This window comes from Streptomyces sp. NPDC048419 (genome assembly GCF_043200415.1).
Lineage (GTDB): Bacteria > Actinomycetota > Actinomycetes > Streptomycetales > Streptomycetaceae > Streptomyces.
Genome location: NZ_JBICXT010000003.1, coordinates 3642 through 116124, shown reverse-complemented (window position 1 = coordinate 116124; position 112483 = coordinate 3642). Strand labels below are relative to the sequence as shown.

Here is a 112483-nt window from a genome sequence, read left to right as displayed (position 1 = left end):
TCGGTCGCGGTGTCGATCTCCTCGGCGAGCGCGGAGAGCGGCAACTCCCCCTTCGCCTCGGGGTACTTGCTGACCCTGGAGTGCCAGCGGCCGAGCCCGAAGCCGTGGCTCGGGCCGGCCGGGCGCGGCGTCCGGTCGGTGGCCGCCTGCGGGAAGAGGGCGCCGCCGGGCCGGTCGAGGTTGCCGGTGAGGATGTTGAGGACGTCCACGAGCCAGCTGCCGAGGGTGCCGTACGGGACGGTGCAGCTGCCGATGCGGCCGTAGACGGCGGCGGTGGGGGCGGCGGCGAGTTCACGGGCGAGCGTACGGGTCACCCCGGCGTCCACGTCACAGGCGGCGGCGACGGCCTCGGGCGTGAACTCCCTTACTGCTGCGCGCAGTTCGTCGAGGCCCTCGAGGTGCGGGGTCAGCTCGCCGAGGTCGACGAGGTCCTCCTCGAACAGGACGTAGGCCATCGCCGCGAGCAGGAGCGCGTCGTTGCCGGGGCGGATCGCGATGTGCCGGTCGGCGAGCTTGGCGGTGCGGGTGCGGCGCGGGTCGATGACGGTGAGCGTGCCGCCGCGCGCCTTGAGGGCCTTCAGCTTGCCGGGGAAGTCGGGGGCGGTGCACAGACTCCCGTTGGATTCCAGCGGGTTGGCGCCGATGAGGAGCAGGTGGCCGGTGTGGTCCAGGTCCGGCACGGGGATGGCGTTGGCGTCGCCGTACAGCAGTCCGCTGGAGACGTGCTTGGGCATCTGGTCGACCGTGGAGGCGGTGAAGACGCTGCGGGTGCCGAGGCCGGCGAGGAGGACCGGCGGGTAGAGGGCGCCGGCCATGGTGTGCACGTTCGGGTTGCCGAGGACGACGCCCACCGCGTTCGGGCCGTACCGGTCGACGACGGGGCGGAGGCCGGCCGCCACCGCGTCGAAGGCCTCCTCCCAGGTGGCCTCGCGCAGCTCGCCGTCCTTGCGCACGAGGGGGGCGCGCAGCCGGTCGGGGTCGCCGTCGACAGCGCCGAAGGAGGCGCCCTTGGGGCAGATGAATCCCTTGGAGAAGACGTCCTCGCGATCACCGCGGGCGCCGGTGACACGGGTCCCGTCGATGGTGAGGGTCAGCCCGCAGGTGGCCTCGCACAGGGGGCAGATACGCAGAGCGGTGCGGGACACGGGTCCTCCCGGTGGGCGGTGACGGCGCCAGGGCACGGCCGAGCATACCGACCGGTTGGCATGTTGGGGAGGCCTCTCGGGGACGACGTCGAAAATTCGCGGGCCGCTCGCCGGGGCCCGTGCGGGCGCCACGGACCCGGCACAGGGGGCGGGACCTCAGTCCAGCACCCGCGCCAGATACGCCTGGAGCAGCCCCCGCGCCTCCTCGATTATTTTCGCGTCGCCGTCGGGCGCCATCCGGAAGGCCAGGTGGACGAGGGTGTCGGCGGTCTCCACCGCGATGAGGAACGTACGGCGCAGATCCTCGTCGGGCTCCCGGTCGAGGTAGCCGGAGAGCAGGTCGGTGAGACGGTCGGCGACGCGGTGATTCGGTTCGGCGTTGCGGGCGCCGACCGGGATCTGGTTGCCGAAGTCGACGAGGGAGAAGCCCGGTGCGGTGCGCTTCATCGCCAGGTACTCGTCGAGCACGGCGTCCATCGCCGAGCGCCAGCCCCCGTCGCCGGCCCCCTTCAGCCGCTCGGTGACCTGCTCGCTGAACCGCTCGAGATTGCGCTGGGCGAGAGCGTCGACCATCTGCCGTTTGTTGCCGAAGAAGCGGTAGACCGAGCCGATGGGGACTTCCGCGCGCAGGGCGACGGCCCGGGTGCTCAGGGCGTCGTAGCCGACCTCGTCGAGGAGTGCGGCGCAGGCGTCGAGGATCCGGGTGAGTCGTTCGGCGCTGCGCCGCTGCACGGGCGCACGGCGTAGCGATGTCGCGTGGGGCACGGACTTCATGATGCCCTTCCGGCGCGCTCCGGAGAACCTCGCCCCCCGGTCCGCGCATAACCGCCGGTCGCACTCAGCGCGGTCGGGTCCGAGGGACCCCCCGGCCTGCCCGCCGCCTCCGACGCCGTGATGTCGGCCGTGCTCTCGATCGGACGGCCCTTCACGGCCCATACGGTGCCGTCGTCGGCGTAGAGGCGCGCGGTGACGTGGTGGGTGCCACGCGGGACGAGCCGGGCCGCAAGACGGCAGTTCAGACCGCGGAGCCGGCTGACGAGCCGGTCGTCGACGAAGACGTACGCGACACCGCGGCCGGCCGTCGCCCGTGCCTTCGTACCGCCGGGCGAGAAGCGGAAGTTGCGGACGGTCAGGCGCACGTCCCAGGTGTCGCCGGTGTCCGGCTGCACCTGGATGCCGACCTCGGGCGCGCCCTTCTTCTGCACTTCACGGTAGTGCCGCCCCTCCTTGTCCGTGTTCCCCAGGACCTTGCCCACCGGCGAGGTCGACTCCCCGTTCCTCCCCTCGTGCGCAGCACTGGAACCGCAGCCCGCGGATCCGGTCAGCAGCAGGACACAGACCGCGAGCGCGGCGAACAGACCCCGCGTCCACGACATGCCCGGAGACTAGAACACCGGTCCGACAGCCGGATCCCCCTGGAGTCGGGTTCTCGCTCCTCCCTGACGAGGAGGCCCGGAAGGAGACCTGGTGAGGAGGCTCCAGGCCCTCTTGCGCCGGCCGAACCTCAATCCTACGGTGATACATAGGAATCAGATCAGACCGCAGCAGTCCGCAAGGGAGCGACGATGAGCGGGGAAGCGCGCAAGACGGCCGAGGGGCTGACCTACCTCTCCGGCTTCGGCAACGAGCACAGTTCCGAGGCCGTGCCCGGTGCCCTGCCCGAGGGCCGCAACTCACCCCAGCGCGCACCGCTCGGGCTCTACGCGGAACAGCTCAGCGGGTCGGCGTTCACCGAGCCGCGGGCGCACAACCGCCGCTCCTGGCTGTACCGCATCCGCCCGTCGGCGGCGCACCCCGCGTTCACCCACACCCACAACGGCTGGATCCGCACGGCCCCCTTCACGGAGTCCGTCCCCGATCCCAACCGGCTGCGCTGGAACCCCCTCCCCGACCCCGCCGACGGCACCGACTTCCTGGCCGGCCTGTGGACCGTGGGCGGCAACGGCGACGGGACCCAGCGCACCGGCATGGCCGTGCACCTGTACCACGCCAACTCCTCGATGGACCGTGTCTTCAGCGACGCGGACGGCGAGCTGCTGATCGTCCCGGAGCGGGGCGGGCTGCTGCTGCACACGGAGTTCGGGCTGCTGCACGTGGAGCCGGGACATGTGGCGCTCGTCCCGCGTGGGGTGCGCTTCCGTGTGGAGCTTCTGGACACCGCGTCCGACGGCGGCCGGAGCCCGACCGCCCGCGGCTATGTCTGCGAGAACTACGGCGCCCCCTTCCAGCTCCCCGACCTCGGCCCGATCGGCGCCAACGGACTGGCCAACGCCCGGGACTTCAAGGCCCCGGTCGCCGCGTACGAGGACGTCGAGGGCCCGGTGGAGGTGATCAACAAATTCTGCGGCAACCTCTGGAAGGCCACGTACGAGCACTCGCCGCTCGACGTGGTCGCCTGGCACGGCAACCATGTGCCGTACGTCTACGACCTGCGCCGTTTCAACGTCATCGGCACCATCTCCTACGACCACCCGGACCCCTCGATCTTCACGGTGCTGACGTCCCCGTCGGACACCCCGGGGCTGGCCGGCGTCGACTTCGTGGTCTTCGCGCCGCGCTGGCTGGTGGGCGAGGACACCTTCCGGCCGCCGTACTTCCACCGGAACGTGATGAGCGAGTACATGGGCCTGATCGAGGGCGCATACGACGCGAAGGCGGAGGGCTTCGTGCCGGGCGGGGGCTCGCTGCACAACATGATGTCGGCGCACGGCCCGGACCGGGAGACGTTCGACCGGGCGAGCGCGGCCGAGCTGAAGCCGCAGAGGGTGGACGACGGGCTGGCGTTCATGTTCGAGACCCGCTGGCCGGTCACGCTCACCGCGCACGCGGCGGACGCCGACCACCTCCAGCAGCACTACGACGACGTGTGGCGGGGCCTCGAAAGGCATTTCCGGCCCTTGCACTGAAGATCCCCGACCGGTACGGATGGCCCGTGACCTCCTTCGCCCCGGACTCGATCGTCCTGAACCGCAAGCTGCCGCTCTGGTACCAGGTGTCGCAGTCCCTGCGCGCCTCGATACTCGGCCGCTCGCCGCAGGACCCCCTCCGCCTGCCCACCGAGGAGCAGTTGGCGGAGCACTACGGGGTGAGCGTGCTGACCATGCGGCAGGCGCTGAAGGAGCTGGAGGACGAGGGCCTGATCACCCGGCACCGGCGCCGGGGCACCTTCATCGAGCCCGACGCCCGCAGGGGCGCCCCGGTGCGGCTGCTCGGCTCGGTGGACGCGATCGTCGCCCAGCAGTCCGGCATGACGACCGAACTGCTGGGCCACGGCCACGCGCCCGCGCCGCCCGAACTCGCCGAGTTCTTCCCGGAGATCGAGGAGGTGGCCACCTACCACCGCCTGCGCAGCGACGAGAAGACGGGTGAGCCGACCAACCACGCGCACAACTACGTGCGGCCGGACGTGGCCGCCCGGATCGACCCGGCCGACCTGCTGCGCTGGCCGATGACCAAGGTGCTGCGCGACGTCGTGCGGGCGGACATCAGCCGGATCACGGACACCGTCGAGGCCCGGCTGGCCGATCCGGAGACGGCACGGCTGCTCCAAGTCCCGCTGCTCAGCCCGATCCTGCACTACACGGGCGTGACGTACGACGCCGCAGGGCGGGTGCTGGACGTCGCGGTGATCCACTACCGCGGCGACCGCTTCTCCTTCACGGTGACCCTGGACGCCACCTGAACCCGCTGTCCCCGACCCGCCGCAGGCGACAGGCCGTACGATGCCCAGCGTGACGCACGACGACGCTCCGCCGCTGGCGGACCTCATGCCGTGGTCCGTCGCACCGCCGCGGCTCGGCCGGAGGTGGCCGACGGGCCCCGATGCGGCATCCCTCAGAGCCCGCTGGGACGCCCTGCTGAAGGCCGAGGGCCCGGACCGGGAGACCCTGTTCGAGCCGACCCGCTCGCGCACCCTGCACTCGGCGGTCGGCCAGCTGCCGGGCCGGCCGAGCGGCACGCAGAAGCTGATCCGCGCCACGGGCCCCGCCCCGGAGCCGGTGCGGGTCCTGCCCGCGCCCTTCGACGAGCAGTGGTTGCTGCCCGATCATCGCCTGATCGACAGCGCCCGCCCCGAGCTGTGGCGGGTGGCGGACGAGCACCAGATCTTCGTCGTGGAGAGGCCCTCCGGGACGGGCGGCCCGCAGTTGCTGGCCACGTCCCACGTCCCGCTCCTGCGCCCCGGCCGTATCCGCCCGCTCTTCCGCCGCCCCGGCGGCACGGAACCCAACCTGGCGCCGGGTCTGCTCGACCACCTGGGCACCCGCCTCGGCCACTCCCCGACCCCGCCGGACCTCCTCGCCTGGATCATTGCGGTGGCCCGTCCGGACCTGACTGTCCCGCTCACCGAGGACGCCGAACTCTTCTCGCGCGGAGTGGAGTTGGGCCGCCGCGTCCTGTGGCTGATGCGCCGCGACGGCGACCGCCCCAAACTGCCCGGCGGCCGCCGACCGTACGTCCGCGCCCCGCTGCCGTCCCGCCCGCTCGTCATCGACTACGACCGTGACGAGGAGACCCTGCTGCTCGACGAGGGCCGCATCTCGCCGGTGCCGCCCGAGGCCTGGGACTTCGAGACGGCCGGGGTCCGGGTCCTGGAGCAGTGGTTCACCGCGCGGACCGCGGAGCCGGAGCCGGGCACGCTGGCCGCGATCCGTCCGGCCACCTGGCCGCAGAACTGGACCTCCGAGCTGCTGGAGCTGATCACGGTTCTGGCCCTGCTCGCCGAACTGCGGCCGCAGCAGGAGGAGTTGACGGTGACATCACCCGTCACGGCGTCCGAGCTGCACAAGGTTGGGGTGCTGCCGCCGGCGGAGGCGGCCCGCAGGCCCGCCTCGGTCCTCGATCACCACGAGGAGGGGCCGGAGGGGCAGTTCGCGCTGATCTAGCCGGGCGGGAGCCTGATCCGGCCGGGCGGGAGCCGCTCGCGGTGCGGAGGTACGCGTGCGGCGAGCGGTGAACGGTCCACCCCCATGGGGGAGTTGAGAGCCGTCGGGGCCGGATGGGGACGGCATGGCACGGACCGCGGAGGGGCCCGCGCCCGGTGTCGCACCTGGGCATCGCTGCAGTGCCGGGGATGACGGAGACGAGTGCGCAGCGATGCGCCGGGACGGTGCGGTCACCCGGGGACGGGCCCGCGAGGAGCGCCGGTGTGGCTCAGCGCCCGCCGAACAGCGAACGGCGCAGTCGGCGCAGCGGTGCGAAGAGCAGGACACGGCTGATCCGCTTCCCCCTGGCACTGCGCTCCTGCGGGGTGTCGCGCGCGGTGAGCTCACGCATCAGCGAGGTCGCCTCGGCAACCTTCTGCTGCGGCACGGCGGGACCCGACAGCACCGAGAGATGCCGGTCGAGGCGCGAGCTGGTCGCGCTGCTCCCGCACGTGATCGCAGGGACCCTCGCCCTGCTGCGCACTGTTATCTGTTCCATGTCACTCCCCACCCGTACGAGTCCACCCGGCCCGGGCAGAGTAACCCTATCGCTCTCCCGAGGCACTCGTGTATCGCGGTCACAGGATTCACCTTCCCCGTAAGGAGGTTGACGACTCCACGTTCGTCACTCTCCGAATCCAACCGATTTCAGGGCGAGTTGGACAACCGGCTGGCTGGTCGGCTGCGGCGAGCCGCCACCGGGCTCCACGGTCACAGCGAGTGATGTGGCCGCCTTGTCGAGTCCGGTCGCGACCAAGGGCGTGTCGCCGCCGTCGAACAGCCCCAGAGAGCGCGGCTGCGCACCGGGGCGCATGAGCCAGAGCTGGTGCACGCGTCCGCCGGGCGGGCTGCCGTATCCGCTGAGGGTGACGACCGCCTGTCCCTCGGAGGCGGAGGCGACCACCGAGAGGGCGCGGCCCTGCTTGTCCTGTCCCGCGGTCGCGTGGGCGTCGGGAGCTGCGAGAACGTGGGCGATCTCACGTGACTGGGCCCTCGCGGCGTCCAGCCGGTCCTGCGTCCTGTTCGCCTGCACGGCGAAGAGCGAGGCGACCACGAGGGCCGCGGCGGCGGTCGCCGTGGCGAAGGGGACGAAGAGCGGGCGGCGCTCACGGGGCGCACGGGAGCGCGCCGGCGGCGGCTGCGTGCCCCAGACGTGGGGCGGCAGCTGGGGCGTGTGCTCACGCGCCGGCTCCTGCGGCGTCGCGCGGACGGCGGCCAGCACCCGGTCGCGCATCGCGGCCGGCGCCGGGGCGACCGTCGACCAGGCGAGCCGGACGGCGTCCTCGGACAGGGCCCGCACCTCGGCGTCGCAGATCTCGCACGAGGCGAGGTGCTTCTCGAAGCGGACCCGCTCGGCTGGCGCCAGGGCGTCGAGCGCGTAGGGGGCCGCCAGGGAGTGCGGATCCTCGCTGCCCAGCAGTTTCTTGAGGAGACTCATGCGACACCTCCCAGGCACTTGCGCAGCTGGGTGAGTCCGTCGCGCATGCGGGTCTTGACCGTGCCCAGCGGCAGTGACAGCCGCTCCGCCACTTCACGGTACGTGTAGCCGTCGTAGTAGGCGAGGGTGACGGACTGGCGCTGGAGATCGGTGAGCCGGTCCAGGCAGCGGCGCACCCACTCGCGTTCGAGACCCGCCTCCACCTCCTCGGTGACCTGGTCGAAGGCCGGGTGGTGGGCCCGGCGTGCCTCGCGCTGCTCGCGCTCGCCGGCCGCGCGGGCGCTGCGCACCCGGTCGACGGCCCGGCGGTGCGCGAGGGTGAGGATCCAGGACACTGCGCTGCCGCGTGCGGGGTCGAACCGGGCGGCGGACCGCCACAGTTCGAGCAGCACCTCCTGGGCCACCTCCTCCGACTGCGCGGGGTCGCGCACGACCCGGCGCACCAGTCCGAACACCGGCCCGGACACCAGTCCGTACAGCTCCTCGAATGCTTTCTGGTCGCCGCCCGCCACCAGCAGCAGAAGCTCGTCCGCCTCCACTCGGTTCCCCTCTCCCCGGCCGCAAGGGCCCCGTCCCGTCACACCAGGCATTCGCAACGAACGCACCTCCGGATGGGGTTACGGACGGGCGGGCCGAAAACGCCAGTCGCCGCGCGATGAAACAAGATTCCCGGCGCTCCGTAAAGACCTTTGGGATTCGACCAATCCACCCTGCCGACCGCTCCGAATCAGCGTGCGTCAGGCAAGTTGGGACTGAGGACGGACGGCATGACACCTATCTCCAGGAGCGGTGCGGGACGCAGGAGCATCGCGACCCTGATAGCCGGCGCGCTGGCCGCCGGAGGGCTCGCGGCCGCCGGCGTGGCCACGCTGGAACCGGGGGCGGCCTCCGCCTCCAGCCACCGGGAGGCTCCGCTGATCTCGGGGCAGCCCCAGTACGACAACACCGACGTGTACGCGTTCGTCAGCCCGGACAAGCCGGACACGACGACGATCATCGCCAACTGGATCCCGTTCGAGGATCCGGCGGGCGGGCCGAACTTCTACACGTTCGCCGACGACGCCCAGTACGACATCCACATCGACAACAACGGTGACGCGCAGGGCGAGTTGCTGCTGCGCTACACCTTCAAGACGCACACCAAGAACAAGAAGACGTTCCTCTTCAACACGGGCGCGGTCACCAGTCTGGACGACCCCGACCTGAACGTGACGCAGACGTACGACATCGACCTCATCAAGCTGCACAACCAGAAGGTGACGTCGAAGACCAAGCTCGCCGACGACGTTCCGGTGGCACCGTCGAACGTCGGCAAGGCGTCGATGCCGGACTACAACACCCTGCGCAAGCAGGCGGTCCACAAGCTCGCCAGCGGCGCCCAGACGTTCGCGGGCCAGGCCGACGACCCGTTCTTCCTGGACCTGCGCGTCTTCGACCTGCTCTACGGCGGCAACCTGTCGGAGGTCGGGCGGGACACGCTCAAGGGCTACAACGTCAACTCCATCGCCCTGCAGGTCCCGACCGACATGATCACGGAGTCCAAGGACCAGCCGATCGTCGGCGTCTGGTCGACGACCGAGCGCAAGAACGCCCAGGGCTACTACGAGCAGGTCTCGCGCCTCGGTAACCCGCTGGTCAACGAGGTGGTCAACCCACTGAAGGACAAGGACAAGTTCAACGCGTCCTCGCCCTGGAACGACGGCCAGTTCCTCAAGAACGTGACCAACCCCGAGCTGCCCAAGCTCATCGAGTCGATCTACAAGATCAAGGCGCCGGCCGAGCCGCGCAACGACCTGGTCGACGTGTTCCTCAAGGGCGTGAAGGGCCTCAACCAGCCGCCGAAGGTGCGCCCGGCGGAGGAGCTGCGCCTGAACACCTCGATCAAGCCCACGGCCGGCCCGAAGCGGCTGGGTGTGCTCGACGGTGACAACGCCGGCTTCCCGAACGGCCGTCGCCTCACCGACGACGTGGTCGACGAGGCGCTGCAGGTCGTCGAGGGCGAACTGGTCGGTTCCAAGAACGACTTGGGCGACGCGGTCGACAAGAACGACAAGGGCTTCGGCCACTCCTTCCCGTACCTGGCCAACCCGACGGCCGGCTCGCGCGGTGCCACCGCCAAGGGTGTCACCAGCGGCAACGACGTCCGCAACCAGCTGGGCGACGCCCTGCAGCCGACGGGTTCCTCCACCGGCGGCCTGAGCAACACCGGTCTGATCGCCGCCTCCGCGGGCGCCGGCGCGGCCGGCATCGCCCTGATCGCCGCCGGCCTGATGTGGTGGCGCCGGATGCGGGGGCGGGCGTACTGACGCTCGCAGGGGAACTGCCGGCCGTCGCCCGCCCGCAGCGGCGTCGTGGCTGGTCACGCAGTTCCCCGCGCCCCTTCGGCCGGGCTCCGGCCCGGCCCCACCGACTGGCGCGGTCCGTTCGTACCCATCCCCCACGGCCGGACCGCGCCGCACAACTTCCGTACACAGCACCTCGATTGAGGAGAGGGCATGGCCTCGCGCACGAACGGCACCGACCCGGAGAAGGAGACCGGCACCCCGCCGCTCCTCCCACCGGAACCCGAGGTCGAGCTGCACCCCGAGGAGTCCGGCAGCGGTGGCGTCCCCGACGAGAGCGCGGCCGCCGATCCCCGGGTCGCCGCCGTGCGGCGGGTGGCGGAGGCCGGGCGGCGGCTGAGGGCCGTGCAACTCGGGGGGACCGTCGTGCTGCTGGCCGTGGCGCTGACCTTCGGGTCCATCGCGGTCGGGGCGCTGCGGGACCGCGCGGGCGCGGCCGTCGCCTCCGCCCCGAGTGCCGCGTCCGCGGCGCTGCTGTCCGGCGGCAGCCTGGACGCGAGCATCGCCTCGCTGCAGGCCCAGCTCAAGGCGCAGCCCAAGGACTTCGGGAGCTGGGCCACCCTCGGCCTGGCGTACGTCGAGCAGGCCCGGACCAAGGGCGACCCGTCGCGCTACCCGCAGGCCGAGAAGGCCCTGCAGCACTCGCTCGCCCTGAAGCCCGGCAACGAGCAGGCCGTCACCGGTCAGGCCGCCCTCGCCGCGGCCCGGCACGACTTCGCGCACGCCCTGACGTACGCGGACAGCGTGCTCGAGGAGAACCCCTACAGCGAACGCGCCCTGTCCTCCCGCATCGACGCCCTCGTCGAACTCGGCCGCTACGCCGAGGCGTCGAAGGCCGCCGACACCGCCGACTCCCGGCGCCCGGGCGTTCCGGTCTTCACCCGGTACGCCTACGTGCACGAGCTGCGCGGGGACGTGAGGACGGCACGACAGGTCCTGCAGCAGGCGCTCGCCACCTCCACCGCCCGCGGCGACATCTCCTACGTCGCCGCCCAGCTCGGCCTGCTCGCCTGGAACCAGGGCGACTACAAGAGCGCCCTCACCTACTACGCCCGCGCGCTCGCCGCCGACGAGAACTACCTCCCCGCCCTGGAGGGCCGCGCCCGCGCCCAGTACGCGAGCGGCGACCACGCCGCCGCCATCAAGGGCATGGAGCAGGTCGTCGCCCGCTACCCGCTGCCGCAGCCGCTGGTCGAGCTCGGCGAGATGTACCAGGACCGCGGCGCCCAGGGCGACGAGGCGAAGGCCCACGACCAGTACGCGCTGGTCGACGCCTGGATCGCGCTGGCCCGCGCCTACGGCGTCAACGCCGACCTCGACACCGCGCTCGCCGCCGCCGACCACGGCAGCAAGGCCTCCGCGCTGCGCGCCGCCCGCGCCGAGTGGGCCCGCCGGCACACCGTGCACACGGCGGACGCCCTCGCCTGGGCCCTGCACGTCAACGGCAAGGACGCGGATGCGCTCCCGTACGCCCGGCAGGCGACGGCCACGGGCTACCGCAACGCCGCGTTCCTCTACCACCGCGGCATGATCGAACGCGCCACCGGCCATGCGAAGGAGGCCCGTTCCTCCCTGACGGCGGCGCTCCGGCTCAACCCCGGCTTCTCGCCGCTGGGTGCCGATGAGGCCCGTAAGGCGGTCAAGGACCTGGAGGCCGCGCAGTGAACCCTCGTCGGCTGCTCGCCTCCACCGGGGCCGTCCTCACGGCGGCCTGCGCGCTCGCGCTGCTTCCTTCCACCGGCGCGAGCGCGCACCCCCTCGGCAACTTCACCGTCAACCGCTACGACGGCCTGGTCGCCGCCCCCGGCACGCTCCGCGTCGCCCACGTCGAGGACCTCGCCGAGATCCCGGCCACGCAGGCCAAACCCGACATCGAGCGGCTCGGCATGACCGAGTGGGCGCGGGAGCGGTGCGCGAAGGCGGCGGACGGCAGCAAGGTCACCGTCGACGGACGGCCCACCGCCCTGACCGTCGGCAGCAGCAAGGCGCGTCTGCGGCCGGGACAGGCGGGACTGAACACCCTCCGGGTGGAGTGCGGGCTGACCGCGCCGCTCCCCGAGCACGACACCGTGCGTCTCGGCTTCCACAGTGCGGGCGCGTCCTCCGGTCCCGGCTGGCGCGAGATCACCGCGCGGGGCGACCGCATGACGCTCACCGCCACGGACGTACCGAGGACGTCGGTGTCCCACGAACTCACCAGCTATCCCAAGGAGTTGCTCTCCTCCCCCGCCGACACCTCGTCCGCCTCCCTGCGTGTGCGTACCGGCGGGCCGGCCCTGGCCGAGGAGCGGCAGGACGCCCCCGCGGCCTCGGTCCTGCCGCGCGGCGCCGACCGCTGGACCCGTGCCCTGGACTCCCTGGTGGCCCGGCACGACCTCACCTTCGGCTTCGCCGCGCTGGCCCTGCTGATCGCGATCGTCCTGGGCGCGATGCACGCGCTGGCCCCGGGCCACGGCAAGACCCTGATGGCGGCGACGGCGGCCGCCCGCGGCGGCCGTGCCCGCCTCAAGGACGTGCTGCCCCTGGCCGCCTCGGTGACGGTCACCCACACCCTCGGCGTGGTCGCGCTCGGCCTCCTGGTCACGGCCGGCTCGGGTGCGACGCCCTCGGTGATCGCCTGGCTGGGCATCGCGAGCGGCGTCATGGTGGCCTCCGCGGGCGCCACCCTCGTACGCCGTGCCTGGCGCAACCGCGGTCCCGCCCACTCTCATGGCCACGCGCAGGGCCATCCGCATCCGCACGGCCCCGGCGGCCACACGCACCCGCACGAGGCCCGCCGGCCCGAGGAACGCGCCCTGGTGTCGGTGGCCGCCCGCACCGAACCCGCCTCGGCGACCGCGGACACCCCCGCCCACGCACACCGTCACGACCACGCGCACCCACACGACCACGTACACGGTCACGACCACCGCCACGACCACGGTCACAGCCATCCCCACACCGTCGAGCACACGCACGGCGGCTTCACCCACACCCACTCCACCGCCCCCACCCTCCGCGGCACGCTGCTGCTCGGCTTCGCCGGCGGTCTCGTGCCGAGCCCCTCCGCCGTCGTCGTGCTCGTGGGCGCCGCGGCGCTCGGACAGGCCTGGTTCGGGCTGCTGCTCGTCGTCGCGTACGGCATCGGGCTCGCCCTCACGCTGACCGCGGCCGGGTTCGCCGTCGTCAAGCTGGGCACCGGCATGAACCGCCTGCTGGAGGGGCGCCCCCGCTGGACCGGCCACCCCCTCGCGTCCCTGGTCCGCAGGACCGCCCCGCTGGGGTCGGCGTTCCTTGTCGTGGCCCTGGGCATCGGACTGGTGCTCAAGGGGGCCGCATCCGCACTCGGCTGAGCTACGTTTGTGGAGGAATCACACGGAGTGGAGACGACTCGCGGATGCGAATGGGGGAAGCCCGTGTCCGAAGAACCGGGCAGTGAACGTGTGATCGCCGGCCGCTACCGCCTCCTGACCCCCCTCGGTCAGGGCGGGATGGGAACCGTGTGGCGCGCCAGGGACGAGGTGCTGCACCGCGAGGTCGCCGTCAAGGAGGTGCGCGCACCCGCCGGACTCGACGCCTCGGACGTCGGGCGGATGTACGCCCGCCTCGAACGCGAGGCGTGGGCGGCCGCCCGGGTCGCCAACCGCAACGTCGTCACGGTGTACGACGTCGCCACCGAGGACGGCCGGCCCTGGATCGTCATGGAGCTGGTCCGCGGCGTCTCCCTCGCCGACGTCCTGGAGTCCGAGGGGCCACTGCCGCCGCAGCGCGCCGCGCAGATCGGTGCCGAGGTGCTGTCCGCGCTGCGGGCGGCGCACGCGGCAGGCGTACTGCACCGCGACGTGAAACCGGCCAACGTGCTGATGTCGAACGACGGCCGGGTGGTGCTCACCGACTTCGGCATCGCCCAGGTGGAGGGCAGCTCCGCGCTGACCATGACCGGCGAGGTCATCGGCTCGCCCGAATTCCTCGCACCGGAGCGGGCGTTGGGCCGCACACCGGGCCCGGAGTCCGACCTGTGGTCACTGGGCGTCCTGCTGTACGCGGCCGTCCAGGGGCACTCGCCGTTCCGCCAGGACACCCCGCTCAGCACCCTGCGGGCGATCGTCGACGAGGAGCTGCCGCCGCCGTGGCAGGCCGGTCCGCTCGCCCCCGTCATCGAGGGCCTGCTGCGCAAGGACCCGGCCGAGCGGATGCCCGCCGACCGGGCCGAGGAGGACCTGCGGCTCATCGCGGCGGGAGGTACACCCGGTGTGTACGGAGCGCCGACCGTCCCGTACACGCCGACGATGGCCGGATACCCGGACGGGGGAGCGCCGACCCCGCCGATGCCGTACGGGGCGGCGCGGACCGGGCCCGCGACGACGGCCACGACCGAGCCGGAGAGGCGCAACCGCAAGGCCGCCTTCGTCCTGATCGCCGGCCTGGTCGTGCTCGCGCTGGCGCTGGCGGGTCTGACGTACGCGCTGCTGAACCGCGGCAGCGGTGACGGCACCGCCAGTGGTGACAACACCCGCTCCGGGAGCGGCACTTCGCATACGCCCACCGCGACGAAGCCGGCCGGCGGCGGGGCCACGAGCCATACGCCGAGCCCGTCGAGCAGCCGTACGACGTCGGCCCCCCAGTCCGTGAAGGTCACCCTCGCGGGTGCGAACACCTCCTATTCCGGCAGCTGTCCGCCCTCGAGCGGCCGGGCGCCCGCCTTCACGGCGACGTTCACGGTGGGGAAGCTGCCGGCCGAGGTGAGCTACCGCTGGGTGTCGCAGGACGGCCAGGTCATGGACCAGGGGTGGCGGACCATGTCCTTCTCGGAGGGCGGCTCGAAGAGCAAGCAGGACAGGGCCTTCGTGACGACCTACGACAGCGCGGGGACGTTCCGCAACGAGATCAGTGTCGAGGTGCGCTCACCGGTGGACACGACGTCCAACTCGGTTCCGTTCTCGGTGACCTGCGTGGCGGAGACCCCGACGGGCGGGGCCTCCTCCAGTGCGTCGCCGTCACCGTCCCAGTGATCAGGCGGCGCTGGTCAGGACCGGCAGAAAGCCGCCGGACTGGCCGGCCGCGGTCGGGTGGTAGGACTCGCCGATGTTGAGCCATTCGACGCTGTGCAGCCAGGAGCTGCCGGAGCAGATCTCGTGGCCGGTGAAGGTGGAGCGGACGTCGCCGAAGGTGAACCCGTGGTCGGCGGCGGCCTTGGCGACGGCCGTGTCGAGGTAGTCGGCCGCGCCGTTGATCGCCTGGCGCTTGGTCTCGGAGAGCCCGACGCAGGTGGTGCCGAGCTTGTAGAAGCGGGGGTAGCCGAGGACGACCACATGGGCGTTCGGGGCCTTGGCGCTGATCGCGTTGTAGACGGTGTTCAGCTGTCCGGGGAGCGTCGAGTCGACGTACGCCTTCGCGGTGTTGATCCGGGAGAGGCAGGTGCTGTCGGACTGGAGCACGCAGGTCGTCATGACGTCGGAGAAGCCTGCGTCGTTGCCGCCGATGCTGATGGAGACCAGGCCCGTGGCGGTGCTGAGCGGGCCCAGCTGCCCGGACAGAACATCACCCGTACGGGCGCCCGAGCAGGCGGTGAAGTCGAACGTCGAGGGTGAGTGGGCGGCGGCCCAGAGGTAGGGATAGGCCTTCGTGCTGCGCTTGCAGTCGCCGCTGGAGCTGATGTAGCTGCCCGACCCGACCCCGGAGGAGTAGGAGTCGCCGAGGGCCACATAGCCGGTCGCCGCGGCGTCCTGGGACGCCTGCGCCGCGGTGGCCCCGGTGAGGGACGCGCCGGCGGCGAGGAGGATCGAACTCACGAAGACGGCAATTCGGGAACGTCTCATGGAACCTCCCTTTAGCAGGATCTCTGCCGTAACCGTCGTACCAACTACGCGTGTCGACGGGAAGTGTCCATGTCAAGACTTTCGAGCCAACTACCGCCCGGATCCGGCCTTCTTCACGCCGGCACCCCCTAGCGGTTGGTTCAAGAATGCACAAGAACTGCCCCCAGGCCCCTTCCGGACCTTGACGGCCCCTCACGGGCTGCGCGACTCTGAAGCCCGGCATCCGGCGCGTCGGGGGGCAAAGTCGCCAATGCAGACCATCCGTATCAAGAGAGCATCAACAGCGGGCGCCGAGCGGGAGCGGACAGGACCGGGGAGGGACCTGTCGCCACTGCTCGCCGGCGCCGCTACGGCCGTGGGGGGCTGCGGCGCGCTTCTGGCGCTCGCCGGCTCGGACTCACCCCTGCGCGGCCCGCTCACCCTGTTCTTCCTGCTCGCCGCGCCCACCACGGCCATCGGGGCCGCGCTGCGCGGGCTGGAGCCTCTCGGTCGCGCCATCGGCGCGATCGCGGGTGCGATCGCCCTCGACATGCTCGTGGCGCAGGGCATGTTGGCCGTTCACCGATGGTCGGTGACCGGGGGAATCATCGCAGTGACCGTGATCAGTTTCTGTCTTTTGGCGGGCTGTGTAACGGTCAAACCAACAAAAACGTGAGGCCTCGTTCCAGGCCTTGCCATACGGGTTCAATCGTCAATACCGTCGTACATCTCACCCGCATCGGTCCATCACCAAGCGGCTCTAGGGGAGGGCTCAAGGACCGCGATGGATCCGGCGTGGGGCGCGGTAGGGGGGTGCCGTGCTCGGTGACCGCACTTGTGACCGAGTCGTGCCGCGAGACCGGCTGCCGTTCCACGGCAGGCGGCCAGCTATGCCAGCTCGCCTCGGCATGCACGGAGATCCATTTCGTCATGTCACGGGCGTGAACCCCCCTTTCGAACCGGACACATAACCGGGCCGCCCAGGGGCGGGCGGTCCACCGGACGAGAGGGACCAGACTCATGAGTTCTGTTCTTCGGCCGGCGACCACGGACCAGGATCCGTTAATTGCCAGCAAATACCGGCCGATCTCTTCTCACCTGGCCATCGCACCGCCGGTGAGCGTGGTGATTCCCGCCATGAATGAGGCGGAGAATCTCCCCTACGTGTTCAAGACACTTCCCGACTGGATACACGAAGTCGTTCTGGTGGACGGCAATTCGACGGACGACACCGTCGAAGTGGCCCGCGGCCTGTGGCCGGAGGTCAAGGTCGTCGAGCAGCGCGGCAAGGGCAAGGGCGACGCGCTGATCACCGGCTTCGAGGCCTGCACCGGCGACATCATCGTGATGGTCGACGCGGACGGCTCGGCGGACGGCAACGAGATAGTCAGCTACGTCTCCGCCCTGGTCTCCGGCGCCGACTTCGCCAAGGGATCCCGCTTCGCCAACGGCGGCGGCACCGACGACATGACGTTCATACGCAAGCTCGGCAACTGGGCTCTGTGCACGATCGTCAACCGCAAGTTCGGCGCCCGCTACACGGATCTCTGCTACGGATACAACGCGTTCTGGCGGCACTGCCTGGACAAGATCTCCCTGGACTGCACCGGCTTCGAGATCGAGACCCTGATCAACATCCGCGTGGTCAAGGCCGGTCTGAAGGTGCAGGAGATCCCGAGCCACGAGTACCTGCGCATCCACGGCGCGAGCAATCTGCGGGCCGTGCGCGACGGGTTCCGGGTGCTCAAGGTCATCCTGAAGGAGCGGTCGAACCGGAAGGAGCTGCGCAGCCAGGAGCGCCACTCGCCGATGCTCGAGTCGGTTCCGCTCGACCCGGTCCCTCTCGACTCGGTCCAGGGAGAGGTGTCTTGAGCGATCTCGACATCTCCGTCGTGATCTGCGTGTACACCGAGGACCGCTGGGAGGACATCCTCGCGGCGGTCTCCTCGGTGCGCGCGCAGTCGCACCCCGCCCTGGAGACACTGCTGGCCGTCGACCACAATCCGGCGCTGCTGGACCGGCTGGCCAAGGAGTACAAGGAGGCCGACGACGTACGGGTGTTCGCCAACGCGGGCCCCCGCGGCCTGTCCGCGGGCCGCAACACCGGGATCGCGGCCTCGCGCGGCGAGGTGATCGCCTTCCTCGACGACGACGCCGTGGCCGAGCGGGACTGGCTGCGCCGCTTCGCCGAGGGCTATGCCGATCCCCGGGTGATGGCCGTCGGCGGCCGTACGATGCCGATCTGGGCGTCGGGCCGCCGTCCGGCCTGGTTCCCCGAGGAGTTCGACTGGGTGGTCGGCTGCACCTACAAGGGACTGCCACCTGGCCTGGTCCGGGTGCGCAACGTCCTCGGGGGCAACGCCTCCTTCCGCCGTACGGCGTTCGACGCGGCCGGCGGCTTCGCGACCGGCATCGGCCGCGACGGCGACAAGCGGCCGCTCGGCTGCGAGGAGACGGAGCTGTGCATCCGGCTCACCCGCGCCAGACCGGACGCGGTCCTGCTGATCGACGACCGCGCGGTGATCCACCACCGGGTGCCCGAGGCGCGCGAGCACTTCGGGTACTTCCGCACCCGTGCCTACGCCGAGGGCCTGTCCAAGGCGCTGGTGGCACGAAGTGTGGGCGCGGACAAGGGACTTGAGTCCGAGCGCCGGTACGCCACCAGGGTGCTGCCGGCCGGTGTGGTCCGGGGTCTGCGCGACGCCGTGCTGGTCCGCCCGGGGGGCGCGGGCCGTGCGGGCGCAATTGTCGCCGGGGTGCTCACCGCGGCCGGGGGGTACGTGGTGGGCAGCGTCCGGGCACGCCGTGGCGGAGGCACCTTCTCCGTCGTCGAGATCGAGGGGGGATCTCATGACTGAAGCACCGGTGCCGATCCTGATGTACCACTCGGTGGCGACCGCCCCGAACGACGCGACCCGCGAGCTGTCGGTGGCGCCCGAGGCGTTCGCCGAGCAGATGGCGTGCATCGGGGATCGTGGGTTCACGCCGGTCAACACGGCGGACCTGGCGGCGAGTTGGCGTTCGGGGCGCCCACTGCCACCGCGGCCCGTGCTCATCACCTTCGACGACGGTTACGAGGGCGTGCACCGGCACGCCCTGCCGGTCCTCGCCAAGCACGGCTTCGCGTCCACGCTGTTCGTCTCCACGGGCTGGATCAAGGGCGCGTACGACACGGGCGGTGGCCTGGACGCGATGCTGGACTGGGACCAGGTGCGCGAACTCGCCGGCGCGGACGTGGAGATCGGTGGGCACAGCCACACCCATCCGCAGCTCGACCAGCTCGACGACGACGCCCTGTGCCACGAACTGATCCACAGCAAGGAGATCGTCGCCGACGAGCTGGGCTCCGTCCCCGCCTCGTTCGCCTACCCGTACGGCTACTCCAGCCGACGGGTGCGCGAAGCCGTGCGCGAGACGGGGTACGCCCAGGCGCTCGCCGTCGGCAACGGCCTCGCACGCCGCAGCCAGGGTCCGTACGCCGTGCAGCGCGTGACCGTGCGCCGCGGCACGGGCATCGAGGAGTTCGAGCGGCTGGTCGAAGGCCGCGCGATCGCCCGCAACTTCGCCAGGGACCGCGTGCTCACCAAGGGGTACGCGATGGTCCGCAGAGCACGCCAGGTTCGCCGGAAGGCCATCAGTTCCCGTGTCTGACACGACGACCACGACCGAGGCAGCGTCGTCCCCGACCGAGGCGCCCGAGCAGGCGGGGCGCCGTCTTCGCCTGCCCGGACTGGGCCGGAAACAGGGCGGCAACCAGCTGTTCCGCAACGCCTATGCGCTGATGCTGAACACCGGCATCTCCGCCGTGCTCGGCCTCGGCTTCTGGCTGGCCGCGGCCCGCTACTACTCCGAGGACGCGGTCGGCCAGGGCTCGGCCGCGATCGCCGCGATGAAGTTCCTGGCGGGTCTCACCGCGGTGACCCTGACCGGCGCCCTGGCCCGGTTCATCCCGGTCGCCGGGCGCACCACCGGGCGGCTGATCTTCCGTACGTACGCGGGCAGTTCGCTGGTCGTGGCGGTGGCGGCGGGCATCTTCCTGCTGACGCTGAACGTGTGGGGGCCGTCGTACCGCTTCCTGCACGGGCCGCTGCACGGACTCGGGTTCATCGTGGCCGTCATGGCCTGGAACCTGCTCACGCTCCAGGACGGAGTGCTGACGGGGCTCCGGAGCGCGCCCTGGGTCCCGGTGGGCAACACCGTGTTCTCCGCGGTGAAGCTGGGACTGCTGGTCGCGTTCGCCGTGGCGATCCCGACGACCGGCGTGTTCGTCTCCTGGGTCGCCGCGATCGCCACCTCGGTGGTCCCGCTCGGCTGGCTGGTCTTCCGGCGCCTGGTGCCGCGGCATGTGAAGGCGACCGAGGGCCATGCGAAGCCGCCGACGCTGCGGGAGGTCGGGAGGTTCCTCTCCGGCGACTACACCGGCTCGCTGTTCTCGCTCGCCGTGGTCTACCTGATCCCGGTGATCATCGCCTCCCAGGTCAGCTCCAGGGACAACGCGTACTTCTACATCACCACCACGATCGGCGGCACGGTCAACCTGCTCGCCATCAACATGGGCGCCTCGCTGACCGTCGAGGGCTCGCACGACCCGGCCCGGCTGGCCGTCAACACCCGTGCCGCGCTGCGGCGGATGGCCCGGATCATGCTGCCGATCTGCGGGGTGCTGTTCATCGGGGCGCCGTGGATCCTCGGCGTGTTCGGCGCGGGCTACGCGGACGCGGCGACACCGCTGCTGCGCTGGTTCGCGGTGGGCGCGCTGCTGCGGGTCGTCATGGAGACGTACTTCGCGGTGCTGCGCGCGCAGAGCCGCACCGCCGGACTCGCCTGGCTCCAGGGCCTGCTGTGCGTCCTGGTGCTCGGTCTGACGCTGCTGCTGCTCCCCCGCATGGGGCTGACCGGCGCCGGTGTCGCCGAGATCTCCTCGCTCGCGGTGATCGTCACGATCGCCGCCCCGAAGCTGTTCCGGATCCTGCGCGCCGCTCCGGCCGCCGACGTGCCCGAGCACGCGGCACCCGACGGGGACCTCGCCGACCTGGGGGCGCGCGAGGTCCCGGCCGCCGACGCGCCGCGCCGGCGCGGGCCCGCCTGGGCACTGGACTCCGACACCCTCGCGCTCGGCATCCACGTCGACTTCGACCATGTGGAACGGCGGCCGGACGTGCGGCCGGGGCCCGGCACCCCGCCCACCGGGACACCGGTCCCGCCTCTCGACCACCGGCCCACCTGGGCGAAGAACCCGGAAGTCGGCCTGCCGGTCGAGGAGCGGGAGCCGGGGTCCGAGGCCTCGCTGGGGCCCGCCGAGGTGGACGCCCCGTTCGGAGCGGCCTTCGGCGAGGAGGTCGTACAGGAGGCGGAGGCGTCGCTCGTCCAGGAGGAGCCGCCCGAGGAGGTGCGGGAGCCCGAACCGCCCGCCCTGTCCTGGCGCGAGCGCCTGCGGCCGAGCCGCCTCGGTGTCGTCCTCGGCTGTCTGCTCACCGCCGCGCTGCTGCTGTACTGGGTGCCCGCGCTGGGGCTAGGCGAGGCCGACCTGGAGGCGATGGGCGGGCTCGGCCTCATCTCGGTCCTGCCGCTGCCGACGCTGGTCGGGGCGGCCCTGCTGGTCGCGGTGTTCGCCGCGCTGCTCTGGACGGGCCGGGAGCACAAGGTGCTGCTCCTGGTCACGCTGCTGGCGACGGTGATCTCACTGCACGCGCTGCCCGCGGTGATCGAGACCGAGCCGCGCTTCCCGACGGCCTGGCAGCACCTGGGCTTCCTCGACTACATCGACCGCACCGGCTCCGCCGTTCCGGACCTGGACGCGCGCTGGAGCTGGCCCGGCTTCTTCGCGGTGGCCGCGTTCGTCACGAAGGCCTGCGGGGTCACCGACCTCACCGAGGTCATCCGCTGGTGGCCGCTGACCATCCAACTCCTCTATCTGGCGCCGATGTTCCTTCTCGTGCGCTCGATGCGGGCGAGCTGGCGGGCCAAGTGGACCGGCATCTGGATCTTCGTGCTCAGCGGCTGGGTGGGCCAGGACTACTTCTCGCCGCAGGGCTTCACCTACCTCCTCTACCTGGCGTTCGTGGCGATCCTGCTGGTCTGGTTCCGCGAACCGCGGGTGCTCTGGACGAAGAGGCGGCCCGGTGAGGCGGAGGTCGAGCCGACGACCCGGCGCCAGAAGGCGGCCCTGCTCGGGGTGCTGATCGGCCTGTACGCGGCGAGCGTCCCGGCCCACCAGCTCACGCCGTTCATGATGCTGGGCGTGCTCGCGGTGCTCGTCGTGATCGGCCGGTCCGAACTGCGCGGCCTGCCCATCCTGTTCGGCGTCGTGGTCGCGGCCTGGCTGGGCTTCATGGCCGAGCCGTACTGGTCCGGGCACTTCAACGAACTGTTCGGCGGGGTCGGCGGCGTCGGCAGCAACGTCTCCACGTCGGTCTCCGGCCGTATCCAGGGCGGCGACTCGACCCACAAGCTCGTCCTGTACTCGCGCGTGCTGCTGGCCGGCACGGTGATGGCGTTCGCCTGCTGGGGCTGGTGGCGCCGGCGCGACCACAGGTACCGCGAGCGGTCGCTGCTGGTGCTGACGTTCGTCCCGTTCCTGGGCTTCGGCATGCAGTCCTACGGCGGCGAGATGGCGCTGCGCGTCTTCATGTTCGCCGTGCCGGGCGCGGCGCTGCTGGCCGGCCTCGCCCTGTTCCCGCGCACCGGCGCCACCGCCGAGGAGCGGGACAAGGACCGGGTGAGCCTCGCCCCGCTGGCCGCGCTCATGGCGGGACTGCTCCTCATGGGCGGCTTCCTGGTGGCCCGCTGGGGCAACGAGCCGTTCGAGCGGGTGCGGCCCGGCGAGGTCGCGGCCATGGACTACGTGTACGCCCACGACAAGCCGACCGTCCGCCTGCTGTGGCTGAGCAACGACACGGTCAACGACGTGACGCCGGCGATGCCGTGGGGTGCGAAGGACATGGAGCGGGTGAACTACGTGCCCACACTGGCACCGGCCGACCCGGTGCTGGTGTCCGGCCTGGTCAAGGCCCTCAAGGACGCGGGTCCGAACTCGTACCTGATGATCAACGAGAGCCAGACGACGTACCTGCGGATGGACGTGGGCTATTCGGACACCTGGGAGCCCAGGCTGATCCAGAACCTGGACCGGCGGCCGGAGTTGAAGAGGGTCTACGTCAACGCCGACGCGACGATCTACGCCCTGGCGAAGCAGCCCGAGGGCAAGGTGGCGAAGCCGGACCCGGGTCCGATCGGGCCGCAGATCACCTGGACGCCCTGGTCGGTCGTCGGCGCCCTGGCGGCCCTCGCGCTCATCGTGCTGCTGACCGCACGCGAGGTCGTACGGATCGCGCTGCGGCCGAGTGTGCGGCAACTGCGGTGGCTGCAGAGCAGTTACTGGTTCTCGCTGCCGCTGCTGGCGGTGTTCCTGGCCTCGCTGGTGCAGCGGTTCGTGACGATGAAGTGAGGCCACGCGCCGTGAAGTGGCTCAACCGCCCGTGCGGTCGAGCCACTTCACTTCGTACGCCTGCATCTCGAAGCGTTTGCCGTCGACCTTCGCGCTGATCGACCGGTCCAGGGTGTTGACCACCAGGACGGTCCTGTCGGTGGCGAGGACGCGGACGTTGGGCACGTCGTCCGCGGCGACGGGGACGCTCGTGTACCGAGTGCCGGGCGGGAACGCCTGGTGGAAGCGGGAGACCAGGTCGAACATGGGCAGCTTCCGCCCGCCGTCCGAGCCGTCGGTGGGCGTCCACAGGCAGCCGGCGCAGCCGTCGCCCTTCTCGTCCTCCGGGTTCCAGTAGAAGCCGGAGGAGGCGCCGCCCCTGACCATGGCGATCATCCCGGCGGCCTGGACGGCGACGCGGCGGCTCTCCGACCAGCCCTTGCGCTCGTCCTTGCCGTCTGCGGGCTCGACGTAGTACTCGGACCACCACAGCGGCAGGTTGCCCGTCTGCTTGCGCACCCACTTGCCGACGGCGGTGAACTTGTCCGTGGCCGCGAACTCGTTCGGCAGCATCTCGTCGTCGTTGGTGTAGCTGGAGCCGTCCACGACGACGAAGTCGGCGCCCGCCTTGTTCTTGTTCCAGTAGTCGAAGGCGTCGAGGATTCGCTGGTCCATGGCGCCCCAGGGCCCCTTGAAGGTCGCGGAGGCCTCGTCCGCGCGCGGGTCGACGCTGTCCATCACCAGATACGGCCCGCCGACCATGATCTTCTTGTCGACCTTCTTCAGGGCCTTGTAGACGAGGTTGTAGAGCTTGGTGTAACCCTCGTAGTCCCAGCGGCCCTTGGCGTCGTTCCAGAAGCCCTTGAACTCGTTCCAGACAATGAAGTGGCGTACGTCCGGGTAGCGCTTGGCGACGGTCGCGGCGAGCGCGGCGAAGTCCGCGTAGTGCTCCGGCTCGGGCGCCGTCTCCAGCGCCGACTGGCTCCAGTCGGTGTTGTCGACGCCGGCCTTGCCGCCCTTCATCCAGTCCGGGGAGCAGCACAGCGTGACGACCGGGGTGCCGCCGGACTTGCGGATGAAGTCGATACGGCGGTCCATCGCGCCGAAGTCGTAACGCCCCTTCACCGGCTCGGGGTTGTCGGCACCCCAGCCCATGATCGCCTGGTCCTGCGGCATGCCCCCGGCACCCGAGAGCAGTTGCTCCACCCGGTCGGTGGCCGCCGAGTCGCCCTCGTCGGCGCTGTACTGGGTGTGGGTGAAGCCCCAGCCCACCTCTGGCTTGTCCTGGTCGGGCGGAGTGACCGGGGTGCCGTGCACCGAGTCGCCGTTGCGCGAGGTGCCCGCGGTGCTTGTGCCGCCCCCCGGCAGCGTGTTGATCAGGGTGACGATCAGCGCCAGCGCGGCCACGCCCACCCCGAGCAGCGCGGTGAGCCGCCACCGCCCTGCCCCCGAAGTCCACCCATGACGTCCCATCGAGGGCAACAGTAACCGTGTACCCGCCAGGTAGGGCAGATGTTGTGAATGCACAGGTCTGTAACAGGGCGGACGCGCTACAGCGGCAGGCAATTCGGAAGCACCCGGCACGGCGGACACAGGCGACACACCTGACGCACGGCGGAAACCGGGTGCATGCGGCGTCCTCGTGACGGATCATGGACGCCATGTCTGCGCACCCGCACGAAGCTCTGCCGATCCGGCTCAACGTCGACGACAGCGACTCGCCGTCCGACGTCGTCGACGCGCTGTTCCTCGGCCGGTTCGCGACGGGCGAGCAGCCGTACTCGCACGCGGCGAACATCGACCGCGTCCGGTCCGGGGCCACGCTCCTGCCGCCGGGCGCCCGCGTGCTGCGCGTGGCCCGCGACGACGACCGCAGCGCGACGCTGGCGGAGGGCGACGGCTGGACGCTGCTGGTCTCCCGCTGGAACCGCGGCGCGGACGTCACGGTGACGGCCACCAGCGAGGAACTCGCGCAGAAGGTCCTCGACCAGGCCACGGACGGCGCGGCGGACGAGCCCGAACCCCAGCCGGAGAACGTGACGATGGGCTTCTGGTACGTCTCCCCGCGCCGCGGCCCGCACCGCACCACCCGGCAGATCTCCGCCGGCACCTGGGACGAGGTGCGGGAGAACTACACCGCGCCGGTGGCCGAGGCGATGGACCAGTTGATGAAGACGACACCGGAGGACATCGCGGGCCGTCTGCTCCTGCTGCACGGCCCGCCCGGCACCGGCAAGACCTCGGCGCTGCGCACCCTCGCCCGCTCCTGGCGGGACTGGTGTCAGGTGGACTGCGTGCTCGACCCCGAGCGGCTGTTCTCCGACGTCGGCTATCTGATGGACATCGCGATCGGCGAGGAGGACGGGACGGGCAAGGGCCGCTGGCGGCTGCTGCTCCTGGAGGACTGCGACGAGCTGATCCGCGGCGAGGCCAAGCACACGGCGGGCCAGGCCCTGTCCCGTCTGCTCAACCTCACCGACGGCCTGCTGGGCCAGGGCCGCAACGTCCTGGTCGGCGTGACGACCAACGAGGACCTGGAGCGCCTGCACCCCGCCGTGGTCCGCCCCGGCCGCTGTCTGGCCCGTATCGAGGTGGGCTCGCTGACCCGCCGCGAGGCGGTGAACTGGCTCGGCACGGAGGAGGGCGTGGGCCGCGAGGGGGCCACCCTGGCAGAGCTGTACGCACTGCGCCGGGGCACGTCCCCGACGGCTCTGCCTCAGCCGCGGGACGGGGCGGACGCGGGCCTGTACCTGTAGTGCTTCGATGGAGACATGACCCTGTTCATCGGGACGTCGGGCTGGCAGTACAAGGACTGGCGGGGCGTCTTCTATCCGGACCGGTGCCCGCAGCGGCTGTGGCTGGAGGAGTACACGCAGCACTTCGCCACGGTGGAGATCAACAACGCGTTCTACCGTCTGCCGACGCGGGAGAACTTCGCGTCCTGGCGGGAGCGGGTACCGCGGGACTTCGTGGTCGCGGTCAAGGTCAGCCGGTATCTGACCCACATCAGGCGGCTGCGTGAACCGAGGGAACCGGTCGAGCGCCTGATGAGCCACGCGGCCGGCCTCGGCGACCGCCTGGGCCCGTTGCTCCTCCAGCTCCCGCCGACGCTGAAGGCGGACGCGGGGCTGCTGGACGACTGCCTGGCCTGCTTCCCGTCCGGCACGCGGGTGGCGGTCGAGCCGCGCCACGACTCCTGGTGGACTCAGGAGATCCGCGAGGTCCTTCAGTCCCGCGGCGCGGCCCTGTGCTGGGCCGACGTGCGATCCCGCCCGAGGACCCCGCTGTGGCGCACCACGGGCTGGGGCTACGTCCGCTTCCACGAGGGACGCGCGCAGGCATGGCCGCGCTACGGGCGCCGGGCACTGAGTACCTGGGCGGAGCGCATCGCGCAGACCTGGGGTCCCGGCGACGACGTGTACGCGTACTTCAACAACGACCCGAACGGCGCGGCGGTGGAGGACGCCGTCACTTTCGCGGCAGCAGCACGCACACGCGACCTGCGGGTCACCCGCACCACCTGACCTCCGCACCGCCCGACACCCGCACCCCCCTGTGCCGGACTCCGCTCACTCCTCCCCGTAAGCCGCCCGCAGGGCGTCCCGCGCGGCGGCCGTCGCATCCGCCTCCGTCAGCCCCAGCCGACGGGCACGCTCGGCGTACGTCTGCGCGGCCGACGCCAGCTCCCGTTCCGCGGCCGAGCCGGCGGCAGCCACATACGTGCCGTTGCGCCCCCGGGTCTCGATCACCCCGTCGCTCTCCAGGGCGCGGTAGGCCTTGGCGACCGTGTTCGCCGCGAGGCCGAGCGATTCGGCCAGCCCCCGCACGGTCGGCAGCCGGTAGCCCACGGGCAGTGCGCCCGACCGCGCCTGCTCGGAGATCTGCGCCCGCACCTGCTCGTACGGCGCGGCACTGTCGTCGATGTGGATCTTCAAGGTCACGCAGCCGATTCTCCCGCACCCGCCGGAAAATGAGAGGCGCAGGGGTGTGCCCCCCCGTAGCGTGCGACCACATGACTGTGATCGTGCGCGACCTGCGCCCCGACGACCGGTCCGACGTCGAGGCCTTCGCCCGGGTACGGCATCTCGCCCTCCCGTACATCCTGTGGACCGCGGACGCCGTCCTGCACCGCCTCGCCCACGGCCACCCCGACGCCCGCTTCCGGTCGCTCGTCGCGGAGGAGGACGGCGAGGTGATCGGCACGGCCCAGGTGCAACTGGCGCACGACAGCCCGGAACCGGGCCAGGGCATGCTCAACATCTACGTCCACCCGGACCGGACGCGTCGCGGCGCCGGCGAGCTGCTGGTCCGCGCCTCCGAGGAACACCTCACCGCGCACGGCGCGACGAAGCTGTTCGCATGGGTGCTGGACGAGCCGGCCAACCGGGCCTTCGCCGAGCGGCACGGCTACGGCGCCAGCCGCTCCGCCCACTTCCTCCGCCTCGACCTGGCCGGGGGCACGCTGCCGCCGCTCCAGTACCCGCCGCCCGGTGTCGAGTTGCGCCCGGCGGCCGACTTCGCGGACGATCCGCGCCCGCTGTTCGAGCTGGACGCGGAGACCGCGCAGGACGAACCGAGCGACGTGGACACCGAGTTCACCGACTACGAGAACTGGATCGAGGAGAACTGGAAGCACCCGCTGCTGAACCGGGAGCTGACCACGGTCGCCTTCGTCGAGGGCCGCCCGGCCGCCTTCAGCGTGGCGTACACGGACGCCCCGACCGGCCGCTACGTCACCGCCATGACCGGCACCGCCCGCGCCTTCCGCGGCCGCGGACTGGCCAAGCTCGCCAAGAACGACTCCCTGCACCGCGCCCGCGCCGCCGGCTACACCCAGGCGCTCACGGGCAACGACGTGGGCAACGACCCTATGCTCGCGATCAACAAGTGGTTCGGGTACGAGATCTGCGCGACGGAGGTGCGGTATGTCCGTGAACTCGGCTGAGCGAGGCACGCTGCTGGACGTCGTCCTCGTCAAGGCGGGCCGTACGAAGATCCGTTACACGGCGGAGCTGCTCGGCGACGACGGCACGCGCATCGCCGTCCGGGCTCCCTGGGCGGGCGAGGGCGTGCGCGACTTCGGCTTCGTGCGTTTCGAGAAGGGCGACGTCTTCACGGAGCACTACTGGCGGGACCGCTGGTACTCGGTGAAGGAGGTCCGCGACTTCGCGGGCGTGCTGAAGGGCTGGTACTGCGACATCACCCGCCCCGCCGTGCTCTCCGGCACCGAACTGGTCGTCGAGGACCTCGACCTGGACCTGTGGCGCTCGGCCGACGGCAGGGACGTACGCCGCCTGGACGAGGACGAGTTCGAGGCGAGCGGCCTGACGGAGACGGACCCGGAGGCCGCCGTGGCGGCGGTGGCCGCGCTGGACGAGCTGGAGAGGCTGGCGCGCGGGGGTGACTTCGAGGCACTGGCGGACTGAGAGCGACGCGCGTGGCGTCGGCGCACGGCCGGCCGGGCCGGCGTCACACCACGGCCACCACCGCATACCTCTCGTCCGCCACTTCCCTCCCCCACAGTGCCGTCTCCTCCGACAGCCGCTCCACCCGCACCTCACCCACCACGAGCGGGGCCAGGAGAGCGGTCAGGGCGTCGGCCGCAATGCCCACCGGGGCGACCGTGCCCCAGACGCCCTCGACCAGGACGAGCCGGCCCCCCGGCCGCAGCAGCCCGCGCCACTGGCGCAGGGCGCGGCCGGGGTCGGGCAGCGCCCACAGCACGTGCCGTACGAGCACGACGTCGAAGCGCTGCTCCCCCACCGGCGGTGCCGCCGCGTCACCGACGAGGAACACGGCGTCACGTCCGGCCAGCTTGGCTCTGGCGCGGCCGACCATCGCCGGGGACGCGTCCACGCCGGTCACACGGTGCCCCCGCTCGGCCGCGAGGAGCGACAGACTGCCGGTGCCGCAGCCGAGATCGAGGACGTCGCTCGCCCGCGCGGGCAGCCAGGAGGCGAGCCGGACGGCCCAGGCCCGCCGGACCTCCGGATCGCGCAGTCCGTGGTCCGGCTCGTCGTCGAAGGAGGCGGCCTGCGCGTCCCAGTCGACGTCCGCGCCGGTCAGGCGCACATTGTCATCCGTCATGCGCTCAAGAGTGACACCCGCCACTGACAGTCGAATGGTGACAGCGGCCACAGACAGACCGGCACCGATGAGTCACCCTCCCGAAAAGGGTCTACCTCCGTGAGAAAGCGGAACTCGGTAGGCACTGAAGGAGGCAGCCATGCGCCGGACCACTGTGCAGAAGCCCCTGAGGAAGACGGACTCCCGCAGGGTCCGCGACGAGGCCGACGAGCGTCCTTCCGGACGTCCGGAGGTGCGCCGAGACATCGCGCGAACATGGTGGCCGGACGGCTGACGCCGGTCAGTCCAGCCGTTTGCGGTAGTGGATGCGGTCGTAGGGACCGTCCGCGCGCTGCGCCACGACCTCGTAGCCGTACTTCGGATAGATCTTCTGGTTCTCCCACATCATCGCGTTGGTGTAGAGCCTGACCTCGGGCAGACCGAGCGCACGCGCGCGTGCGTCCACGAACCGCAGCAGCCGCCGTCCCACTCCGCCGCCGTGCGCATCGGGGTGGACGGCGATGCTGTCCAGGAACAGATGGTCGTCGTGCTCCTCGAGCACCACGAGCCCGATGACGGGGTCCCCCGTCACGAACACCTTCCCCGCGGCCACGTTCGCCGCGTGGTCCGCCTCCATGGGCACCGGCACCACCCCGATGCGCTCGATGTAGCGGTGGTACGCGGCGTCGGTCACGGCCTTCACGGCCGCCACGTCGGCGGCGACGGCCGGCCGGATCTCGTCGTCTCCCATGCCGCGCACGGTATTACCTGATCCCAGTCTGAGCACTCCCTTAACGCGACCATAAGGATCTCCATCACCTGCCTCCAGCAGGCGATTTCACGAGTTCTTGGGGCTAGTTTCTGATCGCACCCCACGGGATCCGCCCCGCACGGGATCCGCCCCACGGATCTCCCGCCCGCGGGCTCCACCCCACGCGTCAGGACCGTTCCGAGGAGATTCCGCATGCCCGCACGCCGCCGCGAGATCGCCACGCTCGCCGTCCTCGGTGCCGCCCCGCTCGCCCTGACCGCGCTCGGCGCCGCCCCGGCCTCGGCGCACGGCACGATGGGCGATCCGGTCAGCCGGGTCTCGCAGTGTTACGCGGAGGGTCCGCAGAGCCCCAGGTCGGCCGCGTGCAAGGCGGCGGTCGCGGCCGGCGGCACCCAGGCGCTCTACGACTGGAACGGCATCCGCATCGGCGACGCCGGCGGGCAGCACCAGGCGCTGATCCCGGACGGCAAGTTGTGCAGCGCGAACAACGAGGAGTTCAAGGGCCTCGACCTGGCGCGCGCCGACTGGCCCGCGACGAGCGTGAAGAGCGGCGCGTACACCTTCAAGTACCGCGTGACCGCCCCGCACAAGGGCACCTTCAAGGTGTATCTCACCAAGGCCGGCTACGACCCGGCCAAGCCGCCGGCCTGGTCGGAACTGGACCTGGCGCACCCGGTGGCGACGGCCACCGACCCGGTGGCCTCCGGCGGCTTCTACACCTTCTCCGGCACGCTCCCCCAGCGCTCCGGCAAGCAGCTGCTGTACGCGATCTGGCAGCGCTCGGACAGCCCGGAGGCCTTCTACTCCTGCTCGGACGTCACCTTCGGCGGCACCACCGCGAGCAGCGGCGGCAAAGACACCGGCAGCAGCGGAAGCAGGGGCACCAGCAGCAACGGCGGTGGTACGGCGGCCGGTTCCACGCCTGCTCCGGCCGCTTCCGCGCCCTCCGACGCGCAGATCGCCGCGGGTGCGGGCAGGTCGACGATCGAGCACCACGGTCACGGTGACCAGGACGCCGGCACGTCGGCCGAGCCCCGGATCACCGCCGAGGCGGCCGCCGCCGACGAACCGGCGCCGGCCGGTGCCTCGCAGAACCTCGCCGAGACCGGGGGCAGCGGCAGCACCCCGTACCTGGCCATCGGCGGAGCGGCCGCCCTGGCCCTCGGCGCGGCGGCCCTGTTCGCCTCCGTCCGCAGGCGCGCGACCGACGGCGGACGGCACGGCCGGCCGTAGGCCCCACGGGGGGCGGGGCCTGTCCGGCGGCTCAGGTCGGACAGGCCCCGATGCGTCAGCTCAGCACCGACGCGCAGGTGGTCGTGGTGGCATGGGCCGGGTCGAGCGCGTTGGCCACCTCATGGAAGGCGAGCCGGTCGGTGAGACCGATCAGGACGTGCTCCGAGAGGTCGAGCGAGCACAGGTTCTGGATCAGGACGTTGTGCACGTCGGAACCGCTCAGGAACTGGCTGCCGTACGGCGTGACCACCTCGTCGTGCTTGGTGGCGATGACCGTGTAGTGGACTCCGGGGACGGTGTCGCCGCCCGCGTTGAGCTTGGTGAGGAAGGCGGACCCGACCATTTGGTCGGCCAGGCCGGGCGTGTTCTTGGACAGCAGGTCCGCGGCGCCCGGGAAGTACGGGAGCAGGTTGGTCAGGCCGTCCAGGTCGGTGCCGTGGTTGTCGGGTGCGATGCCGACGAGGGCGTTCACCTTGGTGGCTCCGCCGAGGAACTTGAGGTAGTAGCGGGGCATCATGCCGCCCTGCGAGTGACCGACGATGTCGGCCTTGTTCGTGCCGGTCGCGGTGAGCACCTTGTCGACGTAGGCGGAGAGTTGCTCAGCCGACTTGTCGATGGGGCCGAGGCCGTAGAAGACGGGGACGCCGGACAGCTGCCCGTAGTCCATGGAGAAGACGCAGTAGCCCCGGTCCTTCAGGTAGGGGGCGAGGGCCAGCCAGTTGTCGACGGAGTTGCCGAAGGTGCCGTGGACGAGGACCACAGGGCGCGGATGAGCGGCGGAGGGCTTGCAGGAGTAGTCGTTCCAGCCGGAGCTCGGAGCGCCGGCGGCATGTGCGACGGTGGCGGGGACGACGGCGACCGAGGCCGTCAGCAGCAGGGCGGCGAAGGGTCTGAGCATGCGTTTCCAGGGCAGCATCGTGTGATCTCCTTGCGGCTCAAGGGAGTTGCGATGGCCTTACGCCCTGTGATCCGGATCACGAAGGATGCTGTTCACTCGTCAAGTTACGGGCGAGTAGTGCAAGTGTGAAGTTACGCGTCAGTAAAAACTTCCAGTGATAACTGACCCGTCAAGTAGCCGCTGACACACCGTCACCAGGTGGGTCTGATGGGGCCAAAGGGCGCGATCCTCGTCAACTGGTCGCGCAAAGTCCGCACTTGGCCTTCTCCCAGCAGCCGCCCCCACGCCTGCACGACCTCCGCCGCGGCCTCCTCCGCGGCCCGGGTGCACGCCCACCCCCGCTCGGTCAGCACCACCAGCCGCGCCCTGGCGTCGTCCGGATGCGACCGCCGCTCGGCATACCCCTTGCGTACGATCTCGTCGACCAGCTGGCTCGCGGCCTGCTTGGTCACCCCGAGATGAGCGGCCAGCTCGGTCACGGTCGCACCGTCGGGGGCGAGCCGGGTGAAGGCGAACCCGTGCGCGGGCCGGACCCCCTCGAAGCCACGCGCGACCACCCCCTCGTTGATGCGCTGGGTGAGCTCACCGGCGACGGCGAGCAGGGCGGCGGACAGGGCCATGGCCTCGGAGTTCTGCACGGAGGCATTGAAACACCCTTGACGGATTGGTCAAGCAGCTTGACCATAGGGGCAGGAAATATAGTCAACGTGCTTGACCATAATGGAGGCATCACATGCCCGTCGTCCGATCGTCGGAAGCCCAGGTCCATGAACTGCACGGTGCCCGCTTCGTCTCGTACGCCACCACGCTCACCGGAAGCAAGGAGCTGTGCGCCTGGCGCGGTGAGATTCCGGCGGGCACCAAGGCGCCCGTGCACACCGTCAGCCGGGAGGAGATCCTGCACGTCCTCGACGGCGAACTGCTCGTCGTGCTCGACGGACAGACCGCCCGTGTCACCGCCGGCGACACCCTGATCGTCAATCCCGGCGCGACCCTCGCCGTGGAGAACCCGGGCGAGCGGACCGCGGTCACCTGGGTCACCACCTCCGTCGGCCTGGAGGCCGAGCTCGCCGACGGCACCCGTATCGCACCCCCGTGGGCACACTGACGGCTACGCCACCATCGCCCCCGGCATCACCGCCCGCGGTCCGAACTTCGCCCGTACGCGGTCCGTCACCTCCTCGATGCGGCGGACCTTCTCGTCCACCGGGTCGAAGGTGAGCTGGTAGGAGGACTGTTCGGCGGGGGCGAGGGACTCGGCGCGCAGGACCAGCGCCCGGACCCGGGCACGCTGGAGGCCGAGGGACTCGTACATGTCGTAGGCCGTCCTGGTCAGGGCGGCGGAGTGGGCGGTGGGTTCCTTCAGGGTGCGGGTGCGGGTCGTCGAGGTGCGGTCGGCGTAGCGCACGGTGAGGGTGAGCGCGCCGCAGACCTTGCCGAGGGCGCGCAGCCGGGTGCCCAGTTCCTCGGCGGCGGACAGCAGCGCGCGGCGGTGCCGCTCCGGGGACAACTCGTCGCGGGTGAAGGGGCGTTCGGTGGCCAGGGAGCGCGAGACGGCGTTCGGGACGACGCGGCCGCGGTCCACGCCGTTCGCCTTCTCGTGCAGGTCGCGGGCCGTCTTCGCACCGATCAGGCGCTGGAGCGTGGCGAGCGGTGCCGCGGCGACCCGGCCCAGGGTGTCGAGACCGTAGTCGCGCAGGGTGCGCGCGGTGGCCGTGCCGACGCCGGGGAGCGCGGTGACCGGCCGGCCCGCGAGGAACTCCGCGATGCCGTCCGGGTCTTCGGGCACCGCGCGCGTCACCCCCGGCCGGGCGTCGCGCAGCGCCACTCGGGCCAGCATCGGGCCCGGCCCGGCGCCGATCACGCAGTCGGCGCCGTACAGGGCCAGGGCGCGCACGCGGATCACCGCCGCCAGTTCGACGGCGCTGCGCCCGAAGTACCGCTCGGCACCGCGCAGATCGGCGAGCACGCCGTCCGGCGGCAGCGCCTCGACGACCGGGGTGAACTCCTCCAGGAGCCCGAGCAGCCCCGGCAGGGCCGCCTCGCCCGTCGCAACCGGCTGGAAACGTACGCACAGAATGGTCATCCCGCACTCCCCGGGCTCTGGTGCCACAACTTCCTTCCCACCGCGGGCCCTTCGCCCGCGGGGCGCAGATCCGCCCAGGGGTGCATCTCGTACCCCGTGGACATGCGGATCTTCCGGTCCTCCATCGGGTCGCGGGCCGCGGAGCCCGCGGGTGCCGGCCGCCCGCCGGAACCGGCGAGGCGGGCCGGCGACGAACCGTCACCGTCGGCCGGCGCGGAGCCGTCACCGTCGGCCGGCGCGGAGCCGTCGCCGGCGGGCGGTTCGGCGAGCCGGGCCGCGACCCCGTCGAGCCCTTCCTCGCGGCGCACCTCCAGCAGGTCCGCGAGGTTCCACGCGGCGGAGCCCACCACGCTGAGGCTGCGCGGGCCGCGCCGCTGCACCACTCCACGCACCAGCAGCAGCCAGGAGTGGAAGACGGTGTGGGCGCAGGCGTCGTGGGAGTCGTCGAAGAAGGCGAGGTCGACCAGGCCCGTGCCGTCGTCCAGGGTGGAGAAGATGACCCGCTTGCCGGAGCGGATCGGCGGGGTCTGGGTCGCCGCCTTGGCGCCCGCGACCAGCACCGTCTCACCGTGCCTGGCCTCGCGCAGCCGGCGCGCGGACACCACGCCCAGCTCGTCGAGGAAGGCCCGGTGGTCGTCCATGAGATTGCGCGAGGCGTCCATCGACAGCACCCCCAGTTCGGCGCTCAGCTTCTCCGCCTCCGACAGGTCCGGCAGTCCGGCCGGCGCCGTCTTCCGCCCTCCGGCCAGCGGGAGTTGGCCACCACCCGCGCCCCGGGCGCCCCGGTGCAGCTCGGTCAAGTGCAGTTGCAGATCGCGGCGGTTGGCGCCGAAGGCGTCCAACGCACCGACCTGCGCGAGCCGTTGGGCGAGTGGTCGGCTCGGACGGGCCCGTTCCCAGAAGTCCAGCAGCGAAGCGTACGGCTGCCCCTGCGCGATCCGCGCCGACTCGGCCTCGCTGATGCCGTGCACGTCGGAGAGGGCCAGCCGTAGCCCCCACCGCGCGGGCGATTCAGACACCAGTTCGATAGAGTGTGCGACCGCCGACCGGTTCACGTCCAGCGGCAGCACCGGCACCCCGCGTCGCCGCGCGTCCGCCAGCAGCAGCCGCTTGGGATACATCCCGGGGTCGTGCGTGAGCAGGCCCGCATAGAAGGCGGCCGGGTGGTGCGCCTTCAGCCAGGCGGACTGGTAGGTCGGCACGGCGAAGGCGACCGCGTGCGCCTTGCAGAAGCCGTAGCTGCCGAAGGCCTCGACGATCTCCCAGGTACGCCGAATCGTTTCTGCGTCATATCCGCCGGCCGCCGCGTGCTGCGCGAACCACACCTTGATCCGGCCCTGGGACTCGGGGTCCGACAGCCCACGCCGCACCCGGTCCGCCTCGCCGCGCCCGCAGCCGGTCATGACGGCGACGATGTCGATGATCTGCTCGTGGAAGACGACGACGCCGTACGTCCCCTCCAGCGACTCCCGCAGGTCCGGGTGCGGGTACCTGACCGGCGCCCGCCCGTGCCGCGCCTCGATGAACGGCCGCACCATGTCGGCGGCGACCGGACCGGGCCGGAAGAGCGAGATGTCGACGACGAGGTCGTGGAAGGTGGCCGGCTGGAGCCGTCCCACCAGGTCCCGCTGGCCCGGCGACTCGATCTGGAAGCAGCCCAGCGTCTCGGTGGACCGGATGAGTCGATACGTCGCCGGATCGCCGTCCCGCAACGAGTCCAGATCGACCCGCTCCCCCGTCGCCCGCTCCACCTCGGCGACCGCGTGCGCCATCGCCGACTGCATCCGTACGCCGAGCACGTCGAGCTTGAGCAGCCCGAGGTCCTCCACGTCGTCCTTGTCGAACTGCGACATGGGCAGCCCCTCGCCACTGCTCGGCACGACCGGCGTACGGGAGAGGAGGGAGGCGTCGGACAGCAGCACTCCGCAGGGGTGCATGGCGACTCCGCGCGGCAGGGCGTCCAGCGCCTCGACCAGTTCCCAGAGCCGCCCGTACCGCTGCTTCTCCCCTGCCAGCGCCTTGAGTTCGGGCAGTTCGTCAAGCGCCGCGCGGGCGTCGCGGGCGCGGATGTGCGGGAAGGACTTGGCGATGCGGTCGATCTCGGCCGGGTCCATGGACAGGGCCGCGCCGACGTCACGGATCGCGTGCCGGACCCGGTAGGTCTCCGGCATCGCGACGGTCGCGACCCGTTCCTCGCCGAACCGGCCGATGATCGCGCGGTAGACCTCCAGCCGGCGCGCGGACTCCACGTCGATGTCGATGTCGGGGAGCACGACCCGCTCCTTGGACAGGAAGCGCTCCATCAGCAGCCCGTGCTCGACCGGATCGGCGTTCGCGATGCCGAGGAGGTGGTTGACCAGGGAGCCCGCGCCCGAGCCGCGCGCCGCGACCCGGATGCCCATGTCCCGTACGTCGTCCACCACTTGAGAGACCGTCAGGAAGTACGAGGCGAAGCCGTGGTGGGCGATGATGTCCAGCTCGTCGTGCATCCGCTCCCAGTACGCGCGCCTGCCCGCGTAACCGTGCCGCACCATCCCGGCCGCCGCCCGTGAGGCCAGCGCCCGCTGGGCGGTGCGGCGGCCCGCGCCGACGAGGTGCGCCTCCGGGAAGTGGACGGCGCCCATGCCGAGGTCGTCGTCGGGGTCCACCAGGCACTCGGCGGCCGTCGCCCGCGTCTGCTCCAGCAGCCGGTGGGCGGTGTCGCGCCGGTAGCCCGCGGCCTCCACGATCCGCTCGGCCGCGTGCCGCATGGCGCCCGCGTCCTTGAGCCACGCCTCCCCGGAGTCCAGCTCCTTCGCCGGGTCGACCGGGACCAGCCGGCGGGCCGCGTCCAGCACGTCGGCGACCGGGCCGAGGCCCGGGTCGGCGTAGCGGACGGCGTTGCTCAGCACCGGGCGGACGTGCTGCTCGGCGGCGAAGCCGACGGTGCGGGCGGCCAGGCGCAGGGAGCCGGGACCGGTGCCCTTGCGGCCGTGCCAGACGACCTCCAGGCGCAGGGCGTCGCCGTAGATCTCGCGCCAGGGAGCGAGGAGCTTCGCGGCCCGGTCCGGGCGCCCCGCGGCCAGCGCGAGACCGACGTCGGAGGCGGGGCCGAGCAGGACCGTCAGACCGTCGGCGTGGTTGCCGGCCCAGGGCAGCAGGGGCGGGCCCTCCGCCACATGGGCCGCGCTGACCAGCCGGCACAGGTCGGCCCAGCCGCGGGCGCCGTCCCGGGCGAGGAAGGTGACGCGGGGTGCCGACTCGTCGATGAAGACGCCGCCACGCACGGGGGTGCGGCGCCTTTCCCGTCGTACGGAATCGTCCTCCCGCATCCGTGCGGGCTGCTCCACCGCCAGATCGACGCCGAACAGCGGACGGACGCCCGCCTTCGCGCAGGCCTTGGTGAAGCGGACCGTGCCGGCGAGGGTGTCGCGGTCGGTGAGCGCGAGGGCGTCCATGCCCCGCTCGGAGGCACGCTCCGCCAGCCGCTCCGGGTGCGAGGCGCCGTAGCGCAGGGAGTACCCGGAGACGGTGTGCAGATGGGTGAAGCCTGGCACCCGCACCTCCTGCTGTCGAACATCAGTTCCCGACTACCCCACCCCCACCATAGACCAAAAATCGAATACTTGTACGACAACCGTTCGGCCCCCTCCCACCTGCGGAAACGTCCGCCACCTCGGACTGTGGGGACATGACACAGAGGACCTTTCTCGCCGAGGCGCGGGACGCGGTCAGCCCGCGCGCCACGCTGCTGGTCATCGGTGTGATCGCCCTCCAGCTGCTGTTCATCGCCTCCTACGTGGGCGCGCTGCACAACCCCAAGCCCAAGGACGTGCCCTTCGGGGTGGTGGCGCCCGCGGCCGCGGCGCAGCAGGCGGTGACCCGGCTGGAGCAGCTGCCCGGCTCGCCGCTGGACCCACGGGTGGTCGCCGACGAGGCGGCGGCCCGGAAGCAGATCCTGAACCGGGACATCGACGGCGCGCTGCTGATCAATCCGGCGCGCACCACCGACACGCTGCTGGTCGCCAGTGGCGGCGGCACGGTCCTCGCGAACACCCTGGCGAGGTACCTCACCGTCCTGGAGGCCTCCCAGCAGCGGACCCTGCGGACCGTCGACGTGGCGCCGGCCTCGTCCGAGGACTTCGACGGGCTGTCGTCCTTCTACGTGGTCGTGGGCTGGTGCGTGGGCGGCTATCTGTGCGCGTCGATCCTGGCGATCAGCTCGGGCGCGCGGCCCGCCAACCTGAGCCGCGCGGCGATCCGGCTGCTCGTGATGGCGCTCGTCTCGATCGTCGGCGGGCTCGGCGGGGCGGTGATCGTGGGGCCGATCCTGGGCGCACTGCCGGGGAGCGTCATGGCCTTGTGGGGGCTCGGCGCGCTCGTCACCTTCGCGGTCGGGGCGGCGACGCTCGCGCTCCAGGGGCTGTTCGGGATCATAGGCATCGGCCTGGCGATCCTGATCGTGGTGGTCGCGGGCAATCCGAGCGCGGGCGGCGCCTTCCCGCTGCCGATGCTGCCGCCGTTCTGGAAGGCGATCGGGCCGGCGCTGCCACCGGGCGCCGGCACCTGGGTGGCACGCTCGATCGCCTACTTCGAGGGCAACGCCACCACCGGCGCCCTGCTGGTGCTGTCCGCGTGGGCGGCGGCCGGGATCGTGATCACGCTGCTGGCGGCGGGGCTGCGGGCACGGCGCGCGCAAACCGCCACATCAGTGACGTAGTGCCAGAAACCGAGCACAATCGCGGCGGTAGCGCCGTGGCGCGCGAAAGTCCCGCCCCTCGCGCGCGGGGCGGGACGTCGCAGGCACAGCCGAGCGGTCAGCCGATCTGGGCGCCCTCGGCCGACAGAGCCTCGGTCACCGGCTGGAAGAAGGTCTCGCCGCCGGCGCTGCAGTCGCCGCTGCCGCCGGAGGTGAGGCCGATGGCCGACTCGCCGTCGAAGAGCGAGCCGCCGCTGTCGCCGGGCTCGGCGCAGACGTCGGTCTGGATGAGGCCGTTGACCGTGCCCTCCGAGTAGTTCACGGTGGCGTTCAGGGCCTTGACCGTGCCGTCGTGCACCTGGGTGGTCGAGCCGCTGCGCTGGACCTTCTCGCCGACCGTGGCCTCGGCGGCCTTGGTGATCTTCTGCGTCGAGCCGTTGTAGAGGTCGACCTCGCTCGGGTGGTCCGTGTTGCCGGTGTACTTCACCAGGCCGAAGTCGTTGTCCGGGAACTGGGAGTCGGCGTTCTCACCGATCTGGTTGCCGCTGGAGTCCGACCAGGTCTTGATGGCGTCGGTGCAGTGGCCTGCGGTGAGGAAGTACGGCGCGCCGCCCTTGGTCACGTTGAAGCCGAGCGAGCAGCGGCCGCCGGAGCCGGAGATGGCGTCACCGCCGGCGATGAAGGGCTTGAACTCCCCCTTCGTGCGCTTGACTTCGGCCTTGGCGCCGAGTCCGTCGACGACCTTGCCGAGCTTGGCCCACGCGGCCTTGGACACGGTCCTGTCGGCGATGACGACGACCTTGTTGCTGACGGGGTCGGTCGACCAGGACGTGCCGGGAATGGTGGCGTCCTTGGTCAGCGTCGTACGGGCGCTGTTGAGCTCGGCGAGGGAGTTCCGGACGATTCTGGCCTTGGCGCCCGCCGCCTCGACGGTCTTGGCGGCGGTCCCGTTCAGGACGTTCACCACGAGGCTCTTCGCCTTCGCGTCGTAGAACGTGCCGGCCGCGTCGGTGCCGAGGTCCTTGCCGAGGGTCGAGGCGAGCTTTCCGGCCGCCACGGCCGACAGGGTCTGGGGCGCGGAGGCCTTCGGGGCCTCACTGGCGTTCGCAGTCTGGAAGGTGACTGCCGCGGCGACGAGCGCGGTGGCGCCCGCACCTGCCACGACAAGACGGCGCTTGGGTATGCGTCGGTGCTTCAACTGACGTCCTCCTGTGGGGGGTCGGTCCGGGAAGTTGTGGGGACCTCACGGACCGGAAGGCGTTGAACAGCGCCCACTATCCCCAGGCCCACAGGGAGCACACAAGGGCTTCTTCGAGACGCGCGTAGAACGTGCGTTATGCGCCCCCATATTTTTGACAGTGCACGGTCATCTCGGGGCTGTTCGCTGTGCAAACGCTACGAACGAGTAATCAATGCGCGCTCGTCACGGTCTAGCCCTGTCCGGAATTCGACCCTTCGGGGCCCCCATCCAAGTGGGTCTCCGACGCAGGCAGTTGCTCCTGCACCGGTTGCTGCGCGATCTGGGGCGGTGTCTGCTGGGGCGCCGCGACCGCCTGCTGAGGTGCCGCGACCGCCTGCTGAGGGGGCCCGGAAGCGTGCTGCGCCTTCTCCAGGAACCGCAGCAGCTCCACCGGGAACGGCAGGACGAGCGTGGAGTTCTTCTCGGCGGCGACCGCCGTCACCGTCTGCAGCAGCCGCAGTTGGAGGGCGGCCGGCGTGTCCGCCATCTGCTGCGCGGCCTCGGCGAGTTTCTTCGAGGCCTGGAGTTCGGCGTCCGCGTTGATGATGCGGGCCCGGCGCTCCCGGTCGGCCTCGGCCTGCCGTGCCATCGACCGCTTCATGGCCTCGGGCAGGGACACGTCCTTGATCTCGACCCGGTCGATGGTGACGCCCCACTCCACCGCCGGGCTGTCGATCATCAACTCCAGCCCCTGGTTGAGCTTTTCGCGGTTGGAGAGCAGGTCATCCAGCTCGCTCTTGCCGATGATGGACCTGAGCGAGGTCTGCGCCATCTGCGCGACCGCGAACCGGTAGTCCTCGACCCGCACGATCGCCTCGGACGGCCCGGTCACCTTGAAGTAGACGACGGCGTCCACCCGGACCGTGACGTTGTCCCGGGTGATGCCCTCCTGCGCGGGCACCGGCATCGTCACGACCTGCATGTTGACCTTCTGGAGCCGCTCCACGAACGGCACGATCATCGTGAAGCCCGGCCCGCGCACCTCGGAGCGGAGCCTGCCGAGCCGGAACACCACGCCCCGTTCGTACTGTTTGACGACTCGCGCGGCGGCCATCAGGTACATCGCTCCGGCGGACGCGAGGACCACTCCCGTGGCCACCAGCTCCTCGACCATGTCGGCCCCCAGGGTCCGAAGTGGGCGTATGGCAGAGACGTCGAGACAGAGGCGTACTGCCTGTACTTCGAAGGTAACTCCCCGGTGCGGACAAGGGCGAGCCCCCGCACTGCAGTTGCTGCGGGGGCTCGCCTGCTGCCTGATGCGTGGGCCGGGACGGCTCGTCAGCCGACACTCACGCCGTAGTAGCTCAGCGCCTCGGTGACCGGCTGGAAGAAGGTCGTGCCGCCGGAGGTGCAGTTGCCGCTGCCGCCGGAGGTCAGGCCGTACGCCGTCGAACCGCCGTACAGCGGGCCGCCGCTGTCGCCGCCCTCGGCGCAGACCGTGGTCTGGATCATGCCGTAGACGACGTCGCCGCTGCCGTAGTTGACCGTGGCGTTCAGCGCGGTGACCCGGCCGCTGTGGGTGCCGGTGGTGGAGCCGCGACGGTAGACCGTCGTGCCGACACTCGGGGTGGCCGCGCGGGTGATGGTCTGGCTGCCGACCGCACTCGGGTGCGCGATCGAGGAGTTGGTGTAGCGGACCAGCGCGAAGTCGTTGTTCGGGAAGCTGTAGCCCACGTTGGTGCCCAGCACCGTGGTGTGGCCGGAATTGGAGTACCAGGTGGACGCGACCTGACCGCAGTGGCCGGCGGTCAGGAAGTAGTAGGTGCTCCCGCTGTGCACGTTGAAGCCCAGGGAGCAGCGGTACTGGCCGCCGTAGATCGCATCGCCGCCGGTGATCAGCTTCTTGAACGTGCCCGGCGTGTGCTTGATGGTCAGGGCGCCGGAGTTGCTGCCGGCCTGCCGCTTGATCTTGGCGATCTCGGCCTTGGAGACCGTGCTGTCGACGGTGACCACGACACGGTTGGTCTTGCCGTCGACGGCCCAGGCGGTGCCCGGGACATCGGCCTTGAGCACCGAGGCGTCGGCGCTCTTGAGCTGGGTGGTGCTGAAGGGCGTGGCGGTGGACGCGTTCGCGCTGGGGACCGCGACAGCGGCGGCGGCCACGAGACCGGTGGTGACGGCGATCAGCCGGGTCCGTCTCGCAATACCGCTGCGGGGGGTGGTGCGCTTGATCCTCACTTCGTTCCTCCCAGGGGGAAGTCGGGGGGCCCGCGTGGGGTCGGGGCCCCGTGAGGCGCAGCCAGGACGCACAACGTCCGGGTTTCGGACAAGCCGTGCTCCTGACAAGCGCTTGCCGGGAGTATTCGGCCGACCGGCCGGTAGGCGCAAGGGTGCCTTTCGGCCGTCAAGCGTTGAACGAACTACGGGTTCCGGCCGTCCGGGCTCCGGCGAGGCCCAGGTCCTCCCTGAGCGTGCCGCCCGGACAGAAGGTGCGGAACGGACCGCGGTGCTGGAGCAGGGCCACCGTTTTGTTGACCAGTCGCTCCAGGTCACGGTGTTCGAAGAGCGCGAAGTGGAAGCCGTCGACGATGCCGTTCGCGTGCCAGGTGCCGATCAGCTCGGCGAGGTCCACGGGGCCGCCGCGGCAGCGCGGGCCCCGCGCGGTCGGCCGGGGGGGGGCCGCGACCGCCGTGTCCCGGGGCGGCCGCGTACTCGCCGTCTCCCAGATCGACCAGCAGGCTCGCGAGGACGCGCAGGGAGTCGGGGTCACGCCCGAACCCCGCCGCCGTACGGCGGAGTTGCTCCCGCACCGGCGGGCGGCCTGCGCGGCGCTCGCGACCCGCAGGGCGCCCTGGCCCACCTTCTCCAGATGGTTGATGGTGCGCAGCAGCGTCGACTTGCCTGAACCGGACGGCCCGAGCACGGCGGTGACCCCGCCGGCGCGCACGCGCAGATCGATCCCCTTGAGCACCTCGAGCGGACCGAAGCTCTTGCGTACGGACCTGATGTCGACCATGACGCTCATCGCGGGACTTCTTGCAGTCAGGGGGAGTTGGGCCGGGGAAGGCCGGGGTTGTCATGCGGCCGCGCGGGAGGTGAGTCCCGCAAGGAGGCGCAGCGCGGCACGTGCGGTGGCGTCGTTCTGCCGGAACGCCGGGCCCCCGGTGCGTGGTCTGGTGAAGGCGCCGGGTGTGCGGCCGTCGGTATAGGGGCCGAGCGCGAACCTCCTGGGGTGCGGTCGCCCGGACCGGTCGAGGATCCGCCCGTCGGCGGGGTCCACCCGGAGCAGTCCGTCGGGTGTCTCGGCGGCACCCTCGGCGTGCAGCTCACGCAGCAGGGTGTCCCCGGCCCGTCCGACGGTGGGTTCGGGCAGCCGCGCCTCGACCAGGGCCCGCGCCTCCACGACATGCCCCGGCACGGTGGCGCCCGACGCCCGGAACACCCCGTCCTCGGCATCGACGGTCATGCCCGCGCCAAGGAAGTTCAGGACACCGGCGCGGGAGAGCGCCGGCATCCTCCGCAGTCTCGGTCCCGGCGGCCCGGAGGCGAGATAGCTGAAGAACCCGTGCCACCAGGGGCCGATGCCGCGAAGCCGGACCAGCTGACCGTAGACGGACAGCAGACCCAGGAAGACGGCCAGGTCCGGGCTGTGTTCGGCGTCGTGACGTCTGTTCAGGTCCCGCTCGACGTAGCCGCGCAGCCCCTCCTGGAGCTCGTCGAAGGAGCGGTACCGCACCCCGTCCAGCGGATGGTCGAGCGCGTCCAGGTCGAGCCGGTCCGCGGGGTCGGGCACCGCCGATGCCACGAGCGCCTCCCGCTCGGCCGCGCCGGACGCGGCCGCGTACTTCTCCTCGAAGTCGGTCCAGGCGACGACCGTCCGCTCCGGATGCGCGGTGAACAGCCGGTGGTAGTGGGCGAACCCCAGCTCCTTCTCCACCAGCGGCCACACGTCCTGCCGGAAGTCGAACCCCTTGGGCCGCGCGAGCAGGGCGTCGACCTCGGCCGGCCCGAAGAAGCGCGGCAGCGGCGGCCGTTCGCCGGTCCAGTCGTAGCCGATCTTCGAGTGGTACGGCACTCCGCGCCGCGAGCCGACGTACAGCACCGGCTCCCGCCCCGAGGGCACGTAGGTGTCGCCCTCGTAGCGCCCGCCCCGGCCCTCGGTCAGCAGCACCATCAGGTCGACGAAGGCGAGCCCGAACCCGCGCACGAGAACTGGTTCGCCGGCCTTCAGCGAGGACAGGTCGGTGTCGGCGGTGAAGTCGGGCGGCAGGTGGACCAGACCGTGGGTGCGCGCGTACGTCGCCAACTCGCTCTGCTCACCCGCGAGTTCGGCGTCCAAATGACCGAGCGCGAGCACGACGAGATCCGCCGGGAGCGGGCGCGGGAGGCCCTCCAGCCACACCTGCTGACGCCCCTCGGGCGGGCCGCCGATCCGCAGCGCGCGCCGCGCATGGTGGTGCACGGTGACGTCCGGGGGCAGCGCGGCGACGGCCCGTTCGTGGACCCAGCGCAGATACGACCCCTGCATCTGCCGGTCGGCGAAGACGCGGCCGTCGATGCCGGCCCACTCGTGCAGGGTGGGGCCCTCACGCACAGGGCCCTCCATGGCCACGGTCTCGTCGGTGAACATGGTGACGTCCTCGGCGTGCGAGTTCATCCACAGCAGCGGTGACTGCGCGGTGCGCCAGATGCGCCCGGCGCCCGGCGGATGGGGGTCGACCAGATGGATGTCGAGGCCCGAACCGGCGTACAGCTCGGGCGCGTTGGCGGCGATCCGCTCGATCAGGCCGGTCCCCCGCGGGCCGGCCCCGACGATCACCAGGGAGGGCCTCATCGCGCCCGCTCCGAACCCCGGGCGTAGTGCCTCTCCACGTAGTACTGACCGACGCCGAGCACGGAGGTGACGACCGTGTACCAGAGGGTGGCCACCATCAGGAGCGGGATGACCTGGTAGGTGCGGTGGTAGACCAACTGGGCGGAGAACAGCAGGTCGTTGACCGCGATCACGCTCACGATGGAGGTGCCCTTGAGGGCACCGATCAGCATGTTGCCGGCGGGCGGCACGATGGAGCGCATGGCCTGCGGCAGGACGATCCGCCACCACCGGCGCCACCGGCTCAGCCCGAGCGCCTGGGCGGCCTCGATCTGGCCCCGGTCGACGGACAGGATGCCGCCGCGCACCACTTCGGCGGCGTACGCGGCCTCGTGCAGGGTGAGGCCGACGACGGCCACCGCGACCGGTCCGAGCAGATCGACCGTCTTCACGCCGAACAGCTCCGGGTACAGCGCCCCGATGTTGAACCACAGCAGCAGCTGCACCAGGACCGGTATCGACCGGAACAGCCAGACGTACCCCCAACTCACGCTCCGAAGAACGGGGTTGGCGGAGAGGCGGGCCGCCGCGAGCAGCGCGCCCAGCGCGAATCCGAGCACCATGACGACGGTGGTCAGCCACAGCGTGAGCCACAGTCCGCGCAGCACGGAGTCCGTCGTGAAGTAGTCGGCGACGACGCCCCACTGGAACGCCTTGTTGCGCAGGACGGAGTTGACGGCGAGACCGAGGAGCGCCAGGACGACGACGGCGGCCGCCCACTGGCCGTATCGGCGCTGCGGCACGATGCGTGGGGATTCCGCGTGCGTCCGGGACGGCGGGACGGCGGGAAGGTGGGCAAGGGTGTCGGAAGACATGCGAAGGCTCCGGGACATGGGTCGCGGGTGATGCCTTCACACGGATGCGGCCGAGCCCCTCAGCAGGGCCGCCCGTCGAGACTACGGGTGCGTTTCCCCTCGCTGTCAAGGCTGTCCGAACTATGAGCAGTACGTCTCACGCCAGTTGACGCCCCACCGGATGCCTGTTCCACTTGGCCCATGCATCCACAGCAGTGGCTGGTCAAGCGCTCCCACATCGACTTCGGTCGCGTGTGGTCCTCTTCGTGTTGAGCTGACCCCCTGCTCCGCCGCCCCTGATGTTCCGGGGCGCGCTTTCGCGTTCTCCTTCCTCGCCTTCACGCGCACCCCCTGCCTTCACACGCACCCTCCCCTCGCTCAGCGTTCCTCGCTCCCAGGAGACCGCTCTGCCATGCGCACACCCCTGCATGCCCGAAACAGGCTCATCACCCCCTTTGTTCTGATCACCGCGGCGACTCTGCTCCTCACGGCCTGCGGCTCGGGTCCGGGTGACGCCACCGACGCCGTGGGCGCGGCGGCCGCGTCCGACAAGGTCCCCACCACGGACGTGGTCTCCGCCGTGCACAAGGACGAAGCGGCAGCCGGGCTGCTGCCCGCGGACGTCAGGAGCCTGACGGTCGCCATCAGCGTCGGCGGCACCCCGCCCGGCACCACCTACCTGTCCGACGGAAAGACCCTGACCGGCCAGGACGTCGACTTCGCGCACGCCGTGGCCAAGGTGCTCGGCATCCGACTCAGGACCGAGCAGGCCGGCTTCGAGGCGATCCTGCCGGCCCTCGACAGCGGCAAGTACGACTTCGGCGCGAGCAACTTCGGCGTCACCGACGAGCGCCGCAGGACCATCGACTTCGTCACCTACGTCAACGACGGCCAGGGCTTCGCCACCCGCAAGGACAGCAAGCTGTCCAAGGTCACGGACCTGAGGCAGCTGTGCGGCCTGGACGTGGCGACCGGCGCGGGCACCACCTTCGAGGCGACGCTGGAGGAGAACAAGAAGGTGTGCACGGACACCGGCAGAAAGCCGTACCGGGTGCAGACCTACGGCGAGCAGGGCGCCCTGTGGTCCTCGCTCCAGCAGGGCCGCAGCGATGTCGTGATGTCCACCATCAACGGCCTGCGTTATGCGGTGGCCCATCAGGACGGTGTGAAGTTCCTCAACGAGTACCACCGGCTGGACGTGGGCTACGCGTTCAAGAAGGGCACGAAACTGGCCCCCGCTTTCCAGGCCGCGGTCAACAAACTGATCGCCGACGGGACTTACCGCAAGATCCTCGAGAAGTGGGGCACCACGGGTTCTGCGATCAGGACATCGCAGATCTCCCCGCCGGAACTCAGGAACTGACCGACGGGACTTCGGCCGGCCGCGCCCTTCGACGCATCGTCACCGCCCGTTTCCCGGGCGCGGCCCGGACCCCCAGCACCCGGTCCATCAACGCACCCAGAACATCCCGTACCGAATCCCTGTCACGCGCGTCGCATTCGAGCACCGGCACCTCCCGGCGAAGCCCGAGAATCTCCCGGACCTCCTTCAGTCCGACCCGCTCGGCGTCGTCGAACCGATTCACGGCGAGCACGAACGGCACACCCCGGTCCTCGAAATAGTCGAGGGCCGCAAAGCATTCCTCGATCCGCCGGGTGTCGGCGAGCACCACCGTCCCGAGCGCGCCCTCCGCCAGTTCCTCCCACATGAACGAGTACCGCCGCTGCCCGGGCGTCCCGAACAGATACAGCGCGATCGACGGATCGAGGGTGATCCGCCCGAAGTCGAGCGCGACGGTCGTGGTCGTCTTGGACTCGACCCCGTCGAGCGAGTCGACGCCCACCGACACCTGCGTGATCGCCGCCTCCGTGTCCAGCGGTTCGATCTCCGAGATCGCCTTGATGAACGTGGATTTGCCGACCCCGAGTCCCCCGCTCACCACGACCTTGACGGCGAGCGGGACGGTCCTGTCACAGCGGCCGGGCATGGTCCCAGATCCTTTCGAGCGGCCGGACGGTTCGACGTCCTCAACCAGCTCTACGTCTCAGGGGAGTTCACCGTTCACCGCGGCACCTCACATCCCGGTCAGCAGCTGCAGTCGCACCCGCAGTCGCAGCAATCGCAGCCGTCACAGCAGTCGCAGTCACAGCAGTTGCAGCAGTCACAGCAATCGCCGCAGTCCGCGTCGTTGCACAGACCTTCCTTGCGCTCACGGCTCCACGGGTCGTTGTACTCGCCGCAGCACATCTGGCACGTACAGGCCAGCCCCGCCCACACGGCGCAGCCCGCAAGCAGCCCGCGCCGGTCGCGCCGCGGCGGCCCCGGGGGCAGCCCCGGACCGCCGGGCGGCGCATACGACCCCGCCGGTGACGGCGCCGAACCGTGCCCGCACGAGGCCGTACCGAAGGCGCGGTCCACGGAGCTGCGCAGTTCGTGCACGAGCAGCCGGTGCGCCAGCTTGCCGTCCGTGAACTCCACTTCGCGCAGCGCGAGCCGTATCCCGTGCAGGGCGTCGCCGGCGAGCCGCCGGGCCTGTTCGAGCGAGGTCCCGGTCGCGGCCAGGGGATTCCAGGCACCCGACGCGGCGTCAGCCTCCTTGTCCTCCACGGCGTCCAGCAGGTGCGCGAGCCGCCCGAACAGCCGCCCGGCCTCGGCGAGCGGCTCGGCGTTGCCCGGCCGCCTCGCGAGCACGGCGGTGTGCGCGAAGGCGGCGCCGGTCGCCGTCTCGGTCGGCTCGGTCACCGTGAGGATCGGCGTTCCGGGCCCGGCGAGCGCTTCGATGCCGATCTGCCGGTCCACGGCATCCACCAGGACGGCCGTGTCGAACCCGACGTCGGATCCCGTACGGGCGCCCGCCGCACCCCAGCTCGACGCCACCCGGCGCGCGGCGAGCGCCACCGGCCTGCGCGCCAGCAACCCGTCCCCGTCGGCGACGTGATCACGCACCTTGGCCGAGGCGAGCACCAGCGAGACGGCCGCCGCGAGCCGCGCCCCCTCACCCTGTGCGACGGAGGCGGTTCGCATCCCGCGCAGCGGGCAAGGGCCCGCCGTACGCCGCCAACTGCCCGCCCGCTCGGCCTGAGCCTCCGTCAGAACCGAGATCAGCAAGCCGTCGTAGTTGGTCACGACGCGCGCGAACTGGCCGTGATCCTTGCGCAGTGCGAGACACAGCCCGCACAAATGCGCCATCCATTGGGACTTGAGGCTCTCACCGAGCCGATGACGACAGGGCCTGACTATTCCGAACATGACGATCTCCCCCGTGACATGCGCCATCCGATGCGGCCGATCAGGCTGTTACGGCTGATGCGGCTTTGAGCTGCCGCATCGTATCGACCACCCCGTTCACCCGTACGTCCCAGCCATCACCCGTACGCCGTGAAGAATCATATTTCACTCACAGTCAGCCTCCGCATACTGCACGACCCTTGGGGCACCCGGGCTCTCGACGGATTCGCTCTGCACCAGTACCGTCACAAACCCCCCGTGCGGCGTCTATCCACTTGGCGCGCCAACCGCATCATGGATGACCATAGGGATGCGGAAAGCAGAAGAACCGCTGTGAGAGGAGGCGTCCATGGGATCGGTACGCAAGGCGAGTGCCTGGCTTGGCCTCGTCGACGACAACGATGACGAGCGCTACTACGACGACGACTACTCCGAAGGGACCGAGCAGCCCGGGGATGCCTGGGTCACCGACCCGCGGGTCAAGGTGGCCTCGGACACCGCCGAGGAGAAGGGCCGCCGTATCGGCACGGTGACCCCCGACAGCTTCCGGGACGCCCGCGCCATCGGCGAGCTGTTCCGTGAGGGCGTACCGGTCATCGTGAACCTCACCGCCATGGAGGCCTCCGACGCCAAGCGCGTCGTGGACTTCGCGGCGGGGCTCATCTTCGGCCTGCGCGGCTCGATCGACCGCGTCTCCAACCGCGTCTTCCTGCTGACTCCGGCGGACACGGAGATCGTGAGCGGGGAGCCGGCGGCGCGCCGGGCGGACGGATTCTTCAACCAGAGCTGAGGCAGGGCCGCTCACCGGCCCTGCCCCCGCGCAGGGTTCACCGGAAGGCGTCGAGTCCGGTGAGCGCCTTGCCCAGCACGAGCTGGTGCATCTCGACGGTGCCTTCGTACGTCAGCACCGACTCGAGGTTGGTCGCGTGCCTCATGACGGGGTATTCGAGCGAGATCCCGTTGGCGCCGAGAATGGTGCGCGCCGTACGGCAGATCTCGATCGCCTCCCGCACGTTGTTGAGCTTGCCGAAGCTGACCTGCTCGGGACGCAGGCGGCCGGCGTCCATGCGCCGCCCCAGATGGTGGGCGAGCAGAATCCCCTTGTGCAGCTCGACCGCCATGTCGGCGAGTTTGGCCTGGGTGAGCTGGAACCCTCCGATGGGCCGCCCGAACTGCTCCCGCGACTTCGCGTAGTCGACGGCCGCCTCGAGACAGCTGCGCGCCGCGCCCATGGCTCCCCAGACGATGCCGTAGCGGGCGTGCGAGAGACAGCTGAGCGGGCCCTTCAGGCCGACGACCTCCGGCAGCACGGCGTCGGCGGGCAGCCGTACGTCGTCCATGACGAGTTCGCTGGTGACGCTGGCGCGCAGTGACCACTTGTGCTTGATCTCGGGCGCGGAGAACCCGGCGCTGTCGGTGGGCACCACGAACCCGCGGATGCCGTCGTCGGTCTGCGCCCAGACGACGGCGACACCGGCCACGGAACCGTTGGTGATCCACATCTTGCGCCCGTTGAGCACCCAGTCGCCGCCGTCGCGCTTGGCGTACGTCCGCATCGAGGCGGGGTCGGACCCGTGGTCCGGCTCGGTCAGCCCGAAGCACCCGATGACCTCGCCGGCGGCCATGCGCGGCAGCCACTGCTGCTTCTGCTCCTCGCTGCCGAACCGGTGGACGGCGTACATCGCGAGCGAGCCCTGCACGGAGACGAGGGAGCGGATGCCGGAGTCGGCGGCCTCCAGCTCCAGACAGGCGAGGCCGTACTGCACGGCGCTCGCGCCCGCGCATCCGTACCCGGTGAGGGACATGCCGAGCGCGCCCAGAGCGCCGAGCTCCTTCGCGAGCTCGCGGATGGCGGGCAGTTCGCCCTGCTCGTACCACTCGGCCACATGGGGCAGCACACGGTCGGCCGCCCAGGAGCGCACGGTGTCCCGGACGGCGAGGTCCTCCGGCTCCAGCAGGTCGTCGATGCCGAGCGGGTCGGCGGGGTCGAACGGGGGCAACTTCGCGGACGCGGCCATGGGGACACCCTCCGACACTGATAAAAACTAGCAGCGCTAGTTAGATTCCGGAGCCGACGTTACGACGCAGTGTCCCGTACGTCCAGTGCCTCCGGCTCACGCGGAGACGCGGGAGTCCGCCATCTCCCTCTCCCTCGGCGCGGGCAGCTCCACCTTCGGTGCCGCCTCCTCGCCGCACTGCATGATCCGCGGCAGCCGCAGCGCCATGACCGCGCCCAGGAGCAGCAGGCCCGCGCTCACCAGCAGCGTCACATGCAGCCCGTGCACGAAGGAGTCCCGGGCGGCCCGGCGCAGCGCCACTCCGACCGGCCCGCCAAGGCGCCCGGCTACGTCGTACGCCTCCCCCAGCGAGTGACTCGCCGCGGCCGAGGCGTCCGACGGGACACCGAGGACGGACGACAGCCCCGGCGCGTACGCCGCGTTCATCACGCTGCCGAGCAGCGCTATGCCGATACCCGCACCCAGCTGGTACGACGTCTCGCCCACGGCCGCCGCCCCACCGGCCTGAGCCGGCGGCGCCTCGCTCAGCATCGACTCGTAGGCGCCGAAGAGCGTGGTCTCCAGGCCGAACCCCAGGACGACGAAGGCGGAGACCAGCAGGCTCGGGTTGTCCGTGCCGCCCATCGCCGTCAGCAGCAGCACCGAGACGGCCGTCAGGCAGAACCCGAAGCTCACCATCCGGCGCGGTCCGAACCGCCGCAGCATCCGCGCCCCCGCGAGCCCCGCGGCCATCGCGGCGAACGTCAGCGGCAGCAGCCGCAGGCCCGTCTCCAGCGGCGACAGCTCCAGCACCAGCTGGAGGTACTGCGCCGCGATCAGTTCCAGTCCGACCAGGGCGAGCATGGCCAGGACGATGCAGCCAACCGACGTGCTGAAGGCGGGCCGGGCGAACATGCCGAGGTCCACCAGCGGATGCGCACGGCGGCGCTGCCGTCGTACGAAGAGGACCAGCAGCACCGCGCCCACGACGAGCGGCACCACGGTGAGGACGCCCAGCTCGCCGCCACCGAGGCGCTTCACGCCGAAGACCACGCCGAAGAGCCCGGCCGCGGCGGTCAGCGCGCCGACCACGTCCCAGGGACCGTCGGCGGCGCCCCTGGACTCGGGCAGCAGGAGCCGGCCCACCGGCAGGCTGACCAGCATCAGCGGGATGTTGACGAGGAAGACCGAGCCCCACCAGAAGTGCTCCAGCAGGAAGCCGCCGAGCAGCGGGCCGACCGCCGCGCCGACCGCGGCGACCGCGCTCCAGACACCGATCGCGAGCGCCCGCTCACGCCGGTCGGGGAAGACCTGGCGGAGGATCGAGAGCGTCGCGGGCATGATCATCGCGCCGCCGACGCCGAGCAGCGCCCGGGCCAGGATCAGGACCTGCGGGTCGTGGGCGAGCGCCGCGAGGGCGGAGGCGACGCCGAACAGGCCGTATCCGAGGAGAAGGATGCGTCTGCGGCCGACCCGGTCACCGAGCGTGCCGAAGAGGATCAGCAGCGAGGCGCAGACGAGGGGGTAGATGTCGACGATCCAGAGCAGCTCTATCGCGCCGGGCTTGAGGTCCTCGGTGACGGCGGGCACCGCCACGTGCAGCACGGTCGCGTCGACCGCGACCAGCAGCAGGCTCACACAGAGGACGACGAGGACGACCCAGCGGTTGGCACCGGCCCCGGCCGCCCGGCGGCGCAGCGCAGCGGCGGCCGTGGTCGTCCCGGACATGTACGTACCTCCCAGATGTTCCCTCGCGGTCGGCGGGCACACGGGGTGGGGACTCCCCGGGACTCGGCCGGAGAGAAGCGGTGGTCTCCGGCCCGCGCATCGAAGGCGAGTGACTCGTCAGAGTACGCGCATTCCCGCCGGGGTCACGTGGCGGACCTCTCAGAGTTCGCACGGACTCGTGTGTCATACGCCACTTCTCCGTCCCTTTCGCCCACGCCCCGCCGGGTTCACCGGTTGCGGCGCCGCCGATAATCGAGCCCGTGACCGATCTTGCGACGCGTACGGCGCTTCCCCGCGATCCCCGCGCCGGGGCCCTGCGCCGTGCGGCCCCGGCCCTCCTCGGGTACGCGGCCGTGCGCGCCCTGGGCCTGGCCGTGCTGGCGGTGTGGAGCGCCGCGCGGGGCAAGAGCGCGTACACGCTGCTGACCGCCCGCTGGGACGCGCTCTGGTACACCCGGGTCGCCGATCTCGGCTACGGCTACGAGGTGCGGCTGCCGAACGGCGACGTGCACTCGAATCTGGCCTTCTTCCCGCTGCTGCCCTGGCTCGAGCGGCTGCTGCACGCGGCCACGCCCCTGTCGTACGCGGACGCCGGCTTCACCGTCGGCCTGCTCGCCTCGCTCGCGGCGGCCTGGGGGATCTTCGCGGTCGCGGACCATGTGTACGGCCGCAGGGCGGGGATCGGCGCCGTGCTGCTGTGGGCCGTGCTGCCGGTGGGGATCGTGCAGTCGATGGCGTACAGCGAGTCGCTGTTCACCGCGCTCGCCGCCTGGTCGCTGTACGCGGTCCTGACCGGCCGCTGGCTGACCGCGGGCACGCTCGCCGCGCTGGCGGGGCTGACCCGGCCGGTCGGGCTCGCCGTCGTCGCCGCGGTGTGGGCCGCCGGCGTCGCCTCGTTCGGGCGAGAGCGGAGCACCGAGGAGGCGGGCGCCGCCCGCGCCGGCGAACGCGCCCCCACGCTGCCCACGGACGGCTCGGCGGGGCGCGCCACGACATCCGAGAGCGCGTCGGACGCCTCGCACGCCCCCGGTGTCGCCCGCCGCGCCGCGGCGATGCTCGTGGCCCCGCTGGGCGCCGCGGGCTACGTCCTGTGGGTCGGCCACCGCACCGGCAAGGGCCCGCTGGGCTACCTGGACGTGCAGGCGGGCTGGCGCAACGGCTTCGACGGCGGCGCCGCCTTCGCCCGCTTCGTCGCCGACAAGTTCACGTCGTTCCCGTCGGCCCTCGCGGGCGTCGGCCTGATCGTCGGGGTCGCCCTGGTGGTCTGGCCGTATGTCGTCTGCGTACGGCAGCGCCAGCCGCTCCCACTGCTGGTGTACGCGGGCGTGGTCACTGCACTGGCCCTGTGCGCGTCGAGTTATTTCGGCTCGAAGCCGCGCCTGCTGCTGCCGGCCTTCCCGCTGCTGCTGCCGCTCGCCCTGGCCCTGGCCCGGCTGCGCGCCTCCCGGTCGGCGCTGGTGGTGGGCGGTGTCGCGGTGGCATCGGCCGTCTACGGAGCGTTCTGGCTCAACGGCTCCGGTCCCCCATGATCGACTCGCCGGATCCCGGTGAGCACACGGGGAAATCCGCCCCAGCATTCGGTGAACGAATTCATAAGTCCCATAAAACTGATTCGCAGAATGATCAAAGGAATTGAAGGGACCCGGGGCCCGGCATTACGGATTCCTTGGAGATAAAGCGGCTACTGAGAGGAATCCCACATCACATCGTCATCACAAAGCCACTGATTCGCCGGAGAACTGAGCTCACTCGCTGTAACGTCGATTGGGTGCGTACCGAACGAAACCTCACCCGTCTGGACCGGGTGTTCGCCAGACTGGACCGGGAGCCGGAACGCCCGGCCCTCATCGATGTGCCGAAGATGAGCAGGCACCGGGTCGCGTTGCTGACCGGTGCCCTGGCCTTCTACCTGGCCATCGTGTGGGCCGTGGTGACCACCTCCTGGCTGGTCCGCCTGGACTGGCAGGTCATGTTCTTCCGGCCGTACCAGCAGTGGGCGCATATCCACTGGTTCGTCGACTACTACGTGGTGCTCGGCCAGCGCGGCCCCACCGCGGTGATGGTCGCGGCCTGGCTGGGCTGGCGTTCCTGGCGGCAGCACACGCTGCGCCCGCTGTTGACGCTGGGCACCTCGCTGCTGCTGCTGAACATCACGGTCGGCGCCGCCAAGCTCGGCATGGGCCGCCTGGGGCCGCATTACGCGACCATGATCGGCTCGAACGAGATGGGCCTGGGCGGCGATATATTTCCGAGCGGTCACACCGCGAACGCCGTGGTGACCTGGGGAATCCTGGCCTACCTGGCCTCCACCCCCAGAGCCCGCCGCTGGCTGTCCGCCCTGTCCGCGCTCACCGCGCTGGGCGTCGGGATGGCCACGGTCTACCTGGGTACGCACTGGCTGAGCGACGTGCTCCTCGGCTGGGCCGCCGGCCTGCTGATCCTGCTGGCCCTGCCCTGGTGCGAGCCGCTCATCGCCCGCGCCGAGGTCGGTCTCTTCGACCTGCGCGACCGCTGGCGCGCCCGCGGCACCGCCCCGGCCCCGGCCCCGGCCCCGGCCGCTCCGGTCAGCAGCCCGGTGCTGCTCCAGCCGCGTGCCACCGCGCCGCAGGACGAGGCCGCCGCGCGCGGCACGTCCGCGGCCCGCGCGGCCCGGCAGGCGATCCATCTGGCCCCCGGCCCGCACACGACCCGTTCGGAGCGCACGCCGGTCACCCCGGCGGGCAGCCGCCGCCCGCCGCACTCGGACCGCGTCCCGCGCGGCGCGACCACCTCGACGGCCCGCCCCGTGACGGGCGCCTGACCGTCCACCGACAGCGGGGTCGGTACGCACAACCCACCCCCGCACGGCGAAGGCCCCGGTTCCGTCCAGGAACCGGGGCCTTCGCCCTGTGTCAGCCCTTCCAGGACCGCACCACGCGGTCGTCCTTCACCTCGAAGTTCAGCCGGCCCACGCGGTACTCCATCGTGATGATCGCCCCCGGCGGCAGGGAGCGGACCGTGGACCATCCGCGTTCCCGTGCGCGCCGCTCGGCGCCGGCCGCGTCGAGGCCGACGTACGCGTCCAAATCGTCCTGGGGCTCCGCCGGCGGAGTGGGAATCGGTGCCATGCCGCCACGCTAGGCCCTGTCCGGCGGACAGGGAAGCGGAGGTCGTCCCACGGCCCCCGCATCCCCCTCCGGTCACACTTCTGTCACAGGATCACGACATGCGTTTCGGCCCGCCGGCGTCACACGTACGGGCGCATCCGTACGCCTTCCGCAGGCAATCCAACGTAATTTACGCGTGTCGCGACAGCTCTTCGAAAACCCCGTCGGAAAGTGCCCGGAGAACTGCCCCGGACTTCTTTCCCGGCCGAATCCCGACGGGTCGGCGGAAGCTGACACCGCATAGGAAATGCACGGCTTCAGCACAGAACCCCCGCACGCACCCTGTCGGAGTGTGCGGGGTCGCGAGCATCATGGCGTGAGCTCGCGATCGGGCAGGCGCGGGCGTCGGCGGACCCGGGGCGCGACGAGCGAAGGGGCGAGCGAGCGATGGGGACCCAGACCGTGCAGGCGGCGACGCGACCCGCGCAGATCAGCGGGCACGGGCGGCTGATCGTCGACTGGCTGACGACCACCGACCACAAGAAGATCGGGCACCTCTATCTGATCACGTCGTTCGTGTTCTTCCTGATCGGTGGGGTGATGGCGCTGCTGATGCGCGCCGAACTGGCCCGGCCGGGGCTGCAGATCATGGACAACAACCAGTTCAACCAGCTGTTCACGATGCACGGCACGATCATGCTGCTGCTGTTCGCGACGCCGATGTTCGCGGGCTTCGCCAACGAGCTGATGCCGCTGCAGATCGGCTCCCCGGACGTCGCCTTCCCGCGTCTGAACATGCTGTCGTACTGGTTCTTCCTGTTCGGCGGCCTGATCGTGCTCAGTTCGCTGATCGTGCCCGGCGGTCCCGCCGCCTTCGGCTGGTTCGCCTACGCGCCGCTCAACAGCGAGGTGCGCTCGCCCGGTGTCGGACCCGACCTGTGGATCATGGGGCTCGCGCTGGCCGGCTTCGGCACGATCCTCGGCGCGGTCAACTTCATCACCACGATCATCGGGATGCGCGCCCCCGGCATGACGATGTTCCGGATGTCGATCTTCACCTGGAACACGCTCTTCACGTCGATCCTGATCCTGATGGCGTTCCCGGTGCTCGCCGCCGCGCTGCTGTGCCTGGAGGCGGACCGGCGGTTCGGGGCGCACGTCTTCGACGCGGCCAACGGCGGGGCGCTGCTGTGGCAGCACCTGTTCTGGTTCTTCGGCCATCCCGAGGTGTACATCATCGCGCTGCCGTTCTTCGGCATCGTCACGGAGATCCTCCCGGTCTTCAGCCGCAAGCCGCTCTTCGGGTATCTCACGCTGATCGGCGCGACGATGGCGATCACCGGTCTGTCCGTGGTGGTGTGGGCGCACCACATGTTCGTCACCGGCGCGGTGCTGCTGCCGTTCTTCTCGTTCGTGACGTTCCTCATCGCCGTGCCCACCGGGGTGAAGTTCTTCAACTGGATCGGCACGATGATCAAGGGCTCGCTGTCCTTCGAGACACCGATGCTGTGGGCGAACGGCTTCCTGGTGACGTTCCTGTTCGGCGGTCTGACCGGTGTGATCCTCGCGTCGCCGCCGCTGGACTTCCATGTGTCCGACACCTACTTCGTCGTGGCGCACTTCCACTACGTCGTGTTCGGCACGGTCGTCTTCGCGATCTTCGGCGGCTTCTACTTCTGGTGGCCCAAGTTCACCGGCAAGATGCTGGACGAGCGGCTGGGGAAGGTCCACTTCTGGACGCTGTTCATCGGCTTCCACACCACGTTCCTGGTGCAGCACTGGCTGGGCGCGGAGGGCATGCCGCGCCGCTACGCCGACTACCTCGCCGCGGACGGGTTCACGGCCCTCAACACCGTCTCGACGATCGGCGCCTTCCTGCTGGGCATGTCGACGCTGCCGTTCCTCTACAACGTCTGGAAGACCGCCAAGTACGGAGAGAAGGTCGAGACCGACGACCCCTGGGGCTACGGCCGCTCCCTGGAGTGGGCGACCTCCTGCCCCCCGCCGCGGCACAACTTCAACGCTCTGCCGAAGATCCGCTCCGAGTCCCCGGCGTTCGATCTGCACCATCCCGAGCTCGCGGCGCAGACTCCGCAGCCCGAGCCAGCGAGCGAGCAAGCCGGTCCCGAGCGCTCCTGATCGCCCCGGTGAGCTCGGCGGGCTCCAGCACCTCGAACTCGAAGCCCATCAGCATGACGTGAATGACCATCACGTCCAGGCTCGCGGCCCCGGTGCGCAGGATGCAGCTGTCCGGGCCCTCCGCCTCGAAGCGGCCCGCCGTGGGCGAGACGCGTTCCGCGGCCTTCTCCAGGGGCACCAGCAGCCGGACGACGGCATGCGAGGCGTACGCGCGGGTGGAGACGCCCTTGGAGACGTACGCGGCGAGGTCCTCGGCCGGCGGGGTGCGCGGTGTGAAGCGCGGGCCGTGCGGCGGCTTCGGCGTGATGCGGTCGACGCGGAACGTACGCCAGTCGTCGCGGTCCAGGTCCCAGGCGACCAGGTACCAGCGGCGCTCGCTGCACACCAGGCGATGCGGTTCCACGGTACGGCGGGTGGCGGTGCCCCCGTGGTCGCTGTACTCGAAGCGGAGGCGCTCGGCGTCCCGGCAGAGGTTGGCCAGCTCGGTCAGCACGCCGGGGTCGACGGCGGAGGTCTGCGGGCCGCGGAGCATCGGCACGGTGAAGGCGTTCAGGGCGCCCACGCGGCGGCGCAGCCGGCCCGGCAGGACCTGCTCCAGCTTGGCGAGGGCCCGTACGGAGCTCTCGCCGATGCCCTCGATGCCCTGACCGGCGGCCGTGCGCAGCCCGACGGCCACGGCGACCGCCTCGTCGTCGTCCAGCAGCAGCGGCGGCAACTCGGCGCCCGCGCCCAGCTGGTAGCCGCCGCCGGTGCCGGGGCTGGCGTTGACGGGGTAGCCGAGCTCGCGCAGCCGGTCCACGTCGCGGCGCACGGTGCGCGCGGTGACGCCGAGGCGATCGGCGAGGTCGGCACCGGACCATTCGCGGTGGGCCTGGAGGAGCGAGAGCAGCCGCAGGAGTCGTGCCGAGGTCTCCAACATGGGTCCGAGTCTGTCAGTCATTGCGGACAGCCGCTGTCCGCAAGGCTTCCTACCTTGGGTTCATGGCAGACAACAGCGTGCACAGCTTCCGGATCGACATCCCGCAGGCACAGCTCGACGACCTGCACACCCGCCTTGACCTGACCCGCTGGCCGGACGAACTCCCGGACGCGGGCTGGGAGTACGGTGCCTCGCTGCCGTACCTCCGCGACCTGGCGGCGTACTGGCGCGGCGGTTACGACTGGCGCAAGCACGAGGCCGCGCTCAACGAGATCCCGCAGTACACCACGGAGATCGACGGCACCACGGTGCACTTCCTGCACGTCCGCTCCCCCGAGCCCGACGCGCTGCCGCTGATCCTGACGCACGGCTGGCCGGGCTCCGTCGTGGAGTTCCTCGGCCTGATCGGCCCGCTGAGCGAGGAGTTCCACCTCGTGATCCCCTCCATCCCGGGCTTCGGCTTCTCGGGGCCGACCAGCGAGAAGGGCTGGAACGTCTCGCGCACGGCACGCGCGTGGGCCGAGCTGATGCGCAGGCTCGGCTACGAGCGCTACGGCGCCCAGGGCGGCGACATGGGCGCCCTCATCTCCCCCGAACTCGCCCGTGTCGCCCCCGGGTCCGTGGTCGGCGTCCATGTGAACGCAGCTTCGGTGGGCTTCATCCCGCTCGGCCCGGTCGACGAGAGGACGCAGGAGGAACTGACCGGCCGTGAGCGGCAACGCCTGGCCGCCATCGCCGAGTTCACCACCGACGGCTTCGGCTACAACGCGCTTCAGTCGACCCGCCCGCAGACCCTCTCCTACGCCCTGACCGACTCACCCGTCGGCCAACTCGCCTGGATCATGGAGAAGTTCCAGGCGTGGACGCACTCCTCGGCTCCGCTGCCCGAGGACGCGATCGACCGCGACACGCTCCTGACGAACGTGATGCTGTACTGGCTGACCGGCACGGCCGGCTCGGCGGCCCGGATGTACTACGAGAACAGCCATGTCCCCGACTGGTTCCCGGCCGCGCCGTCCGGTGTGCCGACCGCCGTGGCGAACTTCGCCGAGGACGTCGCGATCCGCCGCTGGGCCGAGCAGGCCAACACCCTCGTCCGCTGGACGGAGTTCGACCGCGGCGGCCACTTCGCCGCCCTCGAGGTCCCGGACCTGCTGACGGGCGACGTCAGGGAGTTCTTCGGCTCACTGCGGTGAGGCGCACGCGGTGACGGACACCGACAGGTCGTTGTCCCGCGTGTAGTACGGCCCGGCCTCCACCGGTCCGTACGGCGCGTCCACCCGCGTGCGTGGATAGGTGAACACGGGCTTCTTGTCGGCCACGTCGTCGAGCAGCCGCGCGACCCGCACCGCCGGGCCGGCCTCGCCCGCGGGCCGCAGCCACAGGTCCCACACACCCGGTTCCAGGGCCGCGTAGACCACCTTGAAGCGGAACTCGGCGCGATCGGCGAGGACTTCGGTCCGCCGCACCGGGGCGGACGCGTGCCGGCCGTGGATCTCGGCGCAGGCGTGCGGGCCGAGCACGGCGCCGTACATCCGCCCCGACACGGTCAGCACGCCCTGCCCGACGAGCAGTTCGCCCACCTCGGCGTGCGGGGCGCGCAACCAGCTGCGGACGATGAGCCGGCCCTGGCGGGTCGCGTACGGGATACGGACGGCGACGTGGCCGCGGGAGCCGCTCGGGGCGCGCGCGGCGAGCGAGCGCAGTTCGGTGGCACCGAGGTGCAGGCGGCGCGGCTCGACGGCGTCCACGCGCGCGTAGGCGTCCCAGCGGCCCTCGGGGAGGGCGACGCTGCTGGGCAGCGCGGCGCGCAGCCGGCCGTTCCCGGACGGGGTCAGCGGCAGGCACACCTCCTCGCGGCCGTCGCGCCGGCGCAGCACCATGTGCGCGCCCGCGGCCTCACCGGCGGCGGGGACGTCGAAGGTCAGCCCGCCCGCCGAGTCGGCGACGCAGTCGGCGCGCAACGGTGTGGACCGCGGAGCCAGCGTCCTCATCCGGTCAAGATCCTCCCTCGGCCTGTGCTGCCCGGTTGGACCCGCGGCCCGGCCCTTTGGTTGCGTTCCGTTCCCACGGATCTACGGCCGGTAGGGCAGCTGGGGCACGTCGAAGCAGGTGCTGTTCATGTCGCCCTGTGACACCCAGCCCTTGCCGTCCTGCCAACGGGCCACCGACAGACAGGTCCTGCGCTGCTTCGGCGGCTCGGCCAGCCGCTCGAACGCGACCGGAATCAGCAGTCCGTCCGCGGTGAAGTCCTCGCTGCGGTTCATGAAGGCGTCCACGCACGCGCGCGTGATGCCCTTCTTCGCGCAGGACTTGGCGGCATCCGTGAACCACATGCCGGCCGCCCAGCCCTCCAACTGCCACTGGGAATGCGTCTTCAGGCCCTTGGTGGCGTCCCGGAACCGCCGTACGGCCGCGTTGCCCGTGTCCTCGTAGTTGCGGCTGGAACCGGTCGCCCAGAGGGCGTTGCGGCAGCGCGGGGAGTCCTTGTAGTCGTCGGCGACGGTGGACGTCCAGTTCTGCACGTTGGTGACCTTGGCGATCACCTTGGCGCCGACCTGGTCCATCGCCCTGCACAGCTGGGCGTTGCCATGGGTGTCGATGGCGTCGAAGACCAGGTCGGCGCCCTGCTCCTTCAAGTCGGCCGCGGAGGCACGGAAGTTGGGCAGCGCGAAGTCGACCTCCTCGGTGACCACCTTGTAGCCCTCGGCCTTCAGGCCCTGCTCCACGAGGCGGGCGTAGGCGGCGGAGGACGCCTGGTTGTACGACACCACGGCCGCCGTACGGGCGCCCTTCTCGCGCTTGAAGTAGCGGTAGACCTCCGTGCCGCCGTAGAGCTTTCCGCCCCAGCCGGGGGTGCCGTCGCGGGGCGCGAGGCTGCCGTAGATGCCGTACAGGTGGGGCCAGGTGTCGTAGGCGGCGCCGATGGGCTGGCCGCCGATGTCGGGCACGCGCGCCTGGGAGACACGGGAGGCGCCCGCGTAGTCCAGGGCCGTGGTCGCGACCAGGGCGACCACCTTGTCGTCGTCGATCAGGCGGCGCACGCAGGTGTTGTTGCCGACGCCGCTGCCGCCGTCGTCGCACTCGCGCACCTCGACGGGGTGACCGTCGATGCCCCCTTGCGCGTCGAGCCGGTCGAACCAGGCCTTGGCGCCGTCGCGCGGACCGGTGAAGGTGTTGCCCCCGACCGGGCTGGTGGCGCTCGTGACGATGCCGACGCGGACGGGCGCGGCGCCGCTCGGCGCGGGCGCGTTCGTCCGGCCGTCGTGCTCGAAGTCGCTCTCCGGCAGCCGGCTGCCGCAGGCCGTGCCCACCAGGAGCAGCAGCACCGCGGCCGCGGTCTCAGCAGCCGGGGAGCGCCGAAGCCGAGGCATTTCCGCTCATGCCCACCAGTGCGCAGAGGGTGTTGACGGAGACCTTCCAGGTGCCGTCCTGCTCGACGGCCGTCCCGGAGGCGTTCGGCAGCGCGGTCGCGCCCTTCAGGGTCAGGTCGTACGTCACGGTCGCCCTGGCCGGCGAGGTGAACTCGACCTTCGTCACCTTGGCCTGCACCTCACCACCGCGCTGGTCACCGCCGAAGGCCTGCATGACCGGGCCCATCCTGTCGCCGTTCTCCAGGACCGCCTGCTTGTCCTTGGTGGAGGTGGCCGGGTCGAAGAACTTCTTCCAGTTCTCCTGGATCTCCTTCGTGGCGGCCGCCGGATCGGCCGGCGCCGTCGCCGGGGCGCTCGTCGTCCTCTGCACGGACGGAGTGGGGGGCGTGCTCGCGCTGCCGCCGCCGCTGTCGTCGCTGCACGCCGCGAGGACCGGAACAAGGAAGAGCAGGAGTACGAGGGCTGCCGGCGCCGCCGTGCCCCGGCCCGCCGCCCGTGGACCGCGCCCCCCTTGTGCGTTCCCCCGCCTGAGGTCGCTCCCGAGAACCATCTGGCTCACCACCGGGTGTCGGTCCGGGCAAGGTGCGCCCGGTGCTTTCAGGGTCAGCTTCCAGAGGGCATAGTGCAAGCCCATTGGCTTACATGGAATACCTCCAGGCACATGCACAGAATCGCGACGTGTGGGAGCCAGCGATGCGGACAGGCCGACTGCGGAGTGTGCACCCCCTCCTGTGGGCCGGCTGGGCCGCGCTCGCCACGGGCGCGGTGCTGTGCGTCATCGGCTGGTACGGCATCTCCGGCGAGCGGTACGCCGAGCGCCAGCTGCCCTACCTCGCCTCCTGCACCGTCCCCGGCGCGGCGCTGATCGTCGCCGGCGCGGTGCTGCTCACCCAGGGGCGCAACGCGCTGGCCGCCGCGCGCGTGGAGGAGCTGTACGGCCTCCTGGTGTCCGCCGGCTCCGCCGACGCCGAGGAGTCGGGACCGGCCGCGGCCGCACTGCCCCTGGCGGTGAGCGGCGACCTGCTGATGGTGCCGGGCGGCACGCTCTGGCACCGCGCGGACTGCCCGCTGGTCGCCGGGAAGGTGGAGGCCGTGCCGGTGGACACGAAGCTGATCGCGAGCGGCGAGCTGGGCCCGTGCCCGATCTGCGAGCCCACCGGCGACACCGACTGATGTCCTCGCTGACCTGGGACCTGACGCTGGCCGGCCTCTCCGTCGGCAGCGCGGCCGCGCTCACCGGAATCGGCCTGATCGTGACGTACCGCGCGACCGGCGTGCTCAACTTCGCGCACGGCGCCATCGCGATGGTGTGCGCGTACGTGCTGCGGCAGTGCGTGGTCGAGTGGGGCTGGCCGCTCTGGCCGGCGGCGGCGGTGACGCTGGTGTTCCTGGCCCCGGGGATCGGCGTGGCGCTGGAACGGTTCGTCTTCCGGCCGCTTGCGGTCCTGGGCGGCGATCCGGCGCAGACCCTCGTCGCCTCCATCGGTGTCTTCGTCCTGCTGGTCGGCGGCGCGGCGGTGTTGTGGGGGCAGGGCGCGCGGGACGACGCGCCGGAACTGGTGTCGGCCGATCCATGGGGGCAGTTGGGCGTGGCGCTCGTACTGGCCGCGGGGGTCGGGGCGGTGATCCGCTGGACGCGGTTCGGCACGGAGCTGCGGGCCGTGGTCGACGACCGGCAGCTCGCGGTGCTCGGCGGGATCGACGCGGACCGGGTGGCGGCCGCGGGCTGGGCGTTCGGTTCGTTCACGGCGGGCCTGACGGGCGTGCTCCTGGCGCCGTACGTCCGCCTCGACCCGTACGGACTGCCGCTGCTCGTCATGGAGGTCGTGGCGGTCGCGGTGGCGGCGCGGATGCGCAGCCTGCCGGTGGCCGTCGTCGTAGCCCTGGGCATCGGGGTCGCGCAGAGCCAGCTGACGCGGCTGCACCCCTCCGGCTGGGGCGAGCCCCTGCTGCAGGCGGTGGGCGCGAACCTGTTCGTGGTGGCCCTGCTGGTCGCTGCCCTGGCCCTGCCCCGCATCGGCACGCGCGACGCCCTGCCCCGCACGGCCTCCGCACGCGTGCCGACGCCGCAGGGCGCGTGGATCGTGGCGGTCGTCCTCTTCCTGCTGCCGCTCGGTTTCGCCGGTCCCGACCTGCACACGTCCGTCCAGGTGCCGGCGCTGGGCGTGGTCCTGCTCTCCCTGGTGGTGGTCACCGGCCGCGGCGGCCAGATCTCCCTGGGGCAGGCGGCCTACGCGGGTCTGGGCGCCCTGTTCACTGCGCTGATCGCGGCCGGCCGCTTCCCGGTCCTGCCGCGCCTGCCCGAACTGGCCGCGCTCGCCGCGGCGGTGGTCCTCGTCGCGCCCCTCGGCCTGCTGACCGGCTGGCCGGCCATCGGCCGCCAGGGCCTCGCCCTCGCGCTCGCGACGTTCGCGGTGGGCGTCGGCGTGAGCCGCTTCGTCTTCGCCCAGCCGTACGCCACCTCCGGACTCGCGCTGGACCGTCCCGCGGGCTTCGACGGCGACCACGCCTACTACGTCCTCGAACTGGCCCTGCTGGCAGCCGCGTTGCTGGCGACCCGGGCACTGCGCCGGGGCCGCACGGGCCGGGCCCTGGCGGCCATGCGGGACCACGAACCGGGCGCCTCGGCGGCGGGCGTGCAGGTCCCCTCGCTCAAACTCCTGGCCTTCGTCGCCGGCGCCGCACTGGCGGCCCTCGGCGGCGGCATGCTCGGCATGGGCGTGCGCGCCTTCGACCCCACCGCCTACGACCCCGTCCGCGGCCTGCTGTGGTTCGCCGCGGTGGTGGTCCTGGGCGCCGACAGCACCCTGGGCGCCCTCCTGGCGGCGGCCCTGCTGGTGGGCCTGGACGCGGGTGCGAGGGGCGGTGTGGCGGCGGCCCTGATCGGCGTCCTCGCGGTCCTGGTCGGACGGTTCCCCGGAGGCCCGTACGAGGCGCTGCGGACCGGGGCGGGACGGCTGCGTCTGCGCCGGAGCGCGAAGCTGACGCCGACGGGCTTGCGCGCACGCGACCGGCTACGGCCGGCAGCCGCCGATGGTGCCGGCGTCCCACAGGGGCCACCCGCACCCGACGACGAAAGTAGTACGGATGGTGCGGGTGGGAAGCCAGACCCGGCCGAAGGCCGGGTGCACCCGAACGAACCCGCACCCGAGCTGTCGGCCCACGCCCTCCGCGCCCGCTACGGCACCTTCACCGCCCTGGACGGCGTGGACCTGAATGTCGCCCCCGGCCGTATCACCGCCATCGTGGGCCCCAACGGCGCGGGCAAGAGCACCCTGTTCCACTGTCTCGCCGGCACTGTGCGCCCCGCGCACGGCCACGTACGCCTCGGCGGACGCGACATCACCCGCCTCCCCGCACACGCCCGCACCCGCCTCGGCATCGCCCGAACCTTCCAGCAACTCGCCGTGTTCCCCTCCCTGACCGTCGCCGAGAACGTCCGCGTGGGCGCCGAACAGGGCCGCCGTCACGACCCGGCAGCCGTGGAACGCGCGCTGCGGCTGCTCGCCCTCGACGGACCCCTGCGGTCATTCCCCGCCGCCGGACTGCCCACCGGGACACTTCGCCGGGTCGAGCTCGCCCGCGCCGTGGCCGGCAGCCCCCGCGTCCTGCTGCTCGACGAACCCGCGGCCGGCCTCGACAGCGCCGAAGTCACCGCCCTGGCCCGCGTGCTGAAGGCCCTCGCGGCCGACGGCACCGCCCTCCTCGTCGTCGAGCACGACCTCGACCTGGTGGCCGACCTCGCGGATGTCGTACACGTGATGACGGCGGGCCGGATCGTCGCCTCGGGCCCGCCCGCCCACGTGCTCGACGTCCTCGGCCCGACGGGGGCGGACGCATGACCCTCTCGCTGCGCCACGCGCGCGTGCGCTACGGCCCCCTGGAGGCGCTGCACGGTGTCACCCTCGCCGCCCCCGGCCCCGGCCTCACCGTCCTGCTGGGCCGCAACGGCTCCGGCCGTACGACAGCCCTGCGCGCGCTGGCCGGAACGGTGCCGCTGTCCGGCGGCGCGGTCATCTGGGACGGCGTCGACGTGAGCCGGATGCCGGCCTTCGAGCGGGCCCGCCGCGGACTGTGCCTGGTCCCCGAGCGGCAGGCGGTCTTCGGCTCCCTGACGGTGCGCGAGAACCTGGAGCTGACGGCCCGTGACCACACCGCCGCCCTCGACGCCTATCCGCAGCTGGCGCCCCTGCTCCCGCGCCGCGCCGGCACCCTCTCCGGCGGCGAGCAGCGCATGCTCGCCCTCTCCCGCGCCCTGCTGGCACGCGCGCGCGTGGTGCTCGTCGACGAGCCCGCGCAGGGCATGTCGCCCCCGGTCGCGGCCCGCACGTACGAACTCCTGGGCGCCCTGGACGCCTGCGTCGTGGTGGCGGAGCAGCGGCTGCCGCCCGGACTGCAGGACCGGGCCGGGGTGCTGGTGTACGAACTGCGCCGGGGCGCCGTCGTGTTCAGCGGCGAGGCCCGTGAGCGGGAGCGTCGGTCAGGGGCGGGCCGAACTCCGCGCGGGCCCGGTGCGGCTCCTGAACGCCGTCCGGGTCCTCCGGTGTGACCGGCAGCGTGCCCGGGTCCGCCTGGTCCGGACTGCCGCCGGTCAGATCGTCGCCGGACCGGTAGAGCCCCGGTAGGCCGCCGTGGACGCCGAGCAGTTCCACGATCGAGGCCAGCGTTCTGCCGGGCCGCGCCGTGAGCATGCGCCCTTCGAGCCGGTACCGGTCCGAGCAGACGGGCCAGGAGTTCCAGCCCTGCTCGGCCAGCACCTTCTTGGCGATGGTGATCTGCTCCTCGCGCGAGGCGAGGTCCGCGCGCGAGGCGAACTTCAGCCCGCCGAACGCCTTCCAGGTGGACTGCGCGAACTGCAGGCCCCCGTAGTAGCCGTTCCCGGTGTTGGCGTCCCAGCGCCGGCCGCTCTCGCACTCGGCGAGGCAGCCCCAGGGCCAGTGGTCCTTGGCGCAGTCGTGGGCCGCGCGCGTGGAAAGCGCGCGCGGGTTCAGGGGTGCCGGTGCGGCCTGGGCGGCGGCAGGGGCGAGGAGGCCGGAGAGAGCGGCGGCCAGAACCAGTGCGATCGGCGTACGGGGCGTGCGACACCTGCGGAGCGTGCGGTGCCTGCGGGGCGTGCCGTACCTGTGGTGCGTGCGCAACATCGGGCCAAGGTAAGCAGTCGGCGGCCCGTGGCCGCTCCGGCGCGTCCGGAGCGCCGAAGGGCCCCACCCGGTCGGACGACCGGACGGGGCCCGCACCCGGTGAGGGAAGCGGCTCAGAGCTGGAGCTGCTGCCCGGGCACGATCATGTCGGAATCACCGCCGATGACGGTCCTGTTGGCGGCGTACAGCTTCTGCCAGGTGGTCCCGTGCCGGTCGGCGATCTTGCTCAGGGTGTCGCCCGGGCGGACGGTGTAGTCCCCGCGGGAGGAGCCACGGCTCGCGTGGCCCGCCGAGCGTGCCGGCGCCTTCGACGGCTTCTTCGACGGGGCTGCCTTGGTGCTCTTCGTGGTCTTCGCCGACTTGGTGGTGACCGAGCCGGAGGAGGCCGGCGCACTTCCGTACGCTCCGGCCCGGGCCGAACAGACGGGCCACGCGCCCCAGCCCTGGGCGCGCTGGACCTTGCTCGCGACGGCAATCTGCTGGCTCTTGGAGGCCTTGTCGGCCGTCGGCGCGTAGGCCGCTCCGCCGTAGGCCCGCCAGGTGCCGGCGGAGAACTGGAGCCCGCCGTAGAAGCCGTTGCCGGTGTTGATGTGCCAGTTGCCGCCGCTCTCGCACCGGGCGATGCGGTCCCACACTCCGCTGTCGGCAGCCGCGGCGTTTCCGGTCGCGGCCAGCAGTCCGAGCGGGGCGGCGAGCAGTGCGGCCCCGGCGAGGACCGCCGTCGTACGAGTCGGCGTCCTACGAGCGTTGTCGTGACGAGCGCTGCCGTGAGTGGTATCGGCACATTCGGACATGAAGTTCCCTCTCGAACAACCCGGGGTCCCCCTGAGCCGGGCGTGCCCTCCCCCTCACCTGAGTGGTCGTCACGCCCCGCCCCGTCCGCCGGAGGTGATGCTGAGCCGGCGTGTTGCGGCCGGCGGACGTACCCGAGCGGTGCTCTGTGCACACGGCGGAGGAATCTAGAGAGCCTGTCGAGCCGTCAGCAACCAACTCCTTGTCATTCCAGGCCAGTTCGCTGTTACCGCCGGTATCAACGACTTCCGGACACCCACTTCATTCGTGGATTTCATGATTTGTCGGCCTGGTACCCGGACGATCTGTGACTCACCTCACGAAACCAACTTCCTTGGATTTCCCAGGACTTGACGGTGAGTGCCCGATTCCGCACCTGCGGTGACCCTGTGCGGTGGATGGTTCGATTCCGTTCGCCGTCAGGCGTGACCCCCGCCACAGATCACCCGTTGTCTTCTTCATGAGCCCGGGCCCACCCGGTTCACGGACCGGGAGCCACCCGGCCCCGCCGCGCACCACGACCCCGAGGGAGCCACCCGTGCCGCGCATGCTCGACGTCAGCGACCAGGTACGCGCCGAGATCGGCGACGAAGAAGCCGACCGGCTGCTCGCCGGAGAGAACCCGGGCAGTTACGACTGCACGTCCTGCCGCACCCCGGGCGACTCCGAGCAGGAGCGCACCAGCACCGTCCTGTTCATCGGCGAGGAGACCGCCGTCCTCGCCTTCGCCCACGCCAGCTGCCTGCCCTCGCAGGTCGTCCAGGTCACCGAGGAGCAGCTCCAGGGCGCGGTGCGCTCCATCTCCGGGAACACCGTGGACATGGACCCCACGCAGGCCGTTCCGGAGCAGGCCGTGCTCGGCGTGACGAGCGGACTCGTGCTGATCTCCGGGGAGTTGCACCCGGCGCTGGTCGTCGAGCCGACCGGGCCCATCGTGCGGCCGGACACCACGGGGGCCGGCGACGACTTCCTGCCGCTCCTCATCGAGCAGGGGTTCATGCCGCTGTCCCAGCTGGCCGAGGTGCCGCCGGTGCTGCACGGCTGGTCGGTGCTGCTCGCCATGGGCCAGCTGCACGCGGTGCTCCAGCCCGGCAGCAACGGCGGGCAGCCGGTGGCCTGGTGGCAGGCGCATCAGCCGCTCCAGGTCACCGAGGGCTGGCGGGCCGCCGCCAACAAGCTCCAGCAGGTACTCCTGTTCGCCGCTCCGGTGGGCTCCATCGGGCGCCAGCCCCGCGAGGACCTGCTGCGGGACGCGCTGGACAAGGCTGCGGCCAACGGCAAGCTGGTCGGTGTCGCCATGCCTCTCGCCGGGACATGAGTGCGCCCTGCGTGTGCGCCCGACGGGGCCGGTCCTGACCGCATCCCTTGAAGTCCGGGGTCGTTTGGACATACGTGCACCCATACGACGTTCCCCGCCGCCAGTCCCTCCAGCCGATTCCGTCCGCGCGGTCGGCCCAGGACGTCTCGGGCGGCCCCTCGGCCACGCCCATCTACGACGCGCTCTACGCCGAGTACGTGAGGTCCTTCCGTACGCTGCCGGGTGACCGCAGCGGCGAGGAGGAGCTGGGGTTCACCGCCTTCGGGAACATCCCGCACGGCGCGGGGATGTACGCCAGACACCGGCCGGGCTCCTTCAGCAGCTCCTACAGCGCCTACAGCGCGGGGGCCGTCAGCGCCCGGCAGCAGTCGCAGTGGCAGCGCGTCGGGTCGGCGGGCCAGCAGACCACGGGGTTGCACCACCTGCCGGCGGCGCTGCCGCCCGGCCCGCGCGGCGTCCACTGACATCACGGACATGACGAAGGGGCGGTCCCGGCCGGGACCGCCCCTTCGTCATGTCGCTCTACTTCTTCCTGCCGCGCTTCTCGCGCACCCGCACCGAGATGTGGATCGGCGTCCCGTCGAAGCCGAACTCCTCGCGCAGCCGGCGCTCGACGAAGCGCCGGTAGCCCGCCTCGATGAAGCCGGAGGCGAACAGCACGAACCGCGGGGGCTTGGTGCCGGCCTGTGTGCCGAAGAGGATGCGGGGCTGCTTGCCGCCGCGGACCGGATGCGGGTGGGCGGCGACCAGCTCGCCGAGGAAGGCGTTCAGGCGGCCGGTGGGGACGCGGGTCTCCCAGCCCGCGAGCGCCGTCTCGATCGCCGGGACCAGCTTCTCCATGTGGCGGCCGGTCTGCGCCGAGACGTTGACCCGGGGCGCCCAGGCGACCTGGCCGAACTCGGTCTCGATCTCCCGCTCCAGGTAGTAGCGGCGCTCCTCGTCGAGGGTGTCCCACTTGTTGTAGGCGATGACCAGGGCGCGGCCCGCCTCGACCGCCATGGTGACGATCCGCTGGTCCTGGATGGAGATGGACTCGGAGGCGTCGATCAGGATGACCGCCACCTCGGCCTTCTCGACTGCGGCGGCGGTGCGCAGCGAGGCGTAGTAGTCGGCGCCCTGCTGGAGGTGGACGCGCTTGCGGATGCCGGCCGTGTCGACGAACTTCCAGGTGACGCCGCCGAGTTCGATGAGCTCGTCGACCGGGTCGCGGGTGGTGCCCGCCATCTCGTTGACGACGACGCGCTCCTCGCCCGCCACCTTGTTGAGCAGGGAGGACTTGCCGACGTTCGGGCGGCCGATGAGGGCGATACGGCGGGGGCCGCCGATCCCGGCGCCGCCGAAGGTCTGCTCGGGAGCGTCCGGCAGCGCCTCCAGGACGGCATCCAGCATGTCGCCGGTGCCGCGGCCGTGCAGGGCGGAGACCGGGTGCGGCTCGCCGAGGCCCAGCGACCAAAGGTAGGACGCGTCCGCCTCGCCGCTCGGGCCGTCGACCTTGTTGGCGGCCAGCACCACGGGCTTGCCGGCCTTGCGCAGCAGTCGTACGACCGCCTCGTCGGTGTCGGTGGCGCCGACCTTGGCGTCGACGACGAACACGACGGCGTCGGCGGCCTCGATCGCGTACTCGGCCTGGGCGGCCACGGAGGCGTCGATGCCGAGGACGTCCTGCTCCCAGCCGCCGGTGTCGACGACCTTGAAGCGGCGGCCCGCCCACTCGGCCTCGTAGGTCACGCGGTCGCGGGTGACGCCGGGCTTGTCCTCGACGACCGCCTCGCGACGGCCGATGATGCGGTTCACGAGGGTCGACTTGCCGACATTGGGGCGGCCGACGACGGCGAGGACGGGCAGCGGTCCGTGACCGGCGGCCTCGATGGCGCCTTCCACGTCCTCGAGGTCGAAGCCCTCTTCCGCGGCGAGCTCCATGAACTCCGCGTACTCGGCATCGCCAAGTTCTCCGTGGTCGTGCTCTTCGGAAGAGCCCTCGGAGTGGATGTGGTCGTTCATGAAGTCCGTACCTCGTTCATCGTGGTGGTCGGTGGAACGTCCGGGTTTCCCCCGGCTGATCCACTACTCAGTGTCGCCTAGCGGCTGGTGAGCCGCCTGGCGTTTTCCAGGTGCGCGGTGAGCTGCTTCTGGATGCGCTCGGTCGCCTCGTCGAGCGCCTTGCGCGTACGCCGTCCGCTTCCGTCGCCCGCCTCGAAGGGGTCGCCGAAGACGACGTCGACACGGCTGCGCAGCGGAGGCAGCCCCTTCACCAACCGTCCGCGCCGCTCGGAACTTCCCAGCACGGCGACCGGCACGACCGGCGCGCCGCTGCGGACGGCGAAGTAAGCGAGCCCGGCGCGCAGGGAGGCGAAGTCGCCCTCGCCGCGGGTGCCCTCCGGGAAGATGCCGAGGATGCCGCCGTCCGACAGCACGCCCAGGGCCTGGGTTATGGCCGTGCGGTCGGCGGACGAACGGTCCACCTTCAGCTGGCCGATGCCCGTCAGGAACGGCCCCAGCGGCCCGATGAACGCTTCCTTCTTGATCAGGAAGTGCATCGGCCGGGGCGAGACGCCGAGGACCATCGGGCCGTCGATGTTGTGCGAGTGGTTGACGGCGTAGATCGCCGGACCGGTCGCCGGTACCTTCCAGGCACCGAGCACGCGCGGCCGCCACAGGCCGTACATCAGGCCGACGCCGATGCGCCGCCCGACCTCGGCACCTTTCTCGGAGGGAGCAGTCACTTCCCGGCCCGCTTCTCCTCGACGAGGGTGACGACGCACTCGACGACCTGGGCCAGCGTGAGCTCGGTGGTGTCCACCTCGACCGCGTCGTCCGCCTTGGCGAGCGGCGAGGTCTTGCGGGAGGAGTCGGCCGCGTCGCGCTTGATCAGCGCCTCGCGGGTGGCGTGCACGTCGGAGCCCTTGAGCTCGCCGCTGCGGCGGGCGGCGCGGGCCTCGGGAGAGGCGGTGAGGAAGATCTTCAGGTCGGCGTCCGGCAGCACGGTGGTACCGATGTCGCGGCCCTCGACCACGATGCCCAGCTCCGCTGCGGCGGCCACCGAGCGCTGCAGCTCGGTGATCCGGGCCCGCACCTCGGGCACCGCGCTGACCGCGCTGACCTGGGAGGAGACCTCCTGGGTGCGGATCGGCCCGGCCACGTCCACGCCGTCGACCGTGATCGTCGGGTGCTCCGGGTCCGTACCGGAGACGATCTCGGCCTTGCCGGCCACGGCCGCGATCGCGGACGGGTCGTCGACGTCGATCCCGTTGGTCACCATCCACCAGGTGATCGCCCGGTACTGGGCGCCGGTGTCCAGGTAGCTCAGGCCGAGCTGCGCGGCGACGGCCTTCGACGTGCTCGACTTGCCGGTACCGGCGGGGCCGTCGATGGCGACAATCACGGGCTGGGCGGCGCCGTTTTCCACGGGGGGACACCTTCCTGGTGCGGTGTGGCGAGTGGTGGGCGGGGCACGAAGGCGCCCCGCACAAGGTTACTGGCTCGCCGGTGCCCCTCTTACAGGCGTACGACCCGGGTGATCACCGCGGCAGCGTGGGGTTGCTCACTGCCGGATGGCCCAGCCCCGCTCGCGCAGCGCCGCCGTGAGGACCGGCGCCGTCTGCGGCTCCACCATCAGCTGCACCAGGCCCGCCTGCTGCCCGGTCGCGTGCTCGATGCGCACGTCCTCGATGTTGACCCCGGCCCGGCCGGCGTCGGCGAAGATCCGCGCCAGCTGACCGGGCTGGTCGTCGATGAGGACGGCCACGACCTCGTAGGCCCGCGGCGCGGAGCCGTGCTTGCCCGGGACCCGCACCTGCCCGGCGTTCCCGCGCCGCAGCACGTCCTGGATGCCGGCCGTGCCCTCGCCCCGCTTGGCCTCGTCGGAGGACTGCAGCGACCGCAGTGCCTGGACCGTCTCGTCGAGGTCGGCGGCGACGTCGGAGAGCAGGTCGGCCACCGGCCCGGGGTTCGCGGACAGGATGTCGATCCACATACGGGGGTCGGACGCGGCGATCCGGGTGACGTCCCGGATGCCCTGACCGCACAGCCGTACGGCCGCCTCCTCGGCGTTCTCCAGCCGCGCCGCCACCATGCTGGAGACCAGGTGGGGCATGTGGGAGACCAGGGCGACCGCGCGGTCGTGGGCGTCGGCGTCCATGACGACCGGCACGGCACGGCAGTGCGAGACCAGCTCCAGGGCGAGGTTCAGCACCTCGGTGTCGGTGTCCCGGGTCGGGGTGAGGACCCAGGGGCGGCCCTCGAAGAGGTCGCCGGTCGCCGCCAGCGGGCCGGACTTCTCGCGGCCCGACATGGGGTGCGTCCCGATGTACGCCGACAGGTCCAGGCCGAGCGCCTCCAGCTCGCGCCGCGGGCCGCCCTTGACGCTGGCCACGTCGAGGTAGCCGCGCGCCACGCCCCGGCGCATGACGTCGGCCAGCACACCGGCCACATGGGCGGGGGGCGCGGCGACGATCGCGAGGTCGACGGGTCCTTGGGGGGCCTCGTCGGTGCCGGCGCCGAGCGCGGCGGCCGTACGGGCCTGCTCGGGGTCGTGGTCGGCGAGGTGGACGACGACGCCCCGCTGGGACAGGGCGATGGCGGCGGACGTGCCGATGAGTCCGGTGCCGATGACGAGCGCGGTCCTCACTGGGCGATGTCCTTGCGCAGGGCGGCCGCGGCGCCGAGGTAGACGTGGGCGATGTCGGCGCGGGGCCGGTCGGACTCGATGTGCGCGAGGACGCGGACGACGCGGGGCATGGCGCCCTCGATGTCCAGCTCCTGGGCGCAGATCAGCGGTACGTCGACGATGCCGAGCTTGCGGGCGGCGGCCGCCGGGAAGTCGCTGTGCAGATCGGGCGTGGCCGTGAACCAGATGCTGATCAGGTCGTCCGGGCTCAGGGCGTTGCGTTCGATGATGGCGGTGAGCAGGGCCCCGACCTGCTCGTCCATGTGTCCGGCCTCGTCCCGCTCCAGTTGGACGGCTCCCCGGACCGCTCGTACCGCCACGGCTTGGCTCCTTGCTGCTCTACGGATCGGCTCTACGACCGTCCAGCGTAGTCAAGCCCGCGGCGAGCGGGTGGGCGGCGCCCGCCCGCTGAGACGGGGGAGCACCGCGCACACCGCTCGCCGCGGGTACCGGAGACATTGCCAATGTCACCGAATCGCCCCAATTCCGCTACTTGGCGTGAGACGCCCCTGTGCGCCTCTTTACGCCGGGCCCGCGGTCCGCTCTGATGGCAGCACACTCGCCTCGGGGGAGGCCCGTATGAAGCGTCCTGGACCGCTGCTCACCTTGCTCGCGGGACTGCTGCTCGGCCTGTTCATGCTGATTCTCAATACGACGACGGGGACGGAGACCGCCTCGTCGACGTACAAGAAGGAGCCGCCTGCCGCCACTGTCTCGCCGGCTCCGGCCAAGTCCACCGCGTCACCGAAGCCCTCGCCGTCGCGGGCCCGGGTGGCCGACGCGAGTTACGCCGGACGGACGGACGACGACTCGTCCGCCGTCGCCGTCTCGGTGCACGACGGCAGGGCGATCGCGTACTTCTGCGACGGCCGCTCCAAGGAGTCGTGGCTGAAGGGCGACGTCAAGGCCGACGGCAGCATGCGGCTGACCGGCACGGACGGCGCCGAGCTGAACGGCACCGTGAAGGAGAACAAGCGCATCCGCGGCTCGGTCGACATCGGCGGCGGGCACTACGCCTTCACCGCCGACAAGGCCAAGAAGCCGTCCGGGCTGTACCGGGCGACGGCCACGGTCCGCGGGGCGAAGATCGACGGCGGCTGGATCGTCCTGCAGAACGGCAGGCAGGTCGGCGTCGTCACCCGCGACGGAGATGCCTCGGCCGCGCCCGCCATCGACCCGGAGACGGGTGCGGTGACGGTCGACGGACAGCAGCTCACAGCACGTCCTGTGAACCCGTGACACCACCGTCCGCTCCAGGGAGCCGACCATGACCGTCGACCCGAACGCCGCCACGCAGAGCTTCCCGCCCCCGGAGCCGGCCCGCCGCGCCCCAGGCCCCGCCCGCTACCTCGTCCCGGCCCTGGTGGCCGCCGCGGTGGCGGTCGGCCTCGGCGTCTACGGCCGGACGCACGACCCGGCCGGGACCGCCTTCAACATCGCGGGCTTCAGCAGCACGGGCGCCGTGAAGTCCTGGCTGGCGACGACCGCGTTCTTCTTCGCGCTCGTCCAGCTGGTCAGCGCCTTCATGGTGTACGGCAAGCTGCCGGGCCCGCGCTGGGCGCCGAAACTGCACCGCTGGTCGGGACGGATCGCGTTCGTCGTGGCCGTCCCGGTCGCCGTCCACTGCCTGTACGCGCTGGGCTATCAGACGTACGAAACGCGCGTGATGTTCCATTCCATCCTGGGTTGCTTCTTCTTCGGTGTTTTCAGTGCAAAGATGCTGCTGCTCCGCTCGGAGCGGCTCCCGGGCTGGTTGCTGCCGCTCGTCGGCGGACTGGTCTTCACCGCGCTCACCCTCATCTGGCTGACCTCCGCCCTCTGGTTCTTCCGTACGTTCGGAGTGACGACATGACCCACCCCTCGACCCGGCGCACGGTTCTGCTCGCGACGGGCGCCTCGGCGCTCGCCGCGGGCTGCAGCAAGTACGGCGACAGCAACGACTCCGGATCGTCCTCCGTGCAGGCCTCCGGCGGGCAGGAGCTGGCGAAGACGGCCGACATCCCGGTCGGCGGCGGCAAGATCTTCAAGAAGGAGAAGGTCGTGGTGACGCAGCCGAAGAAGGACGAGTTCAAGGCCTTCTCGGCGATCTGCACCCACCAGGGCTGCACGGTGAGCGCCGTCGCGGACGGCACCATCAACTGCCCGTGCCACGGCAGCAAGTACCACATCGCGGACGGCTCGGTGGCGGGCGGTCCGGCGCCGAAGCCGCTGCCCGCGGAGCAGATCGACGTACAGGGAAATTCGATCCGGCTGGCGTGAGGCGCCGCGTACGCTCCCCGGCATGCAACCCGAGACCCTGGTACGCGACCACACGATCTACGCCTGCGTGATGGGCTCGCGCGCCTTCGGTCTGGCGACGGAGGGCAGCGACACCGACCGGCGGGGCGTGTTCCTCGCGCCCACGCCTCTTTTCTGGCGCTTCGAGAAGCCGCCGACGCATGTCGAGGGGCCGGCCGAGGAGCAGTTCAGCTGGGAGCTGGAGCGCTTCTGCGAGCTGGCGCTGCGTGCGAACCCGAACATCCTGGAGTGCCTGCACTCCCCGTTCGTGGAGCACATCGACGACACCGGCCGTGAACTCCTCGCGCTGCGCGAGGCGTTCCTCTCCCGCCGGACCCACGAGACCTTCGCGCGCTACGCGCTCGGCCAGCGCAGGAAGCTGGAGGCGCACATCCGTGTCCACGGCGCCCCGCGCTGGAAGCACGCCATGCATCTGCTGCGGCTGCTGATCAGCTCCCGCGATCTGCTGCGCACGGGCGTCCTGACGATCGACGTGGGCGACCGGCGCGATGCGCTGCTGGCCGTCAAGCGCGGCGAAGTCCCCTGGCCCGAGGTCGAGTCCCGGATGAACCGGCTCGCGGGCGAGGCGGACGAGGCCGCCCGCCGCAGCCCGCTTCCCGAGGAGCCGGACCGGCGCCGCGTCGAGGCCTTCCTCGTACGGGTCCGCCGGTCATCGGCCCTCCAGCCGGATGCGTACGAGGAAGTCGTGCAGGGCGTCGTGGACGGTGGCGGCCGCGGGTAGCGCCGAGCCCTCCTGTGCCTCGTCCAGCACGATGTGCAGCCGCTCGACGTCCACCCGCACGCGCGCGTGGTCGACGTCGGCGTCCCCGTGCTCCCGCTCCGCCTTCGCCGCGATCAGGTCCGGGAGGTAGGCCGGCGCGTCCACCTCGCCGAGCAGCGTGGGCAGATGGGCCTGCACCTCGCCGCTGCGCATCAGGTGGATGCCCGTGAGCAGCACCCGGAACGTGTAGAGCAGCGGCTTGAGTTCACCGGTCTTCCCGAACAGCCGCCACTGCGTGGCCGCGAACCCCCGGTAGTGATGGGCGTGGTGACTGGTGATCACACCGGGTGCCAGGTCCGCGAGTTCGCGGTGCGCGTCGGTGGTGTGCACGACCAGCGGCGAGAGCAGCTGCTCCAGGACGTAGCCGTTGCGGCGCAGCATCAACCGGACGAACTTGCGTACGTCGTGCGTGACGAGGTCCATCTCTACGCCGTCCCGGTCCCACATCCGGGACCGGGTCTCCTCGGGCTCCCGCAGCCCGACGAGACCCGCGGCCGGCAGCAGGTGCGCGCCGCGCAGGTCCACGTCCGAGTCGCGGGACGGGAAGCCGTAGAGATGAGCGCCGGAGACGGTCGCGAACAGCACCGGGTCGGGCTGCTCGGCGACCACCGGCGTGAGGTCGATGGCGAGGGCGTCGATCATCTCTCAAGAATCCCAGAGGGCGCCGAGGGTCAGCAGGTCGCTCCCGTACTCGATGCGGTCGGCCCACTCGGTCGGCCAGGCGTCCGCGCCGGTCCAGGCGCCGGCGAAGGCACCCGCCAGCGCGGCGACGGAGTCGGAGTCGCCGGAGGTGCAGGCGGCCCGCCGGATGGCCGTGACCGGTTCGTCGACGGACTGCAGGAAGCACAACAGGCCGGTCGCCAGGGCCTCTTCGGCGATCCAGCCCGCGCCGGTGGCCAGGCACGGGTCGGTCTCCGGCGAGACCGTGCGCACCGCGTCCCCGAGGCGGCCGAGGATCTCCAGGCACTCGTCCCAGCCCCGCGCGATGAACGCCCCGGGCGAGGCGTCGCCGGCCCGGGTCCACAGGTCGCCGAGCCAGGGCTGGTGGTAGCGGCTGCGGTTCTCGATGGCGTACGACCGCAGCAGGCCGACGAGTCCGGTCGGCTCGCTGTCCTCGGCGAGCAGCCGTACGGCGTGGGCGGTGAGGTCGGACGCGGCGAGCGCCGTCGGGTGGCCGTGCGTCAGGGCGGCCTGCAACTGGGCCGCGCCCGCGCGCTGTTCGTCGCTCAGGCCACGGGCGAGCCCGACGGGCGCCACGCGCATGTTGGCACCGCAGCCCTTGGAGTCGATCTGGCTCGCGTCCTGCCAGGAACGGCGTTCGTCCCTCAGCAGAGCGCAGGCCCGCAGGCAGGTGCTGCCGGGCGCGCGGTTGTTGTCCGGCGACTCGTACCAGCGCACGAACTCCTCACGCAGCGGCCGTTCGAGGCTCTTGGGCCCGAGCACCCCGCGGTCCATGGCCGTGCGCAGCGCCCGCCCCACGGCCAGCGTCATCTGCGTGTCGTCGCTGACGAGCGCGGGCGTGGGCAGCTGCATCTGCCGCCACGGCCCGCACTTGGCGAGGATCGAGGGCACGTCGTCGAACTCGGTCGGGTAGCCGAGCGCGTCCCCGAGGGCGAGACCGGTCAACGCCCCGGTGGCGGCTTGCTTGTCGACGAGGTCGTTCATGCGGGGCGTCCTTCCGGGGACGGTCTCAAAAGGGGCGGATGCAGGGCCGTGGCCGGTCCCGCACGGTAGAGCGCGGCGGGCTTGCCACGGCCGCCGGTCAACCGGGCGCCGCCCGCGAGGGGTTCGACGAAGCCGGGCGTGGCGAGCACCTTGCGGCGGAAGTTGGGCCGGTCCAGGGTGGTGCCCCACACCGTCTCGTAGACCTGCTGGAGCTCGCCGAGAGTGAACTCGGGCGGGCAGAAGGCGGTGGCGAGGCAGGTGTACTCGAGCTTGGCGCCGACGCGCTCGTGGGCGTCGGCCAGGATCACGTCGTGGTCGAAGGCGAGCGGTCCTGCCGAGTCGTACGGCAGCCAGCTCGCCCGTGCCGCGTCCGTGCCGGCGTGCGGCTCGGGCGCGTCGGGCAGCAGCGCGGTGAAGGCGACGGACACCACCCGCATCCGGGGGTCGCGACCGGGCTCGCTGTACGTCCGCAGCTGTTCCAGGTGCAGGCCGGTGACGTCCGACAGGCCGGTCTCCTCGGCGAGTTCGCGCCTGGCGGCCGTCTCGGCGGACTCGCGCGGCTCCACGAAGCCGCCGGGCAGCGCCCAGCGGCCGGCGTAGGGCTCCTGCCCGCGCTCGACGAGCAGGACGTGCAGGGCGCCGTCGCGGACGGTGAGGACGGCGAGGTCGACGGTGACGGCGAAGGGCTCGTAGGCGTACTTGTCGTAGCCCGCGTGGTCATGGCCCGCTCGATCGAAGGTCATGCACACCCACCCCCTTTAATGGTCACTGCGACTATAAACAGGATCGGCGGGCTTCCACAAGGCCGCTCGGGGTAACCGGGCTTCCATGGGCGAGATCCTGGTGGGCACCTGTTCGTGGACGGACCGGGCACTGATCGGCAGCGGGTGGTATCCGGCCGGACGGCGGGACCCGGAGGGCCGATTGCGCCACTACGCCGAGCAGTTCCCGGTCGTCGAGGTCGACTCGACGTACTACGCACTGCCCAGCTCCCGCACCAGCCGGCTGTGGGCCGAACGCACGCCGAACGGCTTCGTCTTCGACGTGAAGGCGTTCTCGCTTCTCACCGGACACCCCACGCGCCGCGCCGCGATGCCAGACGGGCTGCCGCCCGAGCCGCGGGACGCGAAGGTGCTGGACGAGGTGTGGGCGCTGTTCACCGAGGGGATCGAGCCGCTGCGCGCGGCCGGGCGGCTCGGCAGCGTGCTCTTCCAGCTGCCGCCGTGGTTCCGGCCCGGCAAGCGGGCCGGTGAGTTCCTGCAGGAGTGCGTCGAGCGGACCGCGGGCTGGCCGGTCTCCGTGGAGTTCCGGCACCCCGGCTGGTGGCGTGCGGAGTGGGCGGACGCGACGCGGGCGCTGCTCAGCCGGTACGGGATGACGGCCGTCGCGGTCGACATGACGCAGACGCTCCCCACGTCCGTCCCGCCCGTCACACCGGTCACCTCGCCGCGGCTGTCGGTCGTCCGCTTCCACGGCCGCAGTTCCGACTGGGGAACCGGGACCAAGGAGGACCGGTTCCGCCACGACTACGACGAGGACGAACTCGCCGACTGGCTCCCGAGGCTGCGGGGCCTGGCGCGGCAGGTCGACGAGGTGCACGTCCTGTTCAACAACTGCTGCGGAGCCGCCGCGGTCCGTGCCGCCGAGCGCATGCGACGCCTGCTCGGCGCCGCCCGCGGTGCCGGCGCGCGGCCCACGGAGGCGGCGGGCGAGCCGTGATTGCCCTCAGTCGCGCCGGCCCAGGAAGGCCAGCAGCCGCGCATCGGGCCCGGCGCACGCCGGTACGGTGACCGGCTCGGCGAACCGCACACCTCGGTCCTCGTCGGCGACCACGCACCGTGCGACGGGCAGCAGTTCGCCCGCGAGCGAGGCCGGGATGGGGCGCGGGCGCCCGCAGGCCTGCGCGACGTCCCATCCGTGGACGGCGATCTCCACCGAACCCACAGCGGCCATCAGCCGCATGTCCAGCGGCAGTTCGCCCACCACGACCCGCTCCCCCGGTCCGGCGGCCCAGGCGCCGAGCACCGCGCACGCGCGTGTGCGGAACGCACAGGCGGGATCGGACCCCTCCTGCTCCTGCGGGAACAGCCCGATCCGCCCGCCGGTCAGCCCCTCGTGCAGGGTGTCCAGCGAGTCGTGGAGATGCCCGAGCAGCTCACCCAGGTCCCATCCGGCGCACGGCGTACCGCCTTCCAGCTGTCCGGGTGCGACGTCGGCGACGCTGCCCAGCGCGTAGGCGAGGGACCGCTCCAGCAGCTCCCCCGCGTTCACGACAGCACCCGCACAGCAGCCGCGGCGCGGGCCCTCAGCGGCCCCTCAGGCGCCTGTGACGGCTCGTCCGGCCCATCGGGCGGCGGACGCCTCGCCGGGCGCTCCAGCGCCGTCAGACGCGCATGGGCGGCGATCCTGCCGGAATCGTCGCGGTCCGTCGTCGTAGCCATGCCTGCCACTCCTCTCGCCGGTCACGCAATACAGACCGGCGAGAGGACGAAAATGCATCGGCCACGACTCGCCGAAGCGCGAACCGTCAGAGATCGACTTCCTGCATCAGCATGCCGACCTCGGTGTTCGACAGCCGCCGCAGCCAGCCCGACTTCTGGTCGCCCAGGGTGATCGGGCCGAAGGCGACCCGCACCAGCTTGTCGACCGGGAAGCCGGCCTCGGCCAGCATGCGCCGCACGATGTGCTTGCGGCCCTCGTGGAGGGTCACCTCGACCAGGTAGTTCTTGCCGGTCTGCTCGACGACGCGGAAGTGGTCCGCGCGCGCGTACCCGTCCTCCAGCTGGATGCCGTCCTTGAGCTGCTTGCCCAGGTCTCGCGGGATCGGGCCCACGATGTGCGCGAGGTAGACCTTCTTCACGCCGTACCGGGGGTGGGTCAGCCGGTGCGCCAGCTCGCCGTGGTTGGTGAGCAGGATGACGCCCTCGGTCTCGGTGTCCAGCCGCCCGACGTGGAAGAGCCGCGTCTCGCGGTTGGTGACGTAGTCACCGAGGCACTGCCGGCCCTCGCTGTCCTCCATCGTCGAGACGACACCGGCGGGCTTGTTCAGCGAGAAGAACTGGTACGACTGCGTCGCGACGGTCAGGCCGTCGACCTTGACCTCGTCCTTCTCCGGGTCGACCCGCTTGCCCTGCTCCAGCACGATCTCGCCGTTGACCTCGACCCGCGCCTGCTCGATCAGCTCCTCGCAGGCGCGCCGGGAGCCGTAGCCCGCGCGCGCGAGGACCTTCTGCAGCCGCTCGCCATCCTGCTCGGCGCCCGGGAAGGTCTTGGGCGGCTTCACGTCCTTCTTGCCGGCGTACCGCTCCCGGTTGCGCTCCTCTGCCCGGGCGTCGTACTCACGGGAGCTCGCCGGGGCCGTACGGCCGCGCCCGGTGCCCTGACCCTGCCTGGGGCCGCCCTTGGCGCCGCCGCGCGCCGAGGCGCCACGCCCCGACTTCGGGCCCTCCTGGGTCCCGCCGGGGCCCACGTCGTAGCGCCGCTCCTCCGGGCGCGGCTTCTTCGGCCGGCCGCCCTGCTTGTCGTCGCGGGAGTTGCCGGCGCCGCGGAAATTACCGCGGCCACCGCTGCTCCCGCCGCGGCCGCCGCTGTTGCCACCACGGCTCCCGCCGTTGTTTCCGCTGCTGTTCCTGCCGCTGCTGCTTCGCATCAAAGTTCCGTCTTGTCGTCTGCGTCCTCGGAATCCGGAGCGTCCGGATCGAACGACGGGACCCCTTCCAGTGTCTCGGCCTCGATCGCCTCCGCCTCCGGGAGGAAGGGCGCGAGCTCCGGGAGCTCGTCCAGACCGCGCAGGCCCATCCGCTCCAGGAAGTAGTTCGTCGTCGTGTACAGGATCGCACCTGTTTCGGGTTCCGTGCCCGCCTCCTGGACCAGACCCCGCTGCAGGAGGGTGCGCATGACCCCGTCGCAGTTGACTCCTCGTACGGCCGAGACGCGGCTGCGGCTCACCGGCTGGCGGTAGGCGACGACCGCGAGGGTCTCCAGGGCGGCCTGGGTCAGACGGGCCGTCTGGCCGTCCAGCACGAGCCGCTCGACGGCGGGCGCGTACTCGGCGCGGCTGTAGAAGCGCCAGCCGCCGGCCACGAACCGCAGCTCGAAGCCGCGGCCCTGCACGGCGTAGTCGTCGGCCAGCTCCCGCAACGCGTCCCCGATCTGTCGCTTGGGCCGCTCCAGGATCTTCGCCAGGTGCTCCTCGCTCGCGGGCTCGTCCACGACCATGAGGACGGCCTCCAGGGCCGGCTTGAGGTCGAGGTCGGCGACGCTGCGGAGCCCTGCCGGGAGTTCCGCGGTCTCCTCGGTCATGCTTTCTCCTCCTCCTTGGGCTCCTTGGGCTCCTCGGGCGGCCGGTCGAACTCGTCGGTCACCTTTGGTGTCCCGTCGCCCTCCCCGCCGGTCCAGCGCACGATCAGGTCGCCGAGCGCGGTCTCCTGGTCCAGCTCGACGGCCTTCTCGCGGTACAGCTCCAGCAGCGCCAGGAATCTCGCCACGACGGTCAGGGTGTCGTCGGTGTCCTCCACCAGCGCCCGGAAACTGGCCTCGCCGAGTTCCCGCAGGCGCGCGACCACGATCCCGGCCTGCTCCTGCACGCTCACCAGGGGCGCGTGGATGTGGTCGACGTAGACCTGCGGCTTGGGCTTGGGCTGCATCGCCTTGACCGCGAGCTTCGCGAAGCCCTCGGGACCGATGCTGATGACCACCTCGGGCAGCAGCTCGGCGTGGTGCGGTTCGAGGCCGACGGTACGGGGGTAGCGGCGGGCCTCCTCCTCCAGCCTCGCGTTGAAGATGTCGGCGATCTGCTTGTACGCGCGGTACTGCAGAAGCCGCGCGAACAGCAGGTCGCGGGCCTCCAGCAGCGCGAGGTCCGCCTCGTCCTCGACCTCGGCGGAGGGCAGCAGCCGGGCGGCCTTGAGATCGAGCAGCGTCGCCGCGACGACCAGGAACTCGGTCGTCTGGTCCAGGTCCCAGTCCGGCCCCATCGCCCGGATGTGCGCCATGAACTCGTCGGTCACCTTCGACAGCGCGACCTCGGTGACGTCCAGCTTGTGCTTGGAGATCAGCTGGAGGAGCAGGTCGAAGGGGCCCTCGAAGTTGGCGAGCCGGACCTTGAAGACACCGTCGTCCGGTTCCTCTTCGAGATCCGCGGCGGGAGCAGGAGCATGAGCCTCAGGCAGCGGCTCCGGCTCGGGTGCGACGACCGCGGGTTCCTGCACTGCGGGTTCCGGCTCCACCGGTTCCGGCGCCACGAGCACGGGTTCCGGCTCCGGCTCGACCGGCGGAGCGGCGGGCGCCGTCCCCGGCCCCCGCCCCAGCACACGCCGCCGACCGCCGGAGACACCGGCGCCGGAGGCGGGAACGTCGTTCGAGGTCATGGCCCCCGCAGGCTATCGCTACCGCCCGCGCAGCCGACGTACGAGGATGCTCGCGTCCCCGCGGGACTCCAGGTCGGCCAGCACGACGGCGACCGCCTCACGGACGATGCGCCCGCGGTCGACCGCCAGCCCGTGCTCACCGCGGAGCACCAGACGCGCGTGCTCCAGATCCATGAGCTCCTCGGCGGACACGTACACGGTGATCTTCTCGTCGTGCCGCTCCCGCCCACTGGGCCGGCGCGAGGGCGAGGACCGGCCGCGTTTGCGGGGCTGGGCGTTGGCGGAGACGGCGGCAGAACCTTCCTGCGCCCCCTGACGTCGCCCGGGGTGCTCTCCGGACGCGGCACGGCTGCGGGACTCACCGGCGTCGGCCGGCTCCGGCTCCGCGGCCACGTGCTCCGCGCCCTCGCCGTCACCGCCCTGTGCGGGCACCGAATGCGGCGCGTCCTCGGGCGACGCGGCCGCGGCCCCGTCACTCTCTCCGGCGGGCGCGGGGACACGGGCTTCGCCGTTGGCCCCCCGCCGCGGAGTGGACGGCTGGAGTGCCATTCCCCCTGTCGTACGGAAGAGTTCGTCGGCCCCCGGCAGACTCACTCGGCGTGACACCGGGCGAGCACCTCCCTGGCGAGCTGGCGATAGGCGGCGGCACCGACGGAGTTGGAGGCGTACGTGGTGATCGGCTCACCGGCGACCGTGGTCTCCGGGAAGCGGACCGTGCGCCCGATGACCGTGTGGTAGACGTGGTCGTCGAACGCCTCGACGACACGCGCGAGCACCTCACGGCTGTGCACGGTGCGCGAGTCGTACATGGTGGCGAGGATCCCGTCGAGCTCCAGATCCGGGTTGAGGCGCTCCTGGACCTTCTCGATGGTCTCGGTCAGCAGCGCGACACCACGCAGTGCGAAGAACTCGCACTCGAGCGGCACGATCACCTTGTGCGCCGCGGTCAGCGCGTTGACGGTGAGCAGGCCGAGGGAGGGCTGACAGTCGATCACGATGTAGTCGTAGTCGGCCATGAGCGGCTTCAGGGCGCGCTGGAGCGTTGACTCACGCGCGACCTCGCTCACCAGCTGAACCTCGGCGGCGGACAGGTCGATGTTGCTGGGCAGCAGGTCCATGTTCGGGACCGCCGTCTTCAGGAGCACCTCGTCGGCCGCCATGCCCCGCTCCATGAGCAGGTTGTAGACGGTGAGGTCGAGCTCCATCGGATTGACGCCGAGGCCCACCGACAGCGCGCCCTGCGGGTCGAAGTCCACGAGCAGCACACGCCGTCCGTACTCCGCGAGCGCGGCACCCAGGTTGATGGTCGACGTCGTCTTGCCGACGCCGCCCTTCTGGTTGCACATCGCGATGATCTTCGCGGGGCCGTGCTCGGTCAGCGGGCCCGGGATCGGGAAGTACGGCAGCGGCCGTCCGGTCGGACCGACGCGCTCACGGCGCTGCCGGGCAGCGTCGGGCGCGAGCGTGGCCGCGTACTCGGGGTCGGGCTCGTACTCCGCGTCGGGGTCGTAGAAGTGCCCTTCGGGCAGTTCGTCGTAGTCGGCGAAATGGTTGTGGGGCGCGCCACTTCCGTCGCCGGCCATGGCGTTCACGTGATGGCCATCCATGCTCTGGTGTGCAGCCCGGATCACCTGAGGACCCGGGCTCTGATGGGCTGCGAAGGTGCGCACAGCGACGGAGCCGACAGCCTCGAACCCCGCGGGACCCTGGTCCCGTACAGGCGCTCCTGGTTGACCACCCCCGGGAGAAAATGTCGACTCATTCACAAGTCGTCTTACCTCCTTGGTGACCAGGAAACTTCTAGACAGGTCAGCGTGGCACCATGCCGACGGTTGGCGACTCTATGGCGTGTCGGGCGTCCGCAGCAACACAATCCGCCGGACCCGGCAGGATGTGTCGGCAATGAAACATCCCTCTGTCAAGGGCGTACGGCCGTCGCACGGCAGGTTTCGCCGGTGTGCGAATCGACATAAGGGTTACGTTCGAGGCGAGTTGACCGAGAGCCGCAAAGTGACCATACACACATCCGGCCGGACCTCGTCGGGCAAGGTCCGGCCGGGTGCGCGCTGTTGACGACCTGTGTTGACGTATCGCCTTTTACCGAATGGTGACTTAGCGGCTCGACGACCGTGCGGTCAGCCGAGCAGGGTCTCGAGCTCGATGTGCTCCAGGCCGTGCGCCTCCGCGACCTCGCGGTAAACGACCTTGCCGTCATGCGTGTTGAGGCCCTTGGCCAGCGCGGGGTCGCGGCGCAGCGCCTCGGCCCAGCCGCGGTTGGCCAGTTCGACGATGTAGGGCAGCGTGGCGTTGGTGAGTGCGTAGGTGGAGGTGTTGGGCACCGCACCCGGCATGTTGGCGACGCAGTAGAAGACCGAGTTGTGGACCTTGAAGGTCGGCTCGGCGTGCGTGGTCGCCCGTGAGTCCTCGAAGCAACCGCCCTGGTCGATCGCGATGTCGACAAGAACACTTCCCGGCTTCATGCGCGCCACGAGCTCGTTGGTGACGAGCTTGGGGGCCTTGGCGCCCGGGATGAGGACGGCGCCGATGACGAGGTCGGCGTCCAGGACCGCCTTCTCCAGCTCGAGGGAGTTGGACATGATCGCCCGGACCTTGGTGCCGAACACCTTGTCCGCCTCGCGCAGCTTGTTGATGTCGCGGTCGAGCAGCGTGACGTGGAAGCCCATGCCGACGGCGATCTGGGTGGCGTTCCAGCCGGAGACGCCGCCGCCGATGACGACGGCCTTCGCGGGCTGGGTGCCGGGGACACCACCGGGCAGCACACCGCGGCCGCCGTTGAAGCGCATCAGGTGGTACGCGCCGACCTGCGGGGCCAGCCGGCCCGCGACCTCGGACATGGGGGCGAGCAGCGGCAGCGCGCGGCTGGGGAGCTCGACCGTCTCGTAGGCGATCGCCGTGGTGCCGGACTCGATGAGCGCGTCCGTGCACTCCTTGGAGGCGGCCAGGTGCAGGTAGGTGAAGAGGGTCTGGTCCTTGCGGAGGCGGTGGTACTCCTCGGCGATGGGCTCCTTGACCTTCAGCAGCAGGTCCGCGGTGGCCCACACCTCGTCGGCCGTCTCCAGGATCTGTCCGCCTGCGGCGGTGTACTCCTCGTCCGGGATCGACGAGCCGACGCCGGCGCCGCGCTCGATGACGACCTGGTGGCCGTTGCGCACCAGCTCGTGCACTCCGGCGGGGGTGATGGCCACCCGGAACTCGTTGTTCTTGACCTCGCGGGGGATGCCGACCTTCACGTCGATCACGGTCCTTGGCTCGTGGATGGGGCAATACAACACATACCCAGGCATGCATGGGCACACCAGGAGACACCGCAGGAGAAGGTGCGGCAGAGCCAGTCTAATGAAGGCGTTCCCGCTGTCTAGCCTTTCATTGCATCAATCTTCAGTGGATGCACTACGGATTTCGCAGGCATCACCGTCCTGTTTCGGGTCTTCGATCTCTTCCGGACCCTCCGGGTCCTGCGATTCCTCGCCCAGCAGCCGCTCCGCGGTGCCCCGGTGCAGCTGTGCCGAGGCGGGGTCACCGAGGCGTTCGAGCGTGTCCGCGAGCCGCAGCTGGAGCGCCGCCTGGAGCCGTACGTCCTCCGCCCGGCGGGCCAGTTCCACCGCCTCGTGACAGGTGAGCAGCGACTCCTCGGGCCGTCCCGCGTACTCCTGGACACGGGCGACCTCGCTCAACGCCCGCGCGTGGGCGGCCACATCGCCGCTCTTGCGGTAACCGGCGATCGCGGCGCGCCAGCCGCGCAGGGCCTCGCCGTAGCGGCCCGCGTAGGTGTGGGCCACGGCGATCCGGCCGTAGAGCCGGGCCGCGCCCTCGCGCTCGTCCCGGGCGAGGCGATCGGCCAGGGCGCGGCCGAACCAGTCGGCGGCCCGGTCGTAGTCCCCGAGCTCCAGGTGCGCGCCACCTACGGATTCCATCGCGCGGCCGGTCGCGTACGGGTCATTCGCCTGCCGTCCGGCGTCCAGCGCTGCCCGATATCGCACCAGTGCGTCCCGGGTACGGCCGGTCCGGGCGTCCAGATCGCCGAGGTTCAGCAGGGCCGCGGCCTGCTCCCGGGGCAGCTTCTGCCGCTCGGCGACATCCAGCACGAGCCCGTGGATGCCGTACAGGTCGGGGGCGGCGGCCCGGGTGCCGAAGTGCGCCACCATGGCCTTGACCAGCTGCGACATCAGCCGGCGGGCGAGGGTGTCCAGCTCGCCGTCCGCGACGGCGAGCCGCGCCGCGGCCAGCAGCGCGGGCCTGCGGACGCGCAGCCACTCCTCGGCGGCCCGCGGGGTCGGGAAGCGCACGGAGGGCGGCATTCCCTGGAGCTTCTCGCGCGACCCGGCGTCGTCGGTCTCGGTGATCGTCCGGCAGGACTGCAGCAGCCGTACCGTCCGCTCCAGCATGCGGGCGCGGGCCAGCTGGAGCTCTCCGGGCCGGTCCAGGGTCTCGGTGAGCCGCTTCAGCAGGGGGTACAGGCAGCCCGGCACCTCGTACTGCGGCAACGGCGACCGGATCGGCCGCAGCAGGCCGAGGGTGACGAAGCCGTCCAGGGCGCTGCGGGCGTCGTTCACCGAGCAGCCGGCCAGCGCCGAGGCGGTGTGCGGGTCGACCTGGCCGGCCGGGGCGAGGGCGAGCAGCCGCAGCATCCGGGCGGTCGCCGCGGGCAGGGAGGCGTGGACGAGCCGGAAGACCCGGCTGAGTGCGGTCCCCTCGTCACCCTCCGTGTGCATCTGCTTGGCGAGGTCGGCGACGGCCGCCTTGGGCCGGGTGGCGAGCCAGCCGCCGGCCAGCCGCAGCGCGGCCGGCTGGGCCTGGCACTCCTCGACCAGGCTCTCGGCCGCCCGGGGGTCGACGGTGATGCGGACCGAGCCCGTGTGCCGGCTGAGCAGCTCCACGGCCGACTTGGTGTCGAGGCCGCCGAGAGTGCAGGGGCGGACGTCGGAAATTCCGGTGAGGGGGCCGCCGGAGACGGCCACGACCAGGCAGTCCGGCGTCTCCGGCAGCAGGGCGTCGACCTGCGCGGCGTCGGCCGCGTCGTCGAGCAGGACCAGGGCCCGCCGGTCGGCGAGGGCCGTGCGCAGCTCCCCGGCCAGGTCGTCCTCCGAGGCCCCGGCGGGAGCGGGCAGGTCCAGGGCCGCGAGCAGTTCGCGGGCGGTCTGGGCGACGGGGACGGGCGTGCCGTCGTGTCCGCTCAGCCGGGCCCGGAGCACCCCGTCGTCGTAACGGTCCGCAACCTGCCGGACCAGTTCCTCGGCGAGGGCCGTGCGTCCGGAACCGGGTCTGCCCGCGATGAGCAGCACGCGCGCGCGTGGGGCCTTGCGGCCGGAGAGGGTGTCCAGCCCCGCGCGCTCGATGTCGGCGCGAAGCTCCTTCAACTCCCTTGTACGGCCGAGGAATCGGCTCTCTTCAGCGCGCCCCGCCGGCCGTACACCGTCTGTGTCCACCGCCTGATCCGTCACGGGCCACACTCCCGTCCCACCGCACGCGCAAGCCCGCCGGGACTCCGGTTCGGGCGTGCTCAGAGCCTAGTTCACGCTCTGCTACGTTCCGTGCGGAGCGCGGCGGACAGGTCCCCCGATCGGATCAGCCGATGGTCACACTGGTGCAGCAGTGGGTGCGGGGACCGGTGCGTTCAGGACTCGAAGGGACGCGCGGGCCACGGCGCCTCGGCCGGGCGCAGTGCGTCGAGCCCGTCACCGTGCTGCGCGGCGACGAGCGAAAGGACGCCGACGACAAGGCAGTTGTTGTGCAGCTCCCCCGCCAGCACGCCCCGTACGAGGTCTTCGAGGGGTACCCGCGCGAGCTCCATGTCGGCCTCTTCGTGCTCGACCTCGAAGCGGTCGCCCTCGGCCTCGGACAGGTCGCGGGCGAGGAAGATGCGCACGGCCTCGTCGCAGCCGCCGGGGGTGGTGTAGACGTCGGTCAGCACCCGCCAGTCCTCGGCCTTGACGTGCGCCTCCTCGTACAGCTCGCGCTGGGCGGCGTGCAGCGGGTTCTCGCCGGGGATGTCGAGCAGGCCGGCCGGGATCTCCCACAGCTTGTGGCGCACGGGGTGGCGGTACTGGCGGATGACCACGACCCGCCCCGCGGCGTCGAGGGCGAGAACGGCGACCGAGCCGGGGTGGACCTGGTAGTCGCGGCGGGCCACATGACCGTCGGGCATGACCACGTCGTCGGTGCGGACAGAGGTCTTGTTGCCCACGAAGGGGGTGTCCGTCGCCCGGATCTCCCACTCCTCCGGGGTGTCCTTGATCGTCATGCCCTGCCCTTCCGCACACTTCTGAAAAGTCACGCCAAATGAAGCCGGGGTGCTCACCTTTTGAATGCGAGCACCCCGGCCACCGTACAACTGTCGTGCTACTCGGAACTCTTGCCCTGGTCCTGCTGGCGCTGGACGGCGGCCTTCACCAGACCCGCGAACAGCGGGTGCGGGCGGGTCGGGCGCGAACGCAGCTCGGGGTGCGCCTGGGTCGCCACCAGATAAGGGTGCGTCTCGCGCGGGTACTCCACGTACTCCACCAGCTTGCCGTCGGGCGACGTGCCGGAGAACAGGATGCCGGCCTTCTTCTCCAGCTCCGCGCGGTAGGCGTTGTTGACCTCGTAACGGTGACGGTGCCGCTCCTCGACGTACTCCTTGCCGTCGTACACCTCGCGAACGATCGAGCCCTCGGCCAGCTTCGCCGGGTACATGCCCAGGCGCATGGTGCCGCCCATGTCGCCCTCACCGGCGACGATGTCGAGCTGCTCCGCCATGGTGGAGATGACCGGGTGGCCGGTGGCCGAGTCGAACTCGGTGGAGTTGGCGTCCGTGATGTCGGCCAGATTGCGCGCCGCCTCGATCACGATGCACTGCAGGCCCAGGCAGAGGCCGAGCAGCGGGATCCGGTTCTCGCGGGCGTACTTGATCGCGCCGACCTTGCCGAGCACACCGCGGTCGCCGAAGCCGCCCGGGATGCAGATGCCGTCGGCGTCGGCGAGCTGCGCCGCGGCACCGGCCGGGGTCTTGCAGTCGTCCGAGGTGACCCACTTGATCTTCACGCGGGCCCGGTTGGCGAAGCCGCCCGCGCGCAGCGCCTCCGTGACCGAGAGGTAGGCGTCGGGCAGGTCGATGTACTTGCCGACCAGGGCGAGGGTTACCTCGTGGTCAGGCTTGTGGACGCGGTTGAGCAGGTCGTCCCAGGTCGTCCAGTCGACGTCGCGGAACGGCAGGTCCAGCTTGCGGACGACATAGGCGTCCAGGCCCTCGCCGTGCACGGTCTTCGGGATGTCGTAGATGGAGCGGGCGTCGGGGCAGGCCACCACGGCGGCCTCGTCGACGTCGCACATCAGCGAGATCTTGCGCTTGATCGCGGTGGGCACCTCGCGGTCGCAGCGCAGCACGATGGCGTCCGGCTGGATACCGATGTTGCGCAGGGCCGCAACCGAGTGCTGCGTCGGCTTCGTCTTCAGCTCTCCCGAGGGGCCGATGTACGGCAGGAGCGAGATGTGAACGACGAAGACGTTGTCCCGGCCGACCTCGTGGCGCACCTGGCGGACCGTCTCCAGGAAGGGCAGCGACTCGATGTCGCCGACCGTGCCGCCGACCTCGGTGATGACGACGTCCACCTCGTCCGTGGCCATGCGGCGGATACGGTGCTTGATCTCGTTGGTGATGTGCGGGATGACCTGCACGGTGTCGCCCAGGTACTCGCCGCGCCGCTCCTTGGCGATCACCGTCGAATAGACCTGGCCTGTAGTGACATTGGCGGAGCCGTCCAAGTCACGGTCCAGGAAACGCTCGTAGTGTCCGATGTCCAGGTCCGTCTCGGCGCCGTCGTTCGTGACGAACACCTCACCGTGCTGGAAGGGGTTCATCGTGCCCGGGTCGACGTTCAGGTACGGGTCGAGCTTCTGCATCACCACGCGCAGGCCCCGGGCCTTGAGCAGCATGCCGAGGCTGGAGGCGGTGAGGCCCTTGCCGAGCGAGGAGGCGACACCCCCGGTGACGAAGATGTGCTTGGTCGTCGTGGATTTGGGCGTCATGGCCAAAGGGGGGCTCCCGTGGTCTCGGTCTGGGGTGCGGTTCCGGGGTTTTCTCGCCCACCGGTCCACGGGCTACCAGGGTATCAGCGCCCGGAGGAGATGGCTTCCGGCCACGCTCCGCACACGAGTCACCACGGACCCGCACGGTCTCCCGGATTTCTCACCCGTTGCTCACCCGTTCGGCCTATCCGGGTTGTCCCGAGGGGCACACAGATCATCTACGTGCGTCGTATCCTGCTCGGACACTCGCTGCCGAGCCCGGCCGGCAACACGGCACCACCCCCGTCCGTTTGCTCCGGAACAACGAGAGCTCGTCAGTTCGTTGAGCAACAATCGTCGTTTTGCCACACGGCTGGACGCCTGCTTTGCTTCACCGCTCAACGACGCATTGAAAAAACCCCTTGACCGACTTGGCGACAGCCCCCGTATGGGGGTCTGACGTGGCCGTTCGACTGGAGTTGCACGTGGCCGGGCGCATCGAAGACTACGCACTCATCGGAGACATGCAGACCGCTGCCCTGGTCTGCCGGGACGGCACAGTCGACTGGCTGTGCCTGCCCCGCTTCGACTCGCATGCCATCTTCGCCGGCCTGCTGGGCACCGAGGAGCACGGCTTCTGGCGGCTCGGGCCCGCGCACGCCTCCGACGCGCGGCCGCCCACCGCGGCCCGGCGCGGCTACCGCGGCGACTCCCTGATCCTGGAATCGGAGTGGGACACCCCGCGCGGCACGGTCCGGGTGACCGATTTCATGCCCCCTCGTGACGGCGCTCCGCAGCTGATCCGCATCGTCGAGGGCGTCTCGGGCCGCGTCCCGATGCGCTCGGCCCTGCGGATGCGTTTCAGCTACGGGCGTGTGGTGCCGTGGGTGCACAAGCACGACGGGCGCACGGTCGCCGTCGCGGGACCCGACTCGGTATGGTTCGACACCGAGTGCGAGACCTACGGCAAGTCCCTGACGACATACTCGGACTTCACGGTCGCTCCAGGTGACCGGATCGCGTTCACGATCTCCTGGGAGCCCTCGCACAAGCAGCCGCCCGCGCTGCCGGAGCCGGAGACATCGCTCCAGGCGACGGAGGACTTCTGGCGCGAATGGGTGGAGCACTGCACGTACCACGGCCCGTACCGCGAGGCCGTGATCCGCTCCCTGATCACGCTGAAGGCCCTGACGTACGCGCCGACCGGCGGCATCGTCGCCGCCCCCACCACCTCCCTGCCGGAGGACATCGGCGGCGTGCGCAACTGGGACTACCGCTACACCTGGCTGCGGGACGCGGCCATCACCCTCTCCTCGCTGCTGCGCACCGGCTACCGCGAGGAGGCCCGCGCCTGGCGCGAGTGGCTGCTGCGCGCGGTGGCCGGCGACCCCGAGAACCTGCAGATCATGTACGGCATCGCGGGCGAGCGCGAGCTCGGCGAGGCGGAGCTGGACTGGCTGCCCGGCTACGAGAACTCGGCGCCGGTGCGGGTCGGCAACGGCGCGGCGCACCAGCTCCAGCTGGACGTGTACGGCGAGGTCACCGAGGCCCTGCACCTCGGCCACATGACCGGCCTGGCCCGCAGCGACTACGCCTCGCTGCTCCAGCTCAAGCTGATCCGCTACCTGGAGCAGCACTGGGAGGAGCCCGACGAGGGCATCTGGGAGGTGCGCGGCCCGCGCCGGCACTTCGTGCACTCCAAGGTCATGGCCTGGGTCGCCGTGGACCGCACCATCAAGCTCCTGGAGTCCGGGGAGGCCGACGGCCCGCTGGAGCGCTGGCGCCGGCTGCGGGAGGACATCCACCGGGACGTGTGCGAGAAGGGTTACGACAAGGAGCGCAACACCTTCACCCAGTCGTACGGCTCGAAGGAGCTGGACGCCTCGCTGCTGCTGATCCCGCAGATGGGCTTCCTGCCGCCGGACGACAAGCGCGTGATCGGCACCATCGAGGCGATCCAGCGCGAGCTGTCCACGTCGGACGGCTTCATCCTGCGCTACCCGACGGAGGGTTCCAGCGAGGGCGTCGACGGCCTCCCCGGTGACGAAGGGGCCTTTTTGGCCTGCTCCTTCTGGATGGCCGACGACCTGGCGATGATCGGCCGCGTGGACGAGGCCCGCAAGTTGTTCGAGAAGCTGCTCGCGCTCCGCAACGACCTGGGCCTGCTCGCCGAGGAGTGGGACCCGCGCCTGCAGCGCCAGGTCGGCAACTTCCCGCAGGCCTTCAGCCATGTGCCGCTCATCGACACGGCGCTGCGCCTGACGGCGTCGGGGGCGTACGGCGGCTGACCTCAGGCCGGCCTGAGCGCTGTCAGGGTGCGCTCCCCCGCCGGGTCGGCGGCCGTCGCCGGCACCAGCGCGATCTCGTCGAGCCCGGCCTCGGCGTACGCCTCGATGCGGGCGCGTACGGTGTCGAGGCCGCCGACCAGACCGACCTCCGCGGCGGCCTCCGCGGGCAGCGCGCGCACCAGCGCGTGTCGCGGTCGGCTCCGTCGGCGGCCAGCCGCACCGCCTCGCCGAACCCGGCGGCGGTGAACACATCGCTGTACCCCGGCACGGTCAGATAGCCGGCGATGCTGCCCAGGACCTGCGCGAGCGACTCCGGCTCCGGGTCCACCGCCGCGGGCAGCCAGGCGGCGAGCGAGGGCGGCGTACGGCCCGCCTCGGCGGCCGCCGCGTCCAGCTTGGCGCGCAGTTCCCGCACCTGCCCAGGGGAGACGACGTCGAGCAGCATGCGGTCCGCGTGCGTGGCCGCCGCGGCGATCGCGCGGTCGCCGAACGCGGCGACGGTGAGCGGGCCGCCGGGCGGCGCGAGCCGGCGCCGGAAGGGACTGCCGGGGACGACGGGCCCGCCCGGCGCGGCGTGCAGCAGCCCGCGCACGGCTGCCGCCGTCTCCTCCAGCACGGCCGCGGGACACGTCCTGGGCCGCCCGTGCACGCCCTCGACGACCCTCCTGCTGGAGGTGCCCAGCGCCACGCCGACCGTCCGTCCGGTGACGGCGGCGACCGACGCGGCACCGCGGGCGAGGGTGTACGCGTCGCGCACGGACACCGGCACCGGACCGGCCGTCAGCGCGACCCGCCCGGTGGCCCGCCCGATCGCGCCGGCGAGGACGAAGGAGTCCCACGTGGGCCCCTCCCCCGCCCACACCTCCCGGTAGCCCAGCAGGTCGGCGATCACCCCGACCCGCAGGGGCTCCTCGACGGGACTGCCGTCCTCGCGTGCCGCGGCCACCACACTGAATTCCATGCCCCGCCCGCTACCCGGCCGCCCCGGCCGTAACCGCCGCGACCACCCGGAGATGTCGTGGGGGCATCGGCGCAGGTAGCGTCCGGCTATGCACAGCGGTACGGACAGCAGATACGAGTCCCACGGCGCCGGGATCACCGTTCAGCGGGCGCTGGAGCTGCCCGGTCTGCGCAGCGGGCTGCCGGAGGTGCTCGCGGGCGCCGACCGGCTGCAGCGCACCGTGCGCTGGGTGCACGCGGGCGAGGTGCCGAACATCGCCTCGCTGCTGAAGGGTGGCGAGCTGCTGCTGACCACGGGATACGGGCTCGGCACGCGTCCGGCCGACCAGCGGGCGTTCGTGCGCACCCTGGCCGAGCGCGGCATCGCGGCTCTCGTCGTGGAGCTCGGACCGCGCTTCGCACGCCTGCCCGCCGCCTTGGTCGACACGGCGCGCACGGCCGGGCTCCCGCTCGTCCAGCTGCACCGCGAGGTGCCCTTCGTGACGGTCACGGAGGAGATCCACACCGAGATCGTCAACGGCCACTACGCACTCCTCCAGCAGGCGGAGGAGGTGCACCGCCGCTGCACCGAGGCCCTGCTCGGCGGCGGCGGGGTGCCCCAGGTGCTCGGCATCCTGGCCGACTTCGGCGGCAACCCGGTCTTCCTCGAGACGCCGGACGGGCAGTTGCTGTACGCCGCCGGGTCCGGGCCCGAGGGCGCGGACCCGCTCCAGGTGTGGGAAGGGCTGCGCGGCCAGCACAAGGACACCCCGCCGCTGTCCGGTTCGGTGCTCGTGGACGTGCCCGGAGGAGGGCCCGGGACGGGTTCGGTACGGGCACGCCTGGTCCTGCTTCCGGTACGGGCCCCGCTGGTGCCGGTGCACCGCATGGCGGCCGAGCGGGCGGCGGGCATCCTGGCGGTCGTCCTGATGCAGGCACGGCAGGAGGAGGAGCTGGCGGCGCGGGGCCGCGGCGACTTCCTCACCGACCTCGCCGAGGGCAGGATCACCGCGGCGGACGCGCCCGCGCAGGCGCGCGTGCTGGGCTTCAAGCCGGGGAGCAGCCCGCTTCTGCCCGTCGTCATGCGGCTGGGCGACGCACTCGCCCCGGGCGGCGGCTGGGCGGTGCTGGCGCGCGCGGTGTCCGAGGAGCTGGCGTCCGTCGGCGTCCCGGTCCTGCTGGGCGTCCGGCCCGTCGAGGGCCGGGTGCTCGTGCTGCTGGGCCTGCGGTCGGAGTCGGAGCGCCCGACGGTCGCGGACCGGGTCGCGGCGGCGCTGCGGGCGGGCGTGGAGCGGGCCGGGATGCACCGGCCCGGGGCGCAGCCGCCGGTGGTGGTCGTCGCGACGGCGGGCAGTTGGGCCGCGGCGTCGGCGGGCCTCAGACACGCGGCGGAGACGGCGACGGCGGCGCAGGGCCTGTCGGACCGTCCCTGGTACGACGCCCGCCGCCTGGACATCGACCTGCTGCTGTGGCGGCTGCGCGACCACCCCGACCTGGCGGCCTTCGTGGACCGTGCGATCGGCCCGCTGCGCGACCACGACGACCGCTCCCGGCCGCCCCTGCTGCCCACCCTGGAGACGTACTTGGCGCACGCCGGCCGCAAGGCGGAGACCGCCCGCGAACTCCATCTCAACCGTCAGACCCTCTACAACCGCCTGGCCCGCATCGGCGAGTTGCTCGGCACGGACCTCGACGACCCGCAGACGGTCATGGCGTTGAGCCTGGCCCTGCGGGCCCGCCGGCACGTGTCGTAGCCGACGGTCAGATCAGTACCCGGGGCTGCGTCAACTCGTCGTAGACGCTCAGCACTTGGGCGACCGTCTCGTCCTCGGTGGGCCAGGTGGCGGCCTGCCTGGTGCCCCTGTCCTTGAGTTCCTCGCACCGGCCGGGGTCGCCGAGGAGCCCGGTGACGGCTTCGGCGAGCGCCTCCGCGTCGCCGTACGGGACGAGTTCGGCGGCGTCGCCGACGAGTTCGGGGATGCCGCCGACACGGGTCGCGACGAGCGGCACGCGCGCGTGCAGGGCCTCCTGCGCGAGGACGGAACGCGACTCCCAACTGCTGGGCAGCAGCGCCACGTCGGCGGCGGCGAGCAGTTGGGCGACATTCTCCCGCCGCCCGATGAGCCGGACCGGCAGCCCTTCGTCCTCGATACGGCGCTGCAGCACGGCCCGCAACGGCCCCTCGCCCGCGATCACCACGAGCGGCACGGGGTCCAGACGCCGCCACACGCGCGTGGCGTCCAGCAGGGTCTCGTAGCCACGGTGCCGGTCGAGGGAGCCGACGGCCATCAGCAACGGGCGCTCGGTGGCGCCGAGTTCGGCCCGGATCTTCAGGCCCGGACGGTCGAGCTCCTCCGCTTCGGGGGACCGGCGCGACACCGGCAGGGCGACGGCGGCGAGCCGCGCGTCCCGCGCTCCCCTGCGGCGGGCCCGGTCCACCAGGTCCGAGGACGCGCCGAGCACCACGGTGGCCGCCTTCACCACCCGGCGCTCCAGGAGGCGCAGCAGATGCGCGCGGGCGCCGTCGGCGTGCGCGCGGTCGTGCCAGGTGACGACGAACGGGGTGCGCCGGCCGCTGAGGGCGAGCGCGGCGCGGAATGAGGCGTGCAGCCCGTGCGCGTGCACGAGGTCGGCGTCGGCGCAGATCGCCCGCAGCGCGGCCACGGCTCCCGGGTCGCTGCTGCGCGGCACGTGCACGTGTTCGGCGCCGGTGCCCGTGAAGTCGTAGGTGCGATCGGCCTCGGCGGGGGCGCACACGGTGACCCGCACGCCGCGCGCGACCAGACCCGAGGCCAGCGAGCGCACGTGCGCGCTGCTGCGGGCGTTGCCGCCGCCCAGCACCTGCACGGTGCGCAGCGACGACTGGCCGTGCGGTGAGTGGCTGCTCACGAGGCTCACGTGGCCGGGGCTCCTGGTTCGGCGTCGGGCGGTCACGACGAAAGTACAGAAGGAACGAGCGGAGGGGGTGTACCGCGCGGTTTCCTCCACGTACGACGTCAAGGATGCCAGCACGCACGGGTGTTCCGGCAACGTGGACGCGATACGGAGGCCGCGTGACGGTGGGGTTGGTCACTCACACGAGTGAAGAGAGGGCATGTACCGGCGCACGCGTCACTCCATGCTCAGCGACCGCGCCGCCTCGCTCACTTTGTCGCCGTAAGCGGCCGCCGTGACGAACGCCACGGCGTGGGCGAGCATTCCGGCGCGCCCGTTGCTCGCCACGACAGCGGTGCCCAGCGCCGCACCCAGCGCGTGCGCGCCGGTGTCGCCGAGCATCGTGCGCTCGCCCAGATCGTCGGGCAGGACGGCCGCGGCCGCGCCCATGGTGACCGCGGCCAGTTCCGCGCCGGGACCGGAACGCAGCAGTCCCGGTGCCCCGAGCGCGACCACCGCTCCGGCGGCCGTCCCCGGCCGTACGTCCACGAGGTTCACGAAGTGGGCCGCCCCGGCGATCACGATTCCCGCGAGCACCTTGTCCACGACCCGCTCCTTGAGCAGCGCGCCGGCGACCAGCCCCGCCGCGGAGATCCCGAAGAGCTTGACCGCGCCGCTGGTGACCTCGCCGTCCCGGAGCGCGCAGAGATGGTCGCGGAACCCGCGCCGGGGGTCACCGGCGCCTGCCACGTCGTCGTAGGCCCCGCAGACCCCGGCCGTGAGCACCGCGAACCCGGCGGCGGGCCGCACCCGCGCGGCCCCGGCCGCGGCGGCCAGACCGGCAGCGGGCCCGGCGTAGAGCGCGACGGTCCGCCCCGCGTGGTTCTTCCGCTCCCAACGCCCGCGGCCCCCCGGGGCGTTGGCCCGCAGCCCGGCCATTCCCGCACGGGTGAGGGTGGCGGCGAGTGCGAACGATCTTGTTCTCCTTGCACGGTTGGCCATCCGGCCACCCTAGTCCGTGGGCCCGGGCGGCCGGACTCCCGTCCTAACCGTCCGCCCTGGCCGTGGCCAGCAGCTCCTCCGCGTGCGCCCGGGCCGTCTCCGAGTCCTCCTGGCCGGCCAGCATGCGCGACAGCTCGCGCACCCGCTCCTCGCCCTCCAGGACCTTCACGCCGGACCGCGTCACGGACCCGTCGTTGGTCTTCTCGACCAGCAGCTGCCGGTCGGCGAAGGCGGCCACCTGCGGAAGGTGTGTGACGACCACGACCTGCGCGCTCTTCGCCAGTCGCGCGAGGCGGCGCCCGATCTCGACCGCCGCCTTGCCGCCGACACCGGCGTCGACCTCGTCGAAGAGGTACGTCGGTACGGGGTCCGTCCCGGCGAACACGACCTCGACGGCGAGCATCACGCGCGACAGCTCACCGCCGGAGGCGCCCTTGGCGATCGGCCGCGGCGGTGCGCCGGGGTGCGGGGCGAGCAGCAGCTCGACCTCGTCGGCGCCGGACGGCCCGTAGACGACGGTGCGTCCGCCGACCTCCACGCCCTCCGGGTCCTCGGTCTGCCGGATCTCGAAGGACACGCGCGCGTGCGGCATGGCGAGCGAGGCCAGTTCGGCCGTCACGGCCGCCGCGAACCGCTCGGCCGCCTCCGCCCGCCTGTCCGTCAACGCCTGGGCCAGCCCGCCCAGTTCGCTGCGCAGCGCGTCCCGCTCCGCGGTCAGTTCCGCGATCCGCTCGTCGTCGCTGTCCAGCTGGGTCAGCCGCGTCGCACTCTGCTCGGCCCAGGCCAGCACCGAGGCGACGTCCTCGCCGTACTTCCGCGTCAACGCGCCCAGCGCGGCGCGCCGTTCCTCAACTGCCGCCAGCCGCAGGGGATCCGCGTCCAGGTCGTCGGCGTACCCCGCCAACTCCCCGGCGACGTCGCCCAGAAGGATCCCGATCTCGCCGATGCGGTCCGCCAGCGCCGACAGCGCCGGGTCGTGCGAGCGCACGGCCTCCAGCGCCCGCTGGGCGCCCGCGACGAGCGTGGCGGCGTCGATGCCCTCGGGGTCCTCGGGATTCCCGGCGAGCGCGGCGTGCGCGGCAGTGGCGGCCGACGACAGCGCCTCCGCGTGCCCGAGCCGCTCGGCCTCCTCCGCCAGCTCCACGTCCTCGCCGGTCCGCGGCTCCACACCGGCGATCTCGTCGAGGCCGTAGCGCAGCATGTCGGCCTCCTGGGCCCGCTCACGCGCGCGCGTGACGATCTCCTCCAGCTCGACGGAGACGGCCCGCAGCCGCCGGTACGCCTCGCCGTACTTCGCCAGCGGCCCCGCGACGGCCTCCCCGGCGTACCGGTCGAGCGCCTGCCGCTGCCGCGTCAGCTTCAGCAGCCCCTGCTGATCGGTCTGCCCGTGCACGGCCACCAGATCGTCGGCGAGCTCGGCCAGCAGCCCGACCGGAACGCTGCGCCCGCCCACGTGCGCCCGCGACCGCCCCTCGGCGGAGACGGTACGGCTGATCAGCAGCGCCCCGTCGTCCAGCTCGGCCCCCGCCTCCTCGGCGCGTACGCCGGCCGAGGAGCCCGTGGGAACGGCGATCCGCCCTTCCACCACGGCCCTGTCGGCCCCGATCCGCACGAGCGCAGCGTCCGCCCGTCCACCCAGCAACAGCCCGAGGCTGGTGACGACCATGGTCTTGCCCGCGCCCGTCTCACCGGTGACGGCGGTGAACCCGGGCGACAGTTCGACGACCGCGTCGTCGATGACTCCGAGCGACCGTATCCGCATCTCTTCCAGCACGGCTACGACCTTACGAGGTCGGCACCGGGAAGTGCGACGGCCCCCGTCCCCGTTGTGTGAAGGTGCAGGTGACGAATGCACATCGACAGCACATTGTCACCCACCCGAGTGCAGGGCTTCCGACTAGTGAGGCGCACCGCGCCACCCGGAGACCGGCAGCGCGAACTTCGCAACCAGCCGATCCGTGAACGACGCGTGATGCAGCCGGGCCAGCCGCACCGGCACGGCACCCCGCCGCACCTCCACCCGCGCCCCGGGCGGCAACTCGACCGTCCGCCGCCCGTCACACCACAGGACCCCGGGCGGAACATGGGGCAGCACTTCCACGGCCAGCACGGAGTCCGGCGAGGTGACCAACGGCTTCGCGAACAGCGCGTGCGCCGAGATGGGCACCATCAGCAGCGCCTCGACCTCGGGCCACACCACCGGCCCGCCCGCGGAGAACGCGTACGCGGTGGACCCGGTGGGCGTCGACAGCACGATCCCGTCGCAGCCGAATCCGGTGACCGGCCGCCCGTCGATCTCCAGCACGACCTCGAGCAGCTTCTCGGCGGACACCTTCTGCACGGCCGCCTCGTTCAGCGCCCAGTCCGTGTGCACGATGTCGCCGTTGCGGTGCACGACGACGTCGACGGTCATCCGCTCCTCGACCTCGTACGCCTTCGTCACCACCCGGTCGACGACCTTGTCGAGGTCGTCCCGCTCGGCCTCCGCGAGGAACCCGACCCGCCCGAGGTTGACGCCGAGCATGGGCACCCCGGAGGCCCGGGCGAACTCGGCGCCGCGCAGCAGCGTCCCGTCGCCGCCCAGCACGATCAGCAGCTCGCATCCGTCGAGGCACTGCGGAGTGGCCTCCTTGACCAGCTTCACCTCCTCGGGCAGCGGCAGGTCGCGCGCCTCGTACTCCAGGACGCGCACGCCGATGCCCTCGCGCAGCAGCCCCTTCACGACCAGTTCGGCACTGCGGATGGCCGCGGGCCGCCCTGTGTGGGCGAGCAGGAAAACAGTACGAGCTCGGTTCGGTGTCAACGCGGCCCCTCCGCCACTGCACGGTCTACGTCGGCCGGGTCCAGTTCGGGTGCCCCGGCCCGCAGCCACAGAAAGTACTCGACATTCCCGGACGGGCCGGGCAGCGGGCTGGCGGTGACACCCCGCACCCCGAGCCCGAGCTCCGACGCCTTGTGAGCCACTCCCCGCACGGCCTCCGCCCGCAGCTGCGGACTCCGTACGACTCCCCCGCTGCCCAGCCGTTCCTTCCCCACCTCGAACTGCGGCTTGACCATCATCACCAGGTCGGCGTCCGGCTTCACGCACCGCACCAGGGCAGGCAGTACCAGGCCGAGCGGGATGAAGGACAGATCCCCCACGACAAGATCCACAGGCTCTCCATCGATCGCTTCGAGCGTCAACTCGCGTACGTTCGTACGGTCCTTGACGGTGACGCGTTCATCGCTCTGCAGAGTCCAGGCGAGTTGTCCGTATCCGACGTCGACGGCGACGACGTGCGCGGCCCCCGCCCGCAGCAGGACGTCCGTGAAGCCACCGGTCGACGCGCCGGCGTCGAGCGCCCGCCGTCCCCCGACGACGAGCCCCAGCGGCGCGAAGGCCGCCAGCGCGCCCGCGAGCTTGTGGCCGCCGCGGGAGACGTAGTCGGGATCGCTGTCGTCGGTGGAGACGACGATCGCCGCCGCTGTCTCCACCTGCGTGGCCGGCTTGGTCGCCACTGTCTTGTCGACTTTGACCCGCCCCGCGGCGATCAGCTGGCTCGCTTGCTCGCGCGAGCGCGCGAGCTTGCGGCGCACCAGCTCCGCGTCCAGACGGCGACGTGCGACTCCTGCCACGTTCGGTTCAGCTCCTGTGTTGTCCGTACGACGGTGAGGGGGCCGCGGGTCCCGGGCGGGCGTCGAGCGCGGTGAGCGTGTCGCGCAGCCCCCGGTGTACATCCTCGTACACCTCGACGTGTCCGTCGGTGGCGAGGTGGTCGGCGTCGCCGAGCCGCTCGAGCTGCGCGTCGACCTCGGCGTTGCCGGTCGGGGTGCGGGGCACGTTCAGCGGGGCCGGGGCGGCGGGGTCGTGATCGGGCCCGGCCTCGACCTCGGCCGTCTCGTCCCCCGCGGTGGCCTCGGGCACAGTGTCGCTCATGCCCAGACGCTACCCCGAAGGCCTGGGGTACCGTCGATCTCGATGGCCACGATCGAAGAATGCCGCGCCGCACTCGAAAAGCTCTCGGACAACATGAACCGCGCCGAAGGGGACGTCCGCACGGCCGCCTCCCTGGACCGCTCGGTGAGCTGCCTGATCACCGACCTCGACGTCACGTTCATCGGCAGGATGACCGGTGGCCGGATCGTGGTGCAGGACACGATCCAGGGCCCTCCGCGGGAGAAGGCCCAGATCCGGCTGACCATGAAGGGCGACGACCTGGTCGCGATGGTCGCCGGCGAGCTCAACTTCGCACGGGCCTGGGGCGCGGGCCGGGTGAAGCTGGAGGCCGGCCTGCGCGACCTGTTCCTGCTCAGGAAGCTGCTGTAGCGGCCCGGGCCTTGCGCGCCGCCGGCACGACCAGCGGCGTTCCCGTCTCCGGGTCGTCGATGATCTGGCAGCGCAGTCCGAAGACCTCCTCGACCAGCCCGGCCGTGACGATGTCCTTCGGCGTCCCCTCGGCGACGACCCGTCCCTCGCGCAGCGCGATGAGGTGGGTGGCGTACCGCGCGGCGTGGTTGAGGTCGTGCAGCACGGCGACCAGCGTGCGGCCCTGTTCCTCGTGCAGCTCGGCGCAGAGGTCGAGGACGTCGATCTGGTGGTGGATGTCGAGGTAGGTCGTCGGCTCGTCGAGCAGCAGCAGCGGCGTCTGCTGGGCGAGCGCCATGGCGATCCACACGCGCTGCCGCTGACCGCCGGACAATTCGTCGACATAGCGATCGGCGAGTTCGGCGACCCCGGTCTGCGCCATCGACTCCTGTACGACCCGCTCGTCCTCGCCCGACCACTGGCGCAGGACGCCCTGATGCGGGTAGCGGCCGCGCCCCACCAGGTCGGCGACGGTGATGCCGTCGGGCGCGATCGACGACTGAGGCAGCAGGCCCAGCGTCCGCGCGACCTTCTTCGCCGGCATCGACTGGATGACCTGCCCGTCGAGGAGCACTCGCCCGCTGCTCGGCTTCAGCATGCGCGAAAGGGCCCGCAGCAATGTCGACTTGCCGCACGCGTTCGGGCCGACGATCACCGTGAAGGAGTTGTCCGGGATCTCCACCGAGAGCTGCTCGGCGATGACCCGCTGGTCGTAGGCGAGGGTGACGTTCTCGGCGGACAGGCGGTTCACTGTGCTCCTTCGGGTGTTCGTGTCCGGCTTCGTGGGGGCGCTCATATCCGGCCCGCCTTGCGTTCGGCGACCAGCAGCCACAGCAGATAGACGCCACCGAGGACTCCGGTGACCACGCCCACGGGCAGCTGGTCGGCGCCGAAGATCCGCTGCGAGGCCCAGTCGGCGGTGACCAGCAGGGCGGCGCCCATGCACAGGGACGACAGCAGATTGGGGCCCGGCGAGCGGGTCAGGCGGCGGGCGAGCTGCGGCGCCGTGAGCGCCACGAAGCTGACGGGTCCCGCGGCGGCGGTCGCGGTCGCGGTGAGCAGTACGGCGGCCACCATCAGCAGCGCCCGTACGCGCTCCACGCGCACCCCGAGCGCGTTCGACACGTCGTCGCCCATCTCCATCAGACGCAGCCCGCGCGCGTTGGCGAGGACGAGCGGGACGAGCACGGCGCACAGCGCGAGCAGCGGCCAGACCTGGTCCCAGTCACGGCCGCTGAGGGAGCCGGTCATCCAGACGACCGCGCGGGCGGCGTCGACGATGTCGGACACCGTGAGCAGATAGCCGTTGACCGCCGTGACGATCGCGGAGACGCCGATGCCGACCAGGACCAGCCGGTAGCCGTGCACGCCCCGCTTCCAGGCGAGCAGATAGATGGCGAGCCCGGTCGCCAGCCCGCCCACCAGCGCGCCGATGGTGACCTGGGCGGCGCTGCCGGAGAACAGCACGATCATCACGAGCGCCCCGGCCGTCGCGCCCTGTCCGAGGCCGAGTACGTCCGGGCTGCCGAGCGGATTGCGGGTGACGGCCTGGAACAGCGCGCCGCCGAGCCCGAGCGAGGCGCCGACCAGCAGCCCGACCAGGACGCGTGGCAGACGCAGCTCGTCGACGATGAACTCCTGCCCCGCATTGCCGTTCCCGGCCAGGGTCTTGAGCACGTCGCCGGCCGAGATCGGGAAGTCGCCGGTGCCGATCAGCAGAACACTCGCGGCGAGTGCGGCGAGCAGCAGCACGGCGACCGCGACGGCGGCCCGGACGTCCAGGCGCACCGAAAGCCCGCCCGGGGGCCTCACTACACGGTTGCTCTTCACAGCTGCGCCGTCCTCCGCCGTCGTACCAGAAAGATGAAGACCGGCCCGCCGATGATCGCGGTGATGATGCCGACCTGCAGCTCCGAGGGGCGGGCGACGGTCCGGCCGAGCACGTCGGCGCCGAGCAGCAGCACGGGCGACAGAATCGCGGCGTACGGCAGGATCCAGCGCAGGTCGGGGCCGGTGAAGGACCGTACGACGTGCGGAACCATCAGCCCGACGAAGGCGATTGGCCCGCAGGCCGCAGTCGCCGCCCCGCACAGCATGGTCGCGGCGAGCATGGACAGCGCCCGGGTGCGGTTCAGGTTGGCGCCGAGCGCCTTGGCGGTGTCGTCGCCCATGGCCACGGCGTTGAGCGGCCGCGCGAGCACGAGGGAGAGGACCGTGCCTGCCGCGATGAACGGCAGCACCTGCAGGGTGGTCGAGTTGGTCGCCGAGGCGAGCGAACCGACCGTCCAGAAGCGCATCTTGTTGAGCGCCGCCTCGTCCGTGATCATCACGGCCTGCAGATAGCCGTAGAGGGCGGCGCTGATGGCGGTGCCGGCGAGCGCGAGCCGCACCGGCGTCGCGCTCCGGCTGCCGCCGAGGAACCACACCAGGGCACCCACGGCGGCCGCTCCGACGAAGGCGAACCACACATAGCCGTTGAGGCTCGTGACGCCGAAGTACGTGATGGCGGTGACGACCGCGGCCGAGGCACCCGCGTTGATGCCGAGCAGACCGGGATCGGCCAGCGGGTTGCGGGTGAGCGCCTGGAGGACCGCGCCGGAGAGCCCGAGCGCCACGCCGGCGAGCAGTCCGAGGGCGGTCCGCGCCAGTCTCTCGTCCACGACGACGTCGCCGTACGTCCCCGTGTCCTGGAACAGTCCGTGCCAGACCTGTTCCGGAGAGAGCTCTTTCGCGCCGATCGCGATGCTCGCCAATGCGACGAGCGCCAGGACGACGAGAGCGACGAGGAGCCCAATGGCTCGTATCGCCCGGCGGGTTGGGGGCGCGGGGGCGGTCTCCGCGCGCTCTTCGGGAGGACTGTCGACCAACACGTAGTTAGGTTAGCCTACCCTCGCATCCCCCTTCGATGGGCGGGCCGCCGCACCGGCCGGACGGCTCACAACTCCAGTCGCGCCAGCGCCTTCCCCGCATCCAGCTCGCACACGCCGTCCCCGGCCGCCGTCCAGGCCGCCGCGCACAGCGCCCGCAGGCCGTCCAGAGCCGCACCGTCACCCTCCAGTTCCAGCCGGTCCGAGGCCGCCGTCGCCGTCCAGCCGCCGCACCGGAAGCCGTCTCCCGCCTCGGTGACCTCCGGCTGTCCCGCGAGCATGCCGCGCAGATCGGCGCCGACGTACGTCGGCCGGTGCTGCGGCGGCGCGGCGAGCAGCTGCGCGCCGTCGGTGACACCGGTCAGGACGAGCAGCGAGTCCACCTCGCCGTTGAACGCCCCCTCGATGTCCGTGTCCAGCCGGTCCCCGACCACCAGCGGCCGCTCGGCGCCCGTCCGCAGGATCGTCTCCCGGTGCATGGGCGGCAACGGCTTGCCCGCGACCTGCGGTTCGGCACCCGTCGCAATGCGCACGACCTCCACCGCGGCGCCGTTTCCCGGCGCGATCCCGCGTCCGCTGGGGATCGTCAGGTCGGTGTTGGACGCGTACCACGGCACCCCGCGCGCCACCGCGTAGCTCGCCTCGGCGAACCGTCCCCACGGCAGCTCGGGCCCGCCGAATCCCTGCACCACCGCCGCCGGATCGTCGTCCGCGGACTCGACGGGCTCCAGCCCGCGCTCCCGCAGGGCGACCCGCAGCCCCTCGCCGCCGATGACCAGCACCCGCGACCCCGCCGGCACCTGCTCGCTGATCAGCCGCGCGACCGCCTGCGCGGAGGTGATGACGTCCTCGGCACCGGTCGGTATCCCCAGCTCGGTCAGGTGGTCGGCCACCGAGCCCGGCGTCCGCAGGGCGTTGTTGGTGACGTAGGCGAGATGCATCCCGCCCGCCCTGGCCCTCTCCAGCGACTCGACGGCGTGCTCGATGGCGTGGCCCCCCGCGTACACCACCCCGTCCAGGTCGAGCAGCGCCGTGTCGTACGCCTCGCTCAGGGCCTGGCCACTGCCCTCGGGCCTCGTCCTGACGCTCTGGCTCATTCCACATCGCTCCTCGTTCGACGGCTTTCCCCCGATCATCCCTCACGCCTCTGACACACGTACGATGCCGGGATGAACACAGCAGGTCACTCGGAAGCAACGGCGCGCCGAGGCCTGGAACTCACCCCGTTCCGAGGCCTTCGTTACGACCCGGACCGGGTCGGCAGCCTGGCCGCCGTGACATCGCCGCCGTACGACGTCGTCGTACGACCCGACGGCCTGCACCACCTCCAGTCAGCGGACCCGTACAACATCGTCCGCCTGATCCTGCCGCAGGCCCCGACGGCCGGCGCCCGCAACGAGCAGGCGTCGGACACCCTGCGCCGCTGGCAGTCCGAGGGAGTCCTGGCCACCGACCCGGAACCCGGCCTGTACGTCTACGAGCAGCGCGACGGCGACGGCATGCTCCAGCGCGGCATCATCGGTGCCCTGCGCGTCTCGGACCCGTCGGAGGGCGTGGTGCTGCCGCACGAGGACGTCATGCCGCACGTGGTCGCCGACCGCGCGGACCTGATGCGCGCCACCTCCGCGAACCTCGAACCGCTGCTCCTGACCTACCGCGGCGACGGCTCGATTTCCTCCACCGCCGAGCTCGTGGAACGCGTCGCCGGCCAACCGCCGCTCCTCGCCACCACCACCGAGGACGGCTACAGCCACCGCCTGTGGTCGATCACCGACCCGGCCGACCTCGCCCGCGTCCAGTCCGACCTGGCCCAGCACCAGGCGCTGATCGCCGACGGCCACCACCGCTGGGCGACGTATCGCCGGCTGCGCACGGAGCACGACTCCCCGAGCCCCTGGGACTACGGCCTCGTCCTGCTCGTCGACACGGCCCGCTACCCGCTGCGCGTCCGAGCCATCCACCGCCTTCTGCACGGCGTGCCGGTCGCCGACGCGCTCGCCGCCCTGAAGGGCCGGTTCCGTATACAGCACCTGCCGGTGTCCCTCCCGGAAGCCCTGGGGGCACTGGCGGACAGCGCGTGCGCCGGCAACGCGTTCCTGCTGGCGGGCGACGGCGCCTTCCACCTGGTCGACCGCCCGGACCCGGACCTCCTGGCCCGTACGATCCCCGTCGAGCGCCCCGTCGCCTGGCGCACCCTGGATGCGACAGTCCTGCACTCCACACTCCTGGACCACGTCTGGGACATCCCGGAGGACGACCCGGCCCGCATCGCCTACATCCACGACACGGCGGCCACGGTCGAGAAGGCCGAACGCGACGGCGGCACCGCCGTCCTGCTGCACCCGGTCCGCGAGGAGGTCGTCCGCGACCTGGCCCGCCAGGGCGTGACGATGCCCCGCAAATCGACGTCGTTCGGCCCGAAGCCGGCGTCGGGACTGGTACTGCGCACGCTGGGCCGCTGAACGAACCGAGCCGCGGACAGGGGTCCCAGACATACGAAAGGGGCGGGACCACATGGTCCCGCCCCTTCGCACTACGGATCAGTCTTTGTCGTCGTCGACCTCGGTGTCGGTGTCGGTGTCGACCTCGGTGTCGACGTCCGCCTCGGCCTTCGTGGCGTCGAGGTCCTCGGCCTCTCCGGCCTGTCCGACCTGTCCGCTCTCGTCACTCTCGTCACTCGCGTCGAAAGCGTCGACGAACTCCACGCCGTCCAGCTCGGCGAGCCGGTCCGAGGCGTCCGTGCTGCCGTCCTTGTCGGCCTCCACGGCCTTCGCGAACCACTCCCGCGCCTCGGCTTCACGATCGGCGGCGAGCAGCGCGTCGGCGTACGCGTACCGCAGCCGCGCGGTCCACGGCTGCATGGAGTTGGAGGCGAGCTCGGGGCTCTGCAGGGTCACGATGGCCGCGTCCAGCTGCCCCATGTCACGCCGGGCGCCGGCCGCGACGAGCCGCATCTCGACCTGCCCGGACTTGTCCAGCTTCTGCACCTCGGCCGCCCCGGCCATGTCAAGCGCCTTCTCCGGCCGCCCGAGCCCACGCTCGCAGTCGGCCATCACGGGCCACAGCTCCACGCTGCCGGTCATCCGCCGCGCGGCGCGGAACTCGGCCAGCGCCTCGGAGTACTTCTGGTTCGCGTACGCGGCGAACCCGGCCGCCTCACGTACGGCGGCGACGCGCGAGGCCAGCCGCAGAGCGATCCTGGAGTAGGCGTAGGCGCCCTCGGGGTCCTCGTCGATGAGCCGGGCGACCATCACCAGGTTCTTGGCGACGTCCTCCGCGAGCGTCTTCGGCAGGCTCTGCAGCTCCTGCCGTACGTCCTTGTCGATCTCGTCGCCGGTGACGTCCTCGGGGATCGGCAGCCGCTTGATCGGCTCCCGGTCCCGGTCACGGTCCCTGTCCCGGGGCCGCTCGTCACGGAACCTGCCCCCGCCATCGCGCCGGTCGTCACGCCCACGGAAGCCACCGGGACGTCCACCCCGGTCGTCACGCCGGGGACCGCCGCGACCACCACGGTCGTCACGCCCGCGGAACCCACCGCGCTCGCCCCGGTTGTCGTCACGCCGGAAGCCACCACGGTCCCCGTCACGACGCTCACCACGGTCATCCCGGCGGTCATCACGACGGTCGTCGCGACGGTACGGCGGGCGGTCCCCACGGTCGTCACGGCGGTCGTCACGACGGTCATCGCGGCGGAAGGACGGGCGGTCGCCGCGGTCGTCACGACGGTCATCACGGCGGTCGTCCCGACGGAAGGACGGGCGGTCGCCACGATCGTCGCGCCGGTCGTCCCGACGGAAGGACGGGCGGTCGCCACGGTCATCACGGCGGAAGGACGGGCGGTCACCGCGGTCATCACGGCGGAAGCCACGGTCGCGGTCGTCACGACGGTCATCGCGCCGGTCGTCGCGGCGGTCGTCACGGCGGAACGCGGGACGGTCACCGCGATCGTCGCGCCGGAAGGGCGGACGGTCCCCACGGTCGTCCCGACGCGGACCGCGGTCACCGCGGTCATCGCCACGGAAGCCACGGTCGCGGTCGTCCCTGCGGTCATCGCGCCGGTCGTCACGACGGTCATCGCGCCGGCCGTAGCCACCCCGGTCGGGCCCGGTCCGCCGGTCGTCCCTACGGCCGTAGCCACCACCCCGGTTGTCGTCGCGCCGGAAGCCACCGCGATCGCTGTCGCGACGCTCGCCACGGTCGTCACGGCGGTCATCACGCCGGTCGTCACGGCGGAACGCGGGACGGTCACCGCGATCGTCACGCCGGAAGGGCGGACGATCCCCACGGTCGTCCCGACGCGGACCGCGGTCACGGTCGTCGCGCTGGAAGGCCGGACGGCCACCACGGTCGCCCTCGCGTCGGTCGTCACGCCGGTTGTCGTCACGCCGGCCGTACCCGCCACCGCGGTTGTCGTCACGACGGTTGTCGTCACGACGGTCGTCCCGGCGGTCGTCGCGACGGAAACCACCGCGGTTGCCGCGGTAGCCGCCACGCTCGCCGCGGTCCCCACTGTCCCGTCGCCGCTGGTCGCGCTCCGGTCGATCCTCGGGAGAGTTGGTGGACATCGGTGACTCCTGTCTTCGGTACCGCAAGCATTGTAAAAACAAAAGGACCCCTGGTCCCAGCTGAACGCTGGGACCAGGGGTCCTTCCAAAGATTGTTCGGCGGCGTCCTACTCTCCCACAGGGTCCCCCCTGCAGTACCATCGGCGCTGTAAGGCTTAGCTTCCGGGTTCGAAATGTAACCGGGCGTTTCCCTCACGCTATAACCACCGAAACCCTAATGGTTTCGAGCGAACAAGCACACTCTTTAGTTATGCGTTCTGCTCAAAGCCGACAACGGTCGTTGCCTCAGAACTAACACAGTGGACGCGAGCAACTGAGGACAAGCCCTCGGCCTATTAGTACCGGTCACCTCCACCAGTTACCTGGCTTCCAGATCCGGCCTATCAACCCAGTCGTCTACTGGGAGCCTTACCCCATCAAGTGGGTGGGAGTCCTCATCTCGAAGCAGGCTTCCCGCTTAGATGCTTTCAGCGGTTATCCCTCCCGAACGTAGCCAACCAGCCATGCCCTTGGCAGGACAACTGGCACACCAGAGGTTCGTCCGTCCCGGTCCTCTCGTACTAGGGACAGCCCTTCTCAAGACTCCTACGCGCACAGCGGATAGGGACCGAACTGTCTCACGACGTTCTAAACCCAGCTCGCGTACCGCTTTAATGGGCGAACAGCCCAACCCTTGGGACCGACTCCAGCCCCAGGATGCGACGAGCCGACATCGAGGTGCCAAACCATCCCGTCGATATGGACTCTTGGGGAAGATCAGCCTGTTATCCCCGGGGTACCTTTTATCCGTTGAGCGACGGCGCTTCCACAAGCCACCGCCGGATCACTAGTCCCGACTTTCGTCCCTGCTCGACCCGTCGGTCTCACAGTCAAGCTCCCTTGTGCACTTACACTCAACACCTGATTGCCAACCAGGCTGAGGGAACCTTTGGGCGCCTCCGTTACTCTTTAGGAGGCAACCGCCCCAGTTAAACTACCCATCAGACACTGTCCCTGATCCGGATCACGGACCCAGGTTAGACATCCAGCACGACCAGACTGGTATTTCAACGGCGACTCACCGCGAACTGGCGTCCGCGTTTCAAAGTCTCCCAGCTATCCTACACAAGCCGAACCGAACACCAATATCAAACTGTAGTAAAGGTCCCGGGGTCTTTCCGTCCTGCTGCGCGAAACGAGCATCTTTACTCGTAGTGCAATTTCACCGGGCCTATGGTTGAGACAGTCGAGAAGTCGTTACGCCATTCGTGCAGGTCGGAACTTACCCGACAAGGAATTTCGCTACCTTAGGATGGTTATAGTTACCACCGCCGTTTACTGGCGCTTAAGTTCTCAGCTTCGCCCGACCGAAATCGGACTAACCGGTCCCCTTAACGTTCCAGCACCGGGCAGGCGTCAGTCCGTATACATCGCCTTACGGCTTCGCACGGACCTGTGTTTTTAGTAAACAGTCGCTTCTCGCTGGTCTCTGCGGCCACCCCCAGCTCG

General features: G+C 71.4%; 102 protein-coding genes, 2 rRNA genes and 1 pseudogene (2 of these 105 only partly in view). 40 read left to right on the top strand and 65 right to left on the bottom strand.

The window, feature by feature from the left end; translation table 11 throughout:
• From ACGFYN_RS08270 to ACGFYN_RS08260, 3 genes are all read right to left on the bottom strand, one after another.
• Nucleotides 1-1145 carry the 5' portion of a molybdopterin oxidoreductase family protein gene (locus ACGFYN_RS08270; RefSeq protein ID WP_393864975.1) on the bottom strand. 1108 nt of this gene lie to the left of the window's left edge, so only the first 1145 of its 2253 coding nucleotides appear in the window; the start codon lies at nucleotides 1143-1145; the stop codon falls past the left edge of the window.
• Between the two features lie 156 nt (nucleotides 1146-1301).
• On the bottom strand, nucleotides 1302-1919 hold the full coding sequence (locus tag ACGFYN_RS08265; protein ID WP_393864974.1) for a TetR family transcriptional regulator: 618 nt from the start codon (nucleotides 1917-1919) through the stop codon (nucleotides 1302-1304).
• Nucleotides 1916-2521: a hypothetical protein gene (locus ACGFYN_RS08260; protein WP_393864973.1), complete on the bottom strand. Its 606-nt coding sequence runs from the start codon at nucleotides 2519-2521 to the stop codon at nucleotides 1916-1918. Before ACGFYN_RS08260 ends, ACGFYN_RS08265 begins: the two co-directional genes overlap by 4 nt.
• 189 nt (nucleotides 2522-2710) lie before the next feature.
• Here ACGFYN_RS08260 and hmgA point away from each other — a divergent pair, with 189 nt between their 5' ends.
• The 3 genes from hmgA to ACGFYN_RS08245 are packed head-to-tail and all read left to right on the top strand — an operon-like array spanning nucleotide 2711 to nucleotide 6028.
• Nucleotides 2711-4051 carry a homogentisate 1,2-dioxygenase gene (gene hmgA, locus ACGFYN_RS08255; protein ID WP_393864972.1) on the top strand — a complete coding sequence of 447 codons (1341 nt, stop codon included), beginning with the start codon at nucleotides 2711-2713 and terminating at the stop codon, nucleotides 4049-4051.
• Between the two features lie 26 nt (nucleotides 4052-4077).
• Nucleotides 4078-4827: a GntR family transcriptional regulator gene (locus ACGFYN_RS08250; RefSeq protein WP_393864971.1), complete on the top strand. Its 750-nt coding sequence runs from the start codon at nucleotides 4078-4080 to the stop codon at nucleotides 4825-4827.
• A 40-nt stretch (nucleotides 4828-4867) separates the two neighbouring features.
• Nucleotides 4868-6028, top strand: coding sequence for a type ISP restriction/modification enzyme (locus ACGFYN_RS08245; protein WP_393864970.1), 1161 nt, complete (start codon nucleotides 4868-4870; stop codon nucleotides 6026-6028).
• A gap of 268 nt (nucleotides 6029-6296) precedes the next feature.
• Here the strand turns inward: ACGFYN_RS08245 and ACGFYN_RS08240 are convergent, their stop codons facing one another.
• From ACGFYN_RS08240 to ACGFYN_RS08230, 3 genes are all read right to left on the bottom strand, one after another.
• Nucleotides 6297-6566: a hypothetical protein gene (locus tag ACGFYN_RS08240; protein WP_393864969.1), complete on the bottom strand. Its 270-nt coding sequence runs from the start codon at nucleotides 6564-6566 to the stop codon at nucleotides 6297-6299.
• Between the two features lie 126 nt (nucleotides 6567-6692).
• Nucleotides 6693-7505 (bottom strand): anti-sigma factor domain-containing protein, encoded by an 813-nt coding sequence (locus ACGFYN_RS08235; RefSeq protein WP_393864968.1) that lies wholly within the window; start codon nucleotides 7503-7505, stop codon nucleotides 6693-6695.
• Complete coding sequence (locus ACGFYN_RS08230) at nucleotides 7502-8044, bottom strand: sigma-70 family RNA polymerase sigma factor (protein WP_393864967.1); 543 nt, start codon at nucleotides 8042-8044, stop codon at nucleotides 7502-7504. The genes ACGFYN_RS08235 and ACGFYN_RS08230 overlap by 4 nt, the downstream gene beginning before the upstream one ends.
• 228 nt (nucleotides 8045-8272) lie before the next feature.
• On the opposite strand from ACGFYN_RS08230, the gene ACGFYN_RS08225 reads away from it, so the two are divergent.
• From ACGFYN_RS08225 to ACGFYN_RS08210, 4 genes are all read left to right on the top strand, one after another.
• Nucleotides 8273-9811 (top strand): DUF4331 domain-containing protein, encoded by a 1539-nt coding sequence (locus ACGFYN_RS08225; RefSeq protein ID WP_393864966.1) that lies wholly within the window; start codon nucleotides 8273-8275, stop codon nucleotides 9809-9811.
• 189 nt (nucleotides 9812-10000) lie between these two features.
• Nucleotides 10001-11512, top strand: coding sequence for a tetratricopeptide repeat protein (locus ACGFYN_RS08220; RefSeq protein WP_393864965.1), 1512 nt, complete (start codon nucleotides 10001-10003; stop codon nucleotides 11510-11512).
• A complete protein-coding gene (locus ACGFYN_RS08215; protein WP_393864964.1) occupies nucleotides 11509-13179 on the top strand; it encodes a sulfite exporter TauE/SafE family protein in 1671 nt (556 codons plus the stop codon). The genes ACGFYN_RS08220 and ACGFYN_RS08215 overlap by 4 nt, the downstream gene beginning before the upstream one ends.
• A 63-nt stretch (nucleotides 13180-13242) precedes the next feature.
• Nucleotides 13243-14838: a serine/threonine-protein kinase gene (locus tag ACGFYN_RS08210; protein ID WP_393864963.1), complete on the top strand. Its 1596-nt coding sequence runs from the start codon at nucleotides 13243-13245 to the stop codon at nucleotides 14836-14838.
• Here the strand turns inward: ACGFYN_RS08210 and ACGFYN_RS08205 are convergent, their stop codons facing one another.
• Nucleotides 14839-15645: an SGNH/GDSL hydrolase family protein gene (locus tag ACGFYN_RS08205; RefSeq protein WP_393864962.1), complete on the bottom strand. Its 807-nt coding sequence runs from the start codon at nucleotides 15643-15645 to the stop codon at nucleotides 14839-14841. It abuts the gene before it with no gap.
• Nucleotides 15646-15895: 250 nt separating this feature from the next.
• Here ACGFYN_RS08205 and ACGFYN_RS08200 point away from each other — a divergent pair, with 250 nt between their 5' ends.
• From ACGFYN_RS08200 to ACGFYN_RS08180, 5 genes are all read left to right on the top strand, one after another.
• Nucleotides 15896-16300 (top strand): hypothetical protein, encoded by a 405-nt coding sequence (locus tag ACGFYN_RS08200; protein WP_393864961.1) that lies wholly within the window; start codon nucleotides 15896-15898, stop codon nucleotides 16298-16300.
• Nucleotides 16301-16644: 344 nt separating this feature from the next.
• Complete coding sequence (locus ACGFYN_RS08195; protein ID WP_393864960.1) at nucleotides 16645-17496, top strand: glycosyltransferase family 2 protein; 852 nt, start codon at nucleotides 16645-16647, stop codon at nucleotides 17494-17496.
• On the top strand, nucleotides 17493-18482 hold the full coding sequence (locus ACGFYN_RS08190) for a glycosyltransferase family 2 protein (protein WP_393864959.1): 990 nt from the start codon (nucleotides 17493-17495) through the stop codon (nucleotides 18480-18482). The genes ACGFYN_RS08195 and ACGFYN_RS08190 overlap by 4 nt, the downstream gene beginning before the upstream one ends.
• Nucleotides 18475-19275 (top strand): polysaccharide deacetylase family protein, encoded by an 801-nt coding sequence (locus ACGFYN_RS08185; protein ID WP_393864958.1) that lies wholly within the window; start codon nucleotides 18475-18477, stop codon nucleotides 19273-19275. Before ACGFYN_RS08190 ends, ACGFYN_RS08185 begins: the two co-directional genes overlap by 8 nt.
• Nucleotides 19268-23071 (top strand): lipopolysaccharide biosynthesis protein, encoded by a 3804-nt coding sequence (locus tag ACGFYN_RS08180; protein ID WP_393864957.1) that lies wholly within the window; start codon nucleotides 19268-19270, stop codon nucleotides 23069-23071. Before ACGFYN_RS08185 ends, ACGFYN_RS08180 begins: the two co-directional genes overlap by 8 nt.
• Before the next feature lie 21 nt (nucleotides 23072-23092).
• Here ACGFYN_RS08180 and ACGFYN_RS08175 read toward each other — a convergent pair whose 3' ends face one another.
• Nucleotides 23093-24523, bottom strand: coding sequence for a xylan 1,4-beta-xylosidase (locus ACGFYN_RS08175; RefSeq protein ID WP_393864956.1), 1431 nt, complete (start codon nucleotides 24521-24523; stop codon nucleotides 23093-23095).
• 188 nt (nucleotides 24524-24711) lie between these two features.
• Here ACGFYN_RS08175 and ACGFYN_RS08170 point away from each other — a divergent pair, with 188 nt between their 5' ends.
• Nucleotides 24712-25806, top strand: a complete 1095-nt coding sequence (locus ACGFYN_RS08170; protein WP_393864955.1) for a DUF5925 domain-containing protein — start codon at nucleotides 24712-24714, stop codon at nucleotides 25804-25806.
• A 15-nt stretch (nucleotides 25807-25821) separates the two neighbouring features.
• Nucleotides 25822-26574 (top strand): DUF72 domain-containing protein, encoded by a 753-nt coding sequence (locus tag ACGFYN_RS08165; RefSeq protein ID WP_393864954.1) that lies wholly within the window; start codon nucleotides 25822-25824, stop codon nucleotides 26572-26574.
• A gap of 45 nt (nucleotides 26575-26619) precedes the next feature.
• Here ACGFYN_RS08165 and ACGFYN_RS08160 read toward each other — a convergent pair whose 3' ends face one another.
• Nucleotides 26620-26991 (bottom strand): GntR family transcriptional regulator, encoded by a 372-nt coding sequence (locus tag ACGFYN_RS08160; RefSeq protein WP_393864953.1) that lies wholly within the window; start codon nucleotides 26989-26991, stop codon nucleotides 26620-26622.
• Between the two features lie 71 nt (nucleotides 26992-27062).
• Between ACGFYN_RS08160 and ACGFYN_RS08155 the strand changes: the two genes are divergently transcribed.
• Both ACGFYN_RS08155 and ACGFYN_RS08150 read left to right on the top strand, forming a co-directional pair.
• On the top strand, nucleotides 27063-27995 hold the full coding sequence (locus ACGFYN_RS08155) for a GNAT family N-acetyltransferase (RefSeq protein ID WP_393864952.1): 933 nt from the start codon (nucleotides 27063-27065) through the stop codon (nucleotides 27993-27995).
• Nucleotides 27976-28476 carry a DUF402 domain-containing protein gene (locus ACGFYN_RS08150; protein WP_393864951.1) on the top strand — a complete coding sequence of 167 codons (501 nt, stop codon included), beginning with the start codon at nucleotides 27976-27978 and terminating at the stop codon, nucleotides 28474-28476. The genes ACGFYN_RS08155 and ACGFYN_RS08150 overlap by 20 nt, the downstream gene beginning before the upstream one ends.
• A 43-nt stretch (nucleotides 28477-28519) precedes the next feature.
• On the opposite strand, the gene ACGFYN_RS08145 is transcribed toward ACGFYN_RS08150, so the two are convergent.
• Nucleotides 28520-29137, bottom strand: a complete 618-nt coding sequence (locus tag ACGFYN_RS08145) for a class I SAM-dependent methyltransferase (protein WP_393864950.1) — start codon at nucleotides 29135-29137, stop codon at nucleotides 28520-28522.
• A gap of 139 nt (nucleotides 29138-29276) precedes the next feature.
• Between ACGFYN_RS08145 and ACGFYN_RS08140 the strand changes: the two genes are divergently transcribed.
• Nucleotides 29277-29411: a hypothetical protein gene (locus ACGFYN_RS08140; RefSeq protein WP_393864949.1), complete on the top strand. Its 135-nt coding sequence runs from the start codon at nucleotides 29277-29279 to the stop codon at nucleotides 29409-29411.
• A gap of 6 nt (nucleotides 29412-29417) precedes the next feature.
• On the opposite strand, the gene ACGFYN_RS08135 is transcribed toward ACGFYN_RS08140, so the two are convergent.
• Nucleotides 29418-29867, bottom strand: coding sequence for a GNAT family N-acetyltransferase (locus ACGFYN_RS08135; protein ID WP_393864948.1), 450 nt, complete (start codon nucleotides 29865-29867; stop codon nucleotides 29418-29420).
• Nucleotides 29868-30080: 213 nt separating this feature from the next.
• Here ACGFYN_RS08135 and ACGFYN_RS08130 point away from each other — a divergent pair, with 213 nt between their 5' ends.
• Entirely contained in the window at nucleotides 30081-31121 is a 1041-nt protein-coding gene (locus ACGFYN_RS08130; protein ID WP_393864947.1) for a lytic polysaccharide monooxygenase, read from the top strand.
• Between the two features lie 55 nt (nucleotides 31122-31176).
• On the opposite strand, the gene ACGFYN_RS08125 is transcribed toward ACGFYN_RS08130, so the two are convergent.
• Both ACGFYN_RS08125 and ACGFYN_RS08120 read right to left on the bottom strand, forming a co-directional pair.
• The gene (locus ACGFYN_RS08125; RefSeq protein ID WP_393864946.1) at nucleotides 31177-32037 is read right to left on the bottom strand and encodes an esterase/lipase family protein; all 861 of its coding nucleotides are present in this window, start codon (nucleotides 32035-32037) and stop codon (nucleotides 31177-31179) included.
• 173 nt (nucleotides 32038-32210) lie between these two features.
• Complete coding sequence (locus tag ACGFYN_RS08120; RefSeq protein WP_393864945.1) at nucleotides 32211-32657, bottom strand: MarR family winged helix-turn-helix transcriptional regulator; 447 nt, start codon at nucleotides 32655-32657, stop codon at nucleotides 32211-32213.
• 95 nt (nucleotides 32658-32752) lie between these two features.
• Here ACGFYN_RS08120 and ACGFYN_RS08115 point away from each other — a divergent pair, with 95 nt between their 5' ends.
• Nucleotides 32753-33127, top strand: a complete 375-nt coding sequence (locus ACGFYN_RS08115; protein WP_393864944.1) for a cupin domain-containing protein — start codon at nucleotides 32753-32755, stop codon at nucleotides 33125-33127.
• 3 nt (nucleotides 33128-33130) lie between these two features.
• Here the strand turns inward: ACGFYN_RS08115 and ACGFYN_RS08110 are convergent, their stop codons facing one another.
• Both ACGFYN_RS08110 and ACGFYN_RS08105 read right to left on the bottom strand, forming a co-directional pair.
• Nucleotides 33131-34105 (bottom strand): helix-hairpin-helix domain-containing protein, encoded by a 975-nt coding sequence (locus tag ACGFYN_RS08110; RefSeq protein ID WP_393864943.1) that lies wholly within the window; start codon nucleotides 34103-34105, stop codon nucleotides 33131-33133.
• Nucleotides 34102-37641 (bottom strand): DNA polymerase III subunit alpha, encoded by a 3540-nt coding sequence (locus ACGFYN_RS08105; RefSeq protein WP_393864942.1) that lies wholly within the window; start codon nucleotides 37639-37641, stop codon nucleotides 34102-34104. Before ACGFYN_RS08105 ends, ACGFYN_RS08110 begins: the two co-directional genes overlap by 4 nt.
• Before the next feature lie 134 nt (nucleotides 37642-37775).
• On the opposite strand from ACGFYN_RS08105, the gene ACGFYN_RS08100 reads away from it, so the two are divergent.
• Nucleotides 37776-38804 carry a DUF3533 domain-containing protein gene (locus ACGFYN_RS08100; protein WP_393864941.1) on the top strand — a complete coding sequence of 343 codons (1029 nt, stop codon included), beginning with the start codon at nucleotides 37776-37778 and terminating at the stop codon, nucleotides 38802-38804.
• 97 nt (nucleotides 38805-38901) lie between these two features.
• Here the strand turns inward: ACGFYN_RS08100 and ACGFYN_RS08095 are convergent, their stop codons facing one another.
• The 6 genes from ACGFYN_RS08095 to ACGFYN_RS08070 all read right to left on the bottom strand — a co-directional run bounded on the left by ACGFYN_RS08095 (nucleotide 38902) and on the right by ACGFYN_RS08070 (nucleotide 45651).
• On the bottom strand, nucleotides 38902-39981 hold the full coding sequence (locus ACGFYN_RS08095) for a S1 family peptidase (RefSeq protein WP_393864940.1): 1080 nt from the start codon (nucleotides 39979-39981) through the stop codon (nucleotides 38902-38904).
• A gap of 232 nt (nucleotides 39982-40213) precedes the next feature.
• Nucleotides 40214-41137 carry a slipin family protein gene (locus ACGFYN_RS08090; RefSeq protein WP_393864939.1) on the bottom strand — a complete coding sequence of 308 codons (924 nt, stop codon included), beginning with the start codon at nucleotides 41135-41137 and terminating at the stop codon, nucleotides 40214-40216.
• 164 nt (nucleotides 41138-41301) lie between these two features.
• The gene (locus ACGFYN_RS08085) at nucleotides 41302-42201 is read right to left on the bottom strand and encodes a S1 family peptidase (protein ID WP_393864938.1); all 900 of its coding nucleotides are present in this window, start codon (nucleotides 42199-42201) and stop codon (nucleotides 41302-41304) included.
• A 166-nt stretch (nucleotides 42202-42367) separates the two neighbouring features.
• Complete coding sequence (locus ACGFYN_RS08080; RefSeq protein WP_393864937.1) at nucleotides 42368-42988, bottom strand: ATP-binding cassette domain-containing protein; 621 nt, start codon at nucleotides 42986-42988, stop codon at nucleotides 42368-42370.
• 51 nt (nucleotides 42989-43039) lie between these two features.
• On the bottom strand, nucleotides 43040-44797 hold the full coding sequence (locus tag ACGFYN_RS08075) for an FAD/NAD(P)-binding protein (RefSeq protein WP_393864936.1): 1758 nt from the start codon (nucleotides 44795-44797) through the stop codon (nucleotides 43040-43042).
• Complete coding sequence (locus ACGFYN_RS08070; RefSeq protein ID WP_393864935.1) at nucleotides 44794-45651, bottom strand: amino acid ABC transporter permease; 858 nt, start codon at nucleotides 45649-45651, stop codon at nucleotides 44794-44796. Before ACGFYN_RS08070 ends, ACGFYN_RS08075 begins: the two co-directional genes overlap by 4 nt.
• Before the next feature lie 391 nt (nucleotides 45652-46042).
• Here ACGFYN_RS08070 and ACGFYN_RS08065 point away from each other — a divergent pair, with 391 nt between their 5' ends.
• Nucleotides 46043-46993, top strand: a complete 951-nt coding sequence (locus ACGFYN_RS08065) for an ABC transporter substrate-binding protein (protein WP_393864934.1) — start codon at nucleotides 46043-46045, stop codon at nucleotides 46991-46993.
• Here ACGFYN_RS08065 and ACGFYN_RS08060 read toward each other — a convergent pair.
• Nucleotides 46983-47618: an ATP/GTP-binding protein gene (locus tag ACGFYN_RS08060; protein WP_393864933.1), complete on the bottom strand. Its 636-nt coding sequence runs from the start codon at nucleotides 47616-47618 to the stop codon at nucleotides 46983-46985. The two genes, ACGFYN_RS08065 and ACGFYN_RS08060, sit on opposite strands and share 11 nt — an antisense overlap.
• A 98-nt stretch (nucleotides 47619-47716) precedes the next feature.
• Nucleotides 47717-48880 (bottom strand): DUF5685 family protein, encoded by a 1164-nt coding sequence (locus ACGFYN_RS08055; protein WP_393864932.1) that lies wholly within the window; start codon nucleotides 48878-48880, stop codon nucleotides 47717-47719.
• Nucleotides 48881-49208: 328 nt separating this feature from the next.
• Here ACGFYN_RS08055 and ACGFYN_RS08050 point away from each other — a divergent pair, with 328 nt between their 5' ends.
• Nucleotides 49209-49649: a cell division protein SepF gene (locus ACGFYN_RS08050; protein ID WP_393864931.1), complete on the top strand. Its 441-nt coding sequence runs from the start codon at nucleotides 49209-49211 to the stop codon at nucleotides 49647-49649.
• Nucleotides 49650-49686: 37 nt separating this feature from the next.
• Here ACGFYN_RS08050 and ACGFYN_RS08045 read toward each other — a convergent pair whose 3' ends face one another.
• Together ACGFYN_RS08045 and ACGFYN_RS08040 are read right to left on the bottom strand one after the other, a co-directional pair.
• Nucleotides 49687-50877, bottom strand: a complete 1191-nt coding sequence (locus tag ACGFYN_RS08045; RefSeq protein ID WP_393864930.1) for an acyl-CoA dehydrogenase family protein — start codon at nucleotides 50875-50877, stop codon at nucleotides 49687-49689.
• 96 nt (nucleotides 50878-50973) lie between these two features.
• Nucleotides 50974-52584 carry an MFS transporter gene (locus ACGFYN_RS08040; protein ID WP_393864929.1) on the bottom strand — a complete coding sequence of 537 codons (1611 nt, stop codon included), beginning with the start codon at nucleotides 52582-52584 and terminating at the stop codon, nucleotides 50974-50976.
• A 260-nt stretch (nucleotides 52585-52844) separates the two neighbouring features.
• On the opposite strand from ACGFYN_RS08040, the gene ACGFYN_RS08035 reads away from it, so the two are divergent.
• On the top strand, nucleotides 52845-54113 hold the full coding sequence (locus tag ACGFYN_RS08035; protein WP_393864928.1) for a mannosyltransferase family protein: 1269 nt from the start codon (nucleotides 52845-52847) through the stop codon (nucleotides 54111-54113).
• A 239-nt stretch (nucleotides 54114-54352) separates the two neighbouring features.
• Complete coding sequence (locus ACGFYN_RS08030) at nucleotides 54353-55384, top strand: phosphatase PAP2 family protein (RefSeq protein ID WP_393864927.1); 1032 nt, start codon at nucleotides 54353-54355, stop codon at nucleotides 55382-55384.
• Between the two features lie 91 nt (nucleotides 55385-55475).
• On the opposite strand, the gene ACGFYN_RS08025 is transcribed toward ACGFYN_RS08030, so the two are convergent.
• On the bottom strand, nucleotides 55476-55691 hold the full coding sequence (locus ACGFYN_RS08025) for an I78 family peptidase inhibitor (RefSeq protein WP_393864926.1): 216 nt from the start codon (nucleotides 55689-55691) through the stop codon (nucleotides 55476-55478).
• 426 nt (nucleotides 55692-56117) lie between these two features.
• On the opposite strand from ACGFYN_RS08025, the pseudogene ctaD reads away from it, so the two are divergent.
• Nucleotides 56118-57647 (top strand): annotated as a pseudogene (ctaD, locus tag ACGFYN_RS08020) (cytochrome c oxidase subunit I); the annotation flags it as partial.
• Between the two features lie 40 nt (nucleotides 57648-57687).
• On the opposite strand, the gene ACGFYN_RS08015 reads toward ctaD, so the two are convergent.
• The gene (locus ACGFYN_RS08015; RefSeq protein ID WP_393864925.1) at nucleotides 57688-58728 is read right to left on the bottom strand and encodes a helix-turn-helix transcriptional regulator; all 1041 of its coding nucleotides are present in this window, start codon (nucleotides 58726-58728) and stop codon (nucleotides 57688-57690) included.
• Nucleotides 58729-58790: 62 nt separating this feature from the next.
• On the opposite strand from ACGFYN_RS08015, the gene ACGFYN_RS08010 reads away from it, so the two are divergent.
• A complete protein-coding gene (locus ACGFYN_RS08010) occupies nucleotides 58791-59924 on the top strand; it encodes an epoxide hydrolase family protein (RefSeq protein WP_393864924.1) in 1134 nt (377 codons plus the stop codon).
• Here the strand turns inward: ACGFYN_RS08010 and ACGFYN_RS08005 are convergent.
• From ACGFYN_RS08005 to ACGFYN_RS07995, 3 genes are all read right to left on the bottom strand, one after another.
• Nucleotides 59913-60722, bottom strand: coding sequence for a hypothetical protein (locus ACGFYN_RS08005; protein ID WP_393864923.1), 810 nt, complete (start codon nucleotides 60720-60722; stop codon nucleotides 59913-59915). The genes ACGFYN_RS08010 and ACGFYN_RS08005 overlap by 12 nt on opposite strands.
• An 81-nt stretch (nucleotides 60723-60803) precedes the next feature.
• Nucleotides 60804-62102, bottom strand: coding sequence for an ABC transporter substrate-binding protein (locus tag ACGFYN_RS08000; protein ID WP_393864922.1), 1299 nt, complete (start codon nucleotides 62100-62102; stop codon nucleotides 60804-60806).
• Complete coding sequence (locus ACGFYN_RS07995) at nucleotides 62071-62652, bottom strand: hypothetical protein (protein ID WP_393864921.1); 582 nt, start codon at nucleotides 62650-62652, stop codon at nucleotides 62071-62073. The genes ACGFYN_RS08000 and ACGFYN_RS07995 overlap by 32 nt, the downstream gene beginning before the upstream one ends.
• A 143-nt stretch (nucleotides 62653-62795) precedes the next feature.
• Here ACGFYN_RS07995 and ACGFYN_RS07990 point away from each other — a divergent pair, with 143 nt between their 5' ends.
• The 3 genes from ACGFYN_RS07990 to ACGFYN_RS07980 are packed head-to-tail and all read left to right on the top strand — an operon-like array spanning nucleotide 62796 to nucleotide 66651.
• Nucleotides 62796-63275, top strand: coding sequence for a hypothetical protein (locus ACGFYN_RS07990; protein WP_393864920.1), 480 nt, complete (start codon nucleotides 62796-62798; stop codon nucleotides 63273-63275).
• Nucleotides 63275-65944 (top strand): ATP-binding cassette domain-containing protein, encoded by a 2670-nt coding sequence (locus ACGFYN_RS07985; protein WP_393864919.1) that lies wholly within the window; start codon nucleotides 63275-63277, stop codon nucleotides 65942-65944. Before ACGFYN_RS07990 ends, ACGFYN_RS07985 begins: the two co-directional genes overlap by 1 nt.
• Nucleotides 65941-66651 carry an ABC transporter ATP-binding protein gene (locus tag ACGFYN_RS07980; RefSeq protein WP_393864918.1) on the top strand — a complete coding sequence of 237 codons (711 nt, stop codon included), beginning with the start codon at nucleotides 65941-65943 and terminating at the stop codon, nucleotides 66649-66651. The genes ACGFYN_RS07985 and ACGFYN_RS07980 overlap by 4 nt, the downstream gene beginning before the upstream one ends.
• Here the strand turns inward: ACGFYN_RS07980 and ACGFYN_RS07975 are convergent.
• Both ACGFYN_RS07975 and ACGFYN_RS07970 read right to left on the bottom strand, forming a co-directional pair.
• The gene (locus ACGFYN_RS07975) at nucleotides 66551-67243 is read right to left on the bottom strand and encodes a transglycosylase family protein (protein WP_393864917.1); all 693 of its coding nucleotides are present in this window, start codon (nucleotides 67241-67243) and stop codon (nucleotides 66551-66553) included. The two genes, ACGFYN_RS07980 and ACGFYN_RS07975, sit on opposite strands and share 101 nt — an antisense overlap.
• A 113-nt stretch (nucleotides 67244-67356) precedes the next feature.
• Nucleotides 67357-68037 (bottom strand): transglycosylase family protein, encoded by a 681-nt coding sequence (locus ACGFYN_RS07970; RefSeq protein WP_393864916.1) that lies wholly within the window; start codon nucleotides 68035-68037, stop codon nucleotides 67357-67359.
• A 536-nt stretch (nucleotides 68038-68573) separates the two neighbouring features.
• Between ACGFYN_RS07970 and ACGFYN_RS07965 the strand changes: the two genes are divergently transcribed.
• Both ACGFYN_RS07965 and ACGFYN_RS07960 read left to right on the top strand, forming a co-directional pair.
• On the top strand, nucleotides 68574-69353 hold the full coding sequence (locus tag ACGFYN_RS07965; RefSeq protein WP_393864915.1) for a hypothetical protein: 780 nt from the start codon (nucleotides 68574-68576) through the stop codon (nucleotides 69351-69353).
• A 74-nt stretch (nucleotides 69354-69427) separates the two neighbouring features.
• Nucleotides 69428-69817: a hypothetical protein gene (locus ACGFYN_RS07960; protein WP_393864914.1), complete on the top strand. Its 390-nt coding sequence runs from the start codon at nucleotides 69428-69430 to the stop codon at nucleotides 69815-69817.
• A 58-nt stretch (nucleotides 69818-69875) separates the two neighbouring features.
• Here ACGFYN_RS07960 and der read toward each other — a convergent pair whose 3' ends face one another.
• From der to aroH, 5 genes are all read right to left on the bottom strand, one after another.
• Complete coding sequence (gene der / locus ACGFYN_RS07955) at nucleotides 69876-71354, bottom strand: ribosome biogenesis GTPase Der (RefSeq protein WP_393864913.1); 1479 nt, start codon at nucleotides 71352-71354, stop codon at nucleotides 69876-69878.
• Between the two features lie 77 nt (nucleotides 71355-71431).
• Nucleotides 71432-72019 (bottom strand): lysophospholipid acyltransferase family protein, encoded by a 588-nt coding sequence (locus tag ACGFYN_RS07950; protein ID WP_393865321.1) that lies wholly within the window; start codon nucleotides 72017-72019, stop codon nucleotides 71432-71434.
• A gap of 53 nt (nucleotides 72020-72072) precedes the next feature.
• Complete coding sequence (gene cmk / locus ACGFYN_RS07945; RefSeq protein WP_393864912.1) at nucleotides 72073-72759, bottom strand: (d)CMP kinase; 687 nt, start codon at nucleotides 72757-72759, stop codon at nucleotides 72073-72075.
• Nucleotides 72760-72894: 135 nt separating this feature from the next.
• A complete protein-coding gene (locus ACGFYN_RS07940) occupies nucleotides 72895-73980 on the bottom strand; it encodes a prephenate dehydrogenase (protein WP_393864911.1) in 1086 nt (361 codons plus the stop codon).
• Nucleotides 73977-74339, bottom strand: coding sequence for a chorismate mutase (aroH, locus tag ACGFYN_RS07935; RefSeq protein ID WP_393864910.1), 363 nt, complete (start codon nucleotides 74337-74339; stop codon nucleotides 73977-73979). Before aroH ends, ACGFYN_RS07940 begins: the two co-directional genes overlap by 4 nt.
• Nucleotides 74340-74598: 259 nt before the next feature.
• On the opposite strand from aroH, the gene ACGFYN_RS07930 reads away from it, so the two are divergent.
• The 4 genes from ACGFYN_RS07930 to ACGFYN_RS07915 are packed head-to-tail and all read left to right on the top strand — an operon-like array spanning nucleotide 74599 to nucleotide 77038.
• The gene (locus ACGFYN_RS07930; protein WP_393864909.1) at nucleotides 74599-75258 is read left to right on the top strand and encodes a hypothetical protein; all 660 of its coding nucleotides are present in this window, start codon (nucleotides 74599-74601) and stop codon (nucleotides 75256-75258) included.
• Nucleotides 75259-75286: 28 nt separating this feature from the next.
• Nucleotides 75287-75871 (top strand): DUF6529 family protein, encoded by a 585-nt coding sequence (locus ACGFYN_RS07925; RefSeq protein WP_393864908.1) that lies wholly within the window; start codon nucleotides 75287-75289, stop codon nucleotides 75869-75871.
• Complete coding sequence (locus ACGFYN_RS07920) at nucleotides 75868-76278, top strand: Rieske (2Fe-2S) protein (RefSeq protein ID WP_393864907.1); 411 nt, start codon at nucleotides 75868-75870, stop codon at nucleotides 76276-76278. The genes ACGFYN_RS07925 and ACGFYN_RS07920 overlap by 4 nt, the downstream gene beginning before the upstream one ends.
• 22 nt (nucleotides 76279-76300) lie before the next feature.
• Entirely contained in the window at nucleotides 76301-77038 is a 738-nt protein-coding gene (locus ACGFYN_RS07915) for a DNA polymerase beta superfamily protein (RefSeq protein ID WP_393864906.1), read from the top strand.
• Here ACGFYN_RS07915 and ACGFYN_RS07910 read toward each other — a convergent pair.
• From ACGFYN_RS07910 to ACGFYN_RS07900, 3 genes are read right to left on the bottom strand one after another with little or no spacing between them, the layout of a single operon-like run.
• Complete coding sequence (locus tag ACGFYN_RS07910) at nucleotides 76967-77719, bottom strand: DNA polymerase beta superfamily protein (protein WP_393864905.1); 753 nt, start codon at nucleotides 77717-77719, stop codon at nucleotides 76967-76969. The two genes, ACGFYN_RS07915 and ACGFYN_RS07910, sit on opposite strands and share 72 nt — an antisense overlap.
• A gap of 3 nt (nucleotides 77720-77722) precedes the next feature.
• The gene (locus ACGFYN_RS07905) at nucleotides 77723-78742 is read right to left on the bottom strand and encodes an ADP-ribosylglycohydrolase family protein (RefSeq protein ID WP_393864904.1); all 1020 of its coding nucleotides are present in this window, start codon (nucleotides 78740-78742) and stop codon (nucleotides 77723-77725) included.
• Complete coding sequence (locus ACGFYN_RS07900) at nucleotides 78739-79485, bottom strand: NUDIX domain-containing protein (protein WP_393864903.1); 747 nt, start codon at nucleotides 79483-79485, stop codon at nucleotides 78739-78741. The genes ACGFYN_RS07905 and ACGFYN_RS07900 overlap by 4 nt, the downstream gene beginning before the upstream one ends.
• Before the next feature lie 85 nt (nucleotides 79486-79570).
• Between ACGFYN_RS07900 and ACGFYN_RS07895 the strand changes: the two genes are divergently transcribed.
• Nucleotides 79571-80461, top strand: a complete 891-nt coding sequence (locus ACGFYN_RS07895; protein WP_393864902.1) for a DUF72 domain-containing protein — start codon at nucleotides 79571-79573, stop codon at nucleotides 80459-80461.
• Nucleotides 80462-80467: 6 nt separating this feature from the next.
• Here the strand turns inward: ACGFYN_RS07895 and ACGFYN_RS07890 are convergent, their stop codons facing one another.
• The 10 genes from ACGFYN_RS07890 to ACGFYN_RS07845 form a co-directional block, all read right to left on the bottom strand.
• Nucleotides 80468-81013 carry a TIGR03086 family metal-binding protein gene (locus tag ACGFYN_RS07890; protein ID WP_393864901.1) on the bottom strand — a complete coding sequence of 182 codons (546 nt, stop codon included), beginning with the start codon at nucleotides 81011-81013 and terminating at the stop codon, nucleotides 80468-80470.
• A gap of 256 nt (nucleotides 81014-81269) precedes the next feature.
• Complete coding sequence (locus ACGFYN_RS07885; RefSeq protein WP_393864900.1) at nucleotides 81270-82391, bottom strand: pseudouridine synthase; 1122 nt, start codon at nucleotides 82389-82391, stop codon at nucleotides 81270-81272.
• Nucleotides 82391-83044 carry an SMC-Scp complex subunit ScpB gene (scpB, locus tag ACGFYN_RS07880; protein ID WP_393864899.1) on the bottom strand — a complete coding sequence of 218 codons (654 nt, stop codon included), beginning with the start codon at nucleotides 83042-83044 and terminating at the stop codon, nucleotides 82391-82393. Before scpB ends, ACGFYN_RS07885 begins: the two co-directional genes overlap by 1 nt.
• The gene (locus ACGFYN_RS07875) at nucleotides 83041-84111 is read right to left on the bottom strand and encodes a segregation and condensation protein A (RefSeq protein WP_393864898.1); all 1071 of its coding nucleotides are present in this window, start codon (nucleotides 84109-84111) and stop codon (nucleotides 83041-83043) included. The genes scpB and ACGFYN_RS07875 overlap by 4 nt, the downstream gene beginning before the upstream one ends.
• A gap of 18 nt (nucleotides 84112-84129) precedes the next feature.
• A complete protein-coding gene (locus tag ACGFYN_RS07870; protein ID WP_393864897.1) occupies nucleotides 84130-84717 on the bottom strand; it encodes a hypothetical protein in 588 nt (195 codons plus the stop codon).
• Entirely contained in the window at nucleotides 84702-85694 is a 993-nt protein-coding gene (locus ACGFYN_RS07865) for a ParA family protein (RefSeq protein WP_393865320.1), read from the bottom strand. Before ACGFYN_RS07865 ends, ACGFYN_RS07870 begins: the two co-directional genes overlap by 16 nt.
• A gap of 552 nt (nucleotides 85695-86246) precedes the next feature.
• A complete protein-coding gene (gene ald, locus ACGFYN_RS07860; RefSeq protein ID WP_393864896.1) occupies nucleotides 86247-87371 on the bottom strand; it encodes an alanine dehydrogenase in 1125 nt (374 codons plus the stop codon).
• Nucleotides 87372-87503: 132 nt separating this feature from the next.
• Complete coding sequence (locus ACGFYN_RS07855) at nucleotides 87504-89573, bottom strand: tetratricopeptide repeat protein (protein WP_393864895.1); 2070 nt, start codon at nucleotides 89571-89573, stop codon at nucleotides 87504-87506.
• A 173-nt stretch (nucleotides 89574-89746) separates the two neighbouring features.
• The gene (locus tag ACGFYN_RS07850) at nucleotides 89747-90373 is read right to left on the bottom strand and encodes an NUDIX domain-containing protein (protein ID WP_393864894.1); all 627 of its coding nucleotides are present in this window, start codon (nucleotides 90371-90373) and stop codon (nucleotides 89747-89749) included.
• Nucleotides 90374-90471: 98 nt separating this feature from the next.
• Nucleotides 90472-92136, bottom strand: a complete 1665-nt coding sequence (locus ACGFYN_RS07845) for a CTP synthase (protein WP_393864893.1) — start codon at nucleotides 92134-92136, stop codon at nucleotides 90472-90474.
• 464 nt (nucleotides 92137-92600) lie between these two features.
• Here ACGFYN_RS07845 and ACGFYN_RS07840 point away from each other — a divergent pair, with 464 nt between their 5' ends.
• Complete coding sequence (locus ACGFYN_RS07840) at nucleotides 92601-94403, top strand: glycoside hydrolase family 15 protein (protein WP_393865319.1); 1803 nt, start codon at nucleotides 92601-92603, stop codon at nucleotides 94401-94403.
• Between the two features lie 22 nt (nucleotides 94404-94425).
• On the opposite strand, the gene ACGFYN_RS07835 is transcribed toward ACGFYN_RS07840, so the two are convergent.
• Entirely contained in the window at nucleotides 94426-95364 is a 939-nt protein-coding gene (locus tag ACGFYN_RS07835; protein ID WP_393864892.1) for an LLM class F420-dependent oxidoreductase, read from the bottom strand.
• Between the two features lie 88 nt (nucleotides 95365-95452).
• Between ACGFYN_RS07835 and ACGFYN_RS07830 the strand changes: the two genes are divergently transcribed.
• The gene (locus ACGFYN_RS07830; RefSeq protein ID WP_393864891.1) at nucleotides 95453-97096 is read left to right on the top strand and encodes a PucR family transcriptional regulator; all 1644 of its coding nucleotides are present in this window, start codon (nucleotides 95453-95455) and stop codon (nucleotides 97094-97096) included.
• A 7-nt stretch (nucleotides 97097-97103) separates the two neighbouring features.
• Here the strand turns inward: ACGFYN_RS07830 and ACGFYN_RS07825 are convergent, their stop codons facing one another.
• The 6 genes from ACGFYN_RS07825 to ACGFYN_RS07800 form a co-directional block, all read right to left on the bottom strand.
• Complete coding sequence (locus ACGFYN_RS07825; RefSeq protein WP_393864890.1) at nucleotides 97104-98240, bottom strand: glycosyltransferase family 4 protein; 1137 nt, start codon at nucleotides 98238-98240, stop codon at nucleotides 97104-97106.
• Nucleotides 98241-98453: 213 nt separating this feature from the next.
• A complete protein-coding gene (locus ACGFYN_RS07820; protein ID WP_393864889.1) occupies nucleotides 98454-99218 on the bottom strand; it encodes a hypothetical protein in 765 nt (254 codons plus the stop codon).
• Between the two features lie 43 nt (nucleotides 99219-99261).
• A complete protein-coding gene (recN, locus tag ACGFYN_RS07815; protein WP_393865318.1) occupies nucleotides 99262-100980 on the bottom strand; it encodes a DNA repair protein RecN in 1719 nt (572 codons plus the stop codon).
• Nucleotides 100981-101115: 135 nt separating this feature from the next.
• Nucleotides 101116-102021 carry an NAD kinase gene (locus ACGFYN_RS07810; RefSeq protein ID WP_393864888.1) on the bottom strand — a complete coding sequence of 302 codons (906 nt, stop codon included), beginning with the start codon at nucleotides 102019-102021 and terminating at the stop codon, nucleotides 101116-101118.
• The gene (locus ACGFYN_RS07805; protein WP_393864887.1) at nucleotides 102018-102833 is read right to left on the bottom strand and encodes a TlyA family RNA methyltransferase; all 816 of its coding nucleotides are present in this window, start codon (nucleotides 102831-102833) and stop codon (nucleotides 102018-102020) included. Before ACGFYN_RS07805 ends, ACGFYN_RS07810 begins: the two co-directional genes overlap by 4 nt.
• Before the next feature lie 7 nt (nucleotides 102834-102840).
• Entirely contained in the window at nucleotides 102841-103134 is a 294-nt protein-coding gene (locus tag ACGFYN_RS07800; RefSeq protein ID WP_393864886.1) for a hypothetical protein, read from the bottom strand.
• Nucleotides 103135-103176: 42 nt separating this feature from the next.
• Between ACGFYN_RS07800 and ACGFYN_RS07795 the strand changes: the two genes are divergently transcribed.
• A complete protein-coding gene (locus ACGFYN_RS07795) occupies nucleotides 103177-103524 on the top strand; it encodes a sterol-binding protein (RefSeq protein ID WP_393864885.1) in 348 nt (115 codons plus the stop codon).
• Here ACGFYN_RS07795 and ACGFYN_RS07790 read toward each other — a convergent pair.
• The 4 genes from ACGFYN_RS07790 to ACGFYN_RS07775 all read right to left on the bottom strand — a co-directional run bounded on the left by ACGFYN_RS07790 (nucleotide 103508) and on the right by ACGFYN_RS07775 (nucleotide 107527).
• On the bottom strand, nucleotides 103508-104359 hold the full coding sequence (locus ACGFYN_RS07790; RefSeq protein WP_393864884.1) for an ABC transporter ATP-binding protein: 852 nt from the start codon (nucleotides 104357-104359) through the stop codon (nucleotides 103508-103510). The genes ACGFYN_RS07795 and ACGFYN_RS07790 overlap by 17 nt on opposite strands.
• Entirely contained in the window at nucleotides 104356-105393 is a 1038-nt protein-coding gene (locus ACGFYN_RS07785) for a FecCD family ABC transporter permease (RefSeq protein ID WP_393864883.1), read from the bottom strand. Before ACGFYN_RS07785 ends, ACGFYN_RS07790 begins: the two co-directional genes overlap by 4 nt.
• Nucleotides 105390-106433, bottom strand: a complete 1044-nt coding sequence (locus ACGFYN_RS07780; RefSeq protein ID WP_393864882.1) for a FecCD family ABC transporter permease — start codon at nucleotides 106431-106433, stop codon at nucleotides 105390-105392. Before ACGFYN_RS07780 ends, ACGFYN_RS07785 begins: the two co-directional genes overlap by 4 nt.
• Nucleotides 106434-106498: 65 nt before the next feature.
• Entirely contained in the window at nucleotides 106499-107527 is a 1029-nt protein-coding gene (locus ACGFYN_RS07775) for an HAD hydrolase-like protein (protein WP_393864881.1), read from the bottom strand.
• A 72-nt stretch (nucleotides 107528-107599) separates the two neighbouring features.
• Here ACGFYN_RS07775 and ACGFYN_RS07770 point away from each other — a divergent pair, with 72 nt between their 5' ends.
• Nucleotides 107600-108892: a DUF1015 domain-containing protein gene (locus ACGFYN_RS07770; protein WP_393864880.1), complete on the top strand. Its 1293-nt coding sequence runs from the start codon at nucleotides 107600-107602 to the stop codon at nucleotides 108890-108892.
• A 78-nt stretch (nucleotides 108893-108970) separates the two neighbouring features.
• On the opposite strand, the gene ACGFYN_RS07765 is transcribed toward ACGFYN_RS07770, so the two are convergent.
• From ACGFYN_RS07765 to ACGFYN_RS07750, 4 genes are all read right to left on the bottom strand, one after another.
• The gene (locus ACGFYN_RS07765; protein ID WP_393865317.1) at nucleotides 108971-109789 is read right to left on the bottom strand and encodes a hypothetical protein; all 819 of its coding nucleotides are present in this window, start codon (nucleotides 109787-109789) and stop codon (nucleotides 108971-108973) included.
• Complete coding sequence (locus ACGFYN_RS07760) at nucleotides 109681-110862, bottom strand: hypothetical protein (protein ID WP_393865316.1); 1182 nt, start codon at nucleotides 110860-110862, stop codon at nucleotides 109681-109683. Before ACGFYN_RS07760 ends, ACGFYN_RS07765 begins: the two co-directional genes overlap by 109 nt.
• Before the next feature lie 227 nt (nucleotides 110863-111089).
• Nucleotides 111090-111206, bottom strand: a 5S ribosomal RNA gene (rrf, locus tag ACGFYN_RS07755).
• A gap of 104 nt (nucleotides 111207-111310) precedes the next feature.
• Nucleotides 111311-112483 (bottom strand): 23S ribosomal RNA (locus ACGFYN_RS07750); it runs 1796 nt beyond the window's last position.

Coding starts and splice junctions, on each gene's coding strand:
- ACGFYN_RS07930 (WP_393864909.1), top strand. CDS start 74,599: ATGAAGCGTCCTGGACCGCTGCTCACCTTGCTCGCGGGACTGCTGCTC.
- ACGFYN_RS07970 (WP_393864916.1), bottom strand. CDS start 68,037: ATGTCCGAATGTGCCGATACCACTCACGGCAGCGCTCGTCACGACAAC.
- ACGFYN_RS08145 (WP_393864950.1), bottom strand. CDS start 29,137: ATGACGGATGACAATGTGCGCCTGACCGGCGCGGACGTCGACTGGGAC.
- ACGFYN_RS08200 (WP_393864961.1), top strand. CDS start 15,896: ATGCAGACCATCCGTATCAAGAGAGCATCAACAGCGGGCGCCGAGCGG.
- ACGFYN_RS07865 (WP_393865320.1), bottom strand. CDS start 85,694: ATGGCCGGCGACGGAAGTGGCGCGCCCCACAACCATTTCGCCGACTAC.
- ACGFYN_RS07835 (WP_393864892.1), bottom strand. CDS start 95,364: ATGGAATTCAGTGTGGTGGCCGCGGCACGCGAGGACGGCAGTCCCGTC.
- ACGFYN_RS08060 (WP_393864933.1), bottom strand. CDS start 47,618: ATGCCCGGCCGCTGTGACAGGACCGTCCCGCTCGCCGTCAAGGTCGTG.
- hmgA (WP_393864972.1), top strand. CDS start 2,711: ATGAGCGGGGAAGCGCGCAAGACGGCCGAGGGGCTGACCTACCTCTCC.
- ACGFYN_RS08135 (WP_393864948.1), bottom strand. CDS start 29,867: ATGGGAGACGACGAGATCCGGCCGGCCGTCGCCGCCGACGTGGCGGCC.
- ACGFYN_RS08075 (WP_393864936.1), bottom strand. CDS start 44,797: ATGAGGCCCTCCCTGGTGATCGTCGGGGCCGGCCCGCGGGGGACCGGC.
- ACGFYN_RS07980 (WP_393864918.1), top strand. CDS start 65,941: ATGACCCTCTCGCTGCGCCACGCGCGCGTGCGCTACGGCCCCCTGGAG.
- ACGFYN_RS08125 (WP_393864946.1), bottom strand. CDS start 32,037: ATGCTGCCCTGGAAACGCATGCTCAGACCCTTCGCCGCCCTGCTGCTG.
- ACGFYN_RS08040 (WP_393864929.1), bottom strand. CDS start 52,584: ATGTCCGGGACGACCACGGCCGCCGCTGCGCTGCGCCGCCGGGCGGCC.
- ACGFYN_RS08010 (WP_393864924.1), top strand. CDS start 58,791: ATGGCAGACAACAGCGTGCACAGCTTCCGGATCGACATCCCGCAGGCA.
- ACGFYN_RS08100 (WP_393864941.1), top strand. CDS start 37,776: ATGACACAGAGGACCTTTCTCGCCGAGGCGCGGGACGCGGTCAGCCCG.
- ACGFYN_RS08045 (WP_393864930.1), bottom strand. CDS start 50,877: ATGGCCGCGTCCGCGAAGTTGCCCCCGTTCGACCCCGCCGACCCGCTC.
- ACGFYN_RS08220 (WP_393864965.1), top strand. CDS start 10,001: ATGGCCTCGCGCACGAACGGCACCGACCCGGAGAAGGAGACCGGCACC.
- ACGFYN_RS08110 (WP_393864943.1), bottom strand. CDS start 34,105: ATGACCATTCTGTGCGTACGTTTCCAGCCGGTTGCGACGGGCGAGGCG.
- ACGFYN_RS07845 (WP_393864893.1), bottom strand. CDS start 92,136: ATGACGCCCAAATCCACGACGACCAAGCACATCTTCGTCACCGGGGGT.
- ACGFYN_RS07775 (WP_393864881.1), bottom strand. CDS start 107,527: ATGAGCCAGAGCGTCAGGACGAGGCCCGAGGGCAGTGGCCAGGCCCTG.
- ACGFYN_RS08005 (WP_393864923.1), bottom strand. CDS start 60,722: ATGAGGACGCTGGCTCCGCGGTCCACACCGTTGCGCGCCGACTGCGTC.
- ACGFYN_RS07985 (WP_393864919.1), top strand. CDS start 63,275: ATGTCCTCGCTGACCTGGGACCTGACGCTGGCCGGCCTCTCCGTCGGC.
- recN (WP_393865318.1), bottom strand. CDS start 100,980: ATGCGGATACGGTCGCTCGGAGTCATCGACGACGCGGTCGTCGAACTG.
- ACGFYN_RS08130 (WP_393864947.1), top strand. CDS start 30,081: ATGCCCGCACGCCGCCGCGAGATCGCCACGCTCGCCGTCCTCGGTGCC.
- scpB (WP_393864899.1), bottom strand. CDS start 83,044: ATGACCGAGGAGACCGCGGAACTCCCGGCAGGGCTCCGCAGCGTCGCC.
- ACGFYN_RS08170 (WP_393864955.1), top strand. CDS start 24,712: ATGTCTGCGCACCCGCACGAAGCTCTGCCGATCCGGCTCAACGTCGAC.
- ACGFYN_RS08115 (WP_393864944.1), top strand. CDS start 32,753: ATGCCCGTCGTCCGATCGTCGGAAGCCCAGGTCCATGAACTGCACGGT.
- ACGFYN_RS07795 (WP_393864885.1), top strand. CDS start 103,177: ATGGCCACGATCGAAGAATGCCGCGCCGCACTCGAAAAGCTCTCGGAC.
- ACGFYN_RS07800 (WP_393864886.1), bottom strand. CDS start 103,134: ATGAGCGACACTGTGCCCGAGGCCACCGCGGGGGACGAGACGGCCGAG.
- ACGFYN_RS08265 (WP_393864974.1), bottom strand. CDS start 1,919: ATGAAGTCCGTGCCCCACGCGACATCGCTACGCCGTGCGCCCGTGCAG.
- ACGFYN_RS07770 (WP_393864880.1), top strand. CDS start 107,600: ATGAACACAGCAGGTCACTCGGAAGCAACGGCGCGCCGAGGCCTGGAA.
- der (WP_393864913.1), bottom strand. CDS start 71,354: ATGAACGACCACATCCACTCCGAGGGCTCTTCCGAAGAGCACGACCAC.
- ACGFYN_RS08070 (WP_393864935.1), bottom strand. CDS start 45,651: ATGTCTTCCGACACCCTTGCCCACCTTCCCGCCGTCCCGCCGTCCCGG.
- ACGFYN_RS08150 (WP_393864951.1), top strand. CDS start 27,976: ATGTCCGTGAACTCGGCTGAGCGAGGCACGCTGCTGGACGTCGTCCTC.
- ACGFYN_RS08175 (WP_393864956.1), bottom strand. CDS start 24,523: ATGGGACGTCATGGGTGGACTTCGGGGGCAGGGCGGTGGCGGCTCACC.
- ACGFYN_RS07915 (WP_393864906.1), top strand. CDS start 76,301: ATGCAACCCGAGACCCTGGTACGCGACCACACGATCTACGCCTGCGTG.
- ACGFYN_RS08185 (WP_393864958.1), top strand. CDS start 18,475: ATGACTGAAGCACCGGTGCCGATCCTGATGTACCACTCGGTGGCGACC.
- ACGFYN_RS08050 (WP_393864931.1), top strand. CDS start 49,209: ATGGGATCGGTACGCAAGGCGAGTGCCTGGCTTGGCCTCGTCGACGAC.
- ACGFYN_RS08245 (WP_393864970.1), top strand. CDS start 4,868: ATGCCCAGCGTGACGCACGACGACGCTCCGCCGCTGGCGGACCTCATG.
- ACGFYN_RS07895 (WP_393864902.1), top strand. CDS start 79,571: ATGGGCGAGATCCTGGTGGGCACCTGTTCGTGGACGGACCGGGCACTG.
- ACGFYN_RS07995 (WP_393864921.1), bottom strand. CDS start 62,652: ATGGTTCTCGGGAGCGACCTCAGGCGGGGGAACGCACAAGGGGGGCGC.
- ACGFYN_RS08015 (WP_393864925.1), bottom strand. CDS start 58,728: ATGTTGGAGACCTCGGCACGACTCCTGCGGCTGCTCTCGCTCCTCCAG.
- ACGFYN_RS08260 (WP_393864973.1), bottom strand. CDS start 2,521: ATGTCGTGGACGCGGGGTCTGTTCGCCGCGCTCGCGGTCTGTGTCCTG.
- ACGFYN_RS08235 (WP_393864968.1), bottom strand. CDS start 7,505: ATGAGTCTCCTCAAGAAACTGCTGGGCAGCGAGGATCCGCACTCCCTG.
- ACGFYN_RS07830 (WP_393864891.1), top strand. CDS start 95,453: ATGCACAGCGGTACGGACAGCAGATACGAGTCCCACGGCGCCGGGATC.
- ACGFYN_RS08055 (WP_393864932.1), bottom strand. CDS start 48,880: ATGTTCGGAATAGTCAGGCCCTGTCGTCATCGGCTCGGTGAGAGCCTC.
- ACGFYN_RS08090 (WP_393864939.1), bottom strand. CDS start 41,137: ATGGTCGAGGAGCTGGTGGCCACGGGAGTGGTCCTCGCGTCCGCCGGA.
- ACGFYN_RS08080 (WP_393864937.1), bottom strand. CDS start 42,988: ATGAGCGTCATGGTCGACATCAGGTCCGTACGCAAGAGCTTCGGTCCG.
- ACGFYN_RS07790 (WP_393864884.1), bottom strand. CDS start 104,359: ATGAGCGCCCCCACGAAGCCGGACACGAACACCCGAAGGAGCACAGTG.
- ACGFYN_RS08025 (WP_393864926.1), bottom strand. CDS start 55,691: ATGGCACCGATTCCCACTCCGCCGGCGGAGCCCCAGGACGATTTGGAC.
- ACGFYN_RS07990 (WP_393864920.1), top strand. CDS start 62,796: ATGCGGACAGGCCGACTGCGGAGTGTGCACCCCCTCCTGTGGGCCGGC.
- ACGFYN_RS08240 (WP_393864969.1), bottom strand. CDS start 6,566: ATGGAACAGATAACAGTGCGCAGCAGGGCGAGGGTCCCTGCGATCACG.
- ACGFYN_RS08065 (WP_393864934.1), top strand. CDS start 46,043: ATGCGCACACCCCTGCATGCCCGAAACAGGCTCATCACCCCCTTTGTT.
- ACGFYN_RS08195 (WP_393864960.1), top strand. CDS start 16,645: ATGAGTTCTGTTCTTCGGCCGGCGACCACGGACCAGGATCCGTTAATT.
- ACGFYN_RS08225 (WP_393864966.1), top strand. CDS start 8,273: ATGACACCTATCTCCAGGAGCGGTGCGGGACGCAGGAGCATCGCGACC.
- ACGFYN_RS07925 (WP_393864908.1), top strand. CDS start 75,287: ATGACCGTCGACCCGAACGCCGCCACGCAGAGCTTCCCGCCCCCGGAG.
- ACGFYN_RS07820 (WP_393864889.1), bottom strand. CDS start 99,218: ATGGCCAACCGTGCAAGGAGAACAAGATCGTTCGCACTCGCCGCCACC.
- ACGFYN_RS07850 (WP_393864894.1), bottom strand. CDS start 90,373: ATGACGATCAAGGACACCCCGGAGGAGTGGGAGATCCGGGCGACGGAC.
- ACGFYN_RS07875 (WP_393864898.1), bottom strand. CDS start 84,111: ATGACCTCGAACGACGTTCCCGCCTCCGGCGCCGGTGTCTCCGGCGGT.
- ACGFYN_RS07920 (WP_393864907.1), top strand. CDS start 75,868: ATGACCCACCCCTCGACCCGGCGCACGGTTCTGCTCGCGACGGGCGCC.
- ACGFYN_RS08205 (WP_393864962.1), bottom strand. CDS start 15,645: ATGAGACGTTCCCGAATTGCCGTCTTCGTGAGTTCGATCCTCCTCGCC.
- ACGFYN_RS08000 (WP_393864922.1), bottom strand. CDS start 62,102: ATGCCTCGGCTTCGGCGCTCCCCGGCTGCTGAGACCGCGGCCGCGGTG.
- ACGFYN_RS08140 (WP_393864949.1), top strand. CDS start 29,277: ATGCGCCGGACCACTGTGCAGAAGCCCCTGAGGAAGACGGACTCCCGC.
- ACGFYN_RS08165 (WP_393864954.1), top strand. CDS start 25,822: ATGACCCTGTTCATCGGGACGTCGGGCTGGCAGTACAAGGACTGGCGG.
- ACGFYN_RS08155 (WP_393864952.1), top strand. CDS start 27,063: ATGACTGTGATCGTGCGCGACCTGCGCCCCGACGACCGGTCCGACGTC.
- ACGFYN_RS07905 (WP_393864904.1), bottom strand. CDS start 78,742: ATGAACGACCTCGTCGACAAGCAAGCCGCCACCGGGGCGTTGACCGGT.
- ACGFYN_RS07975 (WP_393864917.1), bottom strand. CDS start 67,243: ATGTTGCGCACGCACCACAGGTACGGCACGCCCCGCAGGCACCGCACG.
- ACGFYN_RS07885 (WP_393864900.1), bottom strand. CDS start 82,391: ATGCGAAGCAGCAGCGGCAGGAACAGCAGCGGAAACAACGGCGGGAGC.
- ACGFYN_RS07900 (WP_393864903.1), bottom strand. CDS start 79,485: ATGACCTTCGATCGAGCGGGCCATGACCACGCGGGCTACGACAAGTAC.
- ACGFYN_RS07910 (WP_393864905.1), bottom strand. CDS start 77,719: ATGATCGACGCCCTCGCCATCGACCTCACGCCGGTGGTCGCCGAGCAG.
- ACGFYN_RS07950 (WP_393865321.1), bottom strand. CDS start 72,019: ATGTACGGCCTGTGGCGGCCGCGCGTGCTCGGTGCCTGGAAGGTACCG.